Here is a 115,343-nt window from a genome sequence, read left to right on the forward strand (position 1 = left end):
GTAATTGGAGGAGGAAATATATTCCGTGGAGTAGCAGGTGCTGCAAAAGGGATGGACAGGGTACAGGGTGACTATATGGGGATGCTGGCAACAGTAATCAATGGAATGGCTCTACAGGGTGCTTTGGAAGATGTCGGAATCAAAACAAGACTTCAGTCAGCTATTGAGATGGATAAAGTAGCTGAACCTTTTATTAAAAGACGTGCCGTAAGACACCTAGAAAAGGGGAGAGTTGTTATTTTTGGAGCTGGTACTGGAAACCCTTATTTTACAACAGATACCGCAGCAACATTGAGAGCAATTGAAATTGGTGCTGATGTCATTTTAAAAGGAACAAGAGTAGATGGAATTTACGATAGTGATCCTGAAAAAAATGTAAACGCTGTAAAATATAATTCTTTATCTTTCGATGAAGTTTTTGAAAAAAACCTTAAAGTGATGGATATGACTGCATTTACTTTAAGTCATGAAAATAAATTACCGATTATTGTTTTTGATATGAACAAGGATGGTAATCTAGGGAAAATCGTAGACGGAGAAAATGTTGGTACTTTAGTTGATTTGTAATTAAGCGATAGTAGGATTTAGGCAATTAAATATTACAAGATTCAAGGGCTTAAAGATGATTAGTCACTACTATTAATTATCATTTGTAACTTATCAATTATCATTTATAATTTTGTGTAACCTATCAAATTTTTATTATATAATGGAAGAATTAGATCTTATAGTAGAGTCTGTAAATCAGGACATGGACGCAGCTATTAAACATTTGGAGCATGCATTTCAAAGAATCAGAGCAGGACGTGCTTCTACGTCAATGGTTCAGGATGTTATGGTAGAATATTATGGTGCTCCAACTCCTATTAACCAGGTAGCTAACGTTTCAGTTCCGGATGCAATGACAATTTCTATTCAACCTTGGGACAGAACGGCTATCGGTGCTATTGAAAAAGCTATTATTAATTCTAACTTGGGTTTTGCACCTTCTAATAACGGGGAAAATATTATTTTGAATGTTCCGCCTTTAACAGAGGAGAGAAGGAGAGATTTGGCAAAACAAGCTAAAGGAGAAACAGAACAAACAAAGATTGTTGTAAGAAATGCAAGACAGGATGGTTTGAAAGAACTTAAAAGACTTGAAGGCGTTTCTGAAGATGTTATCAAAGGGATTGAAGATGATATTCAATCGTTAACAGACAAGTATGTAAAAGCTTGTGATGACCATTTAAAAACAAAAGAAGCTGAAATTATGAAAGTATAATTTTTAGTTTTTTTAAATAATATAAAAGAAGCTGTCTGATTGGGCAGCTTCTTTTTTGTAAAAATCTATAAGGGGAAAGCGATGGATCAATAGTTTCTTTTTTACAGACATTTAATTTCGCCTCTCTTTTCTTTGTTTTTTAAGAGCTGCTGATAGGTACTCAATAACTCATCAGCTGAGCATGGTATTTCCTTATTGGCAATTTTATCAATATCGGGACGGGTAGATTCCTTTGAGCGTATAGTATATCTTTTTTCAAAACATTTAATAGGTTTGCTATTTTGTAAATAAATACGCTGTTCAATAATATCATCTTTTGTTTCTGGCTTTTCAGGTGTTCCACCATCAAAATTCCATGAAGTGTCTTCCTTAAAAATAAAAAACAGCGTATTGTCTTTAATGAAATAACTTTCAACGGAAGAAAAATGACTGTACTCTGCATAAAAGTGTTTTATTATTTTAAGCCCACTCTGATCGGAAAAAAAAGTGACTGTTCCTGATCTTTCATTATTACAATTATAATCAAAGCTTACCGAATCAAGTTCTTTCTTATTTAATTGCTTGTTTATCGTATAATATTCCTTGCTGATGTCCTCAATGGTTAACAACTTATTATTCACCGTTGAAGAATCCTTTTTATGGTTGGAAGTTAATGTATCTGAAGAATCAGTATTTTTTACAGGAATTTTATTGGTTTCTTTTTTACACGAAAAAATAAATGCCAGGCTAAGTATAAGAAATAGGAGTTTCATATAAAGATAATTTAAGATTAAATGACTCAGAAATTTTTCCCTGTCTACTAGATTCATTTATCATCTTATTTCATATGTAAATTTAAAAATTAAAATAAAAAAGATCCGGTAATTCCGGATCTTTTTATTATTGGTATCTCTTATGTTCTTTATTTTTTGAGAATCGTTTTGTAATAGGTTTGAGTAATGCTTTGTATTTCTCAGCATCAAATAACTGTGAATCTGTAAGTGCTTTATAGGTCATGATCACTCCAAATGGGAAAAGTATAATATTAGGAAGCCATGCAGCCAGATAAGGATTTAAGGTGCCCGCCCAGGCAAGGTTTTCCATACCCACATTAATTACATAGAAAATGATAAATATGACAATCGCAATAATGACAGGAAGACCCATTCCTCCTTTTCTGATGATAGAACCTAAGCTGGCGCCAATCAGAAAGAATATGATACATGTAAACGAATAGGAGAGTATCCTTTGCTGATAAATAACGATTTTACTGAAATATTTAACATTAGGTTTAAAATCATTTGTTTTCCCGTCAAGAGTTGATTTTAAATTTTCCAAACGATTGTAGGCATTATAAATGATCTCCATTCTTTTATTAACCTTTACAGTATCCAACTTTAACTGCTGTTTAACCGAAGCCTTGGATTTATTATTTTTATCCATATAGGTAACCACAGAATTGGTCTGATTCAAAACATCACCTGTTATGGTAGTGAAAAATTTGTCATTATCTTTTTTATTAAGATCAATGGTCTTATTCAGTTGATTAAAAGTCTGGAAACGGTAATCATCTGTGATTTGTTCTTCTTCAATTGCTTTATTAATGATCTCACTAATGTCAAAGTGAGAAACCAATGTGTCAAATTTGATGGCTTGATCAGGCTGTTTTAATCTTACAGCTTCTCCCTTACCTGCAAAGTTATCTTCAAATACATATCCGTTGTATAAAACAAGCTTCAGATAGTTTTTATTAGCAGCAGGAATAAATTTTCCTTTTTCCGCTACAATAGATTGTTGATTTTCAAAAGTACTGGCTTTTCTGTGAATAAAAACGCCCTCGATATTTTCACCATTTTCTCCCTGAATTTTATCAAACTTTACCATATATCCTGGGATCTGATCGATAAACTGTCCCGGAGTAAAGTTAAGGGCCGGTTTTGTCTGAGCAATGTTAAAAAGCATATTCTTGGCCTTCCTTTGGAAGTCCGGAATGATATTATTAGAGAAGAAGAAAAGCATTATGGACAATAGGGCAGTTACCCCTAAAAGAGGGACCATAACTCTGGTTAAAGAGATTCCGGCTGCTTTCATAGCAGCAAGTTCATAGCGTTCCCCGAATTCCCCGAAGGACATAATACTCGCCAAAAGAATAGTAAGCGGTAATACCATACTGATAACGCTTACTCCGAGATAAAAAAGAAGTTTAAGGATTTGCCAGTAGCTTAATCCTTTTCCCATAAATTGCCCTAATTGAACCCAGATAATGTTTACAATAAATATGAAAAACAATACACTGAATATAAAGAAAAATGGTCCGAAAAAGGTTTTTATAATATATCGGTCTAGTATTTTTAACATTCGCCAAAATTAATCAAAAAGCCACAAAGTTTACTTTGTGACTTTACATTTTATTACTTTTTTAAATTACAATTCTGTAATGACGTAATTTTTAAATTTATTCTTATCGAAAACAAACATATTAGGATCTAATTCCTGATTTTCTTTGTATTCTTTAATAGCAATTACAGCAACGTCTTTATTATTTCCATGTTGTTCCAGTTTCACCATCTGTTTCTTTGCAGAATCTACAAATAGATAGACATAACTTAGACCGTTTGGTTTAACAGGTGTTAACTTAATAAGGTCTGTACTTACACCGTTTACGGTTTTCTTACCACCATAGGCTACATTGTAATCATTTCTATAAGTGGAAAGATAATTGATGGGGGAGAACATGGTGCCACTTCCATTAGGCTTGGCAATGGTTACCTCCATATCATCTGCATTGATATTATATATTTTACTCCCATCGAACACCTGTTCCGTATCCATGATCTTCAATTTATATTTATCGCCTGCAGAATAATAAATTCCAGGCTCAGTTTTAGCAACTTGTCCATTAACACCGCTTCCAAAAGAAAATTTGAAATAGGTGTTTTTTTTGGATTTATAGTTAGCAGTAATATCATCTAATATCTTTTTCGCTTTTGCATCTATCTTCTGTGCATTAGATAAACCAACAGCCCCTACCACAAATCCTCCTAATATAATTTTTGAGATAATACTTTTCATTTTTTTACTTTTATTAATCTTTAGACATTTTCCTGTTTAAAAAGTTAAACAGCACAGGGTGTTTTCCCTTTATTTACGCAGATCTTCCAAAAACTGTTCCAAAGAATGAAGGTCACTAATAATAACCTCTCTTGCTTTAGCTCCATTAAATCCACCTACGATACCACTAGCCTCAAGCTGGTCCATAATTCTTCCGGCTCTGTTATATCCTAACTTCAATTGTCTCTGAAGCATAGAAGTGGAACCTTGTTGTGTTGAAACAATAATTCTTGCTGCTTCTTCAAATAACGCATCTTTTTCATTGGGATCGAAAGTGCCCACTGTACTTGTTGAATCTTCAGAAACATATTCAGGAAGTAAAAATGCAGAAGCATATCCCTTTTGTTCACCAATAAATTCAGCTATTCTTTCTACTTCAGGAGTATCAACAAATGCACATTGAAGTCTTAAAATTTCATTTCCATTAAAATAAAGCATATCCCCTTTTCCTATCAGCTGATCTGCTCCAGTAGAGTCTAAGATCGTTCTGGAATCTACACTTGAAATTACTCTAAATGCTGCTCTTGCAGGGAAATTAGCTTTAATCATCCCTGTAATTACATTTACGGAAGGTCTTTGAGTAGCAACAATAAGGTGAATGCCTACAGCTCTTGCCAGCTGCGCCAATCTTGCAATTGGTAATTCTACTTCTTTTCCTGCGGTCATAATTAAATCTGCAAACTCGTCAACTACCAAGACAATATAAGGTAAATAACGGTGTCCGTTTTCAGGGTTCAATTTTCTTTCAGCAAATTTTTTATTGTATTCTTTTAAATTTTTACAGAAAGCATTTTTCAGTAAATCATATCGGTTATCCATCTCAACACAAAGAGAGTTCAGAGTATTGATCACCTTATTGGTATCTGTAATGATTGCATCGTCCGTATCAGGAAGTTTCGCTAAATAATGTCTCTCTATTTTAGAGTATAAAGAGAGTTCCACTTTCTTCGGATCCACCATCACGAATTTCAATTCACTAGGGTGTTTCTTATATAGTAGTGAAGTAAGAATAGCATTAATACCTACTGATTTACCCTGTCCTGTTGCACCTGCCATTAGTAAGTGAGGCATTTTGGATAAGTCAGCCATGAAGATTTCGTTGGAAATTGTTTTCCCGAAAACCACAGGTAAATCCATATCTGTATTCTGGAATTTATGTGATGCAATTACAGAACGCATAGAAACCATAGTAGGGTTCTTTCTTGGCACTTCAATTCCAATTGTTCCCTTTCCTGGCATCGGAGCAATAATTCTGATTCCCAATGCCGAAAGATTCAAAGCAATATCATCCTGTAATTTTTTAATAGCCGCTACTCTGATTCCTGCTTCCGGAACAATTTCATATAAAGTAACGGTTGGACCAATCGTCGCTTTTATTTCAGCGATACCTACGTTGAAGTTTTTTAACAGACCAACAATCTTATTTTTATTTTCTTCTAACTCCTCTTTATTAATAGAGATTTCCTCATTCCCGTAATCCTTTAACAGTTCCACTGTTGGCATTTGGAAATTAGGAAGATCCAGTTTGTGATCATAAAGACCATGCTTCTCGATAAGTTCTTGAGATTTCTTTTCTGTATCATCTAAAACATCAATTACTGGAGCTATCTCAACATTAAATTTGATATCATCTTGTGTAGTTGGTTTAATATCAAATGCCTGTTCAGGTGTTGAAACCGGTATTGTAGGTTTGGTGTTAAGATTTAAATTAAGTGATTTAGAAAGATCCTCATCTCCTTCAAATGAAGTATGGTTAGGGGTGGCAATAGTTTCAAGATTTGTTGATACTGGAACATCCGGAAAACCTTTGGGTACATTTACAGGTTCCTGAGCCTTAGCAGAGACTGTTGTGTCAGTAACCGAAATATTTGGGTGATCTTCAGTAACCTCCTCTTCCAGTTCTTCGTCTGCTTCAAAGTTTTCATCTGAACTAGGCATCATTGATCTTACTTTTCCTATTGTATTTTCATTGATGTTATTTAATTTAGCTTTAATAGAGCTAGGACGAAGATTGAATTCCAAAATAAAATATAATGCAATACTTGAAGCCAATACCAACCAAAGCCCTACTGTTCCTATAATTGCATTAAGAGAATCCATGATCTGATAACCATAAACTCCACCTAAAACACCTTGACCTTTTGTAATGGCACCCATGAAAATGGGAACCCAGCAAATAAAAAACAAAGAATGTCCTATGGTTTTCCAAGGTTTGAATATTTTCTTTTTTAAAATTAATGTTCCAACCACTAAAAATAAAAATGCAATGATAAAAGAGGCTACACCAATACTTTCAAATATAAAAATGTTTCCTAACCAATCTCCAACTTTGCCAAAAACATTTGAAGATTGTATGCTTTTATCCATCATTGTTCCAGCCTGACTTTGATCAGCTTTCCAATTCATTAAATAAGAAATGAAAGAGAAAATAAGGACGACAGAAAAAAGTATGAAAGTAAGCCCGAAAAATATACGGGGTTTAGATAGAATTTTGCCCTTTTCAGACATATCTTGTTGCTTAGTTTGTGTCTTTTTATCCATAATATCAATGTCGGCAAATTTAGTGTTTTTTCAATACTAAAGAATATTTTTTAACTAACTTTTCGATTTTAGCTTTAATCAAAATAATCAGTCTTTGCCATACGATTGTAATGAGTACCAGAGGAAGAAGAGAACTATTATTAAATGTATAAGGGTATCTATAATTTTAAACCAGAAACAGGTATATTTTCTCTTTTGATCAATTTATATTCTTTCTTGATATTTAATAAATATAAAGTATGGTCCTATAATGGGTTAAATTTTTATTCGTATTATTCGTGTGACTTTGATAACTTTTTATGTTTGTATGATTTTTCCTAAAATCCAATGCCTATTCCTTTAATTTTTTTTTTTGTATTGTTGCACTGTGTTAAGGATTTAACCCTTAGTAGAAAGCGAATCGTTTGATTGGCATATATTTAACACACACACACACAAGTATGAAATTAAACACTATTAAATCGATCAGTTTTCCCCTTGTTATTTATTCTATAATGAGTTATTATGAAAAGAATATCCACAATTCAGGATTCTTTTAATAAGATCAGGACTTGTTTCTAGCTACGATTAAAAAAACTTATCTATAGTTTTATAGGATCTCAATTAAATAATTTACAATCCGCATTAGATAGCAAAGAGTACTTCTTTGGCTGCTTGCGTATGTTATTATGCATACACACAGGTGATTAAATCATATTCTTATAGAAGAATTGATTTCTATCTCCGCGAGCTCTTAAGAGGTGAAAATTCTATTATTTGATCAACTTACTTTTTTGAATAATGAATGCGACTTGTAAAGTACTCCAATAATTAAACATATATTGAAAATTATACAAAATGAAGAAATTATTTATTTTTATTTCCTTTACCCTATGCTATATGCTATGGGGGCAATCACCCGGAGGTGTCAACGCGAATTTAAGAATCTGGCTCAAAGCCAATGATGGGTTTTCATCAAACTCATGGAAGGACCATTCAGGTTCCGGTAATAACTTTACTCAAAGCAACAGCACCAGAAGGCCTTTTCTTATATTGCCTTCACCAAAACATAATTTTAATCCTTCTGCTGATTTTGGAGCCTCAAGTGCTACTGATGCTAGGTTTATGGTGGTGCCTAATGGCGGACCATACACGAATAAATCAGCAAACACTGTTCTAATGATGGTTAGTGCAAAGGACTTAGTGGGGTTTCATGATTATATTGGTTTTGGAGGAACTACTACAGGTTCGAGTTTATCACAAGCTAACCTTCCTGTAATCACTAATAATAACAATAATAATACCTCTGCATTGCTTTATCCTACAGCAGCAAGTACTGTTGGAAGAACATTAAATAAAAACCATTTAATTGATTTTTCTTACAGTGAAGGCGGTTCTGTGAGATCAGGTCTTGATGGGATAAATAGTTCAGGACCCATTATCAGGGCTGCTTCTAATAGACTGACTGGTGGGGCAATTCTAGGCTCACAGAGAGAAGTTGCAGCAGCTGATATTTCAGAAGTGATTGGTTTTCAAAGAGATATTACGCTGGGGGAAAGAAACAGAGTTCGTTCTTATTTGGCTGTTAAATATGGGGTTACATTAGCTCAGCCTCAAAATTATATAGCCTCTGACGGAACAACTATTTCCTGGAATTCCAATAGGAATTCTAGCTTTAACAGCAATATTTTTGGACTGGCCAAAGATGATAAGACAGCATTAGATCAGAGAGTATCTAACAGCATCAACAGTGGAACGATACTTACTGTTGCTACTGTTAATGATTTTACTTCAGCTAATTCTTCAGGAAGCAGAACGTCTTTTACTGCAAATAATACTTTTTTGATGTTTGGAGATAATAACAATACCTCTAGAAATGTTACGGATGTTCCAGCAGTTATAAATCCAAATGGAGAAAGAAAAAGAATCCAGAGAGTATGGCAGGTAGAAAAAACAAATAATAGTGGCTCTGTATGGCTTCAAGCCGACTTATCAGCATATTCGATTAACACGAATATTTTTATGATGGTGGCTGATGATGCAAGTTTTCAAAACAATTTAGTAATAGTTCCCGGTGTAATAAATGCCGGTGGTAAGGTCGTATTTAATCATATTTTTTCTAAAAACAGCTACATTACTTTCGGAGGGGAGATTACAGAAGGTAACTGTGTACAATGTACAGGAGGAAAAACATATAGATTCAGAACAGGTTATGCATGGTTACAAGCAGGGCAGTCAGGTAGAACTTCGAATGAAATCTCTAATATTTTATTAGGAAATACCACAGAGGGAGGGCTTAGAGTTGTTAAAATGGTTTCCGATTATACAGAAAACCCTTCAATGGAATATGCACCAAGAGCTTATCCTAGAATGTATCGGGGAACCTGGGTGATTACTAGAAGGTATGATAATACTAAGGCTGTTGCAAGACATTTTGTGGAGTTTAATCAATCTGTAAAGGCAAGATTTCAAATTTCCAATATTAATACCTATCTGAGAAATGGAAATCTATTTACTGTAAAAGGATATTGCGATGGAAAGGTAGTATATCCTAAAGTTACTTATGCATACCCTGTAAATGATACAAGAACGACTTTTTCTATAGATGGAAATTTGCTGACTGGAATAAGACCATTTAGAGGTTTCACTTATTTATATTCTACTGCGAATATTGTATTTGATCGTCCTGTACAGAAAATAGAAATTGAATGTAAAGTAAATCGGGTTAACGCAAGAAAAACTTTGCGATCATTAACTTGGGGCGATATGGCATTGGAATGTGCTGCCAATCCAGAACCAACAGCTGATCATATGAATATCTACCAGTCATTTACAACCAATCCTGTCTATTCTTGTAATGAAACAACTATGATTATGAGAATTATAAATAACAATTCGGCTAATAGAAAGATTAGTATCAGCAATAATCTTCCTGAAGGTTTAGCGTATGTACCCGACAGCTATAATGATGTAGAATTATCAGGTAATCCGCAACCAACATATGCCGGGAAACTTTTTTCATTAAATAATTTAGTGGTTCCACCTGGAACTCACACTATTTATGTGGACGTGAAACCTACAAATAATACGGGGACTACTTATCAGACACAAGCCGATTTCACTGTGCTTAATACGGGAAATAATTACAAAAGTGATGGAGACGCTTCAGTTCCCGGCTTTCAGACTTCTCCTTTAGAAGTATTAAAAGGCCAAGAAGTAGATGTCTCAAAATATAAATTAACAAAATCTGTTAATGTATCTTGTGGTGTAAATAACCAAAAAGTAACATATAGATTAACAATTGAGAATAATTCTGGAGCACCGGTAACAGGAGCAAATTTAGAAGAAAACCTTGAGGGTGGTCAGACAATAGAAAGCTATATTCTCAACGGAATTACTGGAACACCAGCTGTAAATCCAGTAGGAGCAACTATATTTCATTTAAATGATGTTACCATACCGGTAGGTATAAGTACAATTGATATGGTGGTAAATCTACAAGACTCTTATGATAACAATAATACCTCAGGTATTGTTAGTCAGTTTATTATAGAAATAGATCCTGATAATCCTTGTAGTAGTAGTTCTACAGCATATTCCAATGCTTTGCTTCTTCCTCTTTGTAATGGGATATGTACTAAAGATCCAGCATCGGGAACCCCTAATAGTATAACAAGAATGGGTATTAGCGGGCATACTAATCTGCAGCAAAACTGGCCAGCTAATGTTCCTAATGGATTTTTAGCATTAGAATCAAAGAACAAAGGATTTGTAATTACCAGAACTACTTCTGATAAAATAGTTAGTCCTGTAGAGGGGATGTTGATTTTTGATACTACCGATAAGTGTTATAAACTTTATAACGGTACTACATGGAATTGTATATCAAGATCTTGTAACGATTAATAATTTTAAAGCCATTAATTCCATAAATCGTTGAATAAAATGGATGGCATAAACAAAAAACAAAATGAAAAAAATAAATAGAATTATAACGATAGTAGGGTTGTTGTTTATTGGATCAATGCATGCACAGATAGCAATAAATAAGGAGAAAGTGGATGGGGATGGTCTTCTTGATTTTGCAGCGAATACTACAAATGGTATTTTGTTGCCAATTGTAGAAATACTTCCTGACGATGCTGTAGGGGGTACTATCTTAATGGATAAAAATGATAAAATTCTAAAAATGAATACAGGTGCTGCGTGGGTTCAATTAAGTGATCCGGGATCTATTACTGGTGTTGTTTTTAATACTAATAATGAATTATCGGGAAAAAACAGAATAATCATGGGATCTCATACTTCCAATGCGCCTGGAGTATTGGTGTTGGAATCCCTCGACAAAGCATTGATACTGCCGAAAGTGGCAACACCCCATATCAATGTGAAAAGTCCATTTCCCGGAATGATATGTTATGATACTACTAGTAAAACTTTAGCCGTATTTGACGGCCTGAAATGGAGCTATTGGAAGTAATATGATGATCAAATAATATTTGGCGGTCTAAATGCTGATTATGATAGGACGGTTATGCCCCGATTCTATATGATAATCCAGCTTTAGCCGCCTTTATATTTTAAATAGTTTTATTTTTTGAACTAGTTCAAATGTCAGGAAATAGGATGGGAATAACTTTGCTTTATTAAATTTTAAAATTAGAATTATTATGAAAGAAGCATTTTTGATCATCGATATTCAAAATGATTATTTTCCAGATGGTAAACACATTTTGTCAGGTTCCGAACAGGCAGGGAGAAATGCATGTAAAGTATTGGAGTATGTCCGCAGTAAAAAAATTGAAATTATTCATATTCAACATCTGTCTGTGAATGAAGGTGCTGATTTCTTTTTACCGGATACCTATGGAGCCGAAATAAATGCCTTTGTGCAACCAGTAGAAGGAGAAAGAATCATTATTAAGAATTATCCCAACAGTTTCAGAAATACGGATCTTTTAGCACACCTTCAGAAAAAAGGGATTAAAAATTTAATTATATGCGGAATGATGACGGATGTTTGTGTAGATGCTACATTAAGAGCTGCGATGGATCTTGGCTTTAAAACAACGGTTATTGGTGATGCCTGTACAACTGAAAATCGTGAGTTGTATGGTGAAGCAATAAATGCAAAAGAGATACACTCATCTTATCTTGCTGGATTTACAGCTTTAGGTAACTTGTATGCAAATGTAATGTCCACAGAAGAATTTCTTAAAGAAAGGTAAATATCTAAAATTTCAGTAGAATTATAAAGATACCATCATTGTTGGTATCTTTATATTTTATAAATTTTTTAAAACTTTATGCTTGATCTACTACATAAAAACATAAACCAGCACATCCTGTTTTCAGATGAAGAGTTTAAAAAATTCTCTGAACCTTTTAAACTTAAAGCGTTTAAAAAGAAAGAAGTAGTTCTTAAGGAAGGAGATTATTGTCTTTTTGAAGGGTTTGTGACAGAGGGCTGTTTTAAGGTCTGTTTTTTAAATGAAAATGGTGCCGAGCAGACTTTGTATTTTGCAGTCAAAGGATGGTGGATCACAGATCTGGACAGCCTCATTAATCACGTTCCGAGTACACTGAATATTGAAGCTCTGGAAGACAGTAAAGTATTAATGATTTCAAAAAAAGAAAAGCTTCATCTGTATGAAACCATGCCAGTAGTTGAAAAGCTCTTCCGAATTATGAATCAACAATCTTCAATTGCGCTACAAAGAAGGATACTTTCATTATTAAATAAGACAGCTGATAAACGTTATATTGAATTTCTGGAAAAATATCCTGAACTGGAACAAAGGATAACACAACAGCAAGTGGCCTCTTACCTGGGTATTTCTCATGAATTTTTAAGTAAAATAAGAAAGAAAACAATGCTTGGTAAATAGATGTACTCAATAATATACATAGCTTTTTTTTATTCACAATCCCGGGGTTTTTAGTTTTAAATTTTCCTCAATGTTTTTCGGCTTATTAAGAATAATTCAAAATAACTAATATAGGCTTTAAAATGATAAAAAACATCTTTTTTTATCGACCTTTTACTTAATCATGCTTATTTTTGCATGTCAAGTAAAATAAATCATGAAGAAGATCCAAGATATTCTTATTTCAACCAGAACAATGGCTGTGTTGCTGCTGGTCTTTGCATTCTCTATGGCGTATGCAACGTTTCTCGAAAACGATTATGGAACCCCTACAGCGAAAGCATTAATTTATGAAGCAAAATGGTTTGAGCTGATTATGGTATTGCTGATCTTAAATTTCATTGGAAATATCGGGAGATATAGACTATGGAAGAGAGAGAAGTGGCCGGTTCTTATGTTTCACCTCGCATTTGTTTTTATTTTTATAGGTGGTGCCATTACAAGATATGTAAGTTTTGAAGGAACAATGCACATCAGAGAAGGCGAAACTTCAAACGAAATTGTAACGGATAAGAATTTCTTCAAAATTCAGATCGAAGAAAAAGGAGATGTTCTGAACTATCAGGATATTCCTTATCTAATGTCTCCATTACATAAAGACTTTAGTGCAACTTATGATTTCCATGGAAAAGAAGTTAAGATCTTTGCTAAAGAATATATTCAAAGAAAAAAAGACAGTCTGATTGCTGATCCGAATGGTGCAGAATACCTTCATTTGGTTTCAACAGGACAGACCGGAAGACAAAATATTTATATCAAACCGGGAGAGACAAAATCCATCAATGGAACTCTTGTTACTTTTAACAGAGCCATTGAAGGTGCTGTAGAGTTTAAAAATGAAGGCGGGAAGTTATTCGTTAAAACTCCGGTTGATGCAACCTATATGACGATGGCAACTCAGGCTACCGGAAATACTAAAAAAGATGAATTCCAACCTTTAGCATTAAGAAGTTTATACAGTATCAATGATTTAAAGTTGGTAGTACCTGAAGGACTTAGAAAAGGGAAGTTATTGGCTATTGAAGGCGATAGAAAGAAGGATCAGGCTGTTCCTGATATGTTGAAAATTGAAATTCAGGGTCCTAAAACAAAACAGCTTGTTGAGTTGTCTGTAGAAAAAGGAAATCCAAATGCCTATAAGCAAATTACCATGGACGGGCTGAATATTATGGCTGGTTTTGGTCCTAAAGTATATAATACTCCTTTTGCATTGAAACTGGATGATTTCGTAATGGAAACCTATCCTGGAAGTTCTTCACCAAGTGCTTACGAAAGCCATGTGAAAATTATTGATGGCGGAAAGCAGACACCTTATAAAATTTATATGAACCACGTTCTTAATCATGGCGGATATCGTTTTTTCCAGGCAAGTTTTGATCCGGATAGAATGGGGACTGTATTATCTGTAAATCATGATTTTTGGGGAACTATGATTTCTTATTTGGGATACAATTTATTATTTCTTGGAATGTTTATTATTTTCTTCTGGAAAGGAACTCATTTCTGGAAGTTAAATAAAATGTTGAGAGATGTTAATAAGAAAAGAGCGGCAACAGTCGTATTATTGCTACTAAGTTTAGGGTTAAATGCTCAAAAAATTGAAACTCACGGAACCACTGATGGAAGCAGAGAACATATTCATGTAGAAGGCGATGGGCATTCTCATGCACAAGTTCCTGAAACGAACCAGCAAGAAATAGCTCCGCGACAAAATTCATTAGCTAGTCCATTAGGTAAAATGAGAATGATTTCTGCAGATGAAATTATTGCTAGAAATAAAATAAGTAAAGAACACGCAGATAAATTCGGATACCTTTTAGTTCAGAATTTTGAAGGAAGAATTGTTCCTATCAATACTGAAGCGCTGGATGTTTTAAGAAAACTATACAAAAAGGACGAATTCAAAGGAACAGATGGAAAGTCTCTTACAGCCAATCAATGGTTTCTGTCTATCAATACTGATACCCCAAGCTGGACAATGGTTCCTATTATTAAAGTAGGTTCTAAAGGAGGAGACGAATTAAAGAATAAAACAAAGGCTGATGATGAAGGTTATACTTCATTAATGAATCTTTTCCCAGCGGATGCCAATGGTAATCTTACTTATATTCTGGAGCACGATTATAACATCGCTTTCCGTAAAAAACCTGCTGAACAGACTAATTATGATAAAGAGATTATTTCTGTAAATGAAAGAGTTCAGATTTTCAACGAATTTTTTAGTGGGCAGTTTATGAGAATTGTTCCTGTGAAAAATGATCCGAATCACACTTGGCATTCTTGGTTGGATCAAAAATTTGAACCGGATATGGAATCTCAGGAGGTAATGGGACCTTATTTTGCAGAAGCTTTAACTGCTCAGAAATCAGGATACTGGAAAAAAGCTGATGCTGAACTGAAGAAGCTTTCAGATTACCAGCAAAAGTGGGGGAAAAGTGTAGTTCCTTCAAAATCTAAAGTAGATCTTGAGGTGTTCATGAACAAAGTGAATATCAACTTTAAATTATTAATTTTCTATACTTTAATTGGCGGATTGCTATTGTTATTAGGTTTTGTTGATTTATTCAAGCCTAACAAAGTATTAAGTAAAGTAATCAAAGCAATTATTGTTTTAGGTCTGATAGGATATATATTCCATTTCTTAGGTCTTGTGGCAAGATGGTATATTTCAGGTCATGCACCTTGGAGTAATGGATATGAGGCTATAATATTTATCTCGTGGGTCGGTATTTCTGCAGGATTATTATTGTACAGAAATGCCAATGCACTAATTCCTGCTGCAGGATTTATGGTTGCAGTAATTATGATGGGATTTGCACACGGAGGATCTGCTCTTGATCCACAAATTACACCTTTGGTACCTGTATTGAAGTCATATTGGCTAATTGTACACGTAGCGATCATTACTTCAAGTTACGGGTTCTTTGCCCTATCTATGATCATTGCAGTGATATCATTAGTATTCTATATTATTTCAAGTAAAAAGACCTATAAAATTCACCATGATACCACTTTAAAAGAATTGGTAATTGTTTCTGAAATGTCTCTTACTATAGGTTTATTTGCTTTAACTGTAGGGAACTTCTTAGGGGGAATCTGGGCGAATGAGTCATGGGGTAGATACTGGAGCTGGGATCCAAAAGAAACGTGGGCTTTCATCTCTATCATGGTGTATGCTTTTGTACTGCACATGAGATTGGTTCCTGGATTGAGAAGTAAATGGGCTTTCCATGTAGCTACGATGTTTGCTTTCTGCTCGATGGTAATGACCTATTTTGGAGTTAATTACTATTTAACAGGTCTTCACTCTTACGCAGCAGGAGATCCGGTTCCGGTTCCGGCTTGGGTATATATCGGATTATCTGTTATGCTCTTATTATCCGCTGCTTCTTACTTTAAATTTAAAGCATTAAATAAAAAATAAGGTTTGCAATTAAAATAACAAAATCCCGGAAATATATTTTCCGGGATTTTTTGTTGTGATCTGCAAAGGAATTTTTCTAATGGTTTAAAAACTTGAAACTTATCTGTTATATTTTAAAACTAATTTATATCTTTATGATATCAAAATAATATCATTTTAAAATTTATATTTATATGGAAAAAATCCTAAAACCTATGTCCGGCTATATAACACTGGTAATTTGCCTTGTTTTATTTATAGCTGCTGTTTACTTATTTATAAGTGGAGTAGATCAAAGTATTACTTATGTTGTTTTAGCAATGGTATGTTTTCTAACTTCTTGTTTCTTTTTGAAAGGCTTAATGATCATTCAGCCTAATCATTCAAGAGTATTGAACTTCTTTGGAAAATATGTTGGAACAGTAAAAGATAACGGACTGTTCTTTATTAACCCATTGTATTCCTCACAAAAAATATCACTCCGTTCTGAAAATTTACAGGGACAGACTTTAAAAGTGAATGATAAGATGGGAAATCCAATTGAAATTGCTGTCGTTATTGTATGGAAAGTGGGCGATACTTATAGAGCAGCTTTTGATGTTGAGCGTTATTCTGATTTTGTAAAAATGCAAAGTGAAGCTGCTGTGCGTCATTTGGCTATGAGTTTTCCTTATGATAATTTAGAGGATGATCATGCTCCGATTACCTTGAGAGAGGGTGGTGACAAGATCAATTCTATCCTGGAACAGGAACTTACAGATCGTCTCTCAAAGGCAGGAATTGTGATTCAGGAAGCTAGGATATCACATCTGGCATATGCATCAGAAATCGCGGGAGCAATGCTTCAGAGACAGCAGGCCACTGCTATTGTTGCGGCAAGGACAAAAATTGTAGAAGGGGCCGTTGGAATGGTTGATCTGGCATTAAAAAAACTTTCTGCAGAGAATATCGTAGAATTAGATGATGAAAGAAAGGCTGCCATGGTTAGTAATCTTATGGTGGTTCTTTGTGGTGAAAAAGCGGCACAGCCTATTTTAAATGCAGGAACTTTATATAATTAAAATTCCTGCCAACTTAAAAGCAAGAAGACTTGAAATTTAAAAAAGTCTTTGTTTGAAATTTTAAAAATAAAAAATGAAACCTCAAAAATCTCAAAATTCTTCCGAAAGCACTCAAAAAGGCAAAAAATCCTTTGTGATAAGGATCGAAGAATCTACTTACAAACTTCTGGAAAAATGGGCAAATGATGAATTCAGAAGTGTAAATGGACAAATTGAGTATTTGCTTCATCAAAATCTTGTTGAGTCCGGAAGAAAGAAAAAGGAATAGTTAAAAGTGAAAACTCAAATCGTAAAGTTGCAGAAGTGATATAGAAAATTATTGATTTTTATCCGCTTTGTGATTAATAAAAGAAAACTTAACTAAAGCATAGTAAAAAAGCAGGGAAATTTTCTCTGCTTTTTTATTTTATGAATAACCTTATTAATCAAATAAAGTAGTAAAATACGTGCTAATAATAGTCCAGAAATTCTTTCCCAGGAAATAGATCAGTGTAGAAGTTATAATCCCTTTTACAGTAAAAAATATAATCCCTCCGATCCCAAAACGCTTAACCCATTGTTTCCATTTTGAAGTATCCTCTTTTTCGGGTTCGTTTATTGGTTTCTTATTTTCCATTTCTGAAATTAAAATATTGGTATTACAAAGATAAGCATGTTTATAATTAGTCCAAATAAAAACGCAACGAAAATTAAAATTTTGGGTTTCGCATAATATTTTTATCTTTAGAGAAAACGAAAAGGAATATTTTATGTCTAAAAAAGTCAAGGATTTCGGTATCGAGAAATCGCTTAAAAATCTAGGTATTAAAGATGATAACAAAGGAACTTCCGTAGGTGGAAAGTACTTTGCATCAGGAAAAATAATAGAAAGTTATTCTCCTGTTGATGGAAAATTAATTGCTAAAGTAAAAACTTCAAATGAAGCTGATTATGAAAAGGTAATTCAATCTGCTCAAAAAGCATTTCAGGAATTTAGAATGATCCCATCACCAAAAAGGGGAGAAATTGTAAGACAGTTAGGTCTAAAATTAAGAGAATATAAAGATGATTTAGGGAAACTTGTTTCTTATGAAATGGGAAAATCTCTACAGGAGGGTCTTGGTGAAGTTCAGGAGATGATTGATATTTGTGATTTTGCTGTTGGTTTATCAAGACAGCTTCACGGGTTTACCATGCATTCTGAAAGACCAGGTCACAGAATGTATGAACAATATCATCCACTGGGAATTGTAGGAATTATTACAGCATTTAACTTCCCGGTAGCTGTTTGGGCTTGGAATACAGCATTATCTTGGATATGTGGAAACGTAACCATTTGGAAGCCTTCTGAAAAAACACCTTTCTGTGCAATTGCATGTCAAAATATTTTAGCTGAAGTTCTTAAAGAAAATAACCTTTCTGAAGGAATTTCAAGTGTGATGGTTTCTGATCACGAGATCGGACAAAAACTAGTTGATGACAAGCGTGTTTCATTAATCTCTTTCACAGGTTCTACAAGAGTAGGAAGAATGGTTTCTTCTAAAGTTGCTGAAAGATTTGGTAAATCTATCCTTGAGCTGGGAGGAAATAATGCCATTATTATCTCTAAAGATGCTGATATCGATATGTCGATCATTGGTGCTGTTTTCGGAGCTGTAGGAACTGCGGGTCAGAGATGTACATCTACGAGAAGACTGATTATTCATGAAGATGTTTATGATGAAGTAAAAAATAGATTGGTAAAAGCATACGGACAGTTAAAAATCGGAAATCCATTAGATGAGACTAATCATGTTGGACCACTAATTGATAAAGGTGCTGTTACTCAATATGAAGATTCAATCAAAAAATGTAAAAAAGAAGGTGGGAAGTTCATTGTTGAAGGAGGTGTTCTAAGCGGTAAAGACTATGAGTCTGGATGTTATGTAAAACCATGTATCGCTGAAGTAAAAAACTCTTACGAAATTGTACAACATGAAACTTTTGCTCCCATTTTATATTTAATAAAATACAAAACTCTTGAAGAAGCAATTGCTATTCAAAATGATGTTCCTCAGGGATTATCTTCTGCAATTATGACTCAAAATTTAAGAGAAGCAGAATTATTCCTTTCTCAAGCGGGTTCAGACTGTGGAATTGCGAATGTAAATATTGGAACTTCTGGTGCTGAGATTGGAGGTGCTTTCGGTGGTGAAAAAGAAACAGGAGGCGGTAGAGAATCGGGTTCAGATGCTTGGAAATATTACATGAGAAGACAAACGAATACGATCAACTATACGACAAGTCTTCCTTTAGCACAAGGAATTAAGTTTGATATTTAATTAAAACATTTAAAATCATTTAAAGATTGAAAAATGTATATATTTTAATTAAATTTTTTTCAATCTTTAATCTTTCAATCACAACAATATGGAACAGACAATTGATATAAAAGCAAATAAAGTTAAAGAGACTGTAGGAAAACACGTACTGGCAGACGGTTTTGATTTCGTAATGGATATCGAAAAATCTCATGGTTCATGGCTGTATGACAGACTTACAGATAAAAAATTTCTAGATATGTTTTCGATGTTCGGTTCAGCATCTATCGGATACAATCACCCTTACCTTGTAGGGAAATCAGAATGGCTAGGAAAAATGGCGGTTAATAAACCAACGCTGGCAGACGTATATTCAGAGGAATATGCTCATTTTTTAGAGGTTTTTGAAAGAGTAGTTATCCCCGAAGAATTACAATTAGCTTTCTTTATTGAAGGTGGTTCTTTAGGCGTTGAAAATGCAATGAAAGCATGTTTTGACTGGAAAACACGTAAGAATTTTGAAAAAGGACTTCAAACTGAAGCTGGAATTTGTATTCACTTCAGACAGGCATTCCATGGAAGAAGTGGTTATACATTAAGTTTAACAAATACTTCTGATCCTAGGAAATATCAATATTTCCCAATGTTTGAATGGCCAAGAATCCTTAATCCAAAATTGAGCTTTCCAATCACTGAAGAGAATTTAGAGGAAACGATCAAAAATGAAAGATTAGCGCTATTGCATATCGAAGAAGCTATTATTTCCAATCCTGACAAAGTAGCTTGTATCATTATTGAACCTATTCAGGCTGAAGGTGGAGATAACCATTTTAGAGATGAGTTTTTTGTTGAATTAAGAAAACTGTGTGATCAGAATGAAATTCTTTTAATCTTTGACGAAGTACAAACCGGTATTGGAATTACGGGAGAAATGTGGGCTTTCCAACATTTTACTGCAAAACCAGATATTATTTCTTTTGGTAAAAAAGCACAGGTATGTGGAGTTTTAGCGAATAAAGAGAAATTTGACCAGATTCCTAATAATGTGTTCAGAGAAAGTTCAAGAATTAATTCCACTTTTGGAGGGAATTTTATCGATATGCTTCGTTTCCAATTGGTAATGGAAGTTATTGAAAAAGAAAATCTTGTGGAGAATGCTAAGCTGGTAGGTGAGTACTTATTAGAAGGCTTACAGAATTTAGCTCAGAAGTATCCTGAAAAAATTTCCAATGCAAGAGGAAGAGGATTAATGTGTGCTATAGACCTTCCTTCGGGAGAGCAGAGAAACCATTTAATTAATGAACTTTTCAATGATGGTTTAATTATTTTATCGTGTGGAGATCAATCGATTCGTTTTAGACCACATCTGAATGTTTCCAGAGAAGAAATTCAGCTTGCTTTGGATAAAATAGAAAATAATATTAACAAAATTTAAAACCACAGATTTGTAATTTTGGAAAAATCTTACTATATTTAGATTTCAAAAAGGATAAAATATGGAAAGAAGTACGCGAGTATCAGTTTTTGAAAGTGATAATCCTTCAGAAATTCAATTGATCAAATCTAAATTAGATGACGCCCAAATCACAAACACTGTTGAAAATAATTATTTAACTTTTACGACAACGCCAACAGCGACATCACTAAAAGTTATGGTGGATTTAGAGGATGAGAAAAAAGCATTCGAAATTATTGACACTTATATACAACAAAGTGCAAACCAATAAAAGAATTTCATAATTTTAAATTTTACTACTTCGAACCGAAAATTAATTTAATTAGTTTTCGGTTTTTTTATTTAAATTTAATGCTAAGGAAATATAAATGATTTAAAATAATCCTATTTTTGTCTTTTAAATTTTTTCAACAATTAAAAATATATGACGCAGCAAGTTAAATTCAGGAAGGCAGAAATTAAAGACAGAAATATCATTTGGGAAATTATCCAGCAAGCTATACAAAGGAGGAAGGCGGATGGGAGTACCCAATGGCAGAATGGATATCCTAATGCTGATACTGTAGAAAGTGATATTGCCAAAGGTTTTGGATTTGTACTTACAGTAGATGAAGCTGTTGCAGTATATGTTGCTTTAATATTCAATGATGAACCTGCTTACAGCACGATTGAAGGAGCCTGGCTAAGCAATGGTGAATTTGTGGTTGTACACAGAGTAGCCGTTTCCGAAGAATTTGCAGGACAAGGTTTAGTTAAGAAACTTTTTGAACACATAGAAGATTACACAAAATCCCAAGGGGTTCAAAGTGTAAAAGTAGATACCAATTACGATAATATTGCCATGCTGAAGATTCTTGAGAAACAGGGATACTCCTATTGTGGTGAAGTCGTTTTAGCAGGCGGCGTAAGAAAAGCATTTGAGAAGATTATAATTTGAGTAAAAAGTTAAATCAACTTCCATTGAATTTTTAAAACGCTATGTATTTATAAACTCTATTGAGTTTGTTCGTTTAGTTCTGAACTAATTTATACTTTTGTTCAAATTTAAATTATGCATCAAAGTATAGAAGTTGATGAAAAAGTTTTTCAAGATGCTGTGAAATTTTATGGCAGCTCTTTGAATATACCACCATTAGCTTCAAAAATCTATTCCTACCTCATTTTCGATTTTGAGAAAGTAGGAATTACTTTTGACGAATTTGTAGAGGTACTCTCTGCCAGTAAAAGTTCCGTTTCCACCAGTATTTCATTGTTGCTAAACTCACAGCTTATTATAGATCTTAATAAGATGGATGAGAGGAAAAGGTATTTTTTTATTAATGATGAACATATGAAGATAAGATTTGAAAAAATAGTACAAAGATTACAAGACGAATTAAAATTATTAAATGATTTAAACAACTTAAGAAAAGTAAAAGATGAAGACTACAATGAAAAACTTACAATTTATAAGGCGCTATTAAACAAAAATATTTCAAATATTCAGGAATCTATTAATAAACTATAAAATGACAAATAAACTAATTATACTTTCTGTTGCAGCTATTTCTTTGACGGCCTGCAAAAAAGAAGCTCCGAAACAGGATGGTGCCAAGCCTTATCCTGTAATTTCGGTTGAACAAAAAAATATCATTGGATATCAAACGTTCCCTGCGAGTATACAAGGTAGAGTAAACAATGATGTAAGAGCTAAAATTCAGGGATATATTACACAGCTTTTAGTTGATGAAGGACAATACGTAACGAAAGGACAGCCTTTATTCCGTTTGGAAACAAATATATTAACTGAAAATGCAGCTGCAGCAAAAGCAGGAATTGGCGCTGCCGAATCTACAATTGCAGCGGCACAGGCTTCAGTAAATGCAGCTCAGGTAGAAGTAAATAAGCTAAAACCTTTGGTTGCGAAGAATATCATCAGTAACGTTCAATTACAAACAGCACAAGCTAATTTAGCACAAGCTCAGGCGCAATTACAGCAGGCTATTGCTTCAAAACGTCAGGCAAGTGCTAATTATAAAGGAGTAGAAGCGAATATCGAATATTCTATTATCCGTGCCCCTATTTCAGGAGTTATCGGAAAGCTGCCTTTGAAAGTAGGTAGTTTGGTAGGTCCGACAGATCAGACTCCGCTAACAACGATTTCTGATACTTCTCAGGTTTTCGCTTACTTCTCAATGAATGAGAAGGAATATTTTGACTTTCTGGAGAAATCTGTAGGTGCAACTATGCCGGAAAAAATCAAAAATCTTCCCATGGTTGATTTACAGTTGGCTAATGGAAGTCTTTATCCTGAAAAAGGAAAGATCGAGGCCATTACCGGGCAAATTGATCCAACTACAGGAACTATTCAGTTCAGAGTGGCATTTTCAAATGCTCAAAAATTACTAAGTAATGGAAATAGTGGAACAATTAGATTACCTAAAGCTTACGATAATGTTTTGGTAGTTCCTGAAAGTGCTACCTATGAACAACAGGGAATTGTTTACGTTTATAAAGTAGAAAAAGACACTGCTAAGAATGTAGTTGTCAGTGTAATTGACAGAATTGATAACATGGCGTTATTAAAATCAGGAATAAATAAAGGAGAAGTAGTAGTTGCAGCAGGTATCGGTGGATTGAAATCAGGAACTGCTGTAAAACCAAAACCTGTAAAAATGGATAGCCTGGTTCAATCTATAAAACCGAAATTCTAATGATAAAAAACTTTATTAACAGACCGGTTTTATCCACTGTTATATCAATATTAATTGTTATACTCGGTGTTTTAGGCCTTATTTCATTGCCTGTCACCCAATATCCGGATATTGCACCTCCTACAGTAAGTGTTACAGCGAACTATACGGGAGCCAATGCGGAGACTGTAATGAAAAGTGTAGTAGTTCCTTTGGAAGAACAGATCAACGGGGTAGAAGGAATGGATTATATTACTTCTTCAGCTGGTAACGATGGTTCTGCAAATATCCAGGTTTTCTTCAAACAAGGAGTTGATCCGGATATTGCAGCGGTAAACGTACAGAACCGTGTAACAAGAGCAACACCATTGCTTCCGAGTGAGGTAACGCGTTCAGGGGTTGTTACTCAGAAACAGCAGACCAGTGCCTTGATGTATATGTCCTTCTATTCTGAAAATAAGGATCTTGATGATGTATACCTTCAAAATTTCCTGAATATTAATATTATTCCTAATATTAAAAGGATTAATGGTGTAGGGGATGCCACTGTTTTTGGTGGGAAAAACTATTCTATGAGAGTGTGGTTGGATCCTGCAAAAATGGCAGCGTACGGAGTAACACCGGATGACGTTACAGGAGCTATTAATGAACAAAGTAGAGAAGCAGCAGCTGGGTCCATCGGACAAAACAGCGGTAGCTCTTTTGAGTACATCATTAAATATGTTGGTAAATTCAACGAAAAATCTCAATATGACAACATCATTATCAAGTCTCTAGGAGACGGACAGAATTTGATGCTTAAGGATGTTGCAAAAGTTGAATTAGCCGGGCAATCTTATACAGGAATTGGGGAAAACGGAAACAGTCCCTCTATTAGTATGGGATTCTTTCAGACACCGGGTTCTAATGCTCAGGAGATCATTAAAAATATTAAAATCTATTTAAAATCAGCTGAAGGAACTTTTCCTAAAGGGATAAAATATACCTTTAACTTTGATACCAATGAATTCTTAGATGCGTCTATTGAAAAGGTTGTTCATACCTTAATTGAAGCGTTTATTCTGGTATTCATTGTGGTATATATTTTCTTACAGGATTTCAGATCCACTTTGATTCCGGCCATTGCAGTTCCGGTATCTATTGTAGGAGCATTTTTCTTCCTGAATTTATTTGGATATTCATTAAACCTTTTAACCTTATTTGCACTAGTACTAGCAATTGGTATTGTGGTGGATGACGCGATTGTCGTCGTCGAGGCCGTTCATGCCAAGATGGAACATGGTATTTCTGATGCTAAAAAGGCAACTGTAGAAGCAATGGATGAGATTACAGGAGCTATTATTTCAATTACATTGGTAATGGCATCCGTATTTATTCCGGTAACCTTTATTACAGGTCCTACAGGGGTATTCTACCAGCAGTTTGGTATTACGCTTATTGTTGCGATTATCATTTCTGCTGTTAATGCATTAACGTTAAGTCCGGTTTTATGCTCATTATTCCTGAAACCTCACTCTGAACATCATAAAGAATACAAGGAACTGAATTTCCTTCAGAAGTTTTTCTATAAATTCAATATTGCTTTCAGAACAACTACTGAACGTTACGGAAGAGGATTCGTTTTCTTGTTAAGACATAAGTGGGTTACTCTGATCATTTTTGCTGTTACAGGAGGAATCTTATTCTGGGCAAGCTCAACAATGAAAAAGGGTTTTGTACCTACCGAAGACCGTGGAATTATCTTTACCGATGTACAGCTGCCTCCGGGAGCTTCTATGGAAAGAACATATAACGCATTGAAAACACTACAGGCCAGTGCAATGAAAATTCCGGGAGTGCAGAATGTCACTATTTCAACAGGTAGAGGATTTTTATCAGGAAACGGAAGTAACAATGGTCTTGCATTCATCAAATTGAAACCTTTCGATGAAAGGAAAAAAGATAATCTGACTTCTGAAGATATCACGAAAAAGTTATTTGGAATTTCTGGAAATGTACCGGATGCTAAAATCGTATTCTTCCAACCACCAAGTGTACCTGGTTTTGGTAACAGTGCTGGGTTTGAGATGGTATTACTTGATAAGTCGGGTGGTGAATATGCAGCTCTTGATGATAAGACCAATGAATTCATTGGTAAGCTTGTAGAAAGACCCGAAATCGAATTTGCACAAACCTCTTTTAATACAAAATATCCGCAGTATCAAATGGAAATTAATGTTCCATTGTCTAAGCAATTAGGAGTTTCTGTAAGTGATATCCTAAGTACAATGCAAGGGTATATCGGAGGGATTTATACGGCTGACTTTACGAAATACGGGAAACAGTTTAGAGTAATGGTTCAGGCACTTCCTGAGAACAGAAAAAATATAGATAATCTTAATGAACTATATGTAAAAACAGGTTCAGGAGTAATGTCGCCAATTTCACAGTTTGTAACGTTAAAAAAGGCATACGGGCCACAATCTGTTAGCCGTTATAACTTGTTTACATCCGTGAAAATCACTGGTGGTAACTCTCAGGGATTCAGTTCAGGGGATGCTATTACTGCAGTACAGCAAGTAGCAAAAGAAACCCTGAATCAGAATTATGATGTAGAATTTACTGGATTAACGAGAGAGGAATTGAACTCAGGATCTCAAACATTACTAATTTTCGGATTAAGTTTGATCTTCGTTTACTTTATCCTTTCTGCTCAGTACGAAAGTTATATTCTTCCATTAATTGTTGTGATCTCACTTCCTTTAGGGGTAATGGGGGCTTACTTTGGACAAAAGATCATGGGCTTGGAAAATAATATTTATTTCCAGATCGCCTTGATCATGTTGGTTGGATTGCTGGCGAAGAATGCCATCTTGATTGTCGAATTTGCTGTTCAGAGAAGACACCATGGTGAAACCATTGTAATGTCTGCGATCAATGCTGCGAAAGCGAGATTAAGACCAATTTTGATGACCTCTTTTGCTTTCATCTTTGGATTATTGCCACTGGTATTAGCAAGTGGTATCGGAGCGGTAGGTAACAGATCTATTGCAACCGGTGCAGCAATCGGGTTATTGATAGGAACAGTATTAGGACTTATTGTGATTCCTGTGTTGTATGTGATTTTCGAAACACTGCAAGAAAAGATCAAGCCTATTAAAAGAGAAGACATCAATTTAGCAGAATAAAATATAGATTAGAAAGGTTAGAGGTTAGATATTAGTCTAAAATCTTAAATCTAGCTTCTAACCTCTAATTTCTAACTTCCAATTTTTAAAAATGAAAAGTTTATTAAACATCATAAAAGGAATAACTTTTTCAGCTTTCGTACTGGCTGCCATCTCATCTTGTATGGCAAGAAAAGACTATGAAAGACCGAAAAATGTTGTGGACGAAAAGCTTTTCCGTACGGATATGCTTCCTAAAGACAGTGCATCTATCGCAGATATTTCATGGAAAGAAATTTTCACAGATCCAATATTGCAGGGACATATTTCAAAAGCTTTAGAAAATAATTTAGATATTAGAATTGCTTTGCAAAGTATTGCATCTGCAGAAGCTTATTTAAAGCAGAGTAAAGCAGCATATCAACCCACTGTTTCAGTTGGACCTAACTACACATTTCAGACCCAGTCTATTAATACACAGTTTGGTCAGATCATTGGAGAAAGAAGGTATGTCAACCAATTTGATATTACAGCAAGTATTGGCTGGGAAGCTGATATCTGGGGTAAATTGAAAGCACAGGAAAAAGCTCAGCTAGCAAGTTATTTAGGAACTGTTGCTGCCCATAAAGCAGTAAAGAGCAGTCTCGTAGCATCTGTGGCATCTGCATATTACCAATTGCTGACTTTTGATTCACAAAAGAAAATTATTCAGGAAACGATTGACGTTCGTGAAAAAAATCTGGAAACAACAAAAGCTTTAAAAGAGTCAGGAACGGTAACTGAAGTTGCAGTTCAGCAAAGTGAGGCACTTGTTTTTAATGCCCAATCATTACTGATTGATATTGATACACAAATTCAGTCATTGGAAAATACAATGAGCTTATTAATGGGAGAGCCTTCTCATGCAATCGAAAGATCGACTTTAGAAAACCAAAGCCTTCCAAATGATATAAAATTAGGATACCCGGCTCAATTATTAGCCAACCGACCTGATGTTATGAAAGCAGAGTACAACCTGATGAATGCTTTTGAACTGACAAATTCAGCAAAAGCACAGTTTTATCCTACTTTAAAACTAACAGGAACAGGGGGAGTTCAATCAGTAGATATTGATCACTTATTTAGTGTCAATTCATTGTTTGCTAACGTTGTTACAGGACTGGCACAGCCGATCTTAAACAGAAGAACGATCAAAACCAATTACGACGTTAGTTTAGCGAATCAGGAAACAGCTTATTTAAACTTTAGAAAAACAGTTCTTACAGCAGGGAAAGAAGTTTCTGATGCAATCCGTGTTTATTCCGTTCAGGATTCTTTCATTGATTTGAAAAGAAAAGAACTGAATGCTTATAAGAAATCAGTTGACTTCTCTCAGGAATTGGTTAACTATGGTATGGCCAACTATCTTGAAGTGTTGAATGCGAGTGTGAATTCATTAAACGCTGAATTGAATATTTCAAATGCTCAATATAACAAAATGAAAGCTAGTGTTGACTTATATCAGGCTCTTGGAGGAGGCTGGAAATAATAAAACGATGAGTCAGAATAAAAGACGTATGCAGAATTGCATGCGTCTTTTTTATTTCATAGATAGAATAATTAATCAATATTATACAATTTAATTTGCATATATGTAGTTAACTACGTAGTTTTGTACATTAAAGAAAAAGTGATGACATTAGAAATTCAACCCATCGGCAATACATATTCTGAGCAGGTCATAGATTTGATTCTGAATATTCAGCAAAAAGAATTTAATATTCCCATTACCATTGAAGACCAACCGGATCTTCTAAAGATAGAAAGCTTTTACAGAGAAAGAGGGGGGAACTTTTGGGGAGCCTTCATAGATGGAGAGCTTGTGGGAACTATAGCTTTAGTTAAATTTGACGACAATGCCGGAGCCATCAGAAAAATGTTCGTTAAGAAAGAATTCAGAGGCAAAGAACATCAGATTGCACAGAAATTACTGGATATTTTGATCTCTTATTGTCTTGAAAATAAGATCGATAAGATCATGCTGGGTACTGTTTCAGTATTGAATGCTGCAATGCGTTTTTATGAGCGTAACCAATTTACAGTAATAGCTAAAGAAGATCTTCCAGCTAAATTTCCTCTGATGAATGCAGATAATATTTTTTATATACGTAATCTAAATGAAGTCTAATGAATGTTATTAACGAATCAGGTATTCTTGCTATATCCACGAGATTACAAAGGCTTAGTGAGCAGTTGCGGAAGGATGGGGCTTTAATTTATAAAGCTTTCGGTATTGACTTTGAACCTAAGTGGTTTCCAGTCATCTTTACATTGCATCATAAAAAATTACTCAGTGTTGTAGAAATAGCAAATGAGATAGGATATACTCACCCGTCCACTATTAGCTTATTGAAAGAGCTTGAAAAACAAAAAATGATCATCTCAAAAAAAGATAAACATGATGAACGGAAACGAATGATTGAACTTGCTCCTAAAGGTCTTGAACTTATAGAGAAAATGAAACCTGTATGGGAGTTGATTTCAACGGTATTGGCGGAGATAGCAGATAACGAAAATCATTTGTTGAAAGCAATTGATGAAGCTGAGGAAAAAATTGCCAATCAATCATTCTTACAGCGCACATTGCAACTTAAAAATAACAAATAGTATTACAAGATTGTAAGAATTAAAATCTGATTATTTTGAATCTATTGTAAACCCCGTTTATTCTGGGTTTGTTTGTTATTTCATGGTAATTTTCGATTTTGTCTTTCAATTTTTGTTTTTATTTATATTTTAACCTGAAGAGAGTATAAAATTAATGTGTTGATACTGCATCAGTTGAAAAAAAACTTAAAATTTTATTAAAATAATTACGACATAGGGTATAGTATTTGCAAGTAACAAAAACGCAAATGCAAACTATGCTTTAAGACGCATCAATATTGAAGTTTTCTTTACAATTGATTTTAATAAAAGCAGCACACCACATCATTTTTTTATATATTATTTAAGATAAATCTCTAGTTTTCACTAGAGATTTTTTGTTTTAAAATAACACGGTAAAATATGATGGTTCTAAAATATTTCCAATTTGAATTATTTATCGTATAAAAATTCACAAAATTTGTAACTATTATCCAGTTAATTGCTAATCTTGTTAAATAAAATCTAACAAACTATTTGTATATGTGCTATAAATACTTACTTTTGTACCGCTTCAGAAATTAGAAGTGAAAAACATTGGGGAATTAGCTCATCTGGCTAGAGCGTTAGACTGGCAGTCTAAAGGTGACGGGTTCGATCCCCGTATTCTCCACATATATTGGTAAAACTTATTAAACTATGAAGAAACTTTTTTTTCTTTTGTTAGCGACTTTTGCACTAATAGGATGTAGTTCAGATGATGATACGATCTATGACTACATTGGAACCTGGTCCGGAACTTATGACGGGAGTGACAAAGGAATTTGGAACATCGTGGTAGGGAGTGACGGAACTGTAAATGGAACAATGCATTCTGATACGAATAATGAGAACTACAAAATTAGTGGTCACCTTAACGATTCAGGAGAATTAAATGCTTCAGTAGGTTTACCAGCAGATGGTGATTTCAGAGGGAATTTAGGAACTGATAAAAAAGGAAGCGGAAGCTGGACAAATGAAGTTCCAACTCCTACAAGATCTGGATCATGGTCTGGAGGAAAAGATAAGCAGGAATAATATGGCATTATAATATTGAAAAAGGCTACCCAATTGGTAGCCTTTTTTATTTTAATTTTTTATAGTCATTTTTAAACAAATCCCATATTTACGATTTCCCCGATATTCTTTAAAACAATAAAATAAAGAATAAGATCATCATCAGAAAAATGCTTTTCAAATTTTATACTTTCAGATTGTTGTTTCAGAGAGATGATTTCTTCAAACTTTTCGATCGAATATAAATCAAAATCCATTTTTAAAGTAACAATAATAACTTCATCAGCTTCAAATCTTTTATTTATTTGAAGGTTATTTTCCCATAGGTCAAATGAAATTGAAGCAATTGCTTCTAAATTAGGAAGTTTTCCAAATTGAAACTTCCTGAGCAAGTCTTTTCCTTCCTGTAAAGAAATACCGTTTTTTACACTACGCTTTCCTCTTCCCGATACAATATCCAAATCTTTTATTTCCGTCATCAGCTTAGCAAAGCTCTGATAGAGTAGAGGATCTTCCCCTGCCTTAATGAAAGAATCAAGTGCCTGGCGAATTGTTTTTCCCACTTTAGAACAATGCCCAAACTCAGAACTGTTTTGTCTTACTTTTTCATACGAAGGACTCTTTTTGAAAGCGTTCTTATTAAAACCACTTTTTTTCCGAACAATATTTTTTCCGTTCAGTGTATAAAAGACAAGATCTCCAACAGATCCTGTTATTTTTATTAAGCTCTCATATGTGGCCATTTTCCAAAATTTGATTCAAATATAATGATAATTAATTAAATACAATATTTTAACATATATTTATGATATAGTTGTAGTATAGAATATATATAATTAAAATATAAAATGTATATTTGTCAATAATTACGTACATAGGTAAAAATCAGACAGATATGACAGCAGGATTATTTATTGAAAAAAAGGGAATAAAGCAGTTAGCTGCTTTGCTGATTGCAACTTCGTTAGTGATTTCATGTGGAAGCAGTAAAAATGTTTCCTCAAAAAAGAATACAACAAAAACGGTTGCAAAATCTGAGAACTTAAGAAAATTAGATTCTAATTTTAGTGGAAAAGTCCCAAGTTCTATCAATAGTATTTTGAAAGATGCCGAAAAATATATTGGAACACCCTATAAGTTTGGTGGTAATACTTCATCAGGATTTGATTGTTCCGGTTTTACAGTGAAAGTATTTGAAGAAAATGACCAGAAATTACCAAGAAGATCTTCTGATCAGGCTGATGCCGGTAAAAAAATTGATATCAGTGAAGTGAAGCCTGGTGATCTGTTATTTTTTGCTACAGCAGGAGGTAGCAGAGTGTCACATGTTGGTATTGTCCATGATATCGGAAGTGATGGTGAGATCAAATTTATCCATGCCTCAACTTCAAAAGGGGTAATGATATCTTCGTTAAATGAAAAGTACTGGAACAAAGCTTATCTACACGCGCAGAGAGTTCTGTGAAAAAAAGCTGTATTAAAAAGTAAATGATTTAAGTAAGATAGATGAAAAACAAAACGTTTGCTTTTATTAAAACAGATAAAAGACTGATTAAGCTTTTCTTTAACGATATTATCATGATAAAAGGCCTTGGAAATTACGTTGAGATTTTCACTACCTATGATAAGAAATACATTTATTATAAAACACTTAAAGATTTAATTGAAAGTTTGCCAGATGAATTTATGCGTATTCATAATTCATATATAGTGAATCTGACAAACATAGAATCTTTCGAAAACAACCAAATCATTTCTAAAGATCTAAAAATTGCTGTTGCAAAAAGTTACAGGGATTGTTTGGTGAAAGCTTTAGACAAAATGATGTTATAAATCAATCCACATCCATATATTATCTAATAGAATAATATTTTCCACCAACTGAATAATAATATTTCATTGTATTTCCATTCATTTTAGTTTTGTGAAAAATTAAAAGATAATGAATAAGAAAAAAGCTTTACAATACATCTGTGAAAACGATATTAGTGGAATAAAAGCAGGTTTAGAACGTGAAACATTTTTAGACATCTGGATGGTGGTTGTAAATGGTAGAATTTTTGCCCGCTCCTGGGGATTTGCAGAAAATAGTTGGTACAACAGCTTCTTAAAAGATTCCCGTGGACAAATAAAATGTGGAGATATCATATTGAATATTAATGCACATATTCCCGATGATTTTGTGGACATTACTCCTTCTATTAATCAGGTCTATTTAACAAAGTATAGTACAAAGCAATATGCAAAACCAATAACTGAAGGAAAGCATGTTGAAAAAACAATGGAATTTATTGTTTGTGAATAGAGAAATTAAGTACCGGATCCTGATTATATTAAATGACTAATATTGTTAATTTCTTAATATTTGTCATTTTTTCAAACTTGTATACTACGACAAACTTTTGTACTTTTATCGCCTGAAATGACGTACCTACAGGGTCGTTACTTATATTCGAAAAAATAATTTAAATTAGAAGCATGTCGTTACAACAAACTATTGAAAACATCTGGGATAATAGAGATTTATTACAAAATGAAGAGAGCAAGAAGACCATAAGAGAGGTTATAGCTTTATTAGATTCCGGAGAACTTCGTGTTGCTGAGCCTACAGATAATGGATGGCAGGTTAATGAATGGGTGAAAAAAGCTGTAGTAATGTATTTTCCAATTCAGAAAATGGAAACTATAGAAGTAGGTCCTTTTGAATTTCATGACAAAATGCCTTTAAAGAGAAATTACGCTGAAAAAGGAGTGCGGGTTGTACCTCATGCTGTTGCCAGAGAAGGTGCATTTATTGCTTCCGGAGTAATTTTAATGCCATCATATGTAAACATCGGAGCTTATATAGATTCAGGAACAATGGTAGATACCTGGGCGACTGTAGGAAGTTGTGCACAGATTGGTAAAAATGTTCACTTAAGTGGTGGTGTTGGTATCGGTGGTGTTTTAGAACCTTTACAGGCTGCACCTGTAATTATTGAAGACGATTGTTTCATTGGTTCAAGATGTATCGTGGTAGAAGGAGTTCACGTAGAAAAAGAAGCGGTATTAGGAGCTAATGTAGTATTAACAGCTTCTACTAAAATTATAGATGTAACCGGAGATCAACCTATCGAAATCAAAGGAAGAGTGCCTGCACGTTCAGTAGTAATCCCAGGAAGTTATACAAAGCAGTATCCTGCTGGAGAATATCAGGTTCCATGTGCACTGATTATTGGTACAAGAAAGGAATCTACAGATAAGAAGACTTCTCTTAACGATGCTTTAAGGGAGAACAACGTAGCTGTTTAAGCCTTAACTTACCTAATACGCACAATTTTGAAAGAAAAAGTTTTAAAATTCATATTAAACCCTAAATATATATTTGGGGTTTATCTTATTATATCAGTGGTTACTGCAATTTCCAAATATTTAAGAGGAGATTATGCGATCAATAATTATCTGATTTTTAAAAATGTATTCTTTAATACCATTAATCAGAAGAATTTATTTATTCATTATCCTGACCTCTATTTTGATCTAAATCATTATGGAGTTTTTTTTAGCCTCCTGATTGCTCCATTTGCAGGAATGCCCGATTGGCTTGGAATTTCTCTCTGGAATCTGATTAATACTTTTGTGTTTGTATTTGCAATTTATAAATTACCATTTTCAGATTCTAAAAAAGCAATCTTCGGATTGTTATGCCTTCAGGAATATATTACAGCCGCTTTAAGTTTACAGTTTAATGTAGCTCTAACCGGTCTTTTAATATTGTCAGCGGTCTATATTTATGAACGAAAAGAAGTGCAGTCAGCTACGGCAATATTAATTGGTGTTTTTGTGAAAATATATGGTATCGTTGGATTAACCCAGTTTTTCTTTATTAAAAATAAAACAAAATTTATTCTTTCAGGATTGGTAATTGCAGCACTATTCTTTGTCATTCCTATGATCTATTCCAGCCCGCAGTTTGTAATACAAAGCTATGCCGACTGGTTCCATTCTATTGTAGAAAAAAACAATGAAAATCAGGTATTGGGAAATATGCAGGATATTTCATTAATGGGTTTTGTTAGAAGGATTCTTGGAGATGCTTCAATTTCTAATCTTGTGTTTTTAGCTTTTGGCTTACCCCTATTTGCTTTACCTTATATTAGAATTAAACAATATAAACATTATGCCTTTCAGTTGATGATTTTAGCTTCTACTTTACTGTTTTTGGTATTGTTCAGTTCCAGTTCAGAATCTCCAACTTATATTATTGCTGTAGTGGGTGTAATGATCTGGTTTTTCCTTCAGAAAGAGAGAACACCTCTTATTACAGGACTATTGATTTTCGTGATTATTTTCACTTGTTTTTCAACTTCTGATCTATTTCCGAAATCGGTTAAAAATGATTACATCATCAAATATTCATTAAAAGCTGTACCTTGTATCGTAGTTTGGTTGAGAGTTGTTTATGAGCTTTTAACTAAAGATTTTGAAAAAAATTACAGCCTGAATTGATCATATGAAAAAAATTTCTATTGTAATTCCTGCCTATAATGAAGAGGGAAATGTGGCTATGATCCATCAAAAGATCAAAGAGGTTTTTTCTGGACTAAGCAACTATGATTTTGAAATTATATTTGTAAATGATGGCAGCAGAGACGCTACACAACAAAAACTTGAAGAATTATCCCAACAATATGATGAAGTAAAATTTATTGAATTTTCAAGGAATTTTGGACATCAGCCAGCCGTAAAAGCAGGAATGGACCTTGCCCATGGAAATGCAGTAATTTCTATGGACGGAGACCTTCAGCATCCACCAGAATTGATTACTAAAATGATCGAAAAATGGGAAGAAGGATATGATGTCGTATTAACGGTGAGAACCTATCCTAAGGAAATTTCTTTCTTTAAAAGAAAAACGTCCGATTTTTTCTATAAATTATTATCCAGCCTATCAGATGTAAATCTTACTAAAGGAGGTGGATCTGATTTTAGATTATTAGATGCCAGTGCTGTGGAAGTGATGAGACAGTTCAATGAAGATGATTTGTTTTTAAGAGGCTTAACAAGCTGGATGGGATTTAAGCAAACAGCAATTGATTTTACAGCAAACGAAAGGGTTGCAGGTGAGAGTAGTTACAATCTGAAAAAGATGGTCACCTTTGCATTTACTGGTATAACGGCTTTCAGTGTAAAACCTCTATATATAGCAGCTTATTTAGGCTTTTTATTCTCCGCAATCTCAGTATTGGGGTATGGGATTTATGTTATTCATTCTTTTGTCACCCATACTGAAATCTCTGGTTGGGCATCCCTGATTATGACGATTGTATTCTTTGGTGGCTTACAATTAATTATCCTTGGAATCATAGGGATTTATTTAGGGAAGATCTTTAAACAGGTCAAAGAAAGACCTAATTATATTATTAAAAATAAAAATTTATAAATGGTTTTATTGAGTTTTGATATTGAAGAATTTGATATGCCATTAGAATATAAAGGAGAAATTCCTTTTGAAAGGCAGATTTCGATTTCACAAACAGGATTGGAAAGAATTCTTGATCTTCTTAAAAAGCATCAGGTAAAAGCTACTTTTTTTTCTACAGTAGTTTTTGCGGAAAATAGTAAACATTTAATTGAAAGATTATTGCAGGAAGGGCATGAGTTAGCTTCTCACACCTGGTTTCATTCTGAATTTGAAGAAAAGCATTTAAAGGAATCCAGAGAAAAGTTAGAAGAATTATTTTCAACAAAAGTTACCGGGCTTAGAATGCCTAGAATGATGCCTGTCAATGAAACTTCCGTTGAGCGCGCAGGATATTCTTATAATTCTTCCATTAATCCAACTTTTTTACCGGGTAGATACAATAATTTAAAAGTATCAAGAACCTATTTTAAAGAAGGTAATGTCACTCAGATCCCAGCATCTGTTTCACCCAATTTCAGAATCCCTTTGTTCTGGTTGAGCTTTCATAATTTTCCATTGTCGATCTATAAAAAAATAGCTTCAGATAGCCTGAAAAAAGATAATTACCTTAATATATACTTTCACCCCTGGGAATTTGCAGAAATTAAAGATGAAGCATTTAAACTTCCTGGGTTTACGGTGAAAAATTCCGGAAAGGATATGGTGGAGAGATTTGATCAATTTATTGGCTGGCTTAAGGATAAAAAGTATAGCTTTGGAACGTTCCAGGAATTTCAAAAAAAGATAGAATCATGAAGATTGCTTTTGATGCAAAACGTTTTTTCCATAATACATCAGGATTGGGGAATTACTCGAGAGATCTTGTAAGAATTCTTTCTCAATATTTTCCTGATAACGAATATCTTTTAATCAATAAAAATAGATCCGACCGAGGAGCAGATATTCTGCAGAATACGAATGTTCATTTTGTTGAAACTTCAAAAGGGAATATGTCGCGCCAGTTTAAAATGGGCAAAGAAGCTCAAAAAGCTAATGCCGATATTTTTCATGGTTTATCAGGGGAATTACCTTTAAAATGGGACAAAAAACCAATACAAAAAATCGTAACGATCCATGATCTTATTTTTGTAAGATATCCTCAATATTACTCGTTTTTTGATCGTAAAATTCATTTGTGGAAATTTAAAAAAGCGGCTCAGAATGCTGATAAAATAATTGCTATTTCCGAGCAGACGAAATCTGATATTGTTCAGTATTTAAAAGTCCCGGAACATAAAATAAAAGTAATCTACCAGGGATGTCATAAGGCTTTTAAAGAACAGCAATCCGAAGGACTGATTCAGATCACAAAAGAAAAATTTAAGCTTCCTGAAAGGTTTATTTTAAATGTGGGTACGATTGAAGAGCGGAAAAACCTTTTAAATATTGTGAAGGCAGTCAGTGGAACCGGAATTCCCTTGGTTGTGGTTGGAAGAAAAACGGGTTATTATAAAAAAGTAGAAGCTTTCATTAAAAAAAACAAGCTGGAAGAGCAGGTTCATTTCTTAGAAGGAGTTTCTATGGATGAATTAGCCGTTATTTATAAACTTGCAGATATTTTTATTTACCCAAGTTTGTTTGAGGGATTTGGAATTCCCATTATTGAAGCGCTTTTTTCAAAAACAGTCACCATAACGAGTAACACAAGCAGTCTGCCTGAAGCAGGTGGAAAAGATTCTGTATACATCAATCCGGAAAATCACTTGGATATTCAATCCAAAATACAATTTCTGTGGGACAATGAGTCTGAAAGAAAACGTCGTGCTGATAAGGGTTTTGAGTTTGTTCAGAAGTTTAATGATGAGCCTATTGCCAACGAACTGATGAATTTATATCTGGAAATTATTTAAAAAAAACTTTGATATTTAAAAATAAGTCCTACATTTGTATCACAATTTTCAACAAATGAAACCGAATTTTTTAACACTACATCATTATTATCATCATCTCTGCTAAGACGGAATTGATTGATAATAACATGTGTTAAAATCAAAAATAATTAAAAACCGTCTGAGTAACAGACGGTTTTTTTGTTTCTAAATTCTTCGCGGAAATTTTTCAAAAATACTTTTTATTTACTCAGACACAATAAGTGCAACAATGAGTAAATTAAAAATTGCCATTCAGAAAAGCGGCAGACTTTATGAAGATTCTTTACAGCTTTTGAAAGACTGCGGAATTTTCATTAACAACGGAAAAGACCAACTAAAAGTTTCGGTTGATAACTTTCCCTTTGAGATTATGTATCTCAGAAATTCTGATATACCCCAATATCTGGAAGATGGAGTAGTTGATATTGCCATTGTTGGTGAGAACCTACTGATAGAAAAAGAAAAGCAAATTGAAATTGTTCAGAAACTTGGATTTTCAAAGTGTCGGGTTTCTCTTGCAGTTCCCAAAGAAATAGAAACGGATGAACTCAGTTATTTCCAGGGAAAGAAAATAGCTACTTCGTATCCAAATACCCTCAAGAAATTCTTAACAGAAAATTCCATTTCTGCAGATATCCATGTTATCTCAGGATCTGTAGAAATTGCTCCAAATATTGGTTTGGCCGATGGAATCTGTGATATTGTCAGTTCCGGAAGTACCCTGTTCAAAAATGGGTTGAGAGAGACCATTACTTTACTTAGTTCCGAAGCTGTATTGGCAAAGAATCTACAACTGGATATAGAAAAAGAAAACATTCTGGAAAAGTTTCTATTTAGGATCAAAGCCGTTTTAAAAGCAAAAAAATCAAAATATATCCTGATGAATGTCCCCAATGAAAAGATTCAGGATATCTCTAATGTTTTGCCAGTTCTAAAAAGTCCCACAGTACTTCCTTTGGCTGAAAAAGGATGGAGTAGCATCCATTCAGTTATAGACGAAGAAAGATTCTGGGAAGTCATTGATGAGCTCAAAGAAAATGGAGCTCAGGATATTCTAATAATTCCAATCGATAAAATGGTGATTTAATATGTTTATAAATAGATATCCTCAAAGAGAAACATGGGCAGGACTCATAAAACGACCTGTTCTCAAAAAAGAAGAAGTTTCAGGAATAGTTTCCGAAATTTTCAAAAAAGTAGAACAAAATGGTGATGAAGCTTTGCTGGAGTTCACTAAAAAATTTGATTCTACAGAAATTGAAAGTATTACAGTTTCAAAGGAAGAAATTGATAGATCGGGCTCTTTAATAAGTGATGAACTGAAAGAAGCTATTCAGGTAGCAATGCAAAACATTACGAAGTTTCACACTTCACAACAGGTTGAGATTGAAAAGATTGAAACCACAAAAGGGGTAATATGCTGGCGGGAAAACCGTGCTGTTGAAAAAGTGGGAATTTATATACCCGGAGGAACGGCACCCTTATTTTCTACGGTTCTTATGTTGGCTATTCCTGCTCAATTAGCTGGATGTAACGAAATTATTTTATGTACGCCTCCAGATAAAAATGGAAATGTAAATCCCGCTATTATTTATACAGCAGTGCTTTGTGGAGTAACCAGAATATTTAAGATCGGTGGAGCACAGGCAATTGCAGCAATGACTTTAGGAACTGAAAGTATACCTAATGTATACAAAATTTTTGGACCTGGAAATCAGTTTGTTGTTGCCGCAAAGGAATATGCTCAAAATTATGGTGTTGCGATCGATATGCCTGCAGGACCAAGTGAGGTTTTAGTGATTGCTGACCAACAGGCTATTCCGGCATTTTGTGCTGCAGATCTACTTTCTCAGGCTGAACATGGCAGTGATAGCCAGGTTGTTTTTATTTCAACGGATTTAAAAGTTTTTAATGAAACCATTGAAGAAGTACATGAACAGGTTAAAAAGCTTCCAAGAAATAAATTAGCAGAAGAATCATTGAATAACAGTCATTTTATTCTGCTGAATACTGCCCAAGAAGCCATCCAATTTAGTAATTCATACGCTCCGGAACACCTTATACTGGCCTTAAATGATTTTGAAAAACATATTCCATCTATTCAAAATGCCGGTTCTGTGTTTCTTGGAAATTATTCCTGTGAGAGTGCTGGAGATTATGCCAGCGGTACTAACCATACACTTCCCACCAACGGGTTTGCAAAAAATTATAGTGGAGTTTCAATAGACAGCTTTGTAAAGAAAATTACTTTTCAGGAGCTCTCAGTAAAAGGGTTACAGAATTTAGGAAAAACAATAGAGATAATGGCAGAAGCAGAAGGATTATTTGCCCATAAAAATGCCGTTTCAATTCGATTAAAATATAAAAAATAATGAAGCAATTAACAATCAGTCAGTTTGTACGAAAGAACATTTTAGAATTACAGCCTTATATAAGTTTTAGAGATCATAATGAGTTTGAAACTCCAGTTTTAATGGATGCTAATGAAAGTCCTTTTGGAGAATTTAACCGTTATCCTGATTCGACTCAAAAAGAGCTTAAGAGAAAAATAGCAGATTTTAAAAATCTAAGTCCTCAGCAGATTGCAGTAGGAAATGGAAGTGATGAACTTATTGACTTAATCATCAAGATCTTTTGTGAACCTAAAAAAGATGCTATTTTGATGATGGACCCATCTTTTGCAATGTATGCCTTTTATGCGGCAATTAATGAAAATAAGGTTTTTAAGGTAAATCTTGATGAAAATTTTGAGATTCTAAAGGAAGATTTCCTGAAAGTATCTAAAGAAGCCCAACCAAAGATATTTTTCCTTTGTTCACCAAATAATCCCACGGGAAACAGTGTAGATGATATTGAATTTTATCTTCAGAATTTTGAAGGAATTGTGGTTGTAGATGAAGCATATATTGAATTTTCAGATAAACAATCTAGTCTCAAACTTCTTGAAAAATACCCGAACCTTATCGTTCTTCAGACTTTTTCTAAAGCCTGGGGAAAAGCTGGAGCAAGGGTAGGAATAGCCTGTGCTACAGAAGAGATCATCCGTTTGATCAATACGGTAAAAGCTCCTTATAATTTAAATTCTTTAAGTCAGGAATTGATTTTAAAAAGTATCGATAATGCAGATGAATTTCAAAAAAATGTAGAAAATATTTTAATGGAAAGAGCATGGTTAGAAAGTGAATTCAGAAATATCAAATCTGTTACTAAAGTATTTCCTACTGATGCCAATTTCTTTTTAGTAGAGTTTAATGATGTTGACAATGTATATCAAAAGCTACTACAAAGTGAAGTATTGACGAATAAAAGGGCACCAGCCATTCCGAATTGTATTCGGATTAATATTGGGACGAGAGATGAAAATATTCGTTTAATCACTATTTTAAAAAAGCTTGAATCATGAAAAAAGTATTATTTATAGATCGCGATGGCACTTTGATCATAGAACCGCCAACTGATTTTCAGGTTGATTCTCTTGAAAAGCTAGAGTTCTATCCCGGAGTTTTTCAAAATCTTTCCAAAATTGTTAAGGAACTAGATTATGAGCTGGTGATGGTTACCAATCAGGATGGATTAGGTACAGAGAGTTTTCCGTTTGAAGATTTTATAATACCTCATGAAAAAATGCTGAATGCTTTAAAAAATGAAGGTATTATTTTCAGTGATATTTTAATTGATAAAAGCTTTGAAAGCGAAAATTTACCTGGCAGAAAACCAGGAGTGGGAATGCTTGGAAAATATATATATGGAAATTATGATCTTAAGAATTCATATGTAATAGGAGATCGTATAACAGATGTTCAGTTGGCAGAAAATTTGGGATCAAAAGCCATTTATATGGGTGAAACGTTCAATGTAAAAGCAGATCTCTCTACAAAAGACTGGTCAGAGATCTATCAGTTTCTAAAAAAGATTCCAAGACAGGCTAAGGTATCCCGAAAAACAAATGAAACGGATATTGAAATTGAAGTCAATCTTGATGGCAAAGGAAATTCTAAAATTTCAACCGGCTTACATTTCTTTGACCACATGTTGGAGCAAATCTCGAAACATGGAAATTTAGATCTTATCATTAAGGTAAATGGAGACCTGCAGGTAGATGAGCACCATACAATTGAAGATACTGCTATTGTTTTAGGCAAGGCAATTCTTAAAGCTTTGGGGAATAAAAAAGGAATCGAAAGATATGGGTTTTTACTTCCAATGGACGATTGTCTGGCGCAGGTTGCTCTTGATTTTGGGGGTAGACCATGGTTGGTTTGGGATGCTGAATTTAACAGAGAAAAAATTGGTGATGTTCCGACCGAATTATTTTCACATTTCTTCAAATCATTTACTGATTCTTCTCAATCCAATTTAAATATTAAAGTGGAGGGTAGTAATGAACATCATAAGATTGAATCTATTTTTAAGGCTTTTGCTAAAGCTTTAAAAATGGCCGTGAATCAGACCGATAAGAATTTTAATTTACCATCAACTAAAGGAAGTTTATAGGATGATTGCAATTATAAAATACAATGGCGGGAATGTTCAGTCTGTTCAGAATTCTTTAAGCAGATTAAATAAAGAATCTGTTATTACGGATGATTTTGAATTGATTGAAAAAGCGGATAAAGTCATTTTTCCAGGAGTGGGTGAAGCTTCTTCAACGATGAAACTTCTCAAAGGTAAAGGGTTGGATACATTTATTCCAACTTTAAAACAGCCTGTTTTAGGAATTTGTTTGGGAATGCAGTTGATGTGTAAAAATAATGAGGAAGGAGATACAGTTGGAATGGGAATTTTTGATATTAATGTAAAGAAATTTCCACCAAGAGAAATTGTACCTCACATGGGATGGAATGGTATTACAGATTTGAGATCTGCTGTTTTTTCAGATTTTGAAAAAGAGAAGGATGTCTATTTTGTTCATAGCTATTACTGTGAGCTATCCGAATATACCACTTCGAGATGTAACTATATTTTACCTTTCAGTGCATCACTGCAAAAGGATAACTTCTTTGCTATGCAGTTTCACCCTGAAAAGTCTGGGAGAACAGGTGCTCAATTGCTTGAAAACTTTTTAAAACTGTAAGTATGAGAATAATTCCTGCTATAGATATTATTGATGGAAAATGTGTGCGACTTTCCAAGGGAGATTATAGCACTAAAAAGATTTATAATGAAAACCCTGTGGAAATGGCTAAAGAATTTGAAGATTTTGGAATTCAATTTCTTCATTTAGTCGATCTCGATGGTGCTAAATCCAAACATATAGTGAACCACAAAGTATTAGAATCAATTTCCAGAGAAACATCATTGCAGATCGATTTTGGAGGTGGGCTAAAAACTCTGAAAGATATTGAAACAGCTTTCGATGCCGGTGCCAATCAAATAACAATTGGAAGTATTGCCGTTCAGGATCCTGAATTTTGTTATGATTTAATTAAAAAATATGGAATTGGAAAAATTATCCTTGGAGCTGATTGTGAAAATAGGAAAATAAAAACCTCAGGATGGTTGACAGAAAGTAATAAAGATGTTATTGATTTTATACTTCAGTACAGGAAGAAGGGGATTGAGCAGGTAATTTGTACAGACATTTCCAAAGATGGAATGTTGGAAGGGCCTTCAATGGATTTATATAAAGAGATTTTAGATAATGTTTCAATTCAGCTTGTGGCAAGTGGTGGGATTTCCGGAATGATGGATGTTTATAACATGAGAGAAATCGGTTGTTCGGGAACGATCATTGGAAAGGCTATTTATGAAGGAAAAATAACATTAAAAGAACTTCAAAATTTTATTGAAAATGCTTAAAAAAAGAATTATTCCATGTTTGGATATTAAGGATGGAACTACGGTAAAGGGAGTTAATTTTGAAGGGCTCCGAAATGCAGGGAATCCCATAAGCCTCGCAAAAAAATATGAGGATGAGGGTGCTGACGAATTGGTTTTTCTTGATATTACGGCAACTATTGAAAAAAGGAAAACCTTTGTGGAGCTTGTCAGGGAAATTGCAACGGAATTAAGTATTCCTTTTACAGTTGGTGGCGGAATTTCCTCTGTAGATGATGTTAGAAAATTACTGGAAGCAGGAGCTGATAAGATCAGTATCAATTCATCGGCTGTCAATGATCCAGATATTATTTCTGATTTGGCTAAAGAATTTGGGAGTCAGTGTATTGTGGTTGCAATTGACACCAGATTTGAGAATGGTGAAGATAAGGTATATATAAAAGGTGGTCGGGAGGTTACAGAACTAAAAACTGTAGAATGGGCAAAAAAAGCTGAATTACTTGGAGCGGGTGAAATTCTATTAACCTCTATGGATGGAGATGGAACTAAAAAAGGTTTTGATCTACGAATTACAAAATCAGTGTCTGAGGCAATTAATATTCCTGTCATTGCTTCAGGAGGTGCTGGAACAATAAAAGACTTTCAGGAAGTATTTCAAGAGACAAAAGCTACCGGCGCATTGGCAGCAAGTATTTTTCACTTTGGAGAAGTTCATATTAAGGATTTAAAGGAAGAATTATTAATTCAAAAAATACAAATAAGACGATGATTGATTTTAATAAAAATAGTCTTGTTCCGGTAATCATCCAGGACAATAGGACATTACAGGTTTTGATGCTGGGCTATATGAATGAAGAGGCATTTAATAAAACAAAAAAAGAAAGAATTGTCACTTTTTTCAGTCGATCAAAAAACAGGCTCTGGACTAAAGGTGAAGAATCGGGTAATTTTTTAATGGTAATAAGTATTGATATCGATTGTGACCAGGACACAATCCTTATTAAAGTTATTCCTAAAAATATAGTTTGCCACACCGGAAGTTTCAGTTGTTTCGGAGAAAAAGATTCTAAAGGATTTTTATATGAATTGGAAGAGAAAATCGGTCATAGAATCGATGGAAAAGTAGAGGATTCTTATACCTATTCATTATACAGACGAGGAATTAATAAAGTAGCTCAAAAAGTAGGAGAGGAGGCTGTAGAATTAGTTATAGAAGCTAAAGATGATAATGACGATTTATTTAAAAATGAAGCCGCTGATCTAATGTATCATTTTTTAATCTTGTTGAAGGCAAAAGATATCGCTTTAGAGGATGTTGAGAAGATTTTACAGTTGAGAAATCAGCGGATTGTATAAATAATAAACTCAATCTCAAAAACCTCAATACAAGAAAACAGAGTAAAGGTGTTGGAAGTGATACTTTCTGGAATGACACTGAATATATATGAATCATTATAAAAACAAATCCCTTTCCAGTATTAGAAAGGGGTTTATTTTTATAGATTTGTTTGTATGATTCATTATTCGATCATAATTTTTCTAACTACTGTATGATCATCAGCTTTAAGGTTTCCCAGATAAACACCTTTTTTTAAGCCTGAAACGTTAATCTTCGTTTGATTTTCCTGTTTAAGCAGTGAACGTCCCAACAGATCTGTAATCTCAAAACTGAAATCCTTCACTGTACCTGGTACTTCCAAAGAAAGGTAATCCTTTGCGGGATTGGGATATATTTTTATAGATTCTAATGTATTTATAGCTGTTTCTTTAGTATCTAAAACTATTGATGATGCTGTAGTTGCTACGGCAAAATGCTGAAGAGCCCCAACAGTTGCTTTCCCTACATTGAAGATGTATACAGGATCAGTATTGGCAAAGGTATCACTAGAAGAATGTGGGTAATTACTTCTTTTATATTCAAAATAACCAGTAATCACTTCTCCTTTTTCTTCAAATGGAATATAGTCTGTGTCTTCAGCAGGATCAATACCCGTTTGAAGTGATGAATATAAAGTTGTACATGTTACTAATTGCTGAGTAATTGCGGCAGATGCAGCATTATTACTACTTAGTCCACCCTGATCCTGGTCGCAGTAAATTTTGTTATTAACGTTACCCATTTTACCACCTACCTGATCCAGATTGAAGACCAATTTTATATCCAATTTACGAACACCATTTTGATAAGCTACATTATCAGCATAATGGTAACTTCCATATAATCCTTGTTCTTCCCCAGAAAAATGAATAAACTTGATTGAATATTCAGTAGGAACATTTTTCATAATTCTGGCCGCTTCTAATATAATAGAAGTTCCACTTCCATTATCATTAGTCCCTGGGCCATAAATGCTATCAAAATGTCCACAAATAATAACATATTTATTTGGGTATACCGTTCCTGTTTTTGTGATAACAAGATTTTTAGAACTGGTACTTCCAAAGGAAAAAGGGTCTTCTACGATCTGGCTTGCCGTATAACCGTATGAAAGGTATTTATTCTTAATCCAGGTAAGGGCATTGGCATTATTAGCAGAGCCCGTAGTTTTTACACCAAGATTTTGAAACTGCTGTAAATTCGTTGTAATATTCGTTTGGGTAACCTGGTTAGCTCTATTTTGATAGGCTTGGATAAAAGTTTGAGATTGTAATTGCTGGCTTAGAAAACCAAGAAAAAGAAAAGTAATTATATTTTTCATTGTTAGGTGATTTTTTGTAAAAGTAATAATAAAATCATAACAAATAAAGATAAACTTTATGTTATAAATAAAAAATGCTTCTATTGACAGTAATAAAAGCATTTTTTAAGTTTTATATATTTTACTTTTTAAGAGTGATCGGATTATTTTTCAATCATAACTTTTCTTACGGCAGTATGATCTCCGGTTTTTATAATCGCTAAATAAGCTCCTTTTACTAAAGATGAAACATTAATTGTCTTTTGATTTTGCTGCTTAATTAATGATCGTCCTACAAGGTCTGTTAATTCAAAATTAAAATCTTTAATAGTATCAGGTAGATCAATAGTTAATACATCTTTTGCAGGATTAGGATAAATTTTGACAGATTCTATAGATCTTTGACCTTCTGTTTCATTGGTTCCCAAATTCAATGTAGTTGCTACCGCAAAATGTTGAAGAGCTCCAACCGCTGCTTTACCAACATTGAAAACATAGGTGGGATCTATATTAGCAAAAGTATCATTCACTGTATGTTCGTTATTACTTTTAATATTCTCATAGAAACCTGTAATAATATCTCCGTTTTGTTCAAAAGGGATATAATCGGAGGCATAAGCATTCGTAATCGCTGTCTGAAGAGGAGAGTATAGTTCTGTACAATTAGCCAGTTGCTGAGTGAAAGCACTTGAAGTAGCATTATTAGAAGAACTTCCATTTACCCCTTTCTCACACTTTATGGTGTTGTTATTATTTCCCAATTGTCCACCTACCTGATCAATATTAAATACCACTCTTACATTCATCTGGCGTACATCATTTTGAAATACCACATTATCTGCATAATGGTAGCTTCCTATCAATCCCTGTTCTTCGCCAGAAAAATGAATAAACTTAATTGAATATTCAGTAGGAATATCTTTTAAAATTCTTGCAGCTTCAAGTATAATAGAAGTGCCACTTCCATTGTCGCTAACACCAGTCCCTACTATTGTATCATAATGTCCACAGATAATAACATAAGTATTGGGATAAACAGTTCCGGTTTTTGTAATAATTAGATTTTTAGAACTTGTATTTCCGAACGTAAAAGGATCTTCGGTCATCTGACTTGCTGTATATCCATAAGCTAAATATTTATTCTTGATCCAGTTTAAAGCATTGGTATTATTAACAGAACCTGTGGTTTTTACACCCAGATTGTCAAATTCGTGCAGGTTAGCTGTAATATTGGTTTGCGAAACCTGGGTTGCTCTGCTTTGATAAGCCTGAATAAAACTTTGTGCCTGTATGCTGTAAGCAGCAATAGAAAAGAGGAGTAGAGTAGTTAATTTTTTCACTTTATAATAAGATTACAGAATTATTATATATTTAATAAACAAATGTAAATAATAAAAAAATCCTGAGCAAAAAACTCAGGATTTATATTGATAACAAAAAATTTTACATTATTTTACTTGATCTACAACTGCTTTGAAAGCTTCAGGGTGATTCATTGCTAAATCTGCTAAAACCTTTCTGTTAAGTTCTACATCGTTCTTTTTAAGAGCTCCCATAAACTGAGAGTAAGACATTCCATGTTCTCTAGCTCCCGCGTTGATACGAGTGATCCAAAGTGATCTGAAATTTCTCTTTTTCTCTTTTCTTCCACGGTAAGCATATTGCATTGCTTTGTGTACCGCGTTTTTAGCTACAGTCCAAACGTTCTTTCTTCTACCGAAAAAACCTTTAGCTTGTTTCATGATTTTTTTTCTGCGAGCTCTTGAAGCTACTGCATTTACTGATCTAGGCATAATTTAAATTGTTTTTTTGAAAAGGGCGGTAAACTGTTTCATTACACTTATTTGCTCCGTTTCAGGGTTAAAAATTCTGAATTGTTTTAATTCCTATAAACCGAATATAGATTTATAAAAACTACTTAATTGCTAATTGACGTTTAACACTTTTTACGTCCACTGCAGCAACATAAGAAGTTTGCGTAAGATTTCTCTTTTGCTTAGTTTCTTTTTTAGTTAAGATGTGGCTTTTGTAAGCGTTTTTTCTTTTGATCTTACCTGTTCCAGTAAGGGCAAAACGTTTCTTAGCACCTGATTTCGTTTTTAATTTTGGCATTGTCTTGCTTTTTTATTATTTTGTTATCAATATCTCTGTCTTCTTTCCTAGTAATATTTAGGAATAATAGGGTGCAAAGATACAAAAAATATCAATTCAAATTTTAACAACCTATGATTTTCTATGACTTCAAAAAAACACCTCTTTATAAGAGGGGCTGTAATTTAATTACCTTAGTCGAAATCTCTAACAACTATTTCTCTTCTTTCTTCATTATTTCCACCCAAAATAACTTTAATTCTAAGGCCGTTACCAATGAAATAACCACCTCTTGAATAAAGTTGAAGCTTAATATGTGGATTAGAAACGTTACCTGTAACTGCACTATTGGAATCCCAAAGAGGATTATTGTTATTATAAATAACAAGGTTACCATCATTTTGTGCAATAAGTTTAGGAGTGCCCTGGTTCCTTACCGTATTAGATGCCCATAAAACCGTGTAACTACCTGGTTTTTCACGATATAATACAAGGTTACTATCTCCTTGCATGACAAGTCGGTAGATACTGCCATTATTCTCTAAACTAATTGACTCCTCAGCATTTAATATTTGCGGATGATTGGTTGTTTCCGAAATAAGTGTTAAAGTTGTAAGACCGCCACCAGGAATAGATTTATTCGCATTCGCAGTTGTTTGTACTTTTCCATTTTCGACTGTTACATTGTCAAGACTGTCATCCTGACCACAAGATGCTAAGAGCATCGAAAGACTTACGAAAGTCAATAATTTTATTTTCATAAATAATTTTTACGCCGCAAATATAAATAATTCAGTATTAAGTCACAATTTAAAGACTTAATAAATTCAAATAAATGCTTTATTTATCGTATTTTCAAGTAATTAAATTTACACACTTAAGTGATTTTAATATAAAAACCCCGATTTTTTTAATCGGGGTTTTACAATTTATAATAATGTACTTTCTGATTAAGATTGAAAGAATTCCAGCAGATCCTTATTAATAGTTTCTGCTTCTGTAGTAGGCATACCGTGAGGAAAGCCAGGATAGGTAATTAGTTTTCCATTTTTTACCAGCTTGGCAGCTACAACACCTGTAATTTCGTAAGGTACAATTTGATCATCTTCTCCATGTAATACCAATACGGGAACATCTACGCTTTTAAGATCTTCTGTGAAGTCAGTTTCAGAAAACGCTTTTATACAGTCATAATGAGCTTTAATGGATCCCATCATTCCCTGTCTCCACCAGTTATCACGAATACCCTGAGATATTTTTGCGCCTTCTCTGTTATATCCATAAAAAGCCAATGAAAAATCTACAAAATATTGTTGTCTCTGTGTTGCCGTATTGTGACGGATCTCATCAAAAACAGACATTGGAATTCCGTTCGGATTATTATCCGTTTTTACCATAATCGGCGTTACTGCACTTATTAAAACTGCTTTTGCAGCTCTGCCTTTACTATGTTGGGCTACGTATCGGATCACTTCGCCACCTCCAGTAGAATGACCAACATGAATAACATCTTTTAAGTCTAATGCAGTTACAATTTCTGCCACATCGGATGCATAAGTATCCATATCATGTCCTTCCGAAGTTTGCGTAGATCTTCCATGACCCCTTCTGTCATGAGCAATCACTCTATATCCTTTTTCTAAAAAAAATAACATTTGTGCATCCCAATCATCGCTGGATAACGGCCATCCATGGTGAAAGAATATTGGTTGACCTTTTCCCCAATCTTTGTAATAAATTTCTGTTCCGTCTTTTAATTGAATAGTACTCATTGTTTTATATTTTATGATTAATAATTATTATTGCCTTGTAGATTATTTATCTATTATTTCTAAAACAAATTTAAATCTATTCTCAATTGTAAACCTTAACATAGGATATTTTCGTCAAAATCTGATAAAATAAAAAACCTCAAAGAAATTTGAGGTTTTATATTGGCGAATTAAATACAAGATTTAATTAAATTATTTTGCTGGTTTTTTAGGACTCATCATCATAATCATTCTTTTACCTTCTAATTTAGGTAATTGATCTACCTTACCTACATGCTCAAGTTCTTGCGCAAGTTTTAAAAGTAGGATCTCTCCCTGATCTTTAAAGATAATTGAACGTCCTTTAAAAAATACGTAGGTTTTAAGTTTTGAACCTTCTTCCAGGAATTTTTCAGCGTGCTTCTTCTTAAATTCATAATCGTGGTCGTCAGTCTGAGGTCCAAAACGGATCTCTTTTACAACTACTTTTATTTGCTTCGCTTTAAGTTCCTTTTGTTTTTTCTTTTGCTCGTATAAAAACTTTTTATAGTCTAATATTCTTGCAATAAAAGGTTCCGCTTTGTCGGAAATCACAACCAAGTCTAATTCTTGTTCCTTGGCTATCTGCAAAGCCTTATCTAATGGGTAAACTCCGGGTTCAACATTGTCACCTACCAAACGAACCTCACGGGCTCTGATTTTACCATTAATTTGATGCAAATCCTCCTGTACTGGACGACGCATTGGGCCTCTGTTGTTAAATCTTTGTGCTATTGTTTTAAATTTTATTGGTTAACTTTCTATTTAACAGCTTTCTTATATTGCTGCTTCTTTTTTAAAATAATTGACGAAATCTTCCATCTTCATTACGCCGAGATCTCCTTCTCCACGTCTTCTTACAGAAATTGTACCGTCTTTTTCTTCATTCTCACCGACAACCAGCATGAAAGGGATCTTTTTCATTTCCGCATCACGGATCTTTCTTCCTGTCTTCTCATTTCTGTCATCAATCAGACCGCTAATATCGTGATTTTCCAAAAATTGTGAAACTTTTTTTGAATAATCTACATATTTTTCACTTATCGGTAGAATTATAAACTGATCAGGGCTTAACCATAATGGAAAATCACCTGCAGTATTTTCTAATAATATGGCAATAAAACGTTCCATAGAACCAAATGGTGCTCTGTGAATCATTACCGGTCTATGCTTTTCATTATCGTTTCCTATATAATGAAGATCAAATCTTTCCGGAAGATTATAATCTACCTGGATTGTTCCCAGCTGCCATTTTCTTCCTAAAGCATCTTTCACCATGAAATCCAGTTTAGGGCCATAAAATGCCGCTTCACCATATTCGATAACTGTCTTTAATCCTTTTTTCTGTGCCGCATTGATAATCGCATTTTCTGCTTTCTCCCAATTCTCATCAGAACCGATATATTTTTCTTTGTTTTCAGGATCTCTTAAAGAAACCTGAGTTACAAAATCCTCAAATCCTAAAGATTTAAAAACATAAAGTGTTAAATCTATTACTTTTTCGAATTCTTCTGAAAGCTGATCCGGAGTACAGAATAAATGGGCATCATCCTGAGTAAATCCACGAACTCTTGTTAAACCGTGAAGCTCTCCACTTTGCTCATATCGGTAAACTGTTCCGAATTCTGCATATCTTTTTGGAAGATCTCTATAGCTCCATTGTGAAGTTTTATAGATTTCACAGTGGTGAGGACAGTTCATTGGTTTTAGTAAAAACTCTTCTCCTTCATTAGGCGTTTTAATAGGCTGAAAGCTATCTGCTCCATATTTATCCCAATGTCCTGAAGTTACATAAAGTTCTTTTGAACCAATATGTGGAGACATTACAAACTCATAACCGCCTTTTTTCTGAGCATCACTAAGGAAGTTTTCTAATTTTCTTCTTAAAGCAGTCCCTTTTGGAAGCCATAACGGAAGTCCGGCACCTACTTTTTCAGAGAATGCAAAAATTCCTAATTCTTTTCCTAGCTTTCTGTGGTCTCTTCTTTTTGCTTCCTCTAATTTTTCAAGATACTCAGTAAGTTCCTTCTGTTTAGGGAAAGAAATACCATATACTCTTGTCAACTGAGGGTTTTTCTCATTTCCTCTCCAGTAAGCTCCGGCTGCATTTAATATTTTTACAGCTTTTACAATTCCTGTATTTGGAATATGGCCGCCACGACATAAGTCTGTGAAATTATCATGGGTTACAAAAGTAATTTCCCCATCATTAAGATTAGAGATCAATTCTACTTTATACGGATTGTCTGCATATGTTTTTAATGCTTCTTCTTTAGAAACAGGATATAATGAGAAGGTAGAACCTTTTTTAGCATTTTCCAATACTTTCTTTTCAATTTTCTCAAAATCCTTTTCAGATAAACTTTCGTCACCGAAATCTACATCATAATAAAAACCGCTTTCAATAGCAGGTCCGATAGTCAACTTAGCATTTGGATAAAATTCCAGGATTGCCTGCGCCAAAAGGTGGGCAGAAGAATGCCAAAAAGCTTTCTTTCCAAGATCATCATTCCATGTCAATAGCTGTACCGTAGAATCCGTCGTTATAGGTGTGGTAATCTCTACTTGTTTGCCGTTAACAATTGCGGAAATGGTATTTCTAGCCAATCCCTCGCTTATAGATTTTGCCACATCTAGAGAAGTAACTTCTCCGTCGAATTCTTTGACACTATTGTCTGGAAGTGTAATTTTTATCATTGTTTACTATGAAATTTTAAGATGCAAAAATACGCATTTTTTATTTAAAATAGTATATTAACGTATATTTGAATGAAGAAATATGAAAAACATTTACTGATTTTTGTCGTTTTATTTTTCATGATCTCTTTTTTTCAAAAAAAGACATTAAAATTTTTAAATATATTTATAAAAAAACATAGAGATTTTACTCATGAGCACATTCAATATAGATCTACACTGCGATTTACTTTATTATTTATTAGATCCAAAATCTGATATCCATGACAAACAGTTAGGCTGTTCATTACCCTATTTAAAAGAAGGGAATGTAAAGCTACAGGTAATGGCAATTTATTCTGCTACAGGAAAGAACAGTATAACAGAAGGGATCAGGCAAAGTGAAGTGTTTGCTGATTTACTGAATACGGATGATTTCTTTCTATTTAACACTCAGAATTACAGCAATAGTGAAAATTCGAATCGGGTAGGAGTTCTTGCTTCTATTGAAAATGCATCATCATTTTGTGAAGAAGATTCTAGTTTGGAGGAAGGTTTTAAAAATTTGGAAACTATTATTAACAATACTCAGAAGGTTTTATATATAGGAATTACTCATCATTCTGAAAACCGTTTTGGAGGTGGAAATAATTCTGAAGCCGGACTAAAAGAAGATGGTAAAATATTGATCGATTATATAGCAGATAAAAAGATTGCTATTGATTTAGCCCATACAAGTGATCAGTTAGCCTATGACATTCTTAATTATACAGATCAGAAAAATTACAAAATTTCTATTCTGGCAAGCCATTCTAATTATAGAAGTGTATATAAAAATAATAGAAATCTTCCCGATGAATTAGTGAATGAAGTGATCAAAAGAAAGGGTTTGATCGGGCTTAATTTTATTAAAGATTATATTGACCATCATCATCCTGAAAGACTTTATGAACATATTCAATATGCACTGTCCCTAGGCGCTGAAGATTGTATTGCATACGGAGGTGATTTTTTCTTCGATAAAGAGCATCCGGATAAGTCAAGATATCCCTTTTTCTTTGACGAATTTCAAGATGCTACAACTTATAATTCGATCAATAAAAAGTTATCTGAAGACTTTTCTCCAGGGCTTATGGAGAAAATCAGTCATAAAAATGCACTGGAATTTATAAAAAGATTATAGATAATTTGGGGTATTAAAAGGTGGCTTCGAGAGCCTCAGCCACCTTTTATATTTATTTTTTCCTTTTATACCGGACCTTTTGTTTTATAATTTCAATAACATCTACATGTTGAACTTTGGATTTTATCCAACCATGGATATCAATATAAAATAAAGATCTTCTATAATACTCATTGGTTGAATATTCTTCAAGTTTTTGATCAAATGCTTCGAAAGCTTTTTGCCTGTCATCCGGAACTAAATTATTCAGATTTTTGAAAAAATTGATACTTTCAAAGTGAAACTCTTCAGGCTTTTTCATTTTTAAGGCAAACTTGAGAGTCGCTTTTATAAACTCATCATAATCTTCATCATTTCCCGATTCGTGTTTTGACATTAAGATCAGAATTCTGGTATGAAACAAAAGATCTTCCTGCACATTCCCTTTAGATTCAATGATCTTCATAGAGTAACGCATGGATTCATTATATTTCTTACTTCCGAAAAGCATAGCTGCCATCTTAAGATATAAAATCATGAAATGGTGCTCATCGATCTTATCCCTAAGCTTATCCATCTTCATTTCAATTTCAGGGATAAGTTTTGTTCCGCTAAAAAATTCGCCTTTTACAAAATGGATATTCATTAAAGTATTAGAATAGGTAAGAAAGGTAAGTGCCTGTAAGTTTTCATTTTGAGCAAAGCTTGGTGAATAAACTGTTTTATTAAAAATTTCAAACTGTTTCTCTAAAATATCAATATTACCATATAGGAAAAGGATCTTTAGTAAATAGGTATTCCCTTTAATATACCAAACCGGATGGCTGAGGATCATTTCAGGTTTCTGATGGAACAATTCCACCCATTGATAGGCATATTTCAATGTATATTTATAATCCTGTAACAGTTGGTTTTTCCAGACATGAGCTTTGTAATACCATAGCTTTTCTGTGAAATTAAGCTTAGAAGGTTTTATATTTTTTATCTGTGCATTAAAGATTTCTAATACTTCCTGTCGGTCTGCATCATTTTTTACATAGCCATGTGTTAACATCTCACTATATAATTTCAATGAAAGATTGGAAAGTTCTGTAGTATACTGATTTTGTTTACTGATCGCTTTTGATTCTTTTATCAATTCTTCGGCTCTACCATTTATACTTCGCGTAATGAATTGGGATTCGATTACTTTTTCAAGATCTATGATTTCTGATGCAATACTCTTTTCGTCTAATTCTAATGCCGACTGCTTTGTTTTATCTAATATTTTCAGAGCCTGCTTATAGAGTCCTTTCTGATAAAGTATATTAGCGAAATCTAGCTGTTCGCGGAGCTGAATCCTATAGTTTTGGTGACTGGGGTTCATACGGAGGCTTACCAAAATCTGTTTATAGAGGTGCGCTTTAAGATTAGAAAGCTGTTGCTTCGTTGAAATTTTTTTCTCTATTATAACAGACTCAGTGTACTCACTCATCTTGTCCAGTTCTGAAAAAAGCAAAAGGAATTTAGCATCCACGTTAATTCCTAAACGGTTAACATAAAGCTTGAACTGTCGCTTTTCGGAAGTTGTTAATGATTTAATAAGTACAAATAAGAAGTCTTTCTGCAATTCTGCCATTGTAAAATTTGCTAATTTAAATGTTTGGATATCATATTATTACATTTAGTTTTTCATTATTTGAATATTGTAATTTTCATTAAAATTGAAAATATAAAAAATATGCAAGCCTTAGTTTTGAATCAAAATTAAGTAAAAAACTTCATTATGAATTCCGAAAAGATTGAAATTTTTGATACCACATTGCGTGATGGGGAACAGGTTCCGGGATGTAAGCTGAATACAGAACAAAAATTAATTATAGCCGAAAGGCTTGATAAACTAGGGATTGACGTAATTGAAGCCGGATTTCCGGTATCAAGTCCGGGAGATTTTCATTCTGTTTCTGAAATTTCAAAACTGGTTAGAAATGCAAAAGTATGCGGATTGACCAGAGCCAATAAAAAAGATATAGAAATTGCTGCTGAAGCATTACAGCATGCCAAAAGACCGCGAATCCATACCGGTATTGGAACCTCAGATTCTCATATAAGATATAAGTTCAATTCTACAAGAGAGGATATTCTAGAAAGGGCGGTAGATGCTGTAAAGTATGCTAAAAGTTTTGTAGAAGATGTCGAGTTTTATGCTGAAGATGCCGGAAGAACAGACAATGAATTTTTAGCAAGAGTTTGCGAAGCTGTTATTAAGGCTGGAGCAACAGTTTTAAATATTCCTGATACAACAGGATATTGCTTACCCGAAGAATATGGACAAAAAATTAAGTATTTAAAAGAAAATGTAAGTGGAATAGACAAAGCCGTTTTATCATGTCATTGTCATAATGATCTAGGACTGGCAACTGCAAATTCTATTGCCGGAGTGATCAATGGAGCAAGACAAATCGAATGTACGATCAACGGTTTGGGAGAAAGAGCCGGAAATACAGCATTGGAAGAAGTCGTCATGATTCTGAAGCAACACAAGAATCTAAACCTGCATACCGATGTCAATTCTAAAATGCTTAATGAGATGAGTTTTTTAGTTTCAGATCTTATGGGAATGCCTGTGCAGCCGAATAAAGCAATCATTGGAGCTAATGCTTTCGCTCACAGTTCTGGTATCCATCAGGACGGGGTCATCAAAAATAGAGAAACTTATGAGATTATGAATCCTGAGGATGTGGGGGTAAGTGAGTCTTCCATTATTCTTACTGCCAGAAGTGGTAGATCGGCTTTAGCTTATCGTTTTAAACATATCGGGTTTGATGTTACTAAAAATGAACTCGACTTTTTATACAAAGAATTTTTAAAAGTAGCAGATATGAAAAAAGAAATAGATAACGAAGATCTTAATCTGATGATGACAGCATTGACCAGAAAAATCAGTTAAAAGATCTCTATTTCTTTTCTAATCAAATCAAACTAAAAATGAACAATAATAAAACGCTTTTTGATAAGGTCTGGGACGCTCATGTTGTAGAAACCGTTCCGGATGGACCACAGATTATATATATCGATAAACATCTGATTCATGAAGTAACAAGCCCACAGGCTTTTGCAGAGCTTGAATCCAGAAACCTCGAAGTCTTCAGACCGGAACAGATTGTGGCTACAGCGGACCATAATGTTCCTACACTCAGCCAGGAGTTACCGATCCGTGATGAATCATCAAGGAATCAAGTGGAACAGCTGACAGAAAACTGTAAGAAAAACAATATTGAATTGTATGGGCTTGGACATCATTATCAGGGGATTGTACATATCATTGCTCCGGAATTAGGAATTACCCAACCAGGAATGAGTATTGTTTGCGGAGATAGTCACACCTCTACACATGGTGCTTTCGGAGCAATCGCTTTTGGGATCGGAACAAGTCAGGTAGCGCAGGTTTTTGCCAGTCAGTGTCTGTTGCTTAACAAACCGAAATCAATGAGAATAACGGTAAATGGAAAGCTTCAGGATCATGTTCAGCCAAAAGATGTTATTCTCTATATCATTTCTAAAGTAGGAACCAATGGCGGGACAGGATATTTTTGTGAATATGCAGGATCTGTTTTTGAAGAAATGTCGATGGAAGGAAGAATGACAGTCTGTAATATGAGTATTGAAATGGGAGCCAGAGGAGGAATGATAGCACCGGATGAGATCACATTTGAATATGTAAAAGGAAAACCCTTTGCACCAAAAGGGGAAGAATGGAAAGAAAAACTTACCTATTGGAAAAGCCTTAGAACGGAGGAAGATGCTGTTTTTGATGCCGAATTTACATTTGATGCTTCAGAAATAAGACCTATGATCACCTATGGAACCAATCCGGGAATGGGAATTTCATTGTATGATGTAATTCCTGTACCACAAAATGAATCAGAAGAAAAAGCATTACAGTATATGGGATTAAAGGCTGGGCAATCTCCATCTGATATTGAAGTGAATTACGTATTCATTGGAAGTTGTACAAATGCTAGAATCGAAGATTTCCGTTCAGCAGCCGAATATATTAAAGGGAAAAGTAAATCTGAACATGTTAATGCTTTAATTGTTCCAGGATCTCAGCTTGTTGTAAAACAGATTTATGAGGAAGGACTCGATAAGATTTTCAGTGAAGCCGGATTTCAGATCAGGCAGCCGGGATGCTCAGCTTGCCTTGCTATGAATGATGATAAGATACCGGAAGGTGAATATTGCGTTTCAACATCAAATAGGAATTTTGAAGGCAGACAGGGACAAGGCGCCAGAACTATTCTGGCAAGTCCATTAACGGCTGCTAAAGTAGCTATAGAAGGCAAAATTACTGCCTTTGAAAATTTAAATTAATCAATAAGACATAAAATACATATAGAGGATGTTAAAGATTGCTGCTTTTGTAAGAATTGAATAATTATTTTCTCAAAAGCAGCTTTTAAAAATGTACATAAAAAGAATTGTCTTTCATTTAGAATATTTTAAACCAAACAAATGCAAAAGCTAACTATTATAAAATCCAGTGCAATTCCATTGCCTGTAGAAAATATAGATACTGATCAGATCATTCCTGCAAGATTTCTGAAAAGTATAGACAAAAAAGGATTCGGAGATAATTTGTTCAGGGATTGGAGATATGATGTTCATACCAATGAACCGAATGCTAATTTCATTTTAAATAAACCTCAGTACAAAGGAGAAATTCTAGTCGCAGGTAATAATTTTGGTTGTGGAAGCAGTCGTGAACATGCAGCCTGGTCTTTAACTGATTTTGGTTTCAAGGTGATTGTATCAAGTTATTTTGCCGATATTTTTAAAGGAAATGCTTTAAATAACGGATTATTGCCCGTAAAAGTTTCGGAGGATTTTTTAAAAGATATTCTAAAAGATATTACAGAGAATCCTGAAGAGGAAGTAATTATTGATGTGGAGCAGCAAACGATTAGTTTTAAAAATAAAACTGAATGCTTTGAACTTGATTCTTACAAAAAGATCTGCCTTCTGAATGGATATGATGATATTGATTTTTTAATCAGTAAAAAAAACACAATAAAAGAATTCGAATTAAAAACACAAAAAGTTTATGAGCAATAATTATTTCAAAATAGCGGTTCTTCCCGGAGACGGGATTGGTCCGGAGGTGGTTAATGAAAGTGTGAAAATCTTAAAAGTAATCGGAGAAGTTTTCCAGTGCAACTTTCAGTTCAAATATGGAGTGGTAGGAGCCGAAGCTATTTATCAGACTGGTGATCCGCTACCGGAGAAAACACTGGAGCTCTGTAAAGATTCAGATGCAGTTCTTTTCGGAGCTATCGGAGATCCTTCATTCGACAATAACCCTGATGCTAAGGTTAGACCTGAGCAAGGCCTGCTAAAACTTCGTAAAGAGCTGGGGCTTTTTGCTAACATCAGACCTTTAAAAACATATTCCTCACTGATTGAGAAAAGTCCTTTGAAAAAAGAGATCATTGAAGGGACAGATATTCAGATTTTCAGGGAATTGGTAAGTGGGATTTATTTTGGGGAGAAATTTACCGAAGAAAAAGGAGCTTACGCATATGATGTATGCAAATACAGCAGAGAAGATATTATTCCAATTGTTCATATGGCTTTTCAGGAGGCACAAAAGCGGAAAAACAAAGTAACACTTATTGATAAAGCTAACGTGTTGGATACCTCAAGATTGTGGAGAAAGATCTGTAAAGAGGTTGCTCAGGATTATCCTGGGGTTCAATTGGATTTTATGTTTGTTGATAATGCTGCAATGCAGTTAATTCTTAATCCGAAACAATTTGATGTTATCGTAACAGAGAATATGTTTGGTGATATTATTTCCGACGAAGCCAGTGTAATAGGAGGCTCGATCGGATTGTTGCCTTCAGCTTCTATAGGTGATTCTAATGCGATGTTTGAACCTATACACGGTTCATATCCGCAGGCAAAAGGAAAGGGAATTGCCAATCCTATCGCATCGATATTGAGTACAGCCATGATGCTTGATTATCTGCAATTGGAACAGGCGGCAAATAAATTAAGGGAATCTGTGGAACATGCTATTGAGAATAAATATGTAACCGTTGATCTTAATGCCAAGCAGCCTTATTCTACAAGTGAAGTAGGGGATTTTATTGCTGATTATATTAAGTTTTCTGAGAAATCTTATTATAATTTTGAGAATATTAAGATCGGAAAATCTACAATTGTATAACGAGAAGTTTGATTTTATTTTTTTTATATTGAAATAGTCTGCCTCTTTTGAAGCAGACTATTCATATTTTACTGTTTAGTATTATCTGTTTTTCCGGTTTTATTTTTAGAAGATTTTTCAATATCTTCTTTATCAATATCCGGTGGATTAGTCTTCTTAGAGGACGCCGGGATATTGGGAAAATCCTCATTTTGTTTTTTCGACTCTGCAGCGTTTGTAGATTCTTTCTTTTTGTTATTGTCTTTTGAATTATTCATAGCTTTAAGTTTTAAAGTGCTAAAATACCTAGTTGACCTGTTTTATCTTCTATGGTATAATTCAAAGCCTTTGCCAAAACGAAAATATTATTAAGATTTTCCATAAGCTGTTTACGGCCCTCATTTCTTAATCGATTTTCATCAATTGTTTTAATGGCTGTATCTTTTGCTTTCTGAGTGACATTCTTAATATCTTTCTCTGTAATTCTATTTAAAAAAGAATCATCCAAAGACTGTATTTCTACGCTTGGTGTAATTCTGACATCTGCATTTGGCAATTCAGTAATGATCAGTTTTTTATTGATAGAATCAACTTCCATTTTCATCTTATTAAGATCATAAGAAACCTGAGCATTGGTCTTGGTATAGGTAATGATGCTGTTACTTGAAACTTCATTTCCAAATACCTCATAACCCATTTTCGTTTTTTGCATGCTGGAAGTATTCTGCTCTAAAACCACCATTTTATTCATTTTAGAAATCTGGTTGGTCAGAATATAATAATCTGATTTTTCCGTTTTTCCACCAAAATTAAAACACGATTTAAGACCAAAAAACAGGAATAACATGACAAGAATTCCTGCTGCAAATGATAGTATTAGTTTATTATTTTTCAATATTTATTTTTTAAATATTTCCCGAATTACAGATTTGTCATCTTTTTTCAAAATGTCAACCAAATCTCTTTCAACATAACCTGTTTTAGGCATTTCTATAATTCTCCCAATCTCTTTTTCATATTTTTCTACAATGATCGTAGGAACTTTTTGAATGTTATAAAGACCTTCTTCGCCCGATGGAGACTCTTTCTTACGATTGACAGCAATAATAGTCAGCTTATTATCAGGAAATTTCACTTCTTCTAAAATCCTCATTAGCCTTGGGAAATCCCTATGGCTGTCTTCACACCAGGTTCCCATGAAAACAGTAATATTATAAGAGGTTATTTTGGCTTTCTTCAGCTCAGCGATGGCTTTCTGGTCAAGTGCATATTCATCATGCTCTTTCACATACCAATCGGCATAAGGCTCTTTTAGAAATTGTTCTTTTAGCTGGTTTCCCAAAAGCATTTTCCCGTCTTTTTGAGTTTCTACCTCACGGTTCATCACTACTTTTTGAGCATTGAACTGTTGGGCAGCCAAAACGAGACTTGAAATGGCAACAATATTTGTAATAAATTTTTTCATATTTTATTTGTCGATGATCGTTTTTAAATCAGCAGGAGAGTAGTATTTATTTTTTAATACCTTATGATCCGCCTGTCTGTAAACATTGAATTTTTCTCCTGACTTTTCATAAAAAGATTCTACTCCTTTTTCTTTATAAAACTCAACTGTTTCATTTGCCTGTTCTTCATTGTCGCAAGCTTTTGACATATTAGAGCGCTGAACTTCGTTGAATAGCTCTACAAATTTACTGCCAAGTCCAAATTCCAGAACAGCACCACTCAAAACATATTGCAGATCACACAAAGCATCAGCAATTTCTACGATATCATTATCTGCAATAGCTTGTTTTAATTCATTTAATTCCTCTTGTAAAAGTTCAACTCTAAGACTGCATCTTTCCTGAGAAGGGATTTGTGGGGTTTCTAAAATAGGGGCTTTAAAAGTAGTATGGAATTCTGCTACTTGGTTCAGACTATCAATTTTATCCATGAATTTTTTTATTTAAAGCAAAGATAGAAAAGGATTTTGAAAAATTAAAGTCAGATGCAAGATATTAAATACTGGATTTTAGTGGTGAGAGTAATAGATTATGTTTATGTGGTTTTAATTTCTAAGATCTTAGCCTTCAACTTTTAATTAAACAAAAAAGGCTGCCTATTATCAGACAGCCTCTCTTATAGTATATAAAAAAGACTTTGTTGATCGTGTAGGATCGACTATTCTAAATTCTCATATCTCCAGATTCCTGAAATGTTTAAGACCGTTAATCCAGGTTGCTTTTCTCCGTAACTAAATACACAAAAATATTTTGAATGGCAAAATGAGCAGTCAGTTCCAAAATATAAAGTTGGTAAGTTATTTACCGTTAATGCTCCAAAATGCAACATGCCTTGTGAAGTTTCAGCAACAGCTCCATTCTTTAATAATTCATTTTTTGATAATACTTTATCTTCATTATAAATTTGAAGGATTGGAAAACCTGATTGATATGGGACTATTTCAATGGTATTTTTATGGCCACATTCGCAACAGGTGAAATTGGTTACAGCTGCCGGAGTGATTTCATCATTTGTGAAAATATCCTTATCAACAGGAACTTTTTCACCAATGTTTATTTTTTTTGATATTGAATACATTTGAGTTTATTTATTGCTGAATAACCGTCCCTACTAAGTTATTATAGTGACCACTTGGACTCTTTTTAATAGTGATTTTCACATATCCTTCTGCAGCTAATTTATTCCATGTTTTCTGATAACCGGTAGCAGGATCTATAGGAATTTTCCACATCGTTTGCTTACCGCCACCTATTTGATTGAACCAAGGAATGACATCTGCTGTTTGAGATTTGAAAGGTAATGAATTATTTAAAACATCGATCTCATAATAAAAATCATAAGCATTTTCAGGTTGATTTAATGCTCTTTGTGAGAAGGTGTAAACATATCCATTTACTATGGGACTTGTAAAACTTCCCCCTAAAGTTGGAATTCCAGTTCCGTTATAATTAATAGCTCCGCTGTATCTGTCAAATTTCTGTCCAGCCTGAAAAGAAACATCATCTACGATATTGTATCCTCCATTTGCAGGTGGCCATCCACCATTTAAATTATTGGCTTTAAATAATGCTTCCAGTTCGCTCCATTTACCTTGCTTGTATAAATCAAATGCCTGATTTCTAATCGTCTGATTAACAAGCCCAGCTGTATCATATGTTAAAGCAAATTCATCAGCATTTTTGTAGAACACATGTGTGACTCCATTTGTGTTGTCGATTTCATCATCTCTGTCAGAACTACAGGCAATTGAAAAAAATGCAATAGCTAAGAAGAAGATGTACTTAAATAAATGTTTCATAGTTAATAGTTTTTTAAATGTAAAAATTGAGTGAGTATTATTTGAAGGGTTGCATGTAGCATCAATTTGAGAAGGTATTTCCTTGCCAACAAGGTTGTTGCACGTGTTTTTTAAAGCAGGATCAAAGAAATAGGCAAGGTGATTTACCGTCAAAAAAAGAGCTGATGCTCCCTTAAATACAAGTTGGGTAAACGGTACAATAAAAGAATAATACTGAATGATAAATTTAATCAAAAAAACTTAAATATTAAATATTTTATTTAAATAAAATATTATTTATAAATTAAATTCATTAGTATCTGTAATTTATGATAATATTTTACATTTTAAAGACTGGATTCTATAATTTGCAATAAAAAAGGCCGTCTATTTCTAGACGGCCCTCACAAGGTTTAATTATAAATAATTAATTTTTAATAAATCTCTTAGCGATTTCGCCAATCTGAATCATGTAAGCACCTTTTATAAGATGACTCACATTTACAGTACCTTTTTCAAGTTTTCCTGAATTGATTAGTTTTCCACCCATATCGAAGATCTTATATTCTTCTGATGTTGTATTTGAGATATTTAAAATATCTCTTACCGGATTAGGATATAATTTAACTTCAGTCAATAATTCCTGAGTATTAAGCTTATCTCCTCTTCCTGAAGAACCAATATTTAGAGTATAATCTTCAACCTGTCCATAGGTGTAAGTTCCACAAGATGATGATGGAATAGAGCTATATTGCATCATTACTCTCATTCTTGTTGCTCCTAAAGTTGCTGAAGCCGGAATTGTAATACTTCCTGTTACCGGCGTTGTAGTAGATCCTGATTTTGTCCAGGCTAGCTCTCCGCTATCAGTAAAGTCACCATCTTGATTATAGTCGATATACACCGCGTATGCTTCACTGTAAACTGTCGAAGTCCATACTGGAGTTATAGAAACTGTATAAGCACTTCCTCTTGTTACATTGGTAGAAACAGAAGTGAAGTTTTCGTATCCTGCAGTTCCTGTAGAGCTGTTATTAATGGTTCCGAATTTTACGTTTCCGATTCTTTCATCAGCCGTATTATTTGCAGATGCAGAGCAATAGGTTACAGTACCTCCTCCAAGAGTAGTTACACTTACAGAATTGCTAGATACAGAAGTGTTTCCTGCCGCATCTTTTGCTTTAACTGTAAAGCTGTAAGTAGTGGTTGGACTTAAACTTGTTACTGTATACGAAGTAGTAGCAGTAGAGCCAATTAATGAGCCTCCCTGATATACATCATAACCTGTAACTCCTACATTATCTGTAGCTCCGCTCCATGAAAGATTGGTAGTTGTAGAAGTCGTTCCAGAAGCTGCAAGGGTAGGTGCTGTAGGAGCTATAACATCTGTTCCTCCAGATCCAGCGTTTACAGTAATGTTGGCATTATTTACATCAAAGAAGATGTGACCGGAACCTTTAACCATAATTCTTCCAGTTGTTGTAGAAGCATTTGGTATAGTCACCGCTTGAGTACCATCATTTGGAGTTCCGGCTAATAGGGTAGTCCATGTATTCCCACTATCAGTTGACCAAAGGATATCTACATTAGCAGCATTCACTCCATTGGCAGTAGTTCCTGCAACATTCCATGTTACCGTTTGAGAAGTTCCACCCGTATATGTTGTTGCTGAATTTTGTGAAGAAACACTGAATGGTCCTGCAGTAGCGTTTACTGTGATCACAGCGTCGTCAGAATTATTTCCTGAACCACCAGCTCTGTTATCACGAACCGTAAATCTGAAGTTCAGAGCTCTGGCTACATTAGATAATGCTTCAACTGTAATTTCTGATCCTGCCGTTGTGGTAGCACCAGTTAATACAGAAGCCATTCTAGGGAAATATCTTGTTGGCGAAGTAGTTGGAGTCCATGATCTGAATGTAGGACCTGAAGCTTTTGTTGCACTTGCTGCAGAGCTGGCTCCTGTTTGAGAGGAGGATGCATTATCCATTTGCTCCCAAACATACGTTAAAGAATCACCATTTGCATCAGTACCCGTTCCTGTCAGCATAAATGGTGTGCCTTTAGGAATAGTATAGTCTGAACCTGCGTTTGCTGTTGGAATTGAATTTCCTGTTGCAGTACTTACCGGACAGGTTTTAGCTTTGATATTATTGGTAATCTGTTGGATGCTTATCGCATGAAAAAAAGCATCGGAATGGGGTTGGATATCCTGGGCAGTAATTCCTGCATATCCCATAATAGTTGATCCTGATCCAGGTTCCATATTGGCACCTGTTCCTTCATTACTCATAGAGAATGTATGGTTTCCTCCAAACTGATGCCCCATTTCGTGAGCTACATAATCAATATCGAAGTTGTCTCCAGAAGGGATTGCATCTGCAGGAGAGGTGTACCCACTTCCTTTAGATCCATTTGTACATACACAGCCAATACAGCCGGCATTTCCTCCACCTCCGGTAGCACCGAATAAGTGGCCAATATCGTAATTAGCTTCACCAATCACGGAAGTTAAAGTACTTTGAAGTTGTGAGTTCCAGCTGCTCATTCCGGATGCTGCAGAATATGGGTCAGTGGAAGCATTGGTATAAATTACAGCATCATTATTAGAGATAAGAACCATTCTTGCTGCAAAATCCTTCTCAAAGACACCGTTTACACGGGTCATTGTGTTATTCATTGCTGCTAAAGCATTGGCTTTTGTACCGCCGAAATAAGTGGTGTATTCTCCTGTACAGGAAAGAGCCAGTCTGAAGGTTCTTAATTTTGCATCATCCGCATTTGGTCTGGCTGCAAGATTGGTGTTGTCAATCCCTTTTTGAGCAACATCAATTACAGTACATTCAAATTTGTTGAGATCATCTTTTTTGTCTGATTTTTTGTAAACAACATAAGTGGATAGATCTTTTGTGTAGGGTTCAATGAAAACAGCTGATTTATCACCGTAGATTTCCATAGAAGAAAGCCCTAATGAAGAAATACTGAAATAGACAGTGGAATTAGAATCTCCTAAACCTTCACCAACATACGATTTGATATCCGGGTATCTGGCTGCCAGTTGAGGATCAAAGTTTGAGTTTTCTCTTACTTTAAAGTTTTCCATCTTTCCTTCAGAATTAGGGAAGGAAACGATGATTTCTGATTTCTCTCCAACTGACAGTCTTTTAGGAGCTCTTGAAAGTACATTCTTTAAGCCATTAATATCCAGAGTGTAAACTTTGGGATCACTAATGCTGGTTTTGTTCTCAAAAACATTTGTAGATGCTTTTTGTGAGCTTTGAGACCAGAGACGATCAGTCTGCGCGAAAGAAATGCCCGTCATAAAAAGCACTCCGATCAGAGTTAATTGTTTTTTCATAAAATATTTATTTTGATTGTGGAATATCAAAGCTAATAAAAAATTCATTACGAAAAACAAAATTTTTTAAGAAGATTTTTGAAAGTTGATTTAAAATATTATTCGATACATTGAATATGCGGTAATTTGTATTGTATCAAAAAAAGAAAATAGCACACATAAAATACGTGTGCTATTCATTTATCGGTGAAATAATTCTAAAATTATATTCTATCGTCTGCTGTGGGTCCGTATATTCCGGGAATTTTATTTCCCGTTGATCTTAAATAGACAACCAATTCACCTCTATGATGGTACAAATGATTAAACAGAAAACCTCTAATTACCTGAACTTTTGGAGTAGGCGGGAAGAATATTTTTCCGTGCATTTCCATTTTCCATTCATTAAGATAAGTCTTTTCATCCCAGTTTTCTAAAACTTGTTGAGCTTTGGCAACGTTGTCTTCAAACTTAGCGACAATATTTTCGGCTTTGGAAATATCTCCTTTATCATACTGATACACTCCCATGTCAAAAACGTCCTGATTGAATGTATATCCATACCAGTTGTATATTTCTGCTATATGGGACGCTAATTGGGCTGTGGTCCAGTTTTTTTCTGAAGGTTTCCAATCCAGAGCACTGTCAGGAATGGCTTTTAAAATTCTTCTGCTATTTTCTGCTTCATGTAAAAACTCACCTAAAAGGGCTTGTTTAATCATGGTATTCGAATTAAATTATTGGGTAATATCTCTTCCTATTACTAATCTCTGGATCTCAGAAGTTCCTTCTCCGATGGTACAAAGTTTAGAGTCTCTGTAATACTTTTCAGCTGGGAAGTCTTTCGTATATCCGTAACCTCCAAAGATCTGAACCGCATTATTAGCAATTCTCACACAAGCTTCAGATGCATATAGTTTTGCCATAGCACCTTCTTTTGTCATTTTTTGCTTTGCATTCTTCAATGTTGCAGCTCTTTGAATAAGAAGTTCTGCAGCATCAATTTCAGTTGCCATATCAGCAAGCATAAAGTTGATAGCCTGGAAACTAGCAATTGATTTTCCAAACTGATGTCTTTCTTTAGCATATTTTAAAGCTGCTTTATAAGCACCTCTTGCAGTTCCTAAACTTAAAGCAGCGATAGAAATTCTTCCTCCATCAAGAATTTTCATAGCTTGCTTAAATCCTTCTCCAACTTCTCCTAAACGATGAGAATCCGGTACACGAACATTATCAAAGATTAGTTCTGCTGTTTCGGAAGCACGCATTCCCAGTTTGTTTTCTTTTTTTCCCGAAGTAAAACCTGGCATTCCTTTTTCTAAAACAAAAGCAGTAGAGTTATTCTTAGCTCCAATTTCTCCTGTTCTTGTCATTACTACGGCAATATCTCCTGAAATAGCATGAGTAATAAAGTTTTTAGCTCCATTAATGATCCATTCATCACCATCTTTCACAGCAGTTGTAGACATCCCTCCTGAATCTGAACCTGTATTATGTTCTGTTAATCCCCAAGCCCCAAGTACTTTTCCGCTTGCTAACTGAGGCAACCATCTATGTCTCTGCTCCTCATTCCCGAATTCATAAATATGATTGGTACAAAGAGAATTGTGTGCTGCTACAGAAAGTCCGATAGAAGGATCTACTTGAGAAATCTCATCCAGGATAGCAACATATTCATGATAACCTAACCCAGAACCTCCGTACTGCTCAGGAACAACAATTCCCATAAAGCCCATTTCTCCTAACTGATGAAATAAATCTTTTGGAAAAGTCTGGCTCTCATCCCACTCCATAATATTGGGTCTGATATTTTTTTCAGCAAATTCCTTCGCTGTTTCTGCTATCATTTTAATGTTCTCAATAATCTCTGTATTCATATAATAAGTAAATAGTTAGTGCTCAAAGATACTTAAATTGTGGAAATACTAAAAATAATTGTTCCGGCGACAATATTACATTTGCAATAATTTAATTATCAGTTTTTTACAACAGGAGATTTAATATTTTTTTAATAATCAGGAGACCTTTGTAAATGAATTATTTCTCTACTTTAAAGCTTTAATTTTAAATATGAAAAAACTTTTATTTCCTGTCATTTTATTTTCGTCTTTTATTTTCGCACAAGCTCCTGCTGGATATTATGACGGAACAACCGGGCTTACGGGTTACGCTCTAAAGTCGAAACTGCATGATATTATTTCAGCAAAGAATATCAGTTGGCATTATGGTGATCTTACCAATTATTATAATCAGACTGATCTGGATGTATATTATGATCATGACGCAAGCAATACCACTTTGTTATTGGATATGTACTCTGAAATCCCGACAGGCCCTGATGCTTACGAGTATACAACAGCTAATTTAATAGGAAGTTCATCTGCTGAAGGACTAGGGTGGAATCGGGAGCATATGATGCCTCAAAGTACTTTTTACAGCAACTATCCAATGTATTCCGATCTGTTTTATGTTGTTCCTACTGATGCGAGAATCAATCAGTTAAGAAGTAATTATCCTTACGGGATTTCTATGACCACACCTTCTAATGTATTTTATACATTTACCAATTCCTCAAAGATTGGAAAAAGTGCCATTCCTAATTATGTATATACAGGTCGTGTTTATGAACCTATTGATGAGTTTAAAGGAGATGTAGCCAGAAGTCTATTGTATTTTGCTGTCCGATATGAAGGGAAATTAGGTGCTTTTAACTTTAATAATAATTCAAATCCAGCCTCGGACACCAATCCTTTAAATGGTACTGAGGAAAAGGCTTTTGACGATGCTTATATTGCAATGTTGCTTCAATGGCATACACAAGATCCTGTTTCCCAAAGAGAAATTGACAGAAATAATGCGGTGTATGCAATCCAGAAGAATAGAAATCCATTTATAGATCATCCACAATGGGTAAATGCTATTTGGAATCAAACCCCGGATAATGTTGCTCCTCAGGCTCCATCTGATTTTAACGCAACTCAGATAAGTACTTATTTTACAACGCTAAGTTGGCTGCCAAGTTCAAGCTCAGATGTTATTGGATATAAAATCTATCAAAATGGAACACTGGTCGCTTCTACAAAAAGTACTTCTATAAGCATTGATCATCTTTTACCTTCTACAAATTATTCTTTTACCGTAAAGGCATACGATAATGGGTACTTACTTTCGCCGGATAGTAATGTGATTTCTGTAAATACACTTGCCTCTGATGTCTATGCAAAAGACCTTTTTATCTCTAAATATTTAGAAGGAACATCAGATAATAAAGCAATAGAAATTACAAACAGAACCGGACATCCGGTTAATTTAAGTGATTATAGGTTGTCAATTCAGTTTTCGAGCACAAACAATTATTACTTTCCAGCACCTTACGAATTGGAAGGGATTATTCAAGATAATGAAGCCTTTGTCTTGTTAAATCCAAATGCTAATTTTTCATGCTATACAAATGACGAAGCTAAATTTGTTACAGCAGCTCCTCAAATGACCTATTCTGGAAGTCAATACCTTGAATTGCGATATAAGTCAGCAACAGTTGATGCCATCGGAATAAAATCTCAATCTAATTTTTCAGTGCTGGGTAATGTCTCTTTATATAGAAAAGCAAGTATTAATCAACCAACAAATTCTTTTAATATTAATGAATGGGATATTCATTCCAGTAATTATTGTGAGGATCTGGGAACTTTGTCTGCATCACCTGATATTCGTTTTGTTGAAAATGATACATTCAAAATCTATCCAAACCCTGTACAGGATCGTATTTTTGTAAGTGGAAAAACAGAAAATATAAAAATAGCTCAAATCATAGATTGGTCAGGAAGAAGCATTATTACTGAAAAGCTGCCATTTAAAAACAAGACCAATATTTCAGTACAAAATCTACAGCCAGGAATATATTTGTTGAAGTTAGATGACAAAACATATAAGCTTATTAAGAAATAATTTTAAAGAAGATACCTGTTTTAGGATAACAAAATATAATGAAAATAGATTTTACACGTTTATTTTATAATCTCTAAATCCCGTAAAATCTTCTGTTTTAGAGATAATCGATATAAGCAGATTCACTAATAATTAATATCTATAAGTGTTTCTGCTTATATCTTTTATTTATAAGTAATTATGCTTATATTTGCAAAATGATAGCGGTCATTACCGGTGATATTATAAATTCGCAACATGCAGACACAGAAGTTTGGATCACCAAACTAAAGAATCTCCTGGAGAATTGGGGAAGCTCACCCCTAACATGGGAAATTTACAGAGGTGACGAATTCCAATTCAAATGTACTATCGATGAAGTTTTCTGGCGTTTTCTTGCCATAAAATCTATTATAAAAAGTCAGGAAAATTTAGATGTAAGAATGGCCATCGGTATCGGTGAAGAAAATTTTTCATCTGAAAAAATTACGGAATCCAATGGAACGGCATATGTACATTCCGGAAGACTGCTTAATGGACTGAAGAGTGACGGAGATACTGTTGCTATTAAGACTTCTAATGAGGCGGTGGACAGAGATCTTAACATGCTCTTGAAGTGGTCATCCAAGGATTTTGATAACTGGACAATGGCTACAGCCGAAATTATTCATGAAATGATCATGAATCAAGATATTACACAGGAAGATCTTGCCAAAAAATTTGCCATCTCACAATCCTCGGTAAGCCAGAGGTTAAAACGTGCAAATTATGACCTTATTATAGAAACTAATCAATATTTTAGAAAGAAAATTTCAGAACTGTAAAATGATTTTCACTAAACTCATATTGGCACATTTACTCGGAGATTTTCTTCTTCAGCCAAATTCATGGGTTGCTGATAAAGAAAATCGTAAGCTGAAAAGCAAATATTTATACTTACATATTCTTATTCATACTGTTTTAACTTTCATTTTCCTTTGGGATCTGCAGCTTTGGTGGGTCGCTATTTTAGTGGGAGTTTCTCATTTTATTATTGATGTATGTAAGCTAAGTTTTCAAAATGTAAAAACAAAAAAAAGATGGTTTTTTATTGATCAATTCCTTCATGTTTTGGTAATCGTTGGAGTTTCATTCTATTTTAAGGAATTCGACCTTAAAATTTTAGAAAATCAGGATTTTTTAAAAGTATTGATGGCTGTTTTATTTTTAACGACTCCATCATCTATTATCATTAAAATATTATTGTCTTCATGGACTCCGGTTGCTGAAGCACAAAACAATATACAAACCGAATCTCTTACGAGTGCCGGAAAATATATAGGGATCTTGGAACGTCTACTGGTATTCATTTTTATTTTAGTGAATCATTGGGAAGGCGTAGGTTTTATGGTTGCTGCAAAATCTGTTTTCAGATTCAGTGATCTTGCACAGGCCAAACAACGAAAGTTAACGGAGTATGTACTCGTCGGCACACTTTTAAGTTTTGGAATGGCTGTTCTAACAGGAATTTTAATTAAATAATTATAAATCTAACTATAAAAGACAATTTAGAAAATGGAAAAGAAAGAAATGTTGTACGAAGGTAAGGCTAAACAAGTGTTTGCTACCGATAATCCTGATCAAGTAGTAGTGCGTTTTAAAGATGATGCTACCGCTTTTAATGCTCAGAAAAGAGGACAAGTTGATCTGAAAGGCGAAATGAACAACGCGATCACTACTTTGATTTTTGAGTATTTAAATGAAAAAGGGATTAAAACTCATTTCATTAAACAATTGGACGAAAGAGAACAATTGGTAAAAAAAGTATCCATTATTCCTTTAGAAATGGTTGTAAGAAACTATTCTGCAGGAAGTATGGCTCAAAGATTAGGGGTAGAAGAAGGAATAAAATCTCCGGTAACTATTTTTGACATCTGTTATAAGAAGGATGAATTAGGAGATCCACTAATCAATGATCACCATGCTGTTTTCTTAGGTGCAGCTACTTATGAAGAACTTGATGAGATGTATGAGTTAACTTCAGATATCAACGAAATTTTGATCGATCTATTTGATAAGATGAATATCATCCTTGTAGATTTCAAAATCGAGTTAGGTAAAACTTCAGATGGTGAGATCATCTTAGCCGATGAAATTTCTCCAGATACTTGTAGATTATGGGATAAGGACACTATGAAGAAATTGGATAAAGACCGTTTCCGTAGAGACTTAGGAGAAGTAACTGAAGCGTACGTTGAAATTTATAACAGATTGAAAACTTTACTAGGTAAATAATTTCAGTCAGTAGATCTCAGATGCTGTATAATAGCCTCTGATTTATTCATTACAGAAAAGTTTAAAATTATAATTTGAAGTTAACTTAGACTTAATTTTAAGATCTAACTTCTAATATTTAGAAAAAATGGAAAGTTTAGACATTCATAAAAGTGAATATTTAAAACAGTTTAAAAACCAGGCCTACGGTAGGAATCTTTTCAGAACGAATGAAGAAGAAAGACTTGATGCTCCCAATGAGGAGTGTGGGATTTTCGGATTATATTCTGATAATGATCTGGATACGTTCTCTCTTTCTCAGTTCGGGCTTTTTGCATTACAGCACAGAGGCCAGGAAGCTTGTGGTATTTCCGTTCTGAAAGACGGAAGGATCAACAATATGAAAGATGAGGGATTGGTTTTAGATGTTTATAAAGATATTCAGAATCCTGAAGCTTTTATGGGAAATTCTGCAATAGGGCATACTCGTTATACCACTGCAGGAGACAAAAAGAAGTACAATTTTCAGCCATTTTTCGCGAAAAACGAATATGACCAGATTATACTTTCGATTGCACATAACGGTAACTTAACCAATGCGAAAGAATTAAAAGCTGAATTGGAAGCTGAAGGAGTTGTTTTCAGAGCAACTTCTGATTCTGAAGTAATATTGAGATTAATTCAAAAAAATCTTGATTTAGGATTAAGAGGAGCAATCAAAGCAACTATGGAAAAGATCGAAGGAGCTTATTCTGTAGTAGGAATGACGAGAAATAAATTCTTTGCATTCAGAGATTTCAATGGGATCAGACCTTTAGTATTAGGAGCTATTGATGAGAAATCATATGTAGTAGCTTCTGAATCTGTAGCTCTTGATGCTGTTGGAGCACAATATGTCCGTGATATTTTACCTGGAGAGATCGTATATACGAATGAGAATGAAACTGGATTACATTCTTATATGGTTAATGATAAAGGAAGACAGAGAATCTGTTCTTTTGAATATATTTATTTTGCAAGACCCGACTCTACATTAGAAAATATTAATGTTTATGAGATCAGAGAAAAGTCTGGTGAGAAAATTTGGGAGCAAGCACCTGTAGATGCCGATTTAGTAATTGGAGTTCCAGATTCTGGAGTACCAGCTGCAATTGGTTTTTCTAAAGCATCAGGAATACCTTTCCGTCCAGTTTTGATCAAAAACAGATATATTGGTAGAAGTTTCATTGTTCCTACTCAGGAAATGAGAGAAAGGATTGTCAATTTAAAGTTGAATCCTATCATTTCTGAGATCAAAGGAAAAAGGGTAGTGATCATCGACGATTCTATCGTCCGTGGTACTACTTCCAAAAGATTGGTTAAGATCTTAAAAGACGCCGGTGTAAAAGAAATCCACTTTAGAAGTGTTTCACCACCTATCATCGCACCTTGTTATTTAGGAATTGATACACCGTCTAAAGATGATCTGATTTCTGCAAATATGACAACAGAACAGCTTAGAGATTATTTAGGAGTTGATTCTTTAGAGTTTTTAAGTACCGACAATCTTAAGGAGATTTTAGGTTCTTCTAATCATTGCTTTGGATGTTTTACAGAAGAATATCCTGTAGCAAAAGGAGAGGAATTAGAACTGTTTAATTAATTGTTTACATTAAATAAAAAAAAAGGTCAGATATAATTATCTGGCCTTTCTTATTCTGTAAAACATAAATCCAAACTTGAGGGCTCAACTTTTTTGTTTTTTCATATAAATGTAGCAAAAGCTTAATATTCCTGTATTACATAGTGTACAAGTAAGTTTTAATTTTGTAAAATGAAAATTCAGGATATGAAACACACATTTTTCACAGCTATTTTTCTTGTATTTGTTCAATTGTATTCTGCTCAATCTTTCGATAAGCAGGCACACCGTGGAGGCAAATCTTTATACCCGGAAAATACAATCCCGGCTATGAAGAATACATTAAAAATGGGTATTACCACACTTGAAATGGATTTAGCCATTACAAAGGATAAAAAAGTAATTCTTTCCCATGATGCTTTTCTTTCACCTGAACTGGTAACAAAGCCTGATGGAACCTATATTCCCAAAGACTCTGGTTTTTACTATAAAATTTATGATATGTCTTATGCGAGAATTCAAACATTTGATGTAGGCTTAAAAAAACTTGACAATTATCCTGATCAGAAGAAAATGAAGGTACAGAAACCTCTTTTTTCAGAGGTAATAGATGCATGTGAGACTTATTCCCGAGAGTTGAAAAGACCTTTGCCCTTCTATAATATAGAAACTAAAACCCGTCCTTTCTCTGATAATATCTTTCACCCTGAACCAAAAGAATTTGTGGATCTGATGATGAAGGTTATCTTAGAAAAAAAGATTCAAGATCGCGTTATTATTCAATCTTTTGATCCAAGAACACTTGAAATTATCCATAAAGAATATCCTAAAATAATGACGGCTTTACTGGTTGAAAAAGTTGATGATAAAAAGATCGCACAACAACAGTATTACTTTAAAAACATACCAGCAGAGAAATTCAAACTATACCCGAATCATCTTAATGGTGTATCCGGAGATATGAAGTTTCTAAGCTTTATTCCTACTATCTACAGTCCGGATCAGTCTCTTGTTACTCCTGAATTGGTGAAGGAATGCCATACAATGGGGATGAAAGTTATACCATGGACCGTTAATACTAAAGAGAGATTAAAGGAACTAAAAGGTATGGGAATAGATGGATTGATTAGTGATGATCCACGAATATTTGAATAAACTTTTACCTTATTTTTACTTTCTTGATTCAATAGAAATGGCTGGAAGAAGTTCTTCCAGCCATTTTACAATGCAAAAAGCTGCATTTTATGGTTAAAAAATTGGTTGTGGTTATTAAAACTTATAGTTCAAACCTAACTGAAATGCTCTGTTGTTGTTTTCAGCTGCAGGTCGGTTATTATCAATCTTAGTTAAACTGTTAACATATCTTGCGTTAATTCCTAAATTAGGAGTAAAGTAGTAACCAAGACCAATACCTAAACCGAAATTGAATTTGTTGATGTTATCTTTATCAATGGTTTCAGAAGTAGATTCTCTCTGAGTAGTGGTTACACCTGCTGTAGTACTTGTAACAGTTGTTTCACCTTTGTTTTTTCCGTTGATGAAATAACTGAACTCAGGACCAGCTTCGAAATAAAAATTATCTACTGGTTTAAACTGTACCATTAATGGAACTGAAATATAATTCAATGTAGTTTTAAAATCCGACTGTCTTTTTACAGTTGTAGCACCTGTTGTAACTTCAGAAGAAGAAAGAACACTCTTTGCCCCTAATTGGTTATACAATACCTCCGGTTGTAAACTAATTTGTTTAGATAATGGGATATTTACGAAAGCACCTGCATTAAATCCTATTTTCTGATTGTTTGCACTTAATTTTTGCTGACTGAAATAAGCAGAAGTTGCCCCTGCTTTAATACCAAATCTAATAGGTTCCTTTTCCTTATTAACGGTGGTAATAGTAGTCGTTGTCGTTTGTGTTTCTTGAGCGAAAGCTAATGAGCCAGCAACTATTGCTAGTCCTAGAAATAACTTATTCATAATTTAATTTTTTAATTTTACTATTTCTTTTCGCCTGGATTATTCATTCAGACTCGATGTATTTTGCAAAAGGCTTGCCATAATTATAATTTGATGATTTGCAGTAAGATATGTCAAGAAGCGCCTATTTAAAACAATCTTCAATATTACACTTGAGGGGGATTTTTTTAGTTAATTTCAATTGTTTGGTTAAATTTTTAAGTTAAATTCAATTGAAAAAAAATATGTGCATTTTTTGAAATATTTTTTAATATTATCTTTATTCATCGATCATTGCCATGCTTTTTCTTATAAATGTTATAGTTTAATGTTTAAATCTACGATGCCAAATACTTTATTTACTTATCATTTATGGTTACTTTATTACATTTTAATAAAACAAATAGCATTAAATAATATAAAGATTATCTGTTAATTCTTATAATAGAAGTATCAAATCACAGATCTTCATGAAACAATGTACAGTGGTTTTAAAAGAATATGAGAGAATAGAAGAATAGAGTATTAATGAAAATAAAAAGAATGTCAACTTATAGAATAAAAAACCGGTTAGATTTAAGTAAATCTAACCGGTTATACCGTAATTAAAACAGTGTTATTTGTTGAATTTGTAAGTAAGACCTACTTGGAATACATTATTTTTTCCATCAGCTTGAAAACCATTTACTTCTTTAGTAATATTAGTAACACCTGCTACATATCTTAAATTAACACCAATGTTTTTGGTAAAGAAATATCCTGCACCTAATCCTATACCAAAATCAAAACTTTTAAGAGCATCCTTAACATCTACTGATACGGATTGTCTTTTAAGAGTGGAATCGATCAGGAAACTGAATTGCGGTCCTGCCTCGAGGTAAAGCTGTGGGGTAGCATTATATTGGAACATTACCGGAACTGAAATATAACTTAAATTCAACTTTCCATTACCATTTCCATCTTCTTTTGTTCCTATCCCATTATATAATATTTCAGGCTGTACACTAAAACTTGAAGCAACAGGGACGTTCATTAAAACACCTCCGTAAAATCCAGCTTTTGCTTTAGTATCATCACCAGAAACCGTAGAAATGTTAAGACCGGCTTTAACTCCAAATGTTTGAGCAAATGTTAGCGAGCTTGCAACAACTGCTAATCCTAATAATAATTTTTTCATAGTTTAATTTGTTTTTTAATCTTAGCTATTTTATGCAAATTTCTTGCCAAAAAATGTTAAAATAGTTAAAATATACATGTAATTTCTTAAAATTAATGATTGGAACCTAAGTTGTTTTATAAAAATTCAAAATTTAATTCTGAAGTTTATTTGAATTTATACACTAATCCTATCTGGAAAACATTATTTTTTCCTTTAGGTTGCATACCTCCAATTTCTTTGATAACATCTCCAACACCAGCTATATATCTTGCTGTAAGACCAAGGCTTGGGATAAAAAAATATCCTGCGCCGATACCAATTCCAAAGTCAAAACTTTTAATATAATCCTTTCCGTCTACTGACGTTGAGCCATTTTTAAATTTAGAATCAATCAGAAAGCTAAATTGAGGACCCGCCTCAAGATAAAATTGTGGAGTAGGGTTGTATTGAAACATAACAGGAACTGAAATGTAATTCAAGTTGGTTTGAAGATCATTATCCCCTTTAACCTTAGTCCCTATACCGTTGTATAAGATTTCTGGCTGAACACTAAAATGGGATGCAACAGGAACGTTCATAAGGACGCCACCATAAAATCCTGCTTTTGCTTTAGAATCACTGGTATTGATCGTTGAAAGATTGAGACCTGCCTTTACTCCAAATTTCTGAGCAAAGAATAAAGAACTTGAAATGACAGCTAAACCTAGTAATAATTTTTTCATAGTTTAAATTTTTTTTAAAATTTAAACTATCGGAGCAAGTACCTTACCAATGGAGTAGAACTATTGAAAATATATGAAAAATGGTTAGATTTAACCAGTAAATCTAACCATTTTATTGAAATCAAAATTTGTTATCTGAATGTGTTTCTTAAGCTTATTTGAATTTGTAAGCTAAACCTACCTGGAATACATTATTTCTTACTGCATCAGATCCACTAGGTCTGTTTTTAGCTACATCTGTTAATCCTGCTACATATCTTGCTGTAACACCAAAGTTTGGAGTAAAGTAATATCCTGCACCTAGACCAATACCAAAATTAAAGGTATTTAAATTATCTTTATAATTATCGGTCGTAGATGAGTTACCATTACTTTCATTTTTCACTTTATTTTTGGCACTAACCATTAATCCAAATTCAGGTCCTGCTTCTACATAAAGATTAGGAATAAAATTATACTGGAACATTACCGGTACAGTAATATAATCTAATTTTGTTGAAGCTGAATATTTAGTACCTAATACAGTATAATCAGTTTTATTACCATACTGAGAATAAAGAACCTCAGGTTGGATACTGAAAGAACTTGCAATTGGGATATTTGCAAATACACCAGCATTAAAACCTATTTTAGATTTTTGATCATCCAAACCATTATCTTTAGAAAGAGATGAAACGTTCATACCTCCCTTAACACCAAATGTAACTGGGCTTGAAGATGAAGTAGAAGTTGATGTTGTTTGCTGAGCAAATGCGAATGAACTTGCAGTTACTGCTAATCCTAAAATTAACTTTTTCATAACTTTAATTTTTTAATATTTTACTTTCTTAATTTTAAATTTTACTACTGTCAATTTTCCGTTGACGGGGAGTATCTTTCAAATTGGATGCCAAAGAATGAAATATGACAAAAATCAGGTAGGCTAAAACAAAGGAAATGATCATGATCCAAACTCAAATCATTGATTATCAGATGATAATTTACATTAAACAAATGTTTGTTTAACACAACTTAAAAATCACTTAAATTTAACTATACCTTAATTTTTGTAAAAAAAATACTAGTAATCGCGAAAATCACTTGCTATTTTAATAAATCCTTTTAGACTTTACTTATTGTATGAAAGGTTAATGCTGATCTATGTGATATATGATAAATAGGGTTCAATGTCCGTTAGAAGTCCATGTATTGGTGTTATCTTTTCACTATGCTCAAATAAATTCTATAAAAAAATCCCGATTTTTACAATCAGGATTCTACTTTATATTCTCAAAAAGCTTTTAGGCATCATTTAGTTTTCTATAAAAATGAAGAGACTTTTCTATATTTTCCTGGCTGCATTCATGATCATAAACACATGACCCTATTCCTGAAAGCAGGGAGAAATTAATTTTCTTTTCGGTATTCTTTTTATCATTCAGTAATAATGCAGAAAGATCTTCATCTTTAAAGTCACTGATATCTAAATAAGGATAGTATCTTCTAACGTTATCAATGATCATTTTTGAGTCTACTTTTGAGATCAAGCCTTCGAGATGAGAAAGATGTGCTTCGCAAATCATTCCTGCAGCAACAGCTTCACCATGCAGAATAGGATTTCCCTGTTCCAGGCAAGAACTTTCGATGGCGTGACCAATAGTATGGCCGAAGTTCAGTGTTTTTCTAACATTCTTTTCATGAAAGTCCTGCTCAACAACGTCCTGTTTAATAGCCATGGAGGTCTGAATATGAGGAAGTAATGCTTCTACATCAAGTTTTTGAATTTTTATCAGATTATCCCAATGCAGTTTATCAGCAATTAAACCATGTTTCAGCATTTCAGCAAAACCACTTCTTAATTCCTTAAAAGGAAGGGTTTCCAAAAATGGTGGGTATACAAAAATCTGTTCAGGGAATGTAAATGTTCCCACCATATTTTTATAATGCATCAGGTCAATTCCTGTTTTTCCGCCTATAGAAGCGTCACACATTGATAAAAGGGTAGTAGGGATATTAATAAACTGAACGCCTCTTTTATAAGTAGAAGCAACAAAACCACCCATATCAGTAATAACACCACCACCAAGATTAATAACCAATGCTTTTCTGTCGGCCTGCATTTCCGTTAAAATCTCCCAAAGCTGATTGGCAGTCTGAATATTTTTCATTTCTTCGCCTGCCTCTATTTCCAAAATTTCGAAACCTAAATCCGTTTCCATATTGCCTAAAAGAACAGGAAGGCAGTATTCATGAGTGTTTTCATCAACTAATATAAAGATTTTACTGAAAGATTTTCCATGTAAAAAAGCATTTAATTGAGAAAACTGATCATTTAATAGTGTTATCATTTCCGGAATAATATATAATTAATTGTAAAACAATATCGCAAAGTTATGATTCTTAATTTTTAACTCATAACTAAATTACTATCTTTGCAAAAATATTTAGAATGAGCAGAGACAATAATAATTCAGGAAAACCTAAAAGACCCAGAGTTTCAACTAGAAATTCAGGCAGTTCTCGTGCTCCTAAATCTGGAAATTCTTCAGAATCAAAACCTTTCAAAAAACCATTTTCGAAAAGCGGTGACAAAAGTTTTGGACAAAAAGATAGAAATGAAAGTGGCAATTCAAAATTTGAGAAAAAGCCTTTCAGTAGAAGTGATAGAGACACAGATGGCAGCTCTAGACCTTTTAAAAAACCTGATTCTAGGAGAGGTGAAACAAATTTTGAAAGCCGAGATGAAGATCGTAACCCAAAATCTGAGAGACCACCTTATATTACTAATCAAAGCGAAAGCAGAGAAAGAAAGACTTACGGGAAACCAGCTCCAAAAAGAGGCGGAAAAAGTTTCGACAGTAGAGATAAATATGAGCGAGGCAGCTTAAAGTATGGCAGAAGAGCTTCTGCAGGAAATGAAAGAGATGAAGACAAAGCAAGATCTTTTGTACAGAAAAGAAGATTAAGCAAAATCGAAAAAGATATTCATAAGGATACGATCCGTCTTAATAAATACATCGCAAACTCAGGAATATGCAGCAGGAGAGAGGCTGATGAGCTGATCATACAAGGGTTGGTAGAAGTAAACGGAAAAGTAGTTACTGAGATGGGCTACCAGGTTCAGAAAAGTGACAAAGTGATCTTTGACGGGCAAAACATCACTCCTGAAAAACCGGTTTATGTACTTTTAAATAAGCCTAAAGGATATATTTCTACAACGAAAGATGACAAAGCAAGAAAAACTGTAATGGATCTTGTTGCTAATGCTTCTCCTTACCGTGTTTTTCCTGTAGGAAGATTGGACCGTTCTACAACGGGGGTTATTCTTCTTACTAATGACGGACACATGACAAAGAAGCTAACTCACCCATCTTTTGATGCTAAAAAAATCTATCATGTAACATTGGATAAAAAATTGTCCAATGAAGACATGAAGCTAATTGTTGAAGGTATTCGTCTTGATGAAGGTGTAGCAGTGGTAGATCAAATTTCATATATCGAAGGGAAACCTAAAAATGAGGTTGGGATTGAAATCCATATTGGATGGAACCGTGTTATCAGAAGAATATTCCAAAGATTAGGATACGAAGTTGAAGCCTTAGACAGAGTGATGTTTGCAGGATTGACAAAGAAAAATATCAAAAGAGGACACTGGAGAATTCTTTCAGAATTAGAGGTGAACAACTTAAAAATGCTTTAAGAGTTATCTGTTTTGAGTGATGAATTAAGACTTTTAATCGGATCCAAAACAACATAGCATTTAAAAATACAGGCGTGGTCAAATATGACCACGCTTTTTTTTGTACTGTATTTTGACTTCTGTTTTGTTTTTCTAGTTCTGTTATAAACATAAATTGTCATCAATAGAGTGTGATAAAGAAGCCCATTTCAATTAATGATAATAGTTTTTTGTAACCGGAGTTTTTATTTTTATTTTAAAAACTGAGGTACTTTTCGTTGTGGATTACTCTGTTCAAAAGTATAAGCCATAGTAATCAATTTTCCTTCCTGCCATTTTTCGGCAAAAAATGAAATACCAACGGGTAGTTCATCAACATATCCCATAGGTAAAGTAATGCTTGGATATCCAGCAATAGCAGCAGCATCTGCACTTCCATACGAATAATGATCCCCATTTTTTAAATCTGTTTTCCAGGCTTCTGTGGTGGTTGGGGCAATGATGGCATCTAATGTGTATTTTTTCATTGCGAAATCAATTCCATTATCCTGACTTCCTTCTTTAGCTACTTTTACAGCATTTGCATAATTTTTGTCTTTTGTTCCATCTCCTTTTGCTGAAAGTATCAGAAACTCTTGTCCAAAATATTGTAATTCTTCTTTATTATTTTTATTGAAAGCAATCAGTTCATCTATATTTTTTATTGGAGCATTCTTTCCTAAAGATTGAAAGTAATCATTAAGTCCATCTTTATATTCTGCAACCATCAGTTCAAAAGATTTCTGCTGTACTTCCTCAGAAATAAGCTCTTTTTCTATCTCTACAATAATAGCGCCCTGATCTTTTAAGTTTTGTAAGGTTTTTAAAAATAATTCATCTACTTTTTTGCTGGCACCATTGGTAATCCCTTTTATATAACCGAATCTTTTACCCTTAAGTCCATTTAAGGTTAGAAATTTCGTGTAATCTTTATGTAAAAACTGACTGGACCCCACTGTCTTAATATCGTTTTTATCTTCACCGACTATTGTTCCGAGACTAATTGCAATATCTTTTACTGTTCTGGCCATTGGCCCGGGTGTATCTTGGGTGCTTGAAATTGGAATGATCCCTTTTCTTGAAATTAAGCCTACTGTAGGTTTCAGTCCTACCACTCCGTTGAGGCTGGAAGGGCAGACAATAGATCCATTGGTTTCTGTTCCAATGGCAATAATACCAAGATTGGCTGAAATGGCTGCTCCGGAACCGGCACTAGATCCGCAGGTATTTCTATCCAGGATATAAGGGTTTTTGGTTAATCCACCAAGACCACTCCAGCCACTCGTAGATTTCATACCCCGAAAATTAGCCCATTCACTGAGATTTGTTTTTCCAATGATCACGGCACCTGCTTCCCGTAATTTTTTTGCCAGATAACTATCCTGTAAAGGGAACGAATTCTTTAAAGCTAAAGAACCAGCTGTATTTGGCATTTTATCGTGTGTATCAATATTATCCTTTAATAAGACAAGAATTCCGAATAAAGGTTTGTCCTTTAATTTTGGATCAAGATGATCAAGAGAGTCCGCAATTTTAAGGGCATCGGGATTTATAGTAATTATAGAATTTAACTGAACTCCATTTTTGTCGATGTCATTAATTCGTTTTAAATATGCCTCAACCACTTCTTTTACAGAAGTTTTATTGCTTTTATATAAGCTTTGAATCTTTTGGATATCATATTCCAAATATTTAAATTCATTGGCAGGCGAGTTTTGGGCTTTTGCTAAAAATGCACTAAAAAATACTGCTGACAAAATAACTTTTTTCATTGAAGAGATTTTTCCAAATGTAGATAATTATCTTATAATGATGTGTTTAATGATTTATAAATTTCAAGGTTATTTAAGCAAAAAGCGCAGTAAATATTTACTGCGCTTTTTTATATTTTTTGAAATTTAAAATTATCCTAAAATGGTAACTCCTTTTTGGATCATCTCATAAATTGCATCCCTTCCATTATCCGGTTTTACATTCACTGCACGGGTTCCGTTAAAATGCAGACAAGTTACGTATCCATTAGCTACAGCATCTGTACAAGTAAATTTTACGCAATAGTCCATTGCCAAACCTACAATTTCTAGGAGCTGTATGTCGTGGTATTTTAAGAAGTCATCAAGACCGGTTTTCATAAAGTGATTGTTATCCTGAAAACCACTGTAGGCATCAATTTCAGTATTTTTACCTTTCTGAATAATATGGGTTACTTTATCTCTGTTCAGATCTTTATGAAATTCGGCTCCAAAAGTTCCCTGAACACAGTGATCAGGCCACATAAACTGAGGGACTCCTCCTAAAATAATACTTTCGCCAACCTTTTTTCCATTATTACTTGCAAAGCTTTTATGGTCTGCAGGATGCCAATCCTGGGTTAAAACAATCTGATCGTATTCATTTTCTTCCATAAGAAGATTAATATAGGGAATAATTTCATTGGCTCCCGGAACAGCTAAGGCTCCACCTTCACAAAAATCATTCTGTACATCTACTATTATTAACGCTTTTTTCATATTTAGATTTCTCGAATTTTTGATAAATTTACAAAAACTAATACTCAAAAATTTGTCCAAAAATAAATTATCGGACAAAACGACAACAATAAAATTTAAAATGAATAAAATGAGCAATCAGGAATAAAAGAAATTTCCAAAATGTAAATTTTAATAGCCTGAATGTACCTGTACAATTAATAATCATTGGCATAATTTAGTTTCACGTGTAAACCAAATATCAATAGCTTATCTTTGCAGCAAAATAAGTATTCTATGTCATTTGAGTCTTTGGGATTATCACACCACATTATTCGTTCTATCAAAAAGTTGGGCTATCTGAAGCCTTTTCCAATTCAGGAGCAGGCTATTCCTGTTATTCTGCAAGGAAAGGATTTGATGGGAATTGCACAAACCGGTTCCGGAAAGACGGCTAGCTTTGTGATGCCTATTTTAGAAAAATTACAAAACTTAGAGGTTAAAAAAGATCGTAATGTTCAGGTTTTAATATTGGTTCCTACCCGTGAGTTAGCGATTCAAATAGATGAAGTTTTCAGAACTTTTACAGAGAATCTGAAGCGTGAGATCCGTACAATGGCTGTTTATGGTGGTGTTTCTATCAATCCACAGATGAAGGGAATGTTTGGGGTAGAAGTTCTTATTGCAACACCTGGCCGTTTGTTAGATTTAATAGATCATAAGGCGTTGAGTATTTCAGAAATTAAACATTTAGTAATTGATGAGGCGGATAAAATGTTTCAATTAGGGTTTGGAGAAGAAATGAATAAGCTTTTCGCTCTGATGCCCGTAATGAAACAAACGACTATGTTTTCGGCGACCTTAGATGATAAGGTTTCTGAAATGAAAGAGCGTTTATCGATTAATCCTACGATTATTGAAATTAAAAAAGAAGAAGTTGAAATTGATAATATTGAGCAATTGGCTTATCATGTCTCTCCTGAAAATAAAGGCCCTTTTTTACGTTATTTAATTAAAGAAAAGAAGGTTGAAAAGGCGTTAATTTTTGTTTCTTCTACAAAATCTGCAGACAATTTAGTTGAAAAGCTTAAAAAAAATAAAATTAAAGCAGTAGCTATTCACGGACAGAAGTCACAGGGTGCCCGTAGAAATAATTTAGAAGAGTTTAAAGTAAACGGAGCTCAAATTTTGGTCGCTACGGATTTACTTGGCCGTGGTATTCACATCGAGTCTTTACCTTGCGTTATTAATTATGAACTGCCACGTTCACCCTTAGATTATATCCACCGTATCGGTAGAACGGGTCGTGCCAACGAAAAAGGGACTTCCATTACCATTCTGACGGATGATGAATTGCAGCACTTTCGAGTGATTCAAAAGAAAATGGGTAAAAAAGTGACTTTACAAAGAACAGAAGGTATTGATCTGCATGGTTATTAGTGGATGAATTTAAATAATAAGAGCTTCAATTTTAATAGAATTGAAGTTTTTTTATCTTAAATTTTGAAACATAAATAGATTAAAGATTCAATTTTCTGTAAAACAATATAGATCCTATAAGGTTATTTTTCTTATTCTTTTACTACTTATTGCTTTGTTGCTTTTCTTGTAGTAATTTTAGGTCGAGTTTCAGAAGGGTAGAAAATTATCTATTGCCTCCTTAAAAGATAAGAACATATTAACCAAGATAATTAAAAATGAGTAATTTAGAACAAAAGAGATATCCGATAGGTCAGTTTGAAAAACCTGATCATATTTGTGATATTGAATTGGATAAGTACATGAAAGTGATCAAAAACTTTCCGGATAAATTAAGGGAGCTTATTGAAGATCTTACAGACGATCAATTAGATACCCCTTACAGAGAAGGAGGTTGGACAGTAAGACAACTTGTTAATCATTTGGCTGACAGTCATATCAATAGTTATATTCGTTTTAAATTGGCTTTAACGGAAGATAATCCAACCATAAAACCATATGAAGAAGCAAAATGGGCTGAACTCCAGGATAGCATCAACATCCCTGTAAAGCCTGCTATGAGAATGATCAAAGGAACACATCAAAGATGGCATGTTTTGCTTAAAACGTTAACTAATAAACAGTTTGAAAGAACTTTTCATCATCCGGAAAATAATCAGGATTATGATCTGAGATACTATCTTGCTTTCTACGCCTGGCATTGTAATCATCATTTTGCTCATATTGAAAATCTGAAGAAAGAAAAAGGTTGGTAAAAAAGAGTCTTCACAATCGTATTTATTTTGATGAAATCATCAACAGAATCTCTATGTTGACCGAGAGTTATGAGCATAAGTGGGGCAAAATGAACGTTTCACAGATGTTAAAACATTGTGATCTGGTTCTTCAGATTTCATTAAGAAAGATCAACCTTCCTCCTGTTAACCTTCTTTTTGGGACAATAGGAATTCTTACAAAAGTAGAGATGCAGATTTTTAACAATGGAATTCCCCGAAATATGCCGACTTTTCAAAAACTAATCGTTAATTTTGAATGTGACTTTAATGAAAGCAGAGAAGGGCTTTTAAAAACAATGAATGAATATTGGGAAAACTATACTCACCATAATCTACCAGAAAAGCATGAGCTTTTTGGAAAAATGACCGAAAGCGACTGGGGCTTTTTGGAGTATAAGCACCTCAATCATCATCTTAAACAATTTAATATATGAGTTTTTTTGATAAAATATTTGGTGGAAAAGAAGAGAAACCTGAAGAGAAATCTTTCTGGAAAAAAATACAATCTGAGGAAGATTTAGCAAAAGCTATTGAAAACTCGTATCACGATAAAATTGCAATATTCAAACATTCTACCAGTTGTTTCATCAGTAAAACAGTATTGAGAAATTTTGAATCAGAAATTAAAAACCTTGGTACTGACGTTGATCTTTATTTTTTAGATCTCCTTGCTTACAGGTCTATTTCCAATAAAATTGCGGAAGATCTTGATGTAACCCATCAAAGCCCACAGTTGATCGTAATAGAAAACGGAAAGGCAGTCAACAACGCTTCACACCAAGATATATCCATAACCCAAATTACACGATGAAGAATATTAATAACTATTTAGCTAAAGTTTTAAATGTTCCCACAGAGCAGGTAAACAGCTGTAGCTTACATTACGAGGTAAAAAAGATACCCAAAAACCAATTTCTTTTACAATACGGTGAAATCTGCCGCTATGTTTTTTTCGTGGAGAAAGGGCTTTTGAAGATGTATTCCATCGATAAAAACGGAAAAGAGCATATTATACAATTCGCTCCTGAGAGCTGGCTCATTTCTGACAGAACGAGTATTTACTTCAACGAACAGTCTGTGTACTATATAGAAGCCGTTGAAGATTCTGAAGTCTTGTTTTTACACCCGGATTTCTTTAATAAACTGGTTTCTCAATTTCCGGATAGTGCTGAAAGAAGAGATATTTTAATACAAAAACATGTAAGAAGCCTTCAGGACAGGATCAATTCTTTGTTGGGGGAAACTGCCGAAGAAAGATACTTAAAATTCATCAAAATGTATCCAGACTTACTGTTAAGGGTTCCACAATGGATGATTGCTTCCTATTTGGGAATTACTCCTGAAAGTTTAAGCCGGGTAAGAAAAGAACTAGCGAGAAAAAATTTCGTTGTAGATTAAGACTGTCTGTCGATCATTTTGGCAAGTCTTCCGACCTCAATTAATTTTTGCTGTGTGTCCTCTGACCATGGGAGACCAATACACAATCTCATACAATTTTCAAACTGATCCTGGAGACTAAACATCCTGCCGGGCGCAATACTGATATTTTGTTTAATGGCCAGATCATATAGTTTTCTGGTCTGTATTTTTTTATCAAATTCTACCCAAAGGGAGAGTCCACCCTGTGGCCTGCTGGTTTTTGTACCTTCCGGAAAATACTGAATAATGGTTTGTACATAATTCTGGTAATTAGTCTGAAGAGTTCGGCGAAGTTCCTGTAGATGCTTTTCATATTTCCCGGTTTTTAGGAAATTGGCTACCGCTTCATTTACAATAGCAATGGAAGAGGTAGAATGGAGTAGTTTAAGCTTCAGTATTTTATCCTTATACTTTCCGGGAGCAATCCAACCTACACGATAACCTGGTGCCAGGGTTTTTGATACCGAACTGCAGTATAAAACATTTCCTTCTTTATCAAACGATTTACAGCATTTCGGACGGTGTGATCCAAAATAAATATCACCATAAACATCATCTTCGATGAGTGGAATATTATTTTCAGAAAGGAGTTTTACAACTTCTTTTTTATTTTCATCAGACATACAGCTTCCCAAAGGAGTATTAAAATTAGGAATTAACAGGCAGATATCGATTTTGGGAATTGCTTTTTTTAAGGCCTCAATTTCTATCCCATGAGCAGGGTGAGTAGGTAATTCTAATACTTTAAGACCAAAACCTGTGGCCAACTGTAATATTCCGGGATAACAAGGACTTTCTATTGCTATTGTATCTCCGGGTTTTCCCAAAGCCATCAGGCAAAAAGATAAGGCATTCATCCCACCATTTGTTGTTACCAGATCATTTTCGTGAAAATTTCCACCCCATGCTAATGATCTTTGAGCAATCATTCTTCTTAATTTTAAATTGCCCTGAAGTTCCTCATATTCGGCTCCTCCTGATTTCAGCTCTCTGGTGGCCTGAATAATTTCTTTTTTAAGTTTAGCTTGAGGAAGTAGGGCTCCTGAAGGAATAGCTATTGAGAAAAGGGTGAGATTATTTTTACCCATATTTTCATAGACTTTACTGATCAGTTCGTCGGGTTCGTTATTGTTAGCGATCAATGAGGGACGACTTACTTCGGGAAGGGGTAGTTTGATGGAAAGCAACTGACTGACGAAATAGCCTGACTGTGGTTTAGATTCAACCAGTGATTGTGATTCCAGTTCGAGAAATACACGCTTTGCTGTATTCATACTTATTTGATGCTCAAGGCATAGCTTTCTTACTGAAGGTAATTTATCTCCAGGTTTTAAAACCCCATTCCTGATCTGTGAAGCCAATCCATTGGTAATCTCTGTGTACAAAAATTCTTTATTCATATTTTCAAACTGTGCTCATGCAAATATACAAAACTGAGACTGTGTTTATTTATTTATCCTCTATAATTTTGACCTATTCAAAAAATATAAAATGATTACAAATAAAATTTCAAAAGATCAGGCAGTCAATGGATGGGTTAATGGCTTCATCGGAGTATTGTTATTTAGTGGATCTTTACCTGCGACAAAATTAGCTGTTATGGATATGAGTCCTATTTTTGTAACAATCGCACGAGCAGCAATCGCTGGGATACTTGCCTTGGCTGTTATTCTAATTTATAAGGAAAAGAGACCTGCAAAAGAACAGATATTACCTTTGATTTTAGTTTCCATAGGCTGTGTTATCGGCTTTCCGTTACTCTCTTCTTTAGCACTTCAGTATATAACTTCTGCGCATTCTATTGTATTTTTGGGAATGCTTCCATTAGCAACAGCTGTATTTGGAGTATTCAGGGGTGGGGAGCGTCCTCATCCTGTATTTTGGTTTTTCTCTATTGTAGGAAGCCTGTTGGTTATAGGATTTGCTGTTTCACAAGGAATTTCCGCCTCTCCGATAGGCGATATATTGATGTTGGCAGCTGTAATTTTATGTGGATTAGGTTATGCTGAAGGAGCGAAATTATCCAGAACATTGGGTGGATGGCAAGTGATCTCGTGGGCTTTGATCCTCGCTTTACCCTTAATGATTCCATTGTTTTTTATATATTTTCCTAAAGATATTCAAGTTGTGAGCAATCAAGCATGGTTTGGTCTGGCTTATATCTCCTTATTCAGTATGTTCATTGGTTTTATTTTCTGGTACAAAGGGCTAGCACAAGGAGGAATAAGTACAGTAGGTCAATTACAACTATTACAGCCATTTTTTGGATTGGCTTTAGCGGCATATTTTCTTCATGAACCCGTAAGCATAGGCATGCTTGGAGTAACGATTGGCGTAATTCTGTGTGTTGCAGGAACAAAAAAGTTCGCTAAATAATCTATTTTTATAAAAAATAAAGACCGCAGGTGAGGCGGTCTTTTTATATTACCAGGTTATTTTATTAATTATTTATATTCAGGGCTTTTAAAATTTTATGGAAAATTTCATTATTCTGATAAACACCCATAAAAAGATCAGCTTTTGGACCATAAGAAAATACGGGAATTAGCGTAGCAGAATGGTCTTCTGTAGTAAAGTCACCTTCAATTATACTGTTTTTTAGATTACCGTGAGGAATACTGAATCCACCAGTCTCATGATCAGCAGTAATGATCACTAAAGTTCCGGGATTCTGATCAGCAAACTGTATTGATTGACTAATCGCTTTATCAAAATCAATTCCTTCGGTAACGATTGTTCCAACATTATTGGCGTGACCACCGCTGTCGATCTGCGCACCTTCTATCATTATAAAGAAAGGTTTATTTTTATTTTTAAGAAACTGTAAACCATTTTGAACGACTTCTGGTAAAAGATTTCCACGGCCATTTAAAACTGATGGAACACCATTTTCTGACATAAAATAAGCTAATCGTGGGGATTTGCTTTCGGCAATATCTTTCGGCTGATCTACTTTAGAAAAACCTGACAGATCAGAGACTTTTGATTTGCCACCTGCAGCAAAGAAAGTCAGTTTACTTTTACTAAGATCAGAAGCTATCTCTTTTTCCATACCTCTGTCTCTTTGATGTGCATAAAATGCTGAAGGTGTGGCTCCTACAATTTCGTCTGTAGTAATGACCCCTGTATTAAATCCTTTTTCAGAGAGCACCTCCGTAAGGTTTTGTATAGACTTTCCTTCAGAATCCACACCTATAAAACGGTTGTTTGTTTTTTTACCGGTTGCAAATGCCGTAGCACCGGCTGCTGAATCTGTGGTGAAATTATCTACAGCCGTTGTTTTAATGAATCCGATATTCCTCAGTTGTGTTAGTGTCAGCTGTCCTTTATTAGCCAGAACAGATGCGGAAATTTGAGAAAGTCCGTTTCCATCGCCAATGAGTAAGATTACATTTTTTACCAGTTCATTTTTATTTTCATACAAAAACTTTGGTTGGTAAATCTCAGAAAAAAGACTGTTTTTAAATGTATGGTCTTTTAAATTCTGAACATAGGTCACACATTCTTTTGGATGATCCGTATTAATGTAGTCAACCCCTGCATTGACAAAAAATTCCCAAGAGGTTTTTGAATCCGGAGTAGCCCAGAAACGTATTGGTTTTTTGAATGCTTTAATTTTTTTTATAATATCCTGTACTTTAGGGAGGTCATCAATCATTAAACCTCCTTTACCATTCCAGTTTGAATATCTTTTAAAATCCTGACTGATCATAGCTACCTTTTGCCATTGTTTTGGAGATAGATCTGCTAAACTCTGATAATCAAATGTTATAAAATCGGGATAAGAGTTATATTTTTCCGGTTTAGGCTGATTCCCTGAAATAACAAAAGTAAATCGTTTTTGATTGGCAATCTTGGGATGTTTCTGGATTTCTGAAACAATTTTTTGAAGACTTGGCTCGGCATCAGTCTTAATATCAATGAGAATCTGAATAGGGCGATCGGAAGCTAAATTAAGTTCTAAAGCTTTCTCGATGGGTTTCAGATACAATTCATCTAGTGTTCTTTCCTTTTTGATTCCATTTTCATGATGAGCAACATACAGCTCATTATTATCCAGAAATACATCAGCTTCTATAGAGGATGCTCCAGATCCCAACGCATACCAGAATGGTATCTTCTGCTCATAATCATTGTGAGAATGGACTTTAGGATTTTGTGCAAATCCGTGTAGAGAGAATACAAATAAAATGAGCGTAGAGATTTTTGTTAAATTGGAAGTCATACTTTCTTTTTTAAGCTGATTTATTTTTAAACCAATCAGCAAACAGGATGCGAAATTAATCATAATTCATACTTCTAAAATCATAGCATTTCCCTCTAAAACCAATGTTAACAGGTAAATGCTTCATTGGAAGTTAATTGTGAGAATCTGTTTACAAAAAGTTTACAAAAATTTAATTTCTAACTTTAAAATTACCTAAAACCTATTCGAAGATGATGGTGTGGCTTTTGTATTAATAGCCTTTTAATAATAGCCAATACTGGAAAATTCCTATTATCTTAGATTAATGAAAACCTTTGTATTAATCAATGATTTTTACTATTTTTCTTTTTCTAAGTGATAAAAACAAGATTATGAAAACAATTAGCTGTATGAACATTGACCATGAGATTTTATATTCTTTTGGTGCTGAAAATAAAACCTACAAAAAAGGAGAATTGATTTTTAAAGAAAATGATCATGCTCTTCATTACTTTCAAATTGCTGAAGGCAAAGTAAAACTTAATAATTACAATGAGGAAGGAAAAGAATTCATTCAAAATATTCTAGGTAAAAATCAGAGTTTTGGAGATTCATTACTTTTTTTGGATAAAGTTTATCCAACTGATGCAACCGCTTTAGTATCATCAGAAATCATTAGAATATCAAAGGATAATTTCCTGAAACTATTGGAAATGCATCCTGAGGTTTCCCTAAGAATGAATGCCTGTCTTTCTCAAAGATTATATTATAAAGTATTGATGACACAGTATATGGCTTATCAAAATCCAACATTAAGACTTAAAGGATTAATGGAGTATCTAAAGAGCTATTCTGAAAATGACTGTCAGTTTGGTTTTCCTATAGAACTTACCCGTCAACAGATTGCAAATTTAACGGGTTTAAGGGTAGAAACCGTTATCAGAACTTTAAAAAAAATGGGCAAGGAAAATCTATTAAAATTTGAAAATAGAAGAATTCTCTATTAGAAACATGACTCAAATCATAAGAATGGGAAGCTGGTTGATCTATCTTTGATATTCTATTTCAGGATAAATGCTACTTTAATACTTAAAAAAACATTGAGTAATAAATTGATGTTTACAAATAGTTATGTCATTACATGATTGTTTTGTGAGAATACTTTAATCAGATCTAACCATTAGAGATAGATTAATGTGTTGTAAATCAAAGTATTATTTAAAGTTATTGTAAGTGCAGAAAATTTAGCGTTTAAGTAAAGGGTATTACCAATCACATAAAAATTATGATTATGCAGTTTCAACAAAATTTACTTGAATACATCAGTCAGTCCCTACTGACCACCGGGGAAACGATATCTGTAGCAGAGAGTGTAACTTCAGGATTATTGCAACTTGCTTTCTCGCAAATGCCCAGTAGCTCATTGTTTTATAATGGCGGAATCACGGCTTATACAATGTCTGAAAAAGTAAAATTTCTCAATATAGATAAGGAGGAGGCAGAAGTATACGATTGTGTATCAGAAAATATAGCAGAAACGATGGCATTAAATGTTGCAAAATCATTTGAAACGGATTGGTCCATTGCTATTACAGGTTACTGTACTCCTGTAAGAAGTTCATCATATAAAATTTTCTGCTATTTCTCTTTTTCATATAAAGGCGAAATTATTTTAACGAAAAGACTGGAATTACATCATAAAACACAAGCTCTAGATGCTCAATTATATTTTACAGAATTTATTCTGGGATGTTTTAAAAGTGAACTTAACCAAGTATTGATCTTAAAATAAATTCAGTAAAATCAACTTTCAGCCATCAAAAAATTAATTTCATTAATATTTTACAGCTATTTTATTATATTCAAAATTTCTTCTAAATTGGATCTGTAAATTGGTCCAATGAAAATACTGATCATAGAAGATGAAACTGAACTGGCAAAAAGCATCGCTGAATATCTTTCAGAGGAAAGTTATTTATGTGAATTTGCTACCACGTTTCACGAAGCAATGAATAAAATAGAGTTGTTTCAATATGACTGTATTTTATTGGATATTATGCTTCCTGATGGAAATGGACTGAACATATTAGAAGAATTAAAGAAACAGAACAAGCAGGATGGTGTGATTATTATCTCTGCTAAAAATGCATTGGATGATAAGATCAAAGGTTTACAGCTGGGCGCTGATGATTATCTTACCAAACCCTTTCATCTCTCTGAACTAATGGCCAGGATCTATTCTATTATCCGAAGAAAGCAGTTTAACAATTCGAATATCATTAAGCAAAATGAACTGCAAATTGATCTTCTTGCTAAAACCGTATTAATTAACGATAAAACAGTGGCTCTTACTAAAAAGGAATTTGATCTGCTTATTTATTTCATAGGAAATAAAAATAAAGTAATTTCTAAAAGTACTTTAGCAGAGCATCTTTCAGGTGATTTCGCTGATATGCTTGACAATCATGATTTTGTGTATGCACATGTGAAAAACATGAAGAAAAAGCTTTATGATGCAGGCTGTGAACATTATTTAAAAACAGTTTATGGAACAGGATATAAATGGGAAGCAGGGACTAATGAGAGAGAAGACTATCATTCTCAATAATTTGTAATTTTATTTCTAATTTCTAAACTGTAAACTCCATTGAAACCACTTCTAAGTAAAACGACAAAACCTTTTCTGATCTATGTGCTTATCATATTGATCATTAGTATTCCTGTTTATTATTGGGTTGTGGATGCCATTTGGAAAGGGGAATTGGACGAGCACAATATTACTATTGTAGAAAAGACCGCTTTTGAATTTAATCATTTGAATCTCTCGGAATCAGAACTCGAAAAAAGTGTTCTTCTATGGAACAAAATTCAGCCTGGAACTAATATTGAACAAATTCCTTTTAATTCCTTAAAAAAAGAACAAACCTTTACAGTAGAAAAACAAAAAACATTCGTAGATAAGCCCGAAATAGAACGATACAGATGTCTAAAAAAAGTAGTTTATATTAATCATAAACCCTTTTTATTTACAGTAGAAACTAATATTGAAGAATCCCATGAGACAATTGCTCTTATTGCTGCTATCACTGTTTTTTTCTTTATGCTGATTGTTTTAGGACTCTTATTTTTAAATCGAAAACTTTCTACTTCTATATGGAAACCTTTTAGAAATACATTAGAAAAGTTAAAGACTTTCAATCTTAACACTCAAAACAAAATTGAATTTGACTCAACAGATATTATTGAATTTGAAGAATTGAATTTATCATTAAAAAAACTGATAGAACATAATGTTTCAGTGTATAAAACTCAAAAGGAATTTACTGAAAATGCTTCTCATGAATTACAGACTCCTTTAGCTATTATCAAAAATAAACTTGATATTTTAATGCAAAATGAAGATCTTACTGAGAAACAGTATCAGATTGCTGAAGAGATCAACAGGGCTTTAACAAGAAGTTCGAGGATTAATAAAAATCTTTTATTACTTGCAAAAATTGAAAATCTCCAATTTGCGGAAAATGAAAATTTACCTTTAAGCGAACTGCTTCATCAAAGTCTGGAAATATTGAAGGAGCATTTTGATCAAAAGCATATTGAGATTCAGGCTGAAATTATGGATAGCGTATATGCTACCGGAAACAGGACTTTAACTGAAACTCTTATTAACAATCTTCTGATTAATGTAGTAAGACATACGTCAACTAATGGAACATCAAGGATCGAACTTTCTCAGCAACAGATGATGATTTCTAATTCAGGATCTTTTTCATTAAATGGAGACAATCTGTTTAAAAGATTTTCAAAAGCATCTACAGATCATAATGGGAGTGGGTTAGGGTTAGCTATTGTAAAAGAAATCTGTACTCATCAGGGATGGACTTTAGATTATTACTTTAAAGATAATCAACATACTTTCTCTATAAAATTTTAAGGCTCGTTTTCTATTATTCATTTTATTCGAAATATCTACAAAATTGAGGATGAACTTTGAATAAAAAAATATGAGAACACTGAATAAAGTAGCTGTGATAAGTCTTCTTTTCTGGTTGATGAAAATAACGGCTACGACTTTGGGGGAGACTCTGGGTGATTTTATTTCTATGACCCTTAATTTTGGTTATACAGTTGGAATTTTTATCACATTTTTACTCTTTATCATCACGATATCCATTCAGCTAAAGGTAAAAAGATATATTCCTATTGTTTACTGGCTGGTCATTGTGGGAACAACAACATTGGGTACAGAAATTTCAGATTTTATAGACCGAACATTAAAAACCGGATATCTATTGGGAAGTTTACTCCTTATCACTGGGCTTTTAGCAACCCTTTTCCTATGGTACCGAAAATATAAAAATCTTGAAGTATATCCTATTTTTGAAAAGTCTAAGGAAATATATTACTGGATAGCCATTCTTTTTTCAAATAGTCTGGGAACGGCATTTGGTGATTTTCTGAGCGACAATTTGGGGTTAACTTACCTAACTGGAGCGTGTGTCACCGGAATAATTATTCTTATCGTTATTCTAGTTCATTATTTCACAAAAATTAATCATGTTCTCCTATTTTGGATTGCTTTTGTTTTTACGAGACCATTTGGCGCTACATTCGGTGACTTCCTTACTAAACCCATTTTAAAGGGTGGGCTTGATCTTGGAACTCTTAATGCATCCTTAGTATCGTTGGCCTTATTGTTTTTAATGATCCTTATTTCGCATAAAGAGATAAAGAATTTGAAATCTCAAGACCAGATATTCTAAATTTCTTCTAAATCATATCCGATCATTGTATCATAAATTAAAATGTAATACAATGAAAAAATTAGTGGTTCTTTTAACAGTCATTGCCGGTGCTGTTTTAATACATGCGCAAAAAATCCAACATAAAAGTGTTCCGGTGTCTGTTACTTCTGCATTACAGAAACAGTATCCGGAAGCTAAAAAAGTAAAATGGGAAAAAGAAAAGGACAATTATGAAGCGGGATTCCTATCAAAAGGATTGGAGCAATCCGTTTTGTTCAATGCCTCAGGAAACATTATCGAAACAGAAGTCCCTATCAATGTTAATGCTCTTTCTGCATCAATTAAACAATTCATTCTTAAAAACTATCCTAATCAGAAAATAAAAGAGGCTGCAAAAATAAAAGATTCAAAAGGTATTATAACTTATGAGGCAGAGGTAAATGGAAAGGACCTAATTTTTGACAATGACGGGAAATTTTTAAGAGAGATTAAAGACTAAAAATAATGATTAGAATCAAGCTATTCATATTTTCAATAGTATTGTTGTTTTCCTCTTTTGCCATTGCTCAGGTTTCCTCAGTAACTGTTTCAGGGATTGTAAGCAATACCAATCATTCCGGACTTCCTTACAGCCGCATTGTTTTAAAATCTCCTAAAGACAGTGTATTTATTTCCGGAACAATTACTAATGAAGAGGGCAGATTTGCTCTTACCGAAATAAAACCAGGAAATTATCTGATAGAAATTTCTATGGCAGGCTATAATTCCCATACCCAGTCTCTTTTTATTGGCAGTCTTTCAGAATTCCTGGATATTCCGCCTATAGAACTTCAATCAAATAGTAATGCTAAGGAGACAAAAATTGAAGAAGTTGTGCTAACAGGCAGTAGAAAAAACGAGGTAAGTAATCAGCTTGATAAGAAAACCTATTCTGTTGCCGATAATATCAGTCAGAATGGCGGATCTGTACTTCAAAGCATGCAGAATCTACCCGGTATTACCGTTCAGGATGGTAAAATTCAGCTGCGGGGAAATGATAAGGTAACGGTTTTAATTGATGGTAAACAAACTGCCTTAACAGGATTTGGAAGTCAGACCGGTTTGGATAATATTCCTGCTTCAGCTATTGATAAAATTGAAATCATTAATAATCCATCTTCAAAGTATGATGCCAATGGAAATGCCGGAATTATCAATATTATTATGAAGAAAAATAAACAAAATGGCTGGAATGGTAAAGTGGGATTAACATTGGGATTAGGTTCTCTTTGGGAAAGAAAACAAAATCTTCCAACGATCAGACCACAGTATACGACAACTCCAAAAATAAATCCTTCTGTTTCCCTTAATTACAGGAAAAACAAAATAAATGTCTTTTTACAGGCTGATAATTTATACACAGAAACACTTAATAAAAACGAATTTGTAACCCGTACTTATGATGATGGAACAGTTATTAACTCTCAGCTAAAAAGAAACAGAAATACTAATTTTCTGACAACAAAAGCAGGGATAGACTGGAATATTGACAGTCAGAACACGCTTACCATTTCAGGGCTTTATGGAAGTGAAAAGATTACAGACAAGGGTGATCAGCCATTTTTTAATGGTGGCCTTTCTCAAAGGCTCCGTTTATGGCAATTTTTAGAAGATGAACTGAAAACTACCGTAATGGCTACTGCGGCCTATCAGCATAAGTTTAAAGAAGCCGGGCATCTCTTGAATATTGGTTTTAATTATACATTCCATAGGGAAGATGAAAAGTATTTCTACGACAATTTTCTGCCCTTATCTTCAGGTACTGATGCTTTTAAGCTTTTATCTGACGAACAGGTGTATGACTTTAATATTGATTATGTAAAACCTCTTAAATACGGACGAATTGAAGCTGGTATTAAACTGAGAAACAGAAGTATTCCTACAAATATGAATTTTATACCAGGAATAAATTCTGTGATCGACGCTAATGCCGGAGGATGGGCAAATTATAAAGAATTAATTCCGGCTATATATGGTAATTATGTTTTTGAAAATAAAAAATGGGAAGCTGAATTGGGGTTAAGAATGGAATATGTAAGAATTCAATATGATGTAAATCCTAACCACCCAACTTATACAAGTAGTGGATATAACTACACGCAACCATTTCCCAACCTTAGGGTTGCCTATAAACTAAATGACCGGAATAAATTTTCTATATTTTATAACAGGAGAGTAGACCGTCCTAATGAAGTAGATATCCGCATATTCCCTAAATATGATGATGCTGAAATCATTAAAGTAGGAAATCCGGGACTGAGGCCTCAATTTACAAATTCAATAGAGTTGGGATATAAGTACAATTGGGATAATGGCTATTTATATTCCTCATTTTATCATCGTTTTTCAAATGGAACGATTACCAGAATTTCAAGTATTGTTCCTGAAAGCACACTGATATATGCCATATTTCAGAATGCAGGAAAAAGTTACAATTCAGGAATTGAAGCGATCTGGAATCAAAAGATTTCATCAGTTTACTCTTTCAATATCAACGGAAATATGTACAGAAATCAGATCAATGCTTTTACCGTTGAAAATCTATATCCACGACCGAATATTTTTTCTGCTGATCAACAGACTGCTATTTCAGGAAATATAAAATTAAATAATGTTTTTAAATTTTCTAAGGGGATCAGTGCACAGCTTACTGCAGTTTATCTAGCTCCTGATATTATTCCGCAGGGAAGAATAGGTTCAAGGTTTTCGATGGATCTGGGTATGAAAAAGTCAATTCAAAATGGTAAGGGAGAATTGTTTCTTAATGCTTCCGATCTATTGAATACAATGGTCATAAAAAAACAAATACAGGGTGCCGGATTCAGATATACCAGTGATGATTATTATGAAACTCAGGTTGTCAGATTGGGATACAGTTATAAATTTTAATTCAATAAAATTCAAATGAAAAGTTTAATCGTAAGCTTGGTTTTAATTTTCGCAAGCTTTCAAAATATCAATGCTCAGGATAGTTTGGCTGTCATTACTGTTAAAGACAGTACATCTGCTCCCTTACCATTGGATAGGAATGATACAAGCCATCAGTTTACTTATAAAAAACTTATCATACCGGCGGCACTAATTACCTATGGTGTTGCAAGCTTAGGAATCAAAGAGCTCAAAAACCTGAATTCTTCAACACAGTACGAAATCAGTGAACATAAACCTGATCATATAAGATTGGATAATTACACTCAATTTGCGCCAGCTGTTCTTGTTTATGGTTTAAATGCCGCAGGAATAAAAGGAAAACATAACTTCAGGGACCGAAGTATTATCTATGGAACTTCTTTGTTAATCTCTTCTGCCATTGTAATGCCTCTTAAGCATATTGCCAAGGAGGAAAGGCCGGACGGTTCCAATAACCTTTCTTTTCCTTCCGGTCATACTGCAATGGCTTTTGCTTCTGCCCAGTTTATGTTCAGGGAATATAAAGACACCAATTTCTGGTTAGGTATTTCAGGATATTCATTGGCTGTTTTTACGGGAGTATACCGGATGTTAAATAATAAGCATTGGTTTGGAGATGTAGTAGGTGGTGCCGGTTTTGGTATTTTATCTACGGAATTAGCATATTGGTTATATCCAAAAATAAATAGCCTTTTGGGTGGTAAGAAGGAAAAATCACAAACCATGATAATGCCTTTTTATCAACAGGGGAATGTTGGAATTGGCTTGGTTAAAAATTTTTAATGTTAAACTTACAAGAATAACTGTATAGAAATTCTTATTTAAATTGGCTTTCCAATAGGAGAGCCATTCTATTTTTGACCACTCAATATTTGCCCAATGATCTTTATGCTTTGCTCCAATTGGTCTTCAGAAAGTGAACCATAACTTAATCTGAATCCGTTTACGGACTCTTTAAAGCTATATCTCTCAGGATGTATTATTTTAATATTATTATCTAGTAGTAAAACAGTTACATTGTCCCAGTTTATATTTACTTTAGGTACAATCCAGAAAGCTAATCCACCATCTGGTAGATTAAAATTTGCATGCTCATTTATATATCTTTTTAAAAGGTCATGTACAAAATCTCTTTTATTTTTATAATGGATCGTTGCTTTTTTTATGTGCTTTTTAACAGCTCCATCCTTTATAAGCTGCAAAACAGCCTGTTCCATAATAACATCCCCCTGTACATCTATTATTTTTCGTAGTTCGCCTATTTTTTGAAGAAGTGTCTGATTTTTAGTAGCTAAATATCCGATTCTTAATGCCGGAGCGACAACTTTACTCATCGTTCCAATGTAGACGTAATTATTTAATTCAGGAAAACTTGAAAGTGGAAGAATAGGACGATATCCAAAATGAAATTCATTATCATAGTCATCCTCAATGATGGTAATCCCGTGTGCATTTGAAAGTTCAATCAATTTCAATCTTCGAGCTAAACTTAAAGTAACCGTAGTAGGATACTGTCTGTGAGGGGTTACGTAAATAGCTTTTATTTTTATTTTCTTATTTAAAAGTCTCATAATATCTTCCACCATTAAGCCTTCATGATCGACTGATATGGGTAAAAGTTTTGCTCCAGCATGTTCAAAAGCTTTCCAGGCTGGTTTATAACCAGGATTTTCAACAATTACATGATCACCAGGATTTAGCAGACTTTTTGCGGTAAGAAACATGGCCATCTGACTTCCTCTGGTAATTGAAATTTCATTTTCATTGGTATTCATTCCTCTTTGGTGATTGAGCATCTGGGAGATGGCCTTACGGAATTCGATATCTCCATGTACCTCAGTGTAGCCCATCATCTGCCATTTGGCTTTTCTGTTGAATATTTGCCGGTAAGCCCTCGCGAGTTCAGTTATAGGCGCTATTTTACTATCCGGATGACCATCATCAAAATTGATTAAAAATGGATCAGCAGAATTTGTATTCTCGCTGGTCTCTTTTTTATCATTTTTAAATCTTATACCTAACGAGGGCAATTGATCAGATACAAAAATTCCTTTTCTCTCTTTTGAGATTACCCATTCTTCATTGATCAAGACCTGATAAGCTTCAACTATGGTATTTCTGTTGACCATCAGCATAGATGCCAGAATACGGCTTCCCGGAAGAGCATCTCCTGCTTTTAACCTTCCGGATTGTATGTCTGCAATTATAGTATCTGCAATTTGAAGATATACTGCTTTTGCTAATTTCTTATCTATTTTGAATTCCAATTTCCAAGGACGCAACATCTGGACTATCTATTTTTATTAAAACTGAATAATTTAACTAGTCCAAATATAAAATATTTTTGTAAAGCAATAATGCAAGAAACATTAAATTTTTTAAATCATGGAAAATGAAAAATTCAGTTCAAAAGACTTTCACAAAACTTTTGCCAGACCCGAGTACCAAAAACCAAGTCACCTCATTCATAAAAATGTAGAAAAAGCTGGTGAACACGATCAATTTTCAACCGAAAGAAAACATCCCGTATTCTTTGTCGATCTACCCAGTAAAAATGTGAGTATGACCATCGGAGGTTTGCTACCTGGGCAACAAACCAATAAACACCGCCATACTTATGAGACTGTATTGTATGTTATCGAAGGAAAAGGCTGGACAGAAATAGAAGGTGAGAAAGTGGAGTGGCAAGCAGGTGATGCAGTGTATATTCCATCTTGGGGATGGCATAAGCATCAAAATTTGAGTGATACGGAACCGGCTAAATATATTGCCTGTGAAAATGCACCCCAATTACAGAATTTAGGAGTTGCTCTAAGAGAAGAAGAAGGAAGAGATTAGGAAGTAAATTTCATTGATACAAAGCATAAATGGCACTCAAAAAAACACACATTACAGCATATTTGTCATTTATAAAGATCAATATTATCCATTTGAAGTCTTTGCATTAGATTATTAATATCAACTAAAAAGAAATTACATGAAAAATGTTCCATTTAAAGGGATCATTGCGTATCCCATTACTCCTTTTGACCATAACGAGAAAATAGATATTCCACTCTTTAAAAGACTTGTTGAAAGATTAGTAATATCAGGAAATCATGGTATTGCTCCTTTAGGAAGTACAGGAGTACTGCCATATCTTTCCGATGAGGAAAAAGAGGCAATTACTGAAACTACAATAAACCAGGTAAACGGAAGGATTCCAACCCTTGTAGGAGTTTCTAATCTCACGACCGAAAGAACGGTTTATCATGCCCGGTTTGCAGAAAAAGCAGGTGCTGATGCAGTAATGATTATTCCGATGAGCTATTGGAAACTAACAGAAGATGAAATCGTTGCTCATTATGATGCGGTAGCAAGCAAAATATCCATCCCTATTATGGCCTATAATAATCCTGCAACCGGTGGAGTAGATATGTCTCCTGCTTTATTAAAGAGACTGCTGGAAATCCCTAATGTTACCATGATCAAGGAAAGTACAGGAGATATCCAGAGAATGCACTATCTGAGAAAAGAACTGGGCGAAGATGTTGCTTTCTATAATGGTTCAAATCCGTTAGCACTTGCTGCATTTGCTGCAGGAGCAAAAGGATGGTGTACAGCAGCACCTAATTTAATTCCTGAACTCACTATAGGCTTGTATAATGCCATTGAAAATAACCAATTAAAAGAAGCGCAGGATATCTTTTACAAACAAGTTGAATTACTCAAATTCATTGTGGCTAAAGGACTTCCAAGAACAGTAAAAGCGGGTCTTAATATTTTGGGCGAAGAAGGCGGAAACTTAAGAAGCCCTCTAAAACCTTTACCGGAAAAAGAAGTTGAAGAATTAAAAATAATTATTAAAAACCTTAAATATCCATAATGAAAAAGTCAGTTTTTTATCATGCAGGATGTCCTGTATGTCTTAGTGCGGAACACGATATCATCGACATTATCGGCGTCGAAAATGTAGAAATCATTCATTTGGGAGAAGACACAGACAAGATCAAGGCAGCTGAGAGGGCAGGTGTACAATCTGTTCCTGCTCTGGTTACTCCTAATGGAAATGTATTGCATATTAATTTTGGAGCGTCACTGGAAGATGTAAAGAAATAAATAAAAGAGGCTGTTTTCTGCGACAGCCTCTTTTTTACTTTCTATTATAAAGTGGCATTACCTTCTATGCCGTCAGAGTTATTTGTTTTAATTCCTGTAACCGCGGCTGCCACGAAACTTAAAATGCTCACTAATTTTCCAGCCTTTGTATCCCAATAATAGGTTTCTTTAGGCTCTACCCGAATAATAGATACATTTGGATCATCTTTACCATCGAACCATGCTTTAGCCATAGCTGACCATTTTTCTTCAATGGTTGCTTTGTCTTTATACACAGAAGCAACACCATACACGGAGAGATACTGTGAATCATCATTATTCATAAAAAAAAGCTGAACTCTGCGGTCTTCTTTAATTTCGAAATTTTTATTACTGGTCTCACTACTGATAAACCATAGGTTTCCATTGTCATCTGTTTCCTGTAGAGTCATTGGTCGTGAGTTGACCGGAACTGTCTCTAGTTCAGTACAAAACATACAAATTCTTGCTTTCGTAGAAAGTTCCTGAATTTTTTTAATTGCCTCCAGATGGGTAATATTTTTTGTTGACATAATATAATATTTTGAGTGATTGGTTAAGAATATAGGATGAAATGAATGATCATTTTCAGAGTTAATACTTCAAAAACCTGACCATATTTTATAATATCAAAATTTACATTCCATTAAAGAGCTCTATCTGTTTTTTTTCAATAGTCTTCCGTTTAAAATGACTAATAAAAAATATAGAGCTTTACTCGAAATAATTATTTTTGTTACTTTTATAAGTTCAACAATCAATTCTAACTTTAAACTTTCTGAAATACGATAAGCCTGATGGAAAACTATGCTGTCATTTTAGTGATAATGGCCTTGATGATCGGGGTATCCGGTTTGGCGGGTAAAATAAAGATTCCCGTACCGATGTTACTTTTAATTGTAGGTGTAATGATAGGTTTTGTACCCGCTATGCCTGAAGTTGAAATGAATCCAGAGATCATTATGTTACTTTTTCTTCCACCGTTATTATACGATGCCGCTTTTAATATTTCGTTTCAACAGTTTAAAACCAATCTCAATACGATTGGTACGTTGGCAATAGGACTTGTTTTTATGACAACGGCGGGAATTGCTGTATTGGCATATTATTTAATTCCGGGAATGACCTGGCCATTGGCTTTTGTTTTAGGGGCTATTCTTTCTGCTACTGATGCTGTCGCTGCATTAGGTGTAACAAAAGGGTTGGGTCTTTCTCATAAAACAATGACCATATTGGAAGGGGAAAGTCTGATTAATGACGCTTCAGCCTTGGTTGCTTATCGATTTGCAGTAGCTGCCGTAACGGGAGTTGCCTTTGTAACGTGGAAAGCATCTGTTGAGTTTTTATGTGTTTTAGGTGGTGGTTTTCTGGTTGGTTGGATTATTTTTAGAGCTTTAGCCTTAACGATCGGCTTCTTTCGTAAAGATGCAATGGTGGTAAACAGTTTAATTCTTTTAATGCCTTTCGTAACTTATCTTATTGCGGAGCATTTCAAAGTATCAGGAGTAATTGCTGTTGTTGTTCTTGGTTTAGGAATGTCTAAATTGAGCAGGACAAAATTTCCTGATCATGTTAAGGAACAATCACGTAATTTTTGGGATATTATTATATTTCTTCTTAATGGGTTGATATTTTTATTGATAGGCCTCGAATTCCCTATTATTTTAAAGAAAATGCCTCAAATTCAGTTATGGACATATGCCGGTTATGCAGGAATAATTGTTATCGTCACTTTATTGATCAGAATGGCGCGGGTATATCTACAACAGTTCAATCTTCAAAAAGCTTTTCAGGGGAAAAGGAGGATTAGTGAAGAGGCTTTATTTGATTCTAAAACCAGCTTTATTATAACCTGGTCCGGAATGCGGGGAATTGTTTCTTTAGCTATTGCATTAGGTCTTCCGACAACCATTAATGAAGGTGAACCTTTTCCAATGCGTAATGAAATTATTTTTCTATCTGTAGTTGTGGTTCTGATCTCGCTATTAGGACAGGGGCTAACCTTACCCTGGATTGTGAAAAAGTTTAAACTCTGAAAATTAAACGCTTCTACCATATAAATTACCAAATCCTGATTCTTTATTTTCCTGTATCAGGCTTTTATAATAAGCGGAAGGGGTTTGTCCGATTATCTCTTTAAAATAGCGATTGAAAGAAGATTTAGATTTAAATCCAGCATCATAAGCAAAGGATAAAAAATTGATATTCTCATTCTTTTCAATAGCTCTTTCTACAATATTTTTAAAATAATCAATGCGGTATTCATTGATGTAACGGTAGAAGGGCTTGTTCTTATAACCATTCAGCATTTCGCTGATCTGATATTTATTGATTTCTGTTTGGTGTGCCAGCTCATCTAGATTTAGATCACAGTTTCTAAAGAGCTGTTGTTTTTTCATCGAATCGTCCATTTTCTGCCATAAATCATTGAATTTTAAATCATAATCAACCGTATTTAATGGACTGTCCTTTGTGGAATTTTGTACTATGGATATTTTTAACCTATCATCGGAATGGGTTTGAGGAAGAGAAACAATTTCAGTTTTCAGGCTTTTCCTTATGATTAATAGACAAATCACCAATAATAAAAAGTAGGCAATACTTCTAATCGAAATAGTAATGATCTGAGCTTCTTCAGGATAGATATATAGCAAACTTTTGGAAATAACAACTCCGGATTCCATTAATAATAGGCAGTAAGAGATCCTCAGTATAGCATCATACTCAATCTTTTCCAGAATCTTAAACTTAGCTTTTCGCGCAATTAAAATACTTTTTACAGGGTAGTATAGATTAATGATGAAGATTAAATTTAAGCTCAAATTATTGTATAGATCGAGCAGTCTCTGATCAACATGATTTAGAATAACGAAGACACATGAGATTGTAAAATAAGCAATCATCAATAAAAAGAGTGGGATGAAAATATACCATTTACGAGCAATAGAAAATCTCTTTTTTGTTTTGCTTAAAGTATATAAATAAATTAAAGGACCATAACAGACGCCAATAAACGTATTCATCTGCTGCCTGATACTCTCATCAGGAATAAAATTGAATATAACAAACTTAATTGTTAAATGGACGGCAATTGCCGAAAGCAGGAAAATAAACAGATAATTCGAAGATGATTTTTTCTCCCTGAACTGTAAAAGCCAAAGTGCCACAAGTGCCTGAAAAGCTCCGATGATAATGATATACTGCATTCCTTAGGTTTGTACAAAAATAAATACAAAAAAAGGACTTAGTGATTATGAAATTATTATTTATCTATTAAAGTTTTTATTAAATTATTAATATTGAGTTCATAAATAAATAACAATTAGTTAAATTAGCATAAATACTTAATATTCAATACGTTAAAGGTGCTGAACCAACGAGTGACACGTTTCTGAATATGATTTTTTTTCAAGGACGATATAAAGTAAGAATCTGTCCAATTTTGTCATCAAAAAAAATCTATGAACTATTTTATTGATTTTTCAAAACGAAGGTCAGGGATCATTCAGATATCCGCTTTTTTCTTAATTGCTTCTTTTGGAACCATCCATGCACAAACCATAAAAGGTACTGTTGTAGGCAAAACAAATGGTGCTCTTCCCGGAGCTAATATTTCGATTGTAGATGCTGATGCCAAAACCGTTTCTTCTTTAGATGGGGATTTCAATGTCCTATCCCCAAAATTAGGCGAGATGAACCTTAAAGTAGAATACATTGGCTACGAAACAAAAATTTTTCCTGTTACCATTAAAGAAGGAACTAATGATATCGGATACATCACTATATCTCCAGAAGAAAAATCAACAAAAGACAGGACAGGAAGTATACAGGAAGTGGTATTTACCAGATCTAATGCCTTAACCCAAGCTAAAGCTTACGAAATAAAAAAGAACAACAACGCTATTATGGAGGTTATTGCAGCTGATGCTATTGGAAAGCTTCCGGATCGAAATGCTGCAGAAGCTGTACAAAGGGTTCAGGGAGTTGCTGTTGCCAGATATCATGGTGAAGCAGATCAGGCTACTGTAAGAGGAACTCCTTTTTCCTGGACATCGGCATTATTCAATGGAAATCGTTTACCTAGTGCTAATGTTCTGGGAAACCGCTCTTTTGTTCTTGATGTCATTCCTTCCGAATTGATCCAGTTTGTACAGGTTTCCAAAGCTATAACTCCAGACATGGATGGTGATGCAATCGGTGGTAGCATCAATTTCATTACTAGAACAGCTCCAGCAAAGAAAACATTGAGTGTAAGTGGTGCAGGAGGATATAATACGTTCTCTCAAGATGGAACTTATAATGGATCGATAGTGTACGGCGACCGTTTTTTCAAGAATAAATTAGGGGTACTCCTGTCGGGAGCAATCTGGGATAGACAATGGGGAGCAGATTCGTTTGATGTTACTTATAACACCGGAGCAGCAACTGATCTTCAGAAAAAGTCGATCAGTACCATCATGATGAAAAGATATATGGGAACCAGAAGAACCATAGGATTGAATGGTGGATTGGAATATAAATTCAATGTCAATAATAAGGTTTATTTCCGGGGAATGTTTAATAAATTCGACGATATCCGTCCTGTTTATGAATCTTATGTAGATTATACAAACAGTCGTTATCAATATAATTTCAGATATTCTCATTATCAGACTGAATTGTATGGAATGGAGTTAGGGGGCGAGCATAGTCTTTCTTCTAAATTAAGTTTGGATTGGATGTTAAGTGATTATCAGGCTAAATATTTCCTGGATACACCACCTACCAATGAAATTAAAGGGCTTCCGATCTCCACCTTCAGACAAAAAATAAATAGTGGATTCAATAATCTTTCCAGTGATGGAAAGCGGTATTGGGGATTCGATTCTCCTAATGGGATAGGGGGTGAGTATATGGATTATGGATCAGATGTGAAAGATCCTAATGAAGTAATGAGTCCTAATAAATTACTGTTATCACAAGTGGTCATTTCTAAATTGGACAACAATGAAAGAGATAAGATTGCAAGGGTGAATTTGAAATATGATATCAATTCCAATATAACTTTAAAAGTAGGAGCAAAATACCGGGACAAAGAACGTACAAGCACTTTCGGATACAATGCTGTTTTTCTTCCTGGTGCATCTTTAGGAATTCCAAATTCTCCGGCATTACTAAGCCTTTCTCAACTGACAACTACAGATCCTCCAAAAGGAACCGGCTTCTTAAATGGAATGAATGGAAATTATAATTCATACATTATGAATCCACCAACAAAAGATCAGCTTTTCCAGATGTTCTCCCCTGAATTTCTTCAACAATTTGGCTTCAGAGACTTTTCAAGTTTGGAATCTAATGCTACCAGTGTTTATACAGGAGAAGAGTCTGTCTTCGCAACATACGCAATGGCTGAAATTAAAGCCAGTGAAAAATTTAAAATCGTTGGTGGATTCAGAAATGAAACAACAAGGTTGACTTTGAATGGGGCTAAAGCAACAAAAGAAGGAACTCCTGCCACAACAGTTATCAGTCCATCTGTGGTAGAAAGCAATTACAATGCATTTCTGCCTATGATTCATTTACGATATAATTTCTCACCTAAAGTAAGTTTAAGATTTGCTTATACCAAATCATTCATCAGACCAAATTTTGGAGATATGTCACCTGGATCCAGTATTGATAATACATCAAATCCATTTACCATTACCAGAGGAAATCCCGATTTGAAGCCTACTTTCAGTCATAATTTTGACATGATGGCAGAATATTATTTCAATAATATCGGGATTCTTTCAGGGGGCTTATTTTATAAGAAAATTTCAAATATTGTATTTTCAAACACCTCTATGCTGAATATCGGTGGAACAGATTATATGGTCACTCAATCTAAAAACCTTCAGGATTCTAATCTATTTGGTTTTGAAGCAGGAATCAATAAGCGTCTCGACTTTTTACCAGGATTCTGGAATGGCTTTGGAGTCGAATTTAATTATACATTTATAAACTCAACCGTTGAAGTTCCCCGAACTGTAGACGGTATTCAGTACTTCGATAAAACAACACTTCCCAATCAGTCTAAAAACCTCTTTAATGCTATCTTATATTACGAAAGTAAAAAATTAATGATCCGTCTGGCTGGAAATTATAGAGGGAAATCAGTGGAAACGATCAATCAAAAATTAGGTCCTGATTATTACATCTGGTCAGATAAAAACTTTACTGTCGATTTTTCTGCAAGTTATGATATCAGTAAAAAAGTAAAAATCTTCATCGAACTCAACAACTTAAGCAATGAAAGCTTAAGGTTATATATGGGTGATAATAAGAAAAGGGTAACCTCAAATGAATGGTATGGAAGCAGAGGACAAATGGGAGTTCGTTGGCAAATATTTTAAAATAATATACATGAAAAAATTAGGAATAACAATGACCATGATGGTTGTTTTGGGTACGACAGTAAATGCACAGATCAGTGACAGCCTTCGTCGTGTCGTGAAAATGGAAGGCGCTTATAATTTCAGAGATACGGGAGGCTATAAAACAACAGATGGTAAAGAAGTCGCACTGGGAAAAGTATACCGAAGTGATGCCATCGATAAATTATCGGATAAAGATCTTAAAACCTTCAAAGACAAAAAAATTGTAACTGTAGTAGATTTCAGAGGGATTGAAGAAGCTAAAAAAGCTCCGGACAGGCTTCCGCAAAATACAAGTTATCTTCTTTGTCCGGCAGGAAGTAATAATCTACCGACAGCTCAGGATATGGTAAAATTCCTGAAGGATAAAAACTTTCTGTTTGACATGTATGGTGAAGGAGGATTACCCTATTTTGGAGAAAGATACAGACCACTATTTGTAAAGCTACTGACCTTACAGCCTAACGAATCTCTTTTGTATCATTGTACCGGTGGAAGAGACAGAACAGGAATGGCCTCCGCATTATTTCTTAAAATATTAGGAGTTCCCCAGGAAGTAATAGAGAGTGATTATGTCGCATCTAATTTTTATCTTTCAAAAAATCCAACGATGAAGCAAATGTACTCCGGGCTTTCTAAAATGTCCGGAATGAGTGATGATGAGATCAAAAAACAGATGGAATTAAGACCGGAACTGATCAGGAACTTCTTTGCTGTTATCAGCAAAAAATACGGAAGTGTAGAAAACTTTTTCCAGGTAGAAATGGGAATAGGCCCCAATGAAATCGCTATTTTAAAGCAAAAATATACCCATTAAATAAATATTCAGTTAGATTTAAATAGGTGGTCTCAGATATGAGGCCGCCTGTTTGTTTATTTTTGATTAATTTTGAAGAATGCAAATTTCGCCACCTAAGCAATTAGCATCTTATATCAAACATTATATCTTTTTAGAAAATCCTGAAGAGGACAGTAAAAATTTACGGTTGTTTGCCGACGGAAACACAGGACTTATCATTTCTGCTGATATCAATATGCAAGATAACGCGGAAACCAATTTACCATCATCTTTTTTTTACGGGCAGCCAACACAGTATAAAGATCTTACAACAAAAGGGAAGTTTTCATTATTGGCAGTCGTTTTTCAACCTTATTTCTTTAATTTACTTTTTAATGTTGCCGCTAAAGAAATTAAAAATGAAATAATTTCAGCCTCAGATATCCTGAAAGATCAGTTGATTCCGTTTCAGGAAAGTCTGTATAATAAGGCAGATCCTCAATCTGTAATTAATGCATTAAATGACTTTTTCCTAAAACTTATTTCTAAAAAAGACACTTCGGATTCATGGCTTATAAAAGCTCAACAGTACCTCCTTCAAAATAAAGGAACAATCTCCTTAAAAGATCTGGAATATTTCACCGGATATTCAGAAAGGCATATTGAAAGAAAGTTTGAAGAACATATTGGAATATCACCCAAAAAGTACAACACGATCATCAGGCTTCATCACTTTTTAAGTCTTATGAAAAATGACATAGACAAAGCAAGTATGACCAATCTTTCTTATGAAGCGGGCTATTCAGATCAATCCCATTTGATCAAAGAATTTAAAAATACCATAGGATTAACTCCTTCTCAGTATCTTAAAACTAAGAATAAATTAGCCGTAAACTTTATAGAGCTTCATTAAGATTTTTATTTCCCACAGATCTCACAGATTATTCGGATGTTTGAGAATGATTTTTATTTCGTATCGTTCTAAAGTTTTATTTAATAGAAATCTGCTTAATCTGCAAAATCCGCAAGAGAAAAAAAGAATCACTCAAAATAGAGCTTAATAAGCAAATGTCGGTTTTTTACAATTTTTAGATCTTCTTGTCATATAATTTTGCTCAAAAAAATATGATCAATCTTAAAATCGCAACCGCACAATTCGAAAACAAAAGCGGAGATAAAGAATATAATCTTTCAATAATAGAAAAGTTAAGCGGAGAAGCAGCTGCTAAAGGATCGCATATTATTGCTTTCCATGAATGTTCCATCACAGGCTACACCTTTGCCAGAAGGCTTAATAGAGAGGAAATGCTTGACATTGCTGAGTTGATTCCTGACGGTAAAAGCGTCCAAAAGTTACAGGAGATTGCTACTCAAAATAATATTACCATTTTAGCAGGTCTTTTTGAAAAAGATGAGCACGACAACCTGTTTAAAGCATACATATGTGTAGATAAAAATGGTTTGGTGGCTAAATATAGGAAGCTACATCCTTTTATAAACCCACACCTTACAGCAGGACAGGAATACTGTGTTTTTGAGATCTATGGATGGAAGTTTGGAATTCTGATCTGTTATGACAATAATATTATTGAAAATGTGAGAGCTACTAAACTTTTGGGAGCAGATGTTATTTTCATGCCCCATGTCACCATGTGTACGCCTTCTTCAAGACCTGGAGCAGGATTTGTAGATCCAACACTTTGGGAGAACCGGGAAACTGACCCTACCTCTTTACGCCTTGAGTTTGATGGAATGAAAGGAAGAGACTGGCTGATGAAATGGCTGCCATCAAGAGCTTATGATAACGGGGCCTATATTGTTTTCTCCAATCCCATCGGAATGGATGATAATCAGTTAAAGAATGGCTGTTCAATGATCATCGATCCTTTTGGAGATATTCTTGCAGAATGTCATTCGTTTGAAGACTCTTTTGTAACAACTATTATCAATCCCGAAAAATTGACTCAAGCTGGAGGTTACCGTTATATCAAAGCAAGAAGACCCGAATTATACAGAGATATTATTGGTCAGGAGCATCAATCGGAACAAAAAGTGGTTTGGCTTACATCAGAAAATGAATAATTAAAAATAAAGGTTTGGTTAATTAACAAAGGAGCACTTCCAATGTACTCCTTTGTTTTGTTTAATTAAGCTTTTATTAAAAGGTAACAGGATAAAAACAATTATAATTAAGGAAGGAATAGTAAATTTGTTATTATAAAATCCATATTTATGAAAGAAAATCTTGTACAAGCTTCAGTAGAACCCTTAATCGATTATTTTAATCGACATATTCCATTGAATGTGGAGGAGCGCGAGCTTGTTACAGAACTTTTCAAACCCAGATTATACCGAAAAAAGCAATATGTTCTTCAGGAAGGAGATGTTTGCAATCAGTTTAATTTTGTAGTCCGTGGGTGCTTACGTATTTATAAAATAGACGAAAAAGGAAATACCCATATTATCCAGTTTGCTCCCGAAAATTGGTGGATAAATGACATCCGAAGCTTTCACAAAAAGCAACCTTCAGAACTTAATATTGATGCTTTAGAAGATACTATGGTTTTGCAGATCAGTCATGAAAATTTAATTACACTATACAAAACGGCACCAAAATTCGACCGGATATTCAGAGTTTTGCTTGAAAACAGTTTTGTTACTTTACAAAACAGATTGCTGCAAAATATAAGTTCTACAGCCGAAGAGCGGTATCTTTCTTTTATGCAAACCTATTCTCAGCTGTCTAATCGTTTGCCACAGACACAGATTGCTTCCTTTTTAGGAATTACTCCGGAATTCCTAAGCAGATTAAGAAACAGACTTGTTAAACCGAAATCTTAAACCAGATCAATAGTATTTCTTAATTTAGTTTATTGGAAAAAGATCTTCTTTCAGCGGATATTTGTAGTATAAATTTTAAAAAGAAATCATTATGACAACATCATCAAAAGTAGCTGTAATTGGCTTAGGAAATATCGGACAGGCTGTAGCCGGAAATATGGCAAAGTCTAATAATAAATTTATTGCTGCGGACAGAAATGTAGAAAAGGCAAAAGAACTTTCTGAAAAATGGAACACTGAATCAAGTGATATTCCAACAGCCGTAAAAACTGCCGATATTATAGTTTTGGCCATTCCTTTTGGAACAATCGCTGGATTTATGAAAGAATATGCTGCAGATTTAGAAGGTAAAATTATTGTAGATCCTTCAAATCCTATTGCTCCGGCTGAAAACGGTGGATTCAAAAAAATCATTGGAGAAAAAGAATCAGCAGGAGAAATTAATAAGAGCTTCTTACCCAAAGGCGCAAAACTAGTTAAAGCATTAGGAACTTTAGGAGCGGGAACTTTATCTGATGCGGCTTATCAAACTCCCGATAGATCAGTCTTATTTTATGCAACCGACGATACAAGCATTGATGATCAGGTTGAAAAACTAATTCATGACAATGGTTTTGACGCTGTTAGAATTGGAGGAATTGATCAATCGATTAGAATTGAAGTTTTTGGTGATCTTCATGAATTCGGAGCACTGGGAAAACCGGTAAATCTATCTGAAGCAAAACAAAAAGTATAAAATACAGAGTTCAGTTATTCTGATAGAAATCGAAAGAGTTTTTAGGCTCTTTCGATTTTTTTTATTCTTTCTTTAAGCTTTTCTCCAGATCACTCCATGCACCTCCATTATATATTTTTGTAAAACCTTTTTCTTTTAAAATGCTTTCAGCTTTTACACTTCTAAGACCATGTGAACAGACTGTGATATATGCTTTTTCCCTATCTAATTCAATATATCTTTCCCTGATCGTTCCCAGAGAAATATTAACAGAACCTTCAATATGTCCTGTTTCATATTCTTTTTCCGTTCTTACATCAAGAATAATTGCCCCTTTTTTTACTAG

Annotated in this window: 109 protein-coding genes and 1 tRNA gene (2 of these 110 running past the window's edge); 73 read left to right on the top strand and 37 right to left on the bottom strand. The window is 34.0% G+C overall.

Going from position 1 to position 115,343, the window contains the following annotated elements; all coding sequences use genetic code 11:
- Both pyrH and frr read left to right on the top strand, forming a co-directional pair.
- Positions 1–567, top strand: partial view of a UMP kinase gene (gene pyrH, locus NG806_RS04345; RefSeq protein ID WP_214825331.1) — the 3' portion only. It extends 141 nt beyond the left edge of the window; the window shows 567 of its 708 coding nt (coding positions 142–708); its start codon lies off the left edge, out of view; the stop codon is at positions 565–567.
- A gap of 142 nt (positions 568–709) precedes the next feature.
- On the top strand, positions 710–1,264 hold the full coding sequence (frr, locus tag NG806_RS04350; RefSeq protein ID WP_214825329.1) for a ribosome recycling factor: 555 nt from the start codon (positions 710–712) through the stop codon (positions 1,262–1,264).
- Between the two features lie 101 nt (positions 1,265–1,365).
- Here the strand turns inward: frr and NG806_RS04355 are convergent, their stop codons facing one another.
- The 4 genes from NG806_RS04355 to NG806_RS04370 form a co-directional block, all read right to left on the bottom strand.
- A complete protein-coding gene (locus tag NG806_RS04355) occupies positions 1,366–2,016 on the bottom strand; it encodes a hypothetical protein (protein ID WP_261512099.1) in 651 nt (216 codons plus the stop codon).
- 127 nt (positions 2,017–2,143) lie between these two features.
- Positions 2,144–3,601 carry an LptF/LptG family permease gene (locus tag NG806_RS04360; RefSeq protein ID WP_261512100.1) on the bottom strand — a complete coding sequence of 486 codons (1,458 nt, stop codon included), beginning with the start codon at positions 3,599–3,601 and terminating at the stop codon, positions 2,144–2,146.
- A gap of 66 nt (positions 3,602–3,667) precedes the next feature.
- The gene (locus tag NG806_RS04365) at positions 3,668–4,315 is read right to left on the bottom strand and encodes a LolA family protein (RefSeq protein WP_261512102.1); all 648 of its coding nucleotides are present in this window, start codon (positions 4,313–4,315) and stop codon (positions 3,668–3,670) included.
- 69 nt (positions 4,316–4,384) lie between these two features.
- Positions 4,385–6,895, bottom strand: a complete 2,511-nt coding sequence (locus tag NG806_RS04370) for an FtsK/SpoIIIE family DNA translocase (protein ID WP_214825320.1) — start codon at positions 6,893–6,895, stop codon at positions 4,385–4,387.
- Between the two features lie 837 nt (positions 6,896–7,732).
- Between NG806_RS04370 and NG806_RS04375 the strand changes: the two genes are divergently transcribed.
- The 7 genes from NG806_RS04375 to NG806_RS04405 all read left to right on the top strand — a co-directional run bounded on the left by NG806_RS04375 (position 7,733) and on the right by NG806_RS04405 (position 17,533).
- The gene (locus tag NG806_RS04375) at positions 7,733–10,780 is read left to right on the top strand and encodes a hypothetical protein (protein ID WP_261512103.1); all 3,048 of its coding nucleotides are present in this window, start codon (positions 7,733–7,735) and stop codon (positions 10,778–10,780) included.
- A 64-nt stretch (positions 10,781–10,844) separates the two neighbouring features.
- On the top strand, positions 10,845–11,354 hold the full coding sequence (locus tag NG806_RS04380; protein WP_261512105.1) for a hypothetical protein: 510 nt from the start codon (positions 10,845–10,847) through the stop codon (positions 11,352–11,354).
- Positions 11,355–11,544: 190 nt separating this feature from the next.
- Entirely contained in the window at positions 11,545–12,102 is a 558-nt protein-coding gene (locus tag NG806_RS04385; protein WP_261512106.1) for a cysteine hydrolase family protein, read from the top strand.
- Between the two features lie 78 nt (positions 12,103–12,180).
- Positions 12,181–12,762: a Crp/Fnr family transcriptional regulator gene (locus NG806_RS04390; protein WP_214825314.1), complete on the top strand. Its 582-nt coding sequence runs from the start codon at positions 12,181–12,183 to the stop codon at positions 12,760–12,762.
- Positions 12,763–12,958: 196 nt separating this feature from the next.
- Positions 12,959–16,225 carry a cytochrome c biogenesis protein CcsA gene (gene ccsA / locus NG806_RS04395; RefSeq protein WP_261512107.1) on the top strand — a complete coding sequence of 1,089 codons (3,267 nt, stop codon included), beginning with the start codon at positions 12,959–12,961 and terminating at the stop codon, positions 16,223–16,225.
- A gap of 173 nt (positions 16,226–16,398) precedes the next feature.
- On the top strand, positions 16,399–17,265 hold the full coding sequence (locus NG806_RS04400) for an SPFH domain-containing protein (RefSeq protein WP_214825309.1): 867 nt from the start codon (positions 16,399–16,401) through the stop codon (positions 17,263–17,265).
- Positions 17,266–17,338: 73 nt separating this feature from the next.
- Positions 17,339–17,533, top strand: a complete 195-nt coding sequence (locus tag NG806_RS04405; RefSeq protein ID WP_214825307.1) for an Arc family DNA binding domain-containing protein — start codon at positions 17,339–17,341, stop codon at positions 17,531–17,533.
- Positions 17,534–17,686: 153 nt separating this feature from the next.
- Here NG806_RS04405 and NG806_RS04410 read toward each other — a convergent pair whose 3' ends face one another.
- Positions 17,687–17,881 carry a hypothetical protein gene (locus NG806_RS04410; protein ID WP_214825305.1) on the bottom strand — a complete coding sequence of 65 codons (195 nt, stop codon included), beginning with the start codon at positions 17,879–17,881 and terminating at the stop codon, positions 17,687–17,689.
- A 133-nt stretch (positions 17,882–18,014) separates the two neighbouring features.
- Here NG806_RS04410 and amaB point away from each other — a divergent pair, with 133 nt between their 5' ends.
- From amaB to NG806_RS04470, 12 genes are all read left to right on the top strand, one after another.
- Positions 18,015–19,565 carry an L-piperidine-6-carboxylate dehydrogenase gene (amaB, locus tag NG806_RS04415; protein WP_214825303.1) on the top strand — a complete coding sequence of 517 codons (1,551 nt, stop codon included), beginning with the start codon at positions 18,015–18,017 and terminating at the stop codon, positions 19,563–19,565.
- An 88-nt stretch (positions 19,566–19,653) separates the two neighbouring features.
- Positions 19,654–20,979: an L-lysine 6-transaminase gene (lat, locus tag NG806_RS04420; RefSeq protein ID WP_214825301.1), complete on the top strand. Its 1,326-nt coding sequence runs from the start codon at positions 19,654–19,656 to the stop codon at positions 20,977–20,979.
- A gap of 61 nt (positions 20,980–21,040) precedes the next feature.
- A complete protein-coding gene (locus NG806_RS04425) occupies positions 21,041–21,271 on the top strand; it encodes a DUF2007 domain-containing protein (RefSeq protein WP_214825298.1) in 231 nt (76 codons plus the stop codon).
- A 153-nt stretch (positions 21,272–21,424) separates the two neighbouring features.
- Positions 21,425–21,937 (top strand): GNAT family N-acetyltransferase, encoded by a 513-nt coding sequence (locus tag NG806_RS04430; RefSeq protein ID WP_261512108.1) that lies wholly within the window; start codon positions 21,425–21,427, stop codon positions 21,935–21,937.
- Positions 21,938–22,051: 114 nt separating this feature from the next.
- Positions 22,052–22,507: a transcriptional regulator gene (locus NG806_RS04435; RefSeq protein WP_214825294.1), complete on the top strand. Its 456-nt coding sequence runs from the start codon at positions 22,052–22,054 to the stop codon at positions 22,505–22,507.
- A gap of 1 nt (position 22,508) precedes the next feature.
- Positions 22,509–23,693 (top strand): efflux RND transporter periplasmic adaptor subunit, encoded by a 1,185-nt coding sequence (locus NG806_RS04440; protein ID WP_214825292.1) that lies wholly within the window; start codon positions 22,509–22,511, stop codon positions 23,691–23,693.
- Positions 23,693–26,839 (top strand): efflux RND transporter permease subunit, encoded by a 3,147-nt coding sequence (locus NG806_RS04445; RefSeq protein WP_214825290.1) that lies wholly within the window; start codon positions 23,693–23,695, stop codon positions 26,837–26,839. Before NG806_RS04440 ends, NG806_RS04445 begins: the two co-directional genes overlap by 1 nt.
- Positions 26,840–26,930: 91 nt before the next feature.
- Positions 26,931–28,346, top strand: coding sequence for an efflux transporter outer membrane subunit (locus NG806_RS04450; RefSeq protein WP_214825288.1), 1,416 nt, complete (start codon positions 26,931–26,933; stop codon positions 28,344–28,346).
- A gap of 144 nt (positions 28,347–28,490) precedes the next feature.
- Complete coding sequence (locus NG806_RS04455; protein ID WP_261512110.1) at positions 28,491–28,985, top strand: GNAT family N-acetyltransferase; 495 nt, start codon at positions 28,491–28,493, stop codon at positions 28,983–28,985.
- Positions 28,985–29,464 (top strand): MarR family winged helix-turn-helix transcriptional regulator, encoded by a 480-nt coding sequence (locus NG806_RS04460; protein WP_214825283.1) that lies wholly within the window; start codon positions 28,985–28,987, stop codon positions 29,462–29,464. The genes NG806_RS04455 and NG806_RS04460 overlap by 1 nt, the downstream gene beginning before the upstream one ends.
- 578 nt (positions 29,465–30,042) lie before the next feature.
- Positions 30,043–30,116 (top strand) — tRNA-Ala (locus tag NG806_RS04465).
- A 26-nt stretch (positions 30,117–30,142) separates the two neighbouring features.
- Positions 30,143–30,520: a membrane lipoprotein lipid attachment site-containing protein gene (locus tag NG806_RS04470; protein WP_214825281.1), complete on the top strand. Its 378-nt coding sequence runs from the start codon at positions 30,143–30,145 to the stop codon at positions 30,518–30,520.
- A 71-nt stretch (positions 30,521–30,591) separates the two neighbouring features.
- Here the strand turns inward: NG806_RS04470 and NG806_RS04475 are convergent, their stop codons facing one another.
- Positions 30,592–31,242 (bottom strand): hypothetical protein, encoded by a 651-nt coding sequence (locus NG806_RS04475; protein WP_261512111.1) that lies wholly within the window; start codon positions 31,240–31,242, stop codon positions 30,592–30,594.
- Positions 31,243–31,394: 152 nt separating this feature from the next.
- On the opposite strand from NG806_RS04475, the gene NG806_RS04480 reads away from it, so the two are divergent.
- The 16 genes from NG806_RS04480 to hisIE all read left to right on the top strand — a co-directional run bounded on the left by NG806_RS04480 (position 31,395) and on the right by hisIE (position 44,947).
- Positions 31,395–31,964 (top strand): C40 family peptidase, encoded by a 570-nt coding sequence (locus NG806_RS04480; RefSeq protein ID WP_214825275.1) that lies wholly within the window; start codon positions 31,395–31,397, stop codon positions 31,962–31,964.
- A gap of 41 nt (positions 31,965–32,005) precedes the next feature.
- The gene (locus NG806_RS04485; RefSeq protein ID WP_214825272.1) at positions 32,006–32,332 is read left to right on the top strand and encodes a LytR/AlgR family response regulator transcription factor; all 327 of its coding nucleotides are present in this window, start codon (positions 32,006–32,008) and stop codon (positions 32,330–32,332) included.
- Between the two features lie 109 nt (positions 32,333–32,441).
- Positions 32,442–32,804 (top strand): DUF2255 family protein, encoded by a 363-nt coding sequence (locus NG806_RS04490; protein WP_261512112.1) that lies wholly within the window; start codon positions 32,442–32,444, stop codon positions 32,802–32,804.
- A gap of 173 nt (positions 32,805–32,977) precedes the next feature.
- Entirely contained in the window at positions 32,978–33,790 is an 813-nt protein-coding gene (locus NG806_RS04495) for a 2,3,4,5-tetrahydropyridine-2,6-dicarboxylate N-succinyltransferase (RefSeq protein WP_261512113.1), read from the top strand.
- A 27-nt stretch (positions 33,791–33,817) separates the two neighbouring features.
- Positions 33,818–34,987, top strand: a complete 1,170-nt coding sequence (locus NG806_RS04500; protein ID WP_214825265.1) for a glycosyltransferase family 87 protein — start codon at positions 33,818–33,820, stop codon at positions 34,985–34,987.
- A gap of 4 nt (positions 34,988–34,991) precedes the next feature.
- On the top strand, positions 34,992–35,921 hold the full coding sequence (locus NG806_RS04505) for a glycosyltransferase family 2 protein (RefSeq protein ID WP_214825263.1): 930 nt from the start codon (positions 34,992–34,994) through the stop codon (positions 35,919–35,921).
- Complete coding sequence (locus NG806_RS04510; protein ID WP_261512114.1) at positions 35,922–36,698, top strand: polysaccharide deacetylase family protein; 777 nt, start codon at positions 35,922–35,924, stop codon at positions 36,696–36,698. It abuts the gene before it with no gap.
- Entirely contained in the window at positions 36,695–37,792 is a 1,098-nt protein-coding gene (locus tag NG806_RS04515; protein WP_261512115.1) for a glycosyltransferase family 4 protein, read from the top strand. The genes NG806_RS04510 and NG806_RS04515 overlap by 4 nt, the downstream gene beginning before the upstream one ends.
- 250 nt (positions 37,793–38,042) lie before the next feature.
- Complete coding sequence (hisG, locus tag NG806_RS04520) at positions 38,043–38,900, top strand: ATP phosphoribosyltransferase (RefSeq protein WP_261512116.1); 858 nt, start codon at positions 38,043–38,045, stop codon at positions 38,898–38,900.
- A 1-nt stretch (position 38,901) separates the two neighbouring features.
- Positions 38,902–40,185, top strand: a complete 1,284-nt coding sequence (gene hisD, locus NG806_RS04525) for a histidinol dehydrogenase (RefSeq protein WP_261512117.1) — start codon at positions 38,902–38,904, stop codon at positions 40,183–40,185.
- Complete coding sequence (gene hisC / locus NG806_RS04530) at positions 40,185–41,216, top strand: histidinol-phosphate transaminase (RefSeq protein ID WP_214825250.1); 1,032 nt, start codon at positions 40,185–40,187, stop codon at positions 41,214–41,216. The genes hisD and hisC overlap by 1 nt, the downstream gene beginning before the upstream one ends.
- Positions 41,213–42,307, top strand: coding sequence for a bifunctional histidinol-phosphatase/imidazoleglycerol-phosphate dehydratase HisB (gene hisB, locus NG806_RS04535; protein WP_261512118.1), 1,095 nt, complete (start codon positions 41,213–41,215; stop codon positions 42,305–42,307). Before hisC ends, hisB begins: the two co-directional genes overlap by 4 nt.
- A 1-nt stretch (position 42,308) precedes the next feature.
- Positions 42,309–42,887 carry an imidazole glycerol phosphate synthase subunit HisH gene (hisH, locus tag NG806_RS04540; protein ID WP_214825244.1) on the top strand — a complete coding sequence of 193 codons (579 nt, stop codon included), beginning with the start codon at positions 42,309–42,311 and terminating at the stop codon, positions 42,885–42,887.
- Positions 42,888–42,889: 2 nt separating this feature from the next.
- Positions 42,890–43,612, top strand: a complete 723-nt coding sequence (gene hisA, locus NG806_RS04545) for a 1-(5-phosphoribosyl)-5-[(5-phosphoribosylamino)methylideneamino]imidazole-4-carboxamide isomerase (RefSeq protein ID WP_261512119.1) — start codon at positions 42,890–42,892, stop codon at positions 43,610–43,612.
- Positions 43,605–44,360 (top strand): imidazole glycerol phosphate synthase subunit HisF, encoded by a 756-nt coding sequence (gene hisF / locus NG806_RS04550; RefSeq protein WP_261512121.1) that lies wholly within the window; start codon positions 43,605–43,607, stop codon positions 44,358–44,360. The genes hisA and hisF overlap by 8 nt, the downstream gene beginning before the upstream one ends.
- Complete coding sequence (gene hisIE, locus NG806_RS04555; RefSeq protein WP_261512122.1) at positions 44,357–44,947, top strand: bifunctional phosphoribosyl-AMP cyclohydrolase/phosphoribosyl-ATP diphosphatase HisIE; 591 nt, start codon at positions 44,357–44,359, stop codon at positions 44,945–44,947. The genes hisF and hisIE overlap by 4 nt, the downstream gene beginning before the upstream one ends.
- 164 nt (positions 44,948–45,111) lie before the next feature.
- Here the strand turns inward: hisIE and NG806_RS04560 are convergent, their stop codons facing one another.
- The 8 genes from NG806_RS04560 to thrS form a co-directional block, all read right to left on the bottom strand.
- A complete protein-coding gene (locus NG806_RS04560; RefSeq protein ID WP_261512123.1) occupies positions 45,112–46,290 on the bottom strand; it encodes a M28 family peptidase in 1,179 nt (392 codons plus the stop codon).
- Positions 46,291–46,433: 143 nt separating this feature from the next.
- Positions 46,434–47,609 carry a M28 family peptidase gene (locus NG806_RS04565; protein ID WP_214825228.1) on the bottom strand — a complete coding sequence of 392 codons (1,176 nt, stop codon included), beginning with the start codon at positions 47,607–47,609 and terminating at the stop codon, positions 46,434–46,436.
- Positions 47,610–47,717: 108 nt separating this feature from the next.
- On the bottom strand, positions 47,718–48,062 hold the full coding sequence (gene rplT / locus NG806_RS04570) for a 50S ribosomal protein L20 (RefSeq protein WP_214825226.1): 345 nt from the start codon (positions 48,060–48,062) through the stop codon (positions 47,718–47,720).
- A gap of 121 nt (positions 48,063–48,183) precedes the next feature.
- Positions 48,184–48,381, bottom strand: a complete 198-nt coding sequence (gene rpmI, locus NG806_RS04575) for a 50S ribosomal protein L35 (protein WP_214825223.1) — start codon at positions 48,379–48,381, stop codon at positions 48,184–48,186.
- A gap of 173 nt (positions 48,382–48,554) precedes the next feature.
- Positions 48,555–49,121: a hypothetical protein gene (locus tag NG806_RS04580; protein WP_214825220.1), complete on the bottom strand. Its 567-nt coding sequence runs from the start codon at positions 49,119–49,121 to the stop codon at positions 48,555–48,557.
- Between the two features lie 189 nt (positions 49,122–49,310).
- Complete coding sequence (locus NG806_RS04585; protein ID WP_214825217.1) at positions 49,311–50,132, bottom strand: alpha/beta fold hydrolase; 822 nt, start codon at positions 50,130–50,132, stop codon at positions 49,311–49,313.
- 192 nt (positions 50,133–50,324) lie between these two features.
- Positions 50,325–50,855 carry a translation initiation factor IF-3 gene (infC, locus tag NG806_RS04590; RefSeq protein WP_214825214.1) on the bottom strand — a complete coding sequence of 177 codons (531 nt, stop codon included), beginning with the start codon at positions 50,853–50,855 and terminating at the stop codon, positions 50,325–50,327.
- A gap of 72 nt (positions 50,856–50,927) precedes the next feature.
- Positions 50,928–52,847, bottom strand: a complete 1,920-nt coding sequence (gene thrS, locus NG806_RS04595; protein ID WP_261512124.1) for a threonine--tRNA ligase — start codon at positions 52,845–52,847, stop codon at positions 50,928–50,930.
- Positions 52,848–53,040: 193 nt separating this feature from the next.
- On the opposite strand from thrS, the gene NG806_RS04600 reads away from it, so the two are divergent.
- The gene (locus NG806_RS04600; RefSeq protein WP_214825208.1) at positions 53,041–54,009 is read left to right on the top strand and encodes a dipeptidase; all 969 of its coding nucleotides are present in this window, start codon (positions 53,041–53,043) and stop codon (positions 54,007–54,009) included.
- Between the two features lie 52 nt (positions 54,010–54,061).
- On the opposite strand, the gene NG806_RS04605 is transcribed toward NG806_RS04600, so the two are convergent.
- A complete protein-coding gene (locus NG806_RS04605; protein ID WP_261512125.1) occupies positions 54,062–55,606 on the bottom strand; it encodes a hypothetical protein in 1,545 nt (514 codons plus the stop codon).
- Positions 55,607–55,753: 147 nt separating this feature from the next.
- Between NG806_RS04605 and NG806_RS04610 the strand changes: the two genes are divergently transcribed.
- The 4 genes from NG806_RS04610 (at position 55,754) to leuB (ending at position 60,196) form a co-directional block, all read left to right on the top strand.
- The gene (locus NG806_RS04610; RefSeq protein ID WP_214825204.1) at positions 55,754–56,917 is read left to right on the top strand and encodes a 2-isopropylmalate synthase; all 1,164 of its coding nucleotides are present in this window, start codon (positions 55,754–55,756) and stop codon (positions 56,915–56,917) included.
- 38 nt (positions 56,918–56,955) lie between these two features.
- Positions 56,956–58,341 carry a 3-isopropylmalate dehydratase large subunit gene (gene leuC / locus NG806_RS04615; RefSeq protein WP_261512127.1) on the top strand — a complete coding sequence of 462 codons (1,386 nt, stop codon included), beginning with the start codon at positions 56,956–56,958 and terminating at the stop codon, positions 58,339–58,341.
- Positions 58,342–58,482: 141 nt separating this feature from the next.
- Positions 58,483–59,082 carry a 3-isopropylmalate dehydratase small subunit gene (gene leuD / locus NG806_RS04620; protein WP_214825200.1) on the top strand — a complete coding sequence of 200 codons (600 nt, stop codon included), beginning with the start codon at positions 58,483–58,485 and terminating at the stop codon, positions 59,080–59,082.
- A complete protein-coding gene (gene leuB / locus NG806_RS04625) occupies positions 59,072–60,196 on the top strand; it encodes a 3-isopropylmalate dehydrogenase (RefSeq protein WP_261512128.1) in 1,125 nt (374 codons plus the stop codon). The genes leuD and leuB overlap by 11 nt, the downstream gene beginning before the upstream one ends.
- A gap of 68 nt (positions 60,197–60,264) precedes the next feature.
- Here the strand turns inward: leuB and NG806_RS04630 are convergent, their stop codons facing one another.
- From NG806_RS04630 to NG806_RS04670, 9 genes are all read right to left on the bottom strand, one after another.
- On the bottom strand, positions 60,265–60,453 hold the full coding sequence (locus NG806_RS04630) for a hypothetical protein (RefSeq protein ID WP_214825196.1): 189 nt from the start codon (positions 60,451–60,453) through the stop codon (positions 60,265–60,267).
- 11 nt (positions 60,454–60,464) lie between these two features.
- Entirely contained in the window at positions 60,465–61,070 is a 606-nt protein-coding gene (locus NG806_RS04635; protein ID WP_214825193.1) for a DUF4230 domain-containing protein, read from the bottom strand.
- A 3-nt stretch (positions 61,071–61,073) separates the two neighbouring features.
- Positions 61,074–61,640 carry a thioredoxin domain-containing protein gene (locus NG806_RS04640; RefSeq protein ID WP_214825191.1) on the bottom strand — a complete coding sequence of 189 codons (567 nt, stop codon included), beginning with the start codon at positions 61,638–61,640 and terminating at the stop codon, positions 61,074–61,076.
- Between the two features lie 3 nt (positions 61,641–61,643).
- Complete coding sequence (locus NG806_RS04645; RefSeq protein WP_214825189.1) at positions 61,644–62,111, bottom strand: pyrophosphohydrolase domain-containing protein; 468 nt, start codon at positions 62,109–62,111, stop codon at positions 61,644–61,646.
- Positions 62,112–62,338: 227 nt separating this feature from the next.
- Positions 62,339–62,758, bottom strand: coding sequence for a hypothetical protein (locus NG806_RS04650; protein WP_214825187.1), 420 nt, complete (start codon positions 62,756–62,758; stop codon positions 62,339–62,341).
- A 10-nt stretch (positions 62,759–62,768) separates the two neighbouring features.
- Positions 62,769–63,479: a glycohydrolase toxin TNT-related protein gene (locus NG806_RS04655; RefSeq protein WP_214825185.1), complete on the bottom strand. Its 711-nt coding sequence runs from the start codon at positions 63,477–63,479 to the stop codon at positions 62,769–62,771.
- A 406-nt stretch (positions 63,480–63,885) separates the two neighbouring features.
- Positions 63,886–66,816: a reprolysin-like metallopeptidase gene (locus NG806_RS04660; RefSeq protein ID WP_261512129.1), complete on the bottom strand. Its 2,931-nt coding sequence runs from the start codon at positions 66,814–66,816 to the stop codon at positions 63,886–63,888.
- Positions 66,817–67,019: 203 nt separating this feature from the next.
- Complete coding sequence (locus NG806_RS04665) at positions 67,020–67,517, bottom strand: DinB family protein (protein ID WP_214825181.1); 498 nt, start codon at positions 67,515–67,517, stop codon at positions 67,020–67,022.
- A 15-nt stretch (positions 67,518–67,532) separates the two neighbouring features.
- Complete coding sequence (locus NG806_RS04670; RefSeq protein WP_214825178.1) at positions 67,533–68,672, bottom strand: acyl-CoA dehydrogenase family protein; 1,140 nt, start codon at positions 68,670–68,672, stop codon at positions 67,533–67,535.
- 193 nt (positions 68,673–68,865) lie between these two features.
- Here NG806_RS04670 and NG806_RS04675 point away from each other — a divergent pair, with 193 nt between their 5' ends.
- From NG806_RS04675 to NG806_RS04700, 6 genes are all read left to right on the top strand, one after another.
- A complete protein-coding gene (locus tag NG806_RS04675; protein WP_261512130.1) occupies positions 68,866–70,743 on the top strand; it encodes an endonuclease in 1,878 nt (625 codons plus the stop codon).
- Positions 70,744–70,940: 197 nt separating this feature from the next.
- Positions 70,941–71,546 (top strand): SatD family protein, encoded by a 606-nt coding sequence (locus NG806_RS04680; protein WP_214825172.1) that lies wholly within the window; start codon positions 70,941–70,943, stop codon positions 71,544–71,546.
- A 1-nt stretch (position 71,547) separates the two neighbouring features.
- Entirely contained in the window at positions 71,548–72,243 is a 696-nt protein-coding gene (locus NG806_RS04685; RefSeq protein ID WP_261512133.1) for a DUF3307 domain-containing protein, read from the top strand.
- Between the two features lie 33 nt (positions 72,244–72,276).
- Positions 72,277–72,996: a phosphoribosylaminoimidazolesuccinocarboxamide synthase gene (gene purC / locus NG806_RS04690; RefSeq protein WP_034686328.1), complete on the top strand. Its 720-nt coding sequence runs from the start codon at positions 72,277–72,279 to the stop codon at positions 72,994–72,996.
- A gap of 127 nt (positions 72,997–73,123) precedes the next feature.
- Complete coding sequence (gene purF / locus NG806_RS04695) at positions 73,124–74,617, top strand: amidophosphoribosyltransferase (RefSeq protein WP_214825166.1); 1,494 nt, start codon at positions 73,124–73,126, stop codon at positions 74,615–74,617.
- 186 nt (positions 74,618–74,803) lie between these two features.
- Entirely contained in the window at positions 74,804–75,751 is a 948-nt protein-coding gene (locus NG806_RS04700) for a glycerophosphodiester phosphodiesterase family protein (RefSeq protein WP_261512135.1), read from the top strand.
- Between the two features lie 114 nt (positions 75,752–75,865).
- Here NG806_RS04700 and NG806_RS04705 read toward each other — a convergent pair whose 3' ends face one another.
- From NG806_RS04705 to aroB, 5 genes are all read right to left on the bottom strand, one after another.
- Positions 75,866–76,573 carry a porin family protein gene (locus tag NG806_RS04705; protein ID WP_261512136.1) on the bottom strand — a complete coding sequence of 236 codons (708 nt, stop codon included), beginning with the start codon at positions 76,571–76,573 and terminating at the stop codon, positions 75,866–75,868.
- A gap of 595 nt (positions 76,574–77,168) precedes the next feature.
- On the bottom strand, positions 77,169–77,729 hold the full coding sequence (locus NG806_RS04710; protein WP_261512137.1) for a porin family protein: 561 nt from the start codon (positions 77,727–77,729) through the stop codon (positions 77,169–77,171).
- Positions 77,730–77,875: 146 nt separating this feature from the next.
- Entirely contained in the window at positions 77,876–78,433 is a 558-nt protein-coding gene (locus NG806_RS04715; protein ID WP_261512138.1) for a porin family protein, read from the bottom strand.
- A gap of 154 nt (positions 78,434–78,587) precedes the next feature.
- The gene (locus NG806_RS04720) at positions 78,588–79,232 is read right to left on the bottom strand and encodes a porin family protein (protein WP_214825142.1); all 645 of its coding nucleotides are present in this window, start codon (positions 79,230–79,232) and stop codon (positions 78,588–78,590) included.
- Between the two features lie 481 nt (positions 79,233–79,713).
- The gene (gene aroB / locus NG806_RS04725; RefSeq protein ID WP_261512139.1) at positions 79,714–80,760 is read right to left on the bottom strand and encodes a 3-dehydroquinate synthase; all 1,047 of its coding nucleotides are present in this window, start codon (positions 80,758–80,760) and stop codon (positions 79,714–79,716) included.
- Positions 80,761–81,191: 431 nt separating this feature from the next.
- On the opposite strand from aroB, the gene NG806_RS04730 reads away from it, so the two are divergent.
- The gene (locus NG806_RS04730) at positions 81,192–82,112 is read left to right on the top strand and encodes a pseudouridine synthase (protein WP_261513167.1); all 921 of its coding nucleotides are present in this window, start codon (positions 81,192–81,194) and stop codon (positions 82,110–82,112) included.
- Between the two features lie 230 nt (positions 82,113–82,342).
- On the opposite strand, the gene NG806_RS04735 is transcribed toward NG806_RS04730, so the two are convergent.
- Together NG806_RS04735 and pncA are read right to left on the bottom strand one after the other, a co-directional pair.
- Positions 82,343–83,902: an amidase gene (locus NG806_RS04735; protein ID WP_261512140.1), complete on the bottom strand. Its 1,560-nt coding sequence runs from the start codon at positions 83,900–83,902 to the stop codon at positions 82,343–82,345.
- A gap of 132 nt (positions 83,903–84,034) precedes the next feature.
- Positions 84,035–84,640 carry a bifunctional nicotinamidase/pyrazinamidase gene (gene pncA / locus NG806_RS04740; protein ID WP_214825133.1) on the bottom strand — a complete coding sequence of 202 codons (606 nt, stop codon included), beginning with the start codon at positions 84,638–84,640 and terminating at the stop codon, positions 84,035–84,037.
- Positions 84,641–84,895: 255 nt separating this feature from the next.
- Here pncA and NG806_RS04745 point away from each other — a divergent pair, with 255 nt between their 5' ends.
- The 5 genes from NG806_RS04745 (at position 84,896) to NG806_RS04765 (ending at position 88,251) form a co-directional block, all read left to right on the top strand.
- Positions 84,896–86,038, top strand: coding sequence for a DEAD/DEAH box helicase (locus NG806_RS04745; RefSeq protein WP_261512143.1), 1,143 nt, complete (start codon positions 84,896–84,898; stop codon positions 86,036–86,038).
- A 257-nt stretch (positions 86,039–86,295) separates the two neighbouring features.
- Positions 86,296–86,832 (top strand): YfiT family bacillithiol transferase, encoded by a 537-nt coding sequence (locus NG806_RS04750; protein ID WP_214825130.1) that lies wholly within the window; start codon positions 86,296–86,298, stop codon positions 86,830–86,832.
- Positions 86,826–87,287 (top strand): DUF1569 domain-containing protein, encoded by a 462-nt coding sequence (locus NG806_RS04755; protein WP_251040454.1) that lies wholly within the window; start codon positions 86,826–86,828, stop codon positions 87,285–87,287. Before NG806_RS04750 ends, NG806_RS04755 begins: the two co-directional genes overlap by 7 nt.
- The gene (gene ytxJ / locus NG806_RS04760; protein WP_214825126.1) at positions 87,284–87,664 is read left to right on the top strand and encodes a bacillithiol system redox-active protein YtxJ; all 381 of its coding nucleotides are present in this window, start codon (positions 87,284–87,286) and stop codon (positions 87,662–87,664) included. The genes NG806_RS04755 and ytxJ overlap by 4 nt, the downstream gene beginning before the upstream one ends.
- Entirely contained in the window at positions 87,661–88,251 is a 591-nt protein-coding gene (locus NG806_RS04765) for a Crp/Fnr family transcriptional regulator (RefSeq protein WP_214825124.1), read from the top strand. Before ytxJ ends, NG806_RS04765 begins: the two co-directional genes overlap by 4 nt.
- On the opposite strand, the gene NG806_RS04770 is transcribed toward NG806_RS04765, so the two are convergent.
- Positions 88,248–89,672 carry an aminotransferase-like domain-containing protein gene (locus NG806_RS04770; RefSeq protein ID WP_261512144.1) on the bottom strand — a complete coding sequence of 475 codons (1,425 nt, stop codon included), beginning with the start codon at positions 89,670–89,672 and terminating at the stop codon, positions 88,248–88,250. The genes NG806_RS04765 and NG806_RS04770 overlap by 4 nt on opposite strands.
- Before the next feature lie 91 nt (positions 89,673–89,763).
- Here NG806_RS04770 and NG806_RS04775 point away from each other — a divergent pair, with 91 nt between their 5' ends.
- Positions 89,764–90,648, top strand: coding sequence for a DMT family transporter (locus NG806_RS04775; RefSeq protein WP_214825122.1), 885 nt, complete (start codon positions 89,764–89,766; stop codon positions 90,646–90,648).
- Positions 90,649–90,712: 64 nt separating this feature from the next.
- Here the strand turns inward: NG806_RS04775 and NG806_RS04780 are convergent, their stop codons facing one another.
- A complete protein-coding gene (locus NG806_RS04780; RefSeq protein ID WP_261512145.1) occupies positions 90,713–92,497 on the bottom strand; it encodes an alkaline phosphatase in 1,785 nt (594 codons plus the stop codon).
- Between the two features lie 353 nt (positions 92,498–92,850).
- Here NG806_RS04780 and NG806_RS04785 point away from each other — a divergent pair, with 353 nt between their 5' ends.
- The 8 genes from NG806_RS04785 to NG806_RS04820 all read left to right on the top strand — a co-directional run bounded on the left by NG806_RS04785 (position 92,851) and on the right by NG806_RS04820 (position 100,935).
- A complete protein-coding gene (locus tag NG806_RS04785) occupies positions 92,851–93,465 on the top strand; it encodes a Crp/Fnr family transcriptional regulator (RefSeq protein ID WP_251040453.1) in 615 nt (204 codons plus the stop codon).
- 284 nt (positions 93,466–93,749) lie between these two features.
- Positions 93,750–94,250 carry a CinA family protein gene (locus tag NG806_RS04790; RefSeq protein ID WP_214825113.1) on the top strand — a complete coding sequence of 167 codons (501 nt, stop codon included), beginning with the start codon at positions 93,750–93,752 and terminating at the stop codon, positions 94,248–94,250.
- Positions 94,251–94,358: 108 nt separating this feature from the next.
- Positions 94,359–95,066 carry a response regulator transcription factor gene (locus tag NG806_RS04795; protein ID WP_214825110.1) on the top strand — a complete coding sequence of 236 codons (708 nt, stop codon included), beginning with the start codon at positions 94,359–94,361 and terminating at the stop codon, positions 95,064–95,066.
- Between the two features lie 39 nt (positions 95,067–95,105).
- Positions 95,106–96,392, top strand: coding sequence for a sensor histidine kinase (locus tag NG806_RS04800; protein WP_261512146.1), 1,287 nt, complete (start codon positions 95,106–95,108; stop codon positions 96,390–96,392).
- Positions 96,393–96,462: 70 nt separating this feature from the next.
- Positions 96,463–97,221, top strand: coding sequence for a COG4705 family protein (locus NG806_RS04805; RefSeq protein WP_261512147.1), 759 nt, complete (start codon positions 96,463–96,465; stop codon positions 97,219–97,221).
- Between the two features lie 52 nt (positions 97,222–97,273).
- Positions 97,274–97,702, top strand: coding sequence for a PepSY-like domain-containing protein (locus tag NG806_RS04810; RefSeq protein WP_214825102.1), 429 nt, complete (start codon positions 97,274–97,276; stop codon positions 97,700–97,702).
- A gap of 5 nt (positions 97,703–97,707) precedes the next feature.
- Positions 97,708–100,131 (top strand): TonB-dependent receptor domain-containing protein, encoded by a 2,424-nt coding sequence (locus NG806_RS04815; RefSeq protein WP_261512148.1) that lies wholly within the window; start codon positions 97,708–97,710, stop codon positions 100,129–100,131.
- A 15-nt stretch (positions 100,132–100,146) separates the two neighbouring features.
- The gene (locus tag NG806_RS04820) at positions 100,147–100,935 is read left to right on the top strand and encodes a phosphatase PAP2 family protein (protein ID WP_261512149.1); all 789 of its coding nucleotides are present in this window, start codon (positions 100,147–100,149) and stop codon (positions 100,933–100,935) included.
- A gap of 68 nt (positions 100,936–101,003) precedes the next feature.
- Here NG806_RS04820 and pdxR read toward each other — a convergent pair whose 3' ends face one another.
- Entirely contained in the window at positions 101,004–102,437 is a 1,434-nt protein-coding gene (pdxR, locus tag NG806_RS04825; RefSeq protein ID WP_261512150.1) for a MocR-like pyridoxine biosynthesis transcription factor PdxR, read from the bottom strand.
- 100 nt (positions 102,438–102,537) lie between these two features.
- On the opposite strand from pdxR, the gene NG806_RS04830 reads away from it, so the two are divergent.
- From NG806_RS04830 to NG806_RS04840, 3 genes are all read left to right on the top strand, one after another.
- Positions 102,538–102,990, top strand: a complete 453-nt coding sequence (locus NG806_RS04830) for a cupin domain-containing protein (protein WP_214825090.1) — start codon at positions 102,538–102,540, stop codon at positions 102,988–102,990.
- A 139-nt stretch (positions 102,991–103,129) separates the two neighbouring features.
- Positions 103,130–104,017 (top strand): dihydrodipicolinate synthase family protein, encoded by an 888-nt coding sequence (locus NG806_RS04835; protein WP_214825087.1) that lies wholly within the window; start codon positions 103,130–103,132, stop codon positions 104,015–104,017.
- On the top strand, positions 104,017–104,250 hold the full coding sequence (locus NG806_RS04840; protein ID WP_261512151.1) for a thioredoxin domain-containing protein: 234 nt from the start codon (positions 104,017–104,019) through the stop codon (positions 104,248–104,250). The genes NG806_RS04835 and NG806_RS04840 overlap by 1 nt, the downstream gene beginning before the upstream one ends.
- A 44-nt stretch (positions 104,251–104,294) precedes the next feature.
- Here NG806_RS04840 and NG806_RS04845 read toward each other — a convergent pair whose 3' ends face one another.
- Positions 104,295–104,801 carry a pyridoxamine 5'-phosphate oxidase family protein gene (locus NG806_RS04845; protein ID WP_214825081.1) on the bottom strand — a complete coding sequence of 169 codons (507 nt, stop codon included), beginning with the start codon at positions 104,799–104,801 and terminating at the stop codon, positions 104,295–104,297.
- 264 nt (positions 104,802–105,065) lie between these two features.
- On the opposite strand from NG806_RS04845, the gene NG806_RS04850 reads away from it, so the two are divergent.
- A complete protein-coding gene (locus NG806_RS04850; protein ID WP_214825078.1) occupies positions 105,066–106,304 on the top strand; it encodes a Na+/H+ antiporter in 1,239 nt (412 codons plus the stop codon).
- A gap of 3 nt (positions 106,305–106,307) precedes the next feature.
- Here the strand turns inward: NG806_RS04850 and NG806_RS04855 are convergent, their stop codons facing one another.
- Complete coding sequence (locus tag NG806_RS04855; RefSeq protein WP_261512152.1) at positions 106,308–107,474, bottom strand: helix-turn-helix domain-containing protein; 1,167 nt, start codon at positions 107,472–107,474, stop codon at positions 106,308–106,310.
- A gap of 255 nt (positions 107,475–107,729) precedes the next feature.
- Between NG806_RS04855 and NG806_RS04860 the strand changes: the two genes are divergently transcribed.
- From NG806_RS04860 to NG806_RS04885, 6 genes are all read left to right on the top strand, one after another.
- Positions 107,730–110,642: a TonB-dependent receptor gene (locus NG806_RS04860; protein ID WP_214825071.1), complete on the top strand. Its 2,913-nt coding sequence runs from the start codon at positions 107,730–107,732 to the stop codon at positions 110,640–110,642.
- A gap of 10 nt (positions 110,643–110,652) precedes the next feature.
- Entirely contained in the window at positions 110,653–111,480 is an 828-nt protein-coding gene (locus tag NG806_RS04865; protein ID WP_214825068.1) for a tyrosine-protein phosphatase, read from the top strand.
- Between the two features lie 79 nt (positions 111,481–111,559).
- Positions 111,560–112,354 (top strand): helix-turn-helix domain-containing protein, encoded by a 795-nt coding sequence (locus tag NG806_RS04870; protein WP_214825065.1) that lies wholly within the window; start codon positions 111,560–111,562, stop codon positions 112,352–112,354.
- A 212-nt stretch (positions 112,355–112,566) separates the two neighbouring features.
- The gene (locus NG806_RS04875; protein ID WP_214825062.1) at positions 112,567–113,523 is read left to right on the top strand and encodes a nitrilase family protein; all 957 of its coding nucleotides are present in this window, start codon (positions 112,567–112,569) and stop codon (positions 113,521–113,523) included.
- A 150-nt stretch (positions 113,524–113,673) separates the two neighbouring features.
- Positions 113,674–114,282 carry a Crp/Fnr family transcriptional regulator gene (locus NG806_RS04880; RefSeq protein WP_214825059.1) on the top strand — a complete coding sequence of 203 codons (609 nt, stop codon included), beginning with the start codon at positions 113,674–113,676 and terminating at the stop codon, positions 114,280–114,282.
- Positions 114,283–114,373: 91 nt separating this feature from the next.
- Complete coding sequence (locus NG806_RS04885; protein ID WP_214825056.1) at positions 114,374–115,018, top strand: NADPH-dependent F420 reductase; 645 nt, start codon at positions 114,374–114,376, stop codon at positions 115,016–115,018.
- 61 nt (positions 115,019–115,079) lie between these two features.
- Here the strand turns inward: NG806_RS04885 and NG806_RS04890 are convergent, their stop codons facing one another.
- Positions 115,080–115,343, bottom strand: the 3' portion of a protein-coding gene (locus tag NG806_RS04890; protein ID WP_214825053.1) for a rhodanese-like domain-containing protein. The gene runs 96 nt beyond the window's last position; 264 of the gene's 360 nt are visible here — the last part of the coding sequence; its start codon lies off the right edge, out of view; it ends in the stop codon at positions 115,080–115,082.

The sequence above is a fragment of the Chryseobacterium paludis genome, assembly GCF_025403485.1.
In the GTDB taxonomy this organism is placed as follows: domain Bacteria; phylum Bacteroidota; class Bacteroidia; order Flavobacteriales; family Weeksellaceae; genus Chryseobacterium; species Chryseobacterium paludis.

Coding starts and splice junctions, on each gene's coding strand:
- frr (WP_214825329.1), top strand. CDS start 710: ATGGAAGAATTAGATCTTATAGTAGAGTCTGTAAATCAGGACATGGAC.
- NG806_RS04355 (WP_261512099.1), bottom strand. CDS start 2,016: ATGAAACTCCTATTTCTTATACTTAGCCTGGCATTTATTTTTTCGTGT.
- NG806_RS04360 (WP_261512100.1), bottom strand. CDS start 3,601: ATGTTAAAAATACTAGACCGATATATTATAAAAACCTTTTTCGGACCA.
- NG806_RS04365 (WP_261512102.1), bottom strand. CDS start 4,315: ATGAAAAGTATTATCTCAAAAATTATATTAGGAGGATTTGTGGTAGGG.
- NG806_RS04370 (WP_214825320.1), bottom strand. CDS start 6,895: ATGGATAAAAAGACACAAACTAAGCAACAAGATATGTCTGAAAAGGGC.
- NG806_RS04375 (WP_261512103.1), top strand. CDS start 7,733: ATGAAGAAATTATTTATTTTTATTTCCTTTACCCTATGCTATATGCTA.
- NG806_RS04380 (WP_261512105.1), top strand. CDS start 10,845: ATGAAAAAAATAAATAGAATTATAACGATAGTAGGGTTGTTGTTTATT.
- NG806_RS04385 (WP_261512106.1), top strand. CDS start 11,545: ATGAAAGAAGCATTTTTGATCATCGATATTCAAAATGATTATTTTCCA.
- NG806_RS04390 (WP_214825314.1), top strand. CDS start 12,181: ATGCTTGATCTACTACATAAAAACATAAACCAGCACATCCTGTTTTCA.
- ccsA (WP_261512107.1), top strand. CDS start 12,959: ATGAAGAAGATCCAAGATATTCTTATTTCAACCAGAACAATGGCTGTG.
- NG806_RS04400 (WP_214825309.1), top strand. CDS start 16,399: ATGGAAAAAATCCTAAAACCTATGTCCGGCTATATAACACTGGTAATT.
- NG806_RS04405 (WP_214825307.1), top strand. CDS start 17,339: ATGAAACCTCAAAAATCTCAAAATTCTTCCGAAAGCACTCAAAAAGGC.
- NG806_RS04410 (WP_214825305.1), bottom strand. CDS start 17,881: ATGGAAAATAAGAAACCAATAAACGAACCCGAAAAAGAGGATACTTCA.
- amaB (WP_214825303.1), top strand. CDS start 18,015: ATGTCTAAAAAAGTCAAGGATTTCGGTATCGAGAAATCGCTTAAAAAT.
- lat (WP_214825301.1), top strand. CDS start 19,654: ATGGAACAGACAATTGATATAAAAGCAAATAAAGTTAAAGAGACTGTA.
- NG806_RS04425 (WP_214825298.1), top strand. CDS start 21,041: ATGGAAAGAAGTACGCGAGTATCAGTTTTTGAAAGTGATAATCCTTCA.
- NG806_RS04430 (WP_261512108.1), top strand. CDS start 21,425: ATGACGCAGCAAGTTAAATTCAGGAAGGCAGAAATTAAAGACAGAAAT.
- NG806_RS04435 (WP_214825294.1), top strand. CDS start 22,052: ATGCATCAAAGTATAGAAGTTGATGAAAAAGTTTTTCAAGATGCTGTG.
- NG806_RS04440 (WP_214825292.1), top strand. CDS start 22,509: ATGACAAATAAACTAATTATACTTTCTGTTGCAGCTATTTCTTTGACG.
- NG806_RS04445 (WP_214825290.1), top strand. CDS start 23,693: ATGATAAAAAACTTTATTAACAGACCGGTTTTATCCACTGTTATATCA.
- NG806_RS04450 (WP_214825288.1), top strand. CDS start 26,931: ATGAAAAGTTTATTAAACATCATAAAAGGAATAACTTTTTCAGCTTTC.
- NG806_RS04455 (WP_261512110.1), top strand. CDS start 28,491: ATGACATTAGAAATTCAACCCATCGGCAATACATATTCTGAGCAGGTC.
- NG806_RS04460 (WP_214825283.1), top strand. CDS start 28,985: ATGAATGTTATTAACGAATCAGGTATTCTTGCTATATCCACGAGATTA.
- NG806_RS04470 (WP_214825281.1), top strand. CDS start 30,143: ATGAAGAAACTTTTTTTTCTTTTGTTAGCGACTTTTGCACTAATAGGA.
- NG806_RS04475 (WP_261512111.1), bottom strand. CDS start 31,242: ATGGCCACATATGAGAGCTTAATAAAAATAACAGGATCTGTTGGAGAT.
- NG806_RS04480 (WP_214825275.1), top strand. CDS start 31,395: ATGACAGCAGGATTATTTATTGAAAAAAAGGGAATAAAGCAGTTAGCT.
- NG806_RS04485 (WP_214825272.1), top strand. CDS start 32,006: ATGAAAAACAAAACGTTTGCTTTTATTAAAACAGATAAAAGACTGATT.
- NG806_RS04490 (WP_261512112.1), top strand. CDS start 32,442: ATGAATAAGAAAAAAGCTTTACAATACATCTGTGAAAACGATATTAGT.
- NG806_RS04495 (WP_261512113.1), top strand. CDS start 32,978: ATGTCGTTACAACAAACTATTGAAAACATCTGGGATAATAGAGATTTA.
- NG806_RS04505 (WP_214825263.1), top strand. CDS start 34,992: ATGAAAAAAATTTCTATTGTAATTCCTGCCTATAATGAAGAGGGAAAT.
- NG806_RS04510 (WP_261512114.1), top strand. CDS start 35,922: ATGGTTTTATTGAGTTTTGATATTGAAGAATTTGATATGCCATTAGAA.
- NG806_RS04515 (WP_261512115.1), top strand. CDS start 36,695: ATGAAGATTGCTTTTGATGCAAAACGTTTTTTCCATAATACATCAGGA.
- hisG (WP_261512116.1), top strand. CDS start 38,043: ATGAGTAAATTAAAAATTGCCATTCAGAAAAGCGGCAGACTTTATGAA.
- hisD (WP_261512117.1), top strand. CDS start 38,902: ATGTTTATAAATAGATATCCTCAAAGAGAAACATGGGCAGGACTCATA.
- hisC (WP_214825250.1), top strand. CDS start 40,185: ATGAAGCAATTAACAATCAGTCAGTTTGTACGAAAGAACATTTTAGAA.
- hisB (WP_261512118.1), top strand. CDS start 41,213: ATGAAAAAAGTATTATTTATAGATCGCGATGGCACTTTGATCATAGAA.
- hisH (WP_214825244.1), top strand. CDS start 42,309: ATGATTGCAATTATAAAATACAATGGCGGGAATGTTCAGTCTGTTCAG.
- hisA (WP_261512119.1), top strand. CDS start 42,890: ATGAGAATAATTCCTGCTATAGATATTATTGATGGAAAATGTGTGCGA.
- hisF (WP_261512121.1), top strand. CDS start 43,605: ATGCTTAAAAAAAGAATTATTCCATGTTTGGATATTAAGGATGGAACT.
- hisIE (WP_261512122.1), top strand. CDS start 44,357: ATGATTGATTTTAATAAAAATAGTCTTGTTCCGGTAATCATCCAGGAC.
- NG806_RS04560 (WP_261512123.1), bottom strand. CDS start 46,290: ATGAAAAATATAATTACTTTTCTTTTTCTTGGTTTTCTAAGCCAGCAA.
- rplT (WP_214825226.1), bottom strand. CDS start 48,062: ATGCCTAGATCAGTAAATGCAGTAGCTTCAAGAGCTCGCAGAAAAAAA.
- rpmI (WP_214825223.1), bottom strand. CDS start 48,381: ATGCCAAAATTAAAAACGAAATCAGGTGCTAAGAAACGTTTTGCCCTT.
- NG806_RS04580 (WP_214825220.1), bottom strand. CDS start 49,121: ATGAAAATAAAATTATTGACTTTCGTAAGTCTTTCGATGCTCTTAGCA.
- NG806_RS04585 (WP_214825217.1), bottom strand. CDS start 50,132: ATGAGTACTATTCAATTAAAAGACGGAACAGAAATTTATTACAAAGAT.
- infC (WP_214825214.1), bottom strand. CDS start 50,855: ATGCGTCGTCCAGTACAGGAGGATTTGCATCAAATTAATGGTAAAATC.
- thrS (WP_261512124.1), bottom strand. CDS start 52,847: ATGATAAAAATTACACTTCCAGACAATAGTGTCAAAGAATTCGACGGA.
- NG806_RS04600 (WP_214825208.1), top strand. CDS start 53,041: ATGAGCACATTCAATATAGATCTACACTGCGATTTACTTTATTATTTA.
- NG806_RS04605 (WP_261512125.1), bottom strand. CDS start 55,606: ATGGCAGAATTGCAGAAAGACTTCTTATTTGTACTTATTAAATCATTA.
- NG806_RS04610 (WP_214825204.1), top strand. CDS start 55,754: ATGAATTCCGAAAAGATTGAAATTTTTGATACCACATTGCGTGATGGG.
- leuC (WP_261512127.1), top strand. CDS start 56,956: ATGAACAATAATAAAACGCTTTTTGATAAGGTCTGGGACGCTCATGTT.
- leuD (WP_214825200.1), top strand. CDS start 58,483: ATGCAAAAGCTAACTATTATAAAATCCAGTGCAATTCCATTGCCTGTA.
- leuB (WP_261512128.1), top strand. CDS start 59,072: ATGAGCAATAATTATTTCAAAATAGCGGTTCTTCCCGGAGACGGGATT.
- NG806_RS04630 (WP_214825196.1), bottom strand. CDS start 60,453: ATGAATAATTCAAAAGACAATAACAAAAAGAAAGAATCTACAAACGCT.
- NG806_RS04640 (WP_214825191.1), bottom strand. CDS start 61,640: ATGAAAAAATTTATTACAAATATTGTTGCCATTTCAAGTCTCGTTTTG.
- NG806_RS04645 (WP_214825189.1), bottom strand. CDS start 62,111: ATGGATAAAATTGATAGTCTGAACCAAGTAGCAGAATTCCATACTACT.
- NG806_RS04650 (WP_214825187.1), bottom strand. CDS start 62,758: ATGTATTCAATATCAAAAAAAATAAACATTGGTGAAAAAGTTCCTGTT.
- NG806_RS04655 (WP_214825185.1), bottom strand. CDS start 63,479: ATGAAACATTTATTTAAGTACATCTTCTTCTTAGCTATTGCATTTTTT.
- NG806_RS04660 (WP_261512129.1), bottom strand. CDS start 66,816: ATGAAAAAACAATTAACTCTGATCGGAGTGCTTTTTATGACGGGCATT.
- NG806_RS04665 (WP_214825181.1), bottom strand. CDS start 67,517: ATGATTAAACAAGCCCTTTTAGGTGAGTTTTTACATGAAGCAGAAAAT.
- NG806_RS04670 (WP_214825178.1), bottom strand. CDS start 68,672: ATGAATACAGAGATTATTGAGAACATTAAAATGATAGCAGAAACAGCG.
- NG806_RS04675 (WP_261512130.1), top strand. CDS start 68,866: ATGAAAAAACTTTTATTTCCTGTCATTTTATTTTCGTCTTTTATTTTC.
- NG806_RS04680 (WP_214825172.1), top strand. CDS start 70,941: ATGATAGCGGTCATTACCGGTGATATTATAAATTCGCAACATGCAGAC.
- NG806_RS04685 (WP_261512133.1), top strand. CDS start 71,548: ATGATTTTCACTAAACTCATATTGGCACATTTACTCGGAGATTTTCTT.
- purC (WP_034686328.1), top strand. CDS start 72,277: ATGGAAAAGAAAGAAATGTTGTACGAAGGTAAGGCTAAACAAGTGTTT.
- purF (WP_214825166.1), top strand. CDS start 73,124: ATGGAAAGTTTAGACATTCATAAAAGTGAATATTTAAAACAGTTTAAA.
- NG806_RS04700 (WP_261512135.1), top strand. CDS start 74,804: ATGAAACACACATTTTTCACAGCTATTTTTCTTGTATTTGTTCAATTG.
- NG806_RS04705 (WP_261512136.1), bottom strand. CDS start 76,573: ATGAATAAGTTATTTCTAGGACTAGCAATAGTTGCTGGCTCATTAGCT.
- NG806_RS04710 (WP_261512137.1), bottom strand. CDS start 77,729: ATGAAAAAATTATTATTAGGATTAGCAGTTGTTGCAAGCTCGCTAACA.
- NG806_RS04715 (WP_261512138.1), bottom strand. CDS start 78,433: ATGAAAAAATTATTACTAGGTTTAGCTGTCATTTCAAGTTCTTTATTC.
- NG806_RS04720 (WP_214825142.1), bottom strand. CDS start 79,232: ATGAAAAAGTTAATTTTAGGATTAGCAGTAACTGCAAGTTCATTCGCA.
- aroB (WP_261512139.1), bottom strand. CDS start 80,760: ATGATAACACTATTAAATGATCAGTTTTCTCAATTAAATGCTTTTTTA.
- NG806_RS04735 (WP_261512140.1), bottom strand. CDS start 83,902: ATGAAAAAAGTTATTTTGTCAGCAGTATTTTTTAGTGCATTTTTAGCA.
- pncA (WP_214825133.1), bottom strand. CDS start 84,640: ATGAAAAAAGCGTTAATAATAGTAGATGTACAGAATGATTTTTGTGAA.
- NG806_RS04745 (WP_261512143.1), top strand. CDS start 84,896: ATGTCATTTGAGTCTTTGGGATTATCACACCACATTATTCGTTCTATC.
- NG806_RS04750 (WP_214825130.1), top strand. CDS start 86,296: ATGAGTAATTTAGAACAAAAGAGATATCCGATAGGTCAGTTTGAAAAA.
- ytxJ (WP_214825126.1), top strand. CDS start 87,284: ATGAGTTTTTTTGATAAAATATTTGGTGGAAAAGAAGAGAAACCTGAA.
- NG806_RS04765 (WP_214825124.1), top strand. CDS start 87,661: ATGAAGAATATTAATAACTATTTAGCTAAAGTTTTAAATGTTCCCACA.
- NG806_RS04770 (WP_261512144.1), bottom strand. CDS start 89,672: ATGAATAAAGAATTTTTGTACACAGAGATTACCAATGGATTGGCTTCA.
- NG806_RS04775 (WP_214825122.1), top strand. CDS start 89,764: ATGATTACAAATAAAATTTCAAAAGATCAGGCAGTCAATGGATGGGTT.
- NG806_RS04780 (WP_261512145.1), bottom strand. CDS start 92,497: ATGACTTCCAATTTAACAAAAATCTCTACGCTCATTTTATTTGTATTC.
- NG806_RS04785 (WP_251040453.1), top strand. CDS start 92,851: ATGAAAACAATTAGCTGTATGAACATTGACCATGAGATTTTATATTCT.
- NG806_RS04790 (WP_214825113.1), top strand. CDS start 93,750: ATGCAGTTTCAACAAAATTTACTTGAATACATCAGTCAGTCCCTACTG.
- NG806_RS04795 (WP_214825110.1), top strand. CDS start 94,359: ATGAAAATACTGATCATAGAAGATGAAACTGAACTGGCAAAAAGCATC.
- NG806_RS04805 (WP_261512147.1), top strand. CDS start 96,463: ATGAGAACACTGAATAAAGTAGCTGTGATAAGTCTTCTTTTCTGGTTG.
- NG806_RS04810 (WP_214825102.1), top strand. CDS start 97,274: ATGAAAAAATTAGTGGTTCTTTTAACAGTCATTGCCGGTGCTGTTTTA.
- NG806_RS04815 (WP_261512148.1), top strand. CDS start 97,708: ATGATTAGAATCAAGCTATTCATATTTTCAATAGTATTGTTGTTTTCC.
- NG806_RS04820 (WP_261512149.1), top strand. CDS start 100,147: ATGAAAAGTTTAATCGTAAGCTTGGTTTTAATTTTCGCAAGCTTTCAA.
- pdxR (WP_261512150.1), bottom strand. CDS start 102,437: ATGTTGCGTCCTTGGAAATTGGAATTCAAAATAGATAAGAAATTAGCA.
- NG806_RS04830 (WP_214825090.1), top strand. CDS start 102,538: ATGGAAAATGAAAAATTCAGTTCAAAAGACTTTCACAAAACTTTTGCC.
- NG806_RS04835 (WP_214825087.1), top strand. CDS start 103,130: ATGAAAAATGTTCCATTTAAAGGGATCATTGCGTATCCCATTACTCCT.
- NG806_RS04840 (WP_261512151.1), top strand. CDS start 104,017: ATGAAAAAGTCAGTTTTTTATCATGCAGGATGTCCTGTATGTCTTAGT.
- NG806_RS04845 (WP_214825081.1), bottom strand. CDS start 104,801: ATGTCAACAAAAAATATTACCCATCTGGAGGCAATTAAAAAAATTCAG.
- NG806_RS04850 (WP_214825078.1), top strand. CDS start 105,066: ATGGAAAACTATGCTGTCATTTTAGTGATAATGGCCTTGATGATCGGG.
- NG806_RS04855 (WP_261512152.1), bottom strand. CDS start 107,474: ATGCAGTATATCATTATCATCGGAGCTTTTCAGGCACTTGTGGCACTT.
- NG806_RS04860 (WP_214825071.1), top strand. CDS start 107,730: ATGAACTATTTTATTGATTTTTCAAAACGAAGGTCAGGGATCATTCAG.
- NG806_RS04865 (WP_214825068.1), top strand. CDS start 110,653: ATGAAAAAATTAGGAATAACAATGACCATGATGGTTGTTTTGGGTACG.
- NG806_RS04870 (WP_214825065.1), top strand. CDS start 111,560: ATGCAAATTTCGCCACCTAAGCAATTAGCATCTTATATCAAACATTAT.
- NG806_RS04875 (WP_214825062.1), top strand. CDS start 112,567: ATGATCAATCTTAAAATCGCAACCGCACAATTCGAAAACAAAAGCGGA.
- NG806_RS04880 (WP_214825059.1), top strand. CDS start 113,674: ATGAAAGAAAATCTTGTACAAGCTTCAGTAGAACCCTTAATCGATTAT.
- NG806_RS04885 (WP_214825056.1), top strand. CDS start 114,374: ATGACAACATCATCAAAAGTAGCTGTAATTGGCTTAGGAAATATCGGA.